This window comes from Agrobacterium sp. 10T429 (assembly GCF_056393925.1).
In genome coordinates, this window is the sequence record NZ_JBFTGV010000013.1 from 53800 (window position 1) to 167168 (window position 113369).

115 protein-coding genes, 2 other RNA genes and 2 pseudogenes (2 of these 119 only partly in view) are annotated in these 113369 nt (G+C 58.6%); 59 read left to right on the forward strand and 60 right to left on the reverse strand.

What is annotated here, in order from left to right; translation table 11 throughout:
• Positions 1–1095 carry the 5' portion of an ATP-dependent DNA helicase gene (locus AC1DCP_RS23480; protein WP_003513075.1) on the reverse strand. The gene continues 33 nt to the left of window position 1, outside the view, so only the first 1095 of its 1128 coding nucleotides appear in the window; the start codon lies at positions 1093–1095; its stop codon lies beyond the left edge, outside the window.
• Between the two features lie 124 nt (positions 1096–1219).
• On the opposite strand from AC1DCP_RS23480, the gene AC1DCP_RS23485 reads away from it, so the two are divergent.
• Positions 1220–2506: an SDR family oxidoreductase gene (locus tag AC1DCP_RS23485; protein ID WP_013636464.1), complete on the forward strand. Its 1287-nt coding sequence runs from the start codon at positions 1220–1222 to the stop codon at positions 2504–2506.
• Positions 2506–2988 (forward strand): DUF2269 family protein, encoded by a 483-nt coding sequence (locus AC1DCP_RS23490; protein WP_003513079.1) that lies wholly within the window; start codon positions 2506–2508, stop codon positions 2986–2988. The genes AC1DCP_RS23485 and AC1DCP_RS23490 overlap by 1 nt, the downstream gene beginning before the upstream one ends.
• A gap of 6 nt (positions 2989–2994) precedes the next feature.
• Here AC1DCP_RS23490 and AC1DCP_RS23495 read toward each other — a convergent pair whose 3' ends face one another.
• Together AC1DCP_RS23495 and AC1DCP_RS23500 are read right to left on the reverse strand one after the other, a co-directional pair.
• Positions 2995–3477, reverse strand: a complete 483-nt coding sequence (locus AC1DCP_RS23495) for an SRPBCC family protein (protein ID WP_013636465.1) — start codon at positions 3475–3477, stop codon at positions 2995–2997.
• A complete protein-coding gene (locus tag AC1DCP_RS23500) occupies positions 3474–3833 on the reverse strand; it encodes an ArsR/SmtB family transcription factor (protein WP_013636466.1) in 360 nt (119 codons plus the stop codon). The genes AC1DCP_RS23495 and AC1DCP_RS23500 overlap by 4 nt, the downstream gene beginning before the upstream one ends.
• 133 nt (positions 3834–3966) lie before the next feature.
• Here AC1DCP_RS23500 and AC1DCP_RS23505 point away from each other — a divergent pair, with 133 nt between their 5' ends.
• From AC1DCP_RS23505 to AC1DCP_RS23515, 3 genes are read left to right on the forward strand one after another with little or no spacing between them, the layout of a single operon-like run.
• Positions 3967–4347: a COG4315 family predicted lipoprotein gene (locus tag AC1DCP_RS23505; RefSeq protein ID WP_075807749.1), complete on the forward strand. Its 381-nt coding sequence runs from the start codon at positions 3967–3969 to the stop codon at positions 4345–4347.
• The gene (locus AC1DCP_RS23510) at positions 4331–4888 is read left to right on the forward strand and encodes an RNA polymerase sigma factor (RefSeq protein ID WP_013636468.1); all 558 of its coding nucleotides are present in this window, start codon (positions 4331–4333) and stop codon (positions 4886–4888) included. Before AC1DCP_RS23505 ends, AC1DCP_RS23510 begins: the two co-directional genes overlap by 17 nt.
• Positions 4885–5673 carry an anti-sigma factor family protein gene (locus AC1DCP_RS23515; protein ID WP_013636469.1) on the forward strand — a complete coding sequence of 263 codons (789 nt, stop codon included), beginning with the start codon at positions 4885–4887 and terminating at the stop codon, positions 5671–5673. The genes AC1DCP_RS23510 and AC1DCP_RS23515 overlap by 4 nt, the downstream gene beginning before the upstream one ends.
• Before the next feature lie 62 nt (positions 5674–5735).
• Here the strand turns inward: AC1DCP_RS23515 and AC1DCP_RS23520 are convergent, their stop codons facing one another.
• Positions 5736–6329, reverse strand: coding sequence for a LysE family translocator (locus AC1DCP_RS23520; protein ID WP_013636470.1), 594 nt, complete (start codon positions 6327–6329; stop codon positions 5736–5738).
• A 162-nt stretch (positions 6330–6491) separates the two neighbouring features.
• On the opposite strand from AC1DCP_RS23520, the gene AC1DCP_RS23525 reads away from it, so the two are divergent.
• Positions 6492–7337 (forward strand): aldo/keto reductase, encoded by an 846-nt coding sequence (locus AC1DCP_RS23525; protein ID WP_476774687.1) that lies wholly within the window; start codon positions 6492–6494, stop codon positions 7335–7337.
• 154 nt (positions 7338–7491) lie between these two features.
• On the opposite strand, the gene AC1DCP_RS23530 is transcribed toward AC1DCP_RS23525, so the two are convergent.
• The 4 genes and pseudogenes from AC1DCP_RS23530 to AC1DCP_RS23545 all read right to left on the reverse strand — a co-directional run bounded on the left by AC1DCP_RS23530 (position 7492) and on the right by AC1DCP_RS23545 (position 10915).
• Positions 7492–8022: an SRPBCC family protein gene (locus AC1DCP_RS23530; RefSeq protein WP_065687206.1), complete on the reverse strand. Its 531-nt coding sequence runs from the start codon at positions 8020–8022 to the stop codon at positions 7492–7494.
• Positions 8015–8396: pseudogene (locus tag AC1DCP_RS23535) on the reverse strand (ArsR/SmtB family transcription factor). Before AC1DCP_RS23535 ends, AC1DCP_RS23530 begins: the two are co-directional and overlap by 8 nt.
• 133 nt (positions 8397–8529) lie before the next feature.
• Complete coding sequence (gene ilvN, locus AC1DCP_RS23540; RefSeq protein ID WP_003513099.1) at positions 8530–9102, reverse strand: acetolactate synthase small subunit; 573 nt, start codon at positions 9100–9102, stop codon at positions 8530–8532.
• Positions 9103–9121: 19 nt separating this feature from the next.
• The gene (locus AC1DCP_RS23545) at positions 9122–10915 is read right to left on the reverse strand and encodes an acetolactate synthase 3 large subunit (protein ID WP_013636474.1); all 1794 of its coding nucleotides are present in this window, start codon (positions 10913–10915) and stop codon (positions 9122–9124) included.
• Between the two features lie 381 nt (positions 10916–11296).
• Here AC1DCP_RS23545 and AC1DCP_RS23550 point away from each other — a divergent pair, with 381 nt between their 5' ends.
• On the forward strand, positions 11297–13303 hold the full coding sequence (locus AC1DCP_RS23550; protein ID WP_476774688.1) for an ATP-binding protein: 2007 nt from the start codon (positions 11297–11299) through the stop codon (positions 13301–13303).
• 9 nt (positions 13304–13312) lie between these two features.
• Here AC1DCP_RS23550 and miaA read toward each other — a convergent pair whose 3' ends face one another.
• The gene (gene miaA, locus AC1DCP_RS23555) at positions 13313–14209 is read right to left on the reverse strand and encodes a tRNA (adenosine(37)-N6)-dimethylallyltransferase MiaA (RefSeq protein WP_111798724.1); all 897 of its coding nucleotides are present in this window, start codon (positions 14207–14209) and stop codon (positions 13313–13315) included.
• Here miaA and serB point away from each other — a divergent pair.
• Both serB and AC1DCP_RS23565 read left to right on the forward strand, forming a co-directional pair.
• On the forward strand, positions 14208–15098 hold the full coding sequence (serB, locus tag AC1DCP_RS23560; protein WP_065687203.1) for a phosphoserine phosphatase SerB: 891 nt from the start codon (positions 14208–14210) through the stop codon (positions 15096–15098). The two genes, miaA and serB, sit on opposite strands and share 2 nt — an antisense overlap.
• Entirely contained in the window at positions 15095–15667 is a 573-nt protein-coding gene (locus AC1DCP_RS23565; RefSeq protein WP_065687202.1) for a GNAT family N-acetyltransferase, read from the forward strand. The genes serB and AC1DCP_RS23565 overlap by 4 nt, the downstream gene beginning before the upstream one ends.
• Before the next feature lie 24 nt (positions 15668–15691).
• Here AC1DCP_RS23565 and AC1DCP_RS23570 read toward each other — a convergent pair whose 3' ends face one another.
• The 7 genes from AC1DCP_RS23570 to AC1DCP_RS23600 form a co-directional block, all read right to left on the reverse strand.
• The gene (locus AC1DCP_RS23570; RefSeq protein ID WP_065687201.1) at positions 15692–16441 is read right to left on the reverse strand and encodes an SDR family oxidoreductase; all 750 of its coding nucleotides are present in this window, start codon (positions 16439–16441) and stop codon (positions 15692–15694) included.
• Between the two features lie 89 nt (positions 16442–16530).
• Positions 16531–18075, reverse strand: a complete 1545-nt coding sequence (locus AC1DCP_RS23575) for a Do family serine endopeptidase (protein WP_065687200.1) — start codon at positions 18073–18075, stop codon at positions 16531–16533.
• Between the two features lie 261 nt (positions 18076–18336).
• Positions 18337–19260, reverse strand: coding sequence for a protease modulator HflC (gene hflC, locus AC1DCP_RS23580; protein ID WP_003513118.1), 924 nt, complete (start codon positions 19258–19260; stop codon positions 18337–18339).
• Between the two features lies 1 nt (position 19261).
• The gene (gene hflK / locus AC1DCP_RS23585) at positions 19262–20383 is read right to left on the reverse strand and encodes an FtsH protease activity modulator HflK (protein ID WP_003513120.1); all 1122 of its coding nucleotides are present in this window, start codon (positions 20381–20383) and stop codon (positions 19262–19264) included.
• Between the two features lie 143 nt (positions 20384–20526).
• Complete coding sequence (locus AC1DCP_RS23590) at positions 20527–21054, reverse strand: dihydrofolate reductase (protein ID WP_065687199.1); 528 nt, start codon at positions 21052–21054, stop codon at positions 20527–20529.
• Positions 21051–21845 (reverse strand): thymidylate synthase, encoded by a 795-nt coding sequence (locus tag AC1DCP_RS23595; protein ID WP_112153273.1) that lies wholly within the window; start codon positions 21843–21845, stop codon positions 21051–21053. The genes AC1DCP_RS23590 and AC1DCP_RS23595 overlap by 4 nt, the downstream gene beginning before the upstream one ends.
• 93 nt (positions 21846–21938) lie before the next feature.
• Positions 21939–22247: a DUF2853 family protein gene (locus AC1DCP_RS23600; protein ID WP_065687197.1), complete on the reverse strand. Its 309-nt coding sequence runs from the start codon at positions 22245–22247 to the stop codon at positions 21939–21941.
• A 141-nt stretch (positions 22248–22388) separates the two neighbouring features.
• Between AC1DCP_RS23600 and ssrA the strand changes: the two genes are divergently transcribed.
• The 5 genes from ssrA to AC1DCP_RS23625 all read left to right on the forward strand — a co-directional run bounded on the left by ssrA (position 22389) and on the right by AC1DCP_RS23625 (position 24643).
• Positions 22389–22761, forward strand: a transfer-messenger RNA (tmRNA) gene (gene ssrA, locus AC1DCP_RS23605).
• Between the two features lie 229 nt (positions 22762–22990).
• The gene (locus AC1DCP_RS23610) at positions 22991–23503 is read left to right on the forward strand and encodes an SspB family protein (RefSeq protein WP_003513127.1); all 513 of its coding nucleotides are present in this window, start codon (positions 22991–22993) and stop codon (positions 23501–23503) included.
• A 44-nt stretch (positions 23504–23547) separates the two neighbouring features.
• A complete protein-coding gene (locus AC1DCP_RS23615; RefSeq protein WP_065659212.1) occupies positions 23548–23751 on the forward strand; it encodes a DUF4169 family protein in 204 nt (67 codons plus the stop codon).
• Positions 23752–23867: 116 nt separating this feature from the next.
• A complete protein-coding gene (locus AC1DCP_RS23620) occupies positions 23868–24077 on the forward strand; it encodes a ribbon-helix-helix domain-containing protein (protein ID WP_013636481.1) in 210 nt (69 codons plus the stop codon).
• 236 nt (positions 24078–24313) lie between these two features.
• Complete coding sequence (locus AC1DCP_RS23625) at positions 24314–24643, forward strand: hypothetical protein (RefSeq protein ID WP_013636482.1); 330 nt, start codon at positions 24314–24316, stop codon at positions 24641–24643.
• A gap of 119 nt (positions 24644–24762) precedes the next feature.
• Here the strand turns inward: AC1DCP_RS23625 and AC1DCP_RS23630 are convergent, their stop codons facing one another.
• Positions 24763–28464, reverse strand: a complete 3702-nt coding sequence (locus AC1DCP_RS23630) for an AsmA family protein (protein ID WP_112153274.1) — start codon at positions 28462–28464, stop codon at positions 24763–24765.
• A gap of 91 nt (positions 28465–28555) precedes the next feature.
• A complete protein-coding gene (locus tag AC1DCP_RS23635) occupies positions 28556–29968 on the reverse strand; it encodes an FAD-binding oxidoreductase (RefSeq protein ID WP_038491558.1) in 1413 nt (470 codons plus the stop codon).
• Positions 29969–30263: 295 nt separating this feature from the next.
• Between AC1DCP_RS23635 and AC1DCP_RS23640 the strand changes: the two genes are divergently transcribed.
• Positions 30264–31166 (forward strand): hypothetical protein, encoded by a 903-nt coding sequence (locus AC1DCP_RS23640; RefSeq protein WP_139104325.1) that lies wholly within the window; start codon positions 30264–30266, stop codon positions 31164–31166.
• A 54-nt stretch (positions 31167–31220) separates the two neighbouring features.
• On the opposite strand, the gene AC1DCP_RS23645 is transcribed toward AC1DCP_RS23640, so the two are convergent.
• The gene (locus tag AC1DCP_RS23645) at positions 31221–34370 is read right to left on the reverse strand and encodes an efflux RND transporter permease subunit (protein ID WP_038491563.1); all 3150 of its coding nucleotides are present in this window, start codon (positions 34368–34370) and stop codon (positions 31221–31223) included.
• Positions 34367–35533, reverse strand: a complete 1167-nt coding sequence (locus AC1DCP_RS23650; protein WP_112153275.1) for an efflux RND transporter periplasmic adaptor subunit — start codon at positions 35531–35533, stop codon at positions 34367–34369. Before AC1DCP_RS23650 ends, AC1DCP_RS23645 begins: the two co-directional genes overlap by 4 nt.
• Positions 35534–35758: 225 nt before the next feature.
• Between AC1DCP_RS23650 and AC1DCP_RS23655 the strand changes: the two genes are divergently transcribed.
• From AC1DCP_RS23655 to AC1DCP_RS23665, 3 genes are all read left to right on the forward strand, one after another.
• Positions 35759–36169, forward strand: a complete 411-nt coding sequence (locus AC1DCP_RS23655; protein ID WP_111798729.1) for a carboxymuconolactone decarboxylase family protein — start codon at positions 35759–35761, stop codon at positions 36167–36169.
• Between the two features lie 101 nt (positions 36170–36270).
• Positions 36271–38745 (forward strand): ATP-dependent helicase, encoded by a 2475-nt coding sequence (locus AC1DCP_RS23660; protein ID WP_065687392.1) that lies wholly within the window; start codon positions 36271–36273, stop codon positions 38743–38745.
• 103 nt (positions 38746–38848) lie between these two features.
• Complete coding sequence (locus AC1DCP_RS23665; protein ID WP_065687193.1) at positions 38849–39661, forward strand: glycosyltransferase family 25 protein; 813 nt, start codon at positions 38849–38851, stop codon at positions 39659–39661.
• Positions 39662–39824: 163 nt separating this feature from the next.
• Here AC1DCP_RS23665 and betI read toward each other — a convergent pair whose 3' ends face one another.
• Complete coding sequence (gene betI, locus AC1DCP_RS23670; protein ID WP_019565304.1) at positions 39825–40421, reverse strand: choline-binding transcriptional repressor BetI; 597 nt, start codon at positions 40419–40421, stop codon at positions 39825–39827.
• A gap of 101 nt (positions 40422–40522) precedes the next feature.
• On the opposite strand from betI, the gene AC1DCP_RS23675 reads away from it, so the two are divergent.
• The 4 genes and pseudogenes from AC1DCP_RS23675 to AC1DCP_RS23690 all read left to right on the forward strand — a co-directional run bounded on the left by AC1DCP_RS23675 (position 40523) and on the right by AC1DCP_RS23690 (position 43304).
• The gene (locus AC1DCP_RS23675) at positions 40523–41461 is read left to right on the forward strand and encodes a choline ABC transporter substrate-binding protein (RefSeq protein WP_003513158.1); all 939 of its coding nucleotides are present in this window, start codon (positions 40523–40525) and stop codon (positions 41459–41461) included.
• Entirely contained in the window at positions 41458–42288 is an 831-nt protein-coding gene (locus AC1DCP_RS23680) for an alpha/beta fold hydrolase (protein ID WP_112153276.1), read from the forward strand. The genes AC1DCP_RS23675 and AC1DCP_RS23680 overlap by 4 nt, the downstream gene beginning before the upstream one ends.
• Before the next feature lie 110 nt (positions 42289–42398).
• Positions 42399–42882, forward strand: a pseudogene (locus tag AC1DCP_RS23685) (DMT family transporter).
• Positions 42879–43304 carry a DMT family transporter gene (locus tag AC1DCP_RS23690; protein ID WP_003513163.1) on the forward strand — a complete coding sequence of 142 codons (426 nt, stop codon included), beginning with the start codon at positions 42879–42881 and terminating at the stop codon, positions 43302–43304. The pseudogene AC1DCP_RS23685 and the gene AC1DCP_RS23690 overlap by 4 nt, the downstream one beginning before the upstream one ends.
• Positions 43305–43356: 52 nt before the next feature.
• On the opposite strand, the gene AC1DCP_RS23695 is transcribed toward AC1DCP_RS23690, so the two are convergent.
• A complete protein-coding gene (locus AC1DCP_RS23695) occupies positions 43357–44643 on the reverse strand; it encodes a DUF2778 domain-containing protein (RefSeq protein ID WP_013636492.1) in 1287 nt (428 codons plus the stop codon).
• 455 nt (positions 44644–45098) lie between these two features.
• Between AC1DCP_RS23695 and pncA the strand changes: the two genes are divergently transcribed.
• Positions 45099–45725, forward strand: coding sequence for a bifunctional nicotinamidase/pyrazinamidase (pncA, locus tag AC1DCP_RS23700; protein ID WP_013636493.1), 627 nt, complete (start codon positions 45099–45101; stop codon positions 45723–45725).
• 7 nt (positions 45726–45732) lie between these two features.
• Here the strand turns inward: pncA and AC1DCP_RS23705 are convergent, their stop codons facing one another.
• On the reverse strand, positions 45733–45969 hold the full coding sequence (locus AC1DCP_RS23705; RefSeq protein WP_065687191.1) for a DUF2164 domain-containing protein: 237 nt from the start codon (positions 45967–45969) through the stop codon (positions 45733–45735).
• Between the two features lie 181 nt (positions 45970–46150).
• On the opposite strand from AC1DCP_RS23705, the gene AC1DCP_RS23710 reads away from it, so the two are divergent.
• Both AC1DCP_RS23710 and AC1DCP_RS23715 read left to right on the forward strand, forming a co-directional pair.
• The gene (locus AC1DCP_RS23710) at positions 46151–46870 is read left to right on the forward strand and encodes an AzlC family ABC transporter permease (RefSeq protein WP_065687190.1); all 720 of its coding nucleotides are present in this window, start codon (positions 46151–46153) and stop codon (positions 46868–46870) included.
• Complete coding sequence (locus tag AC1DCP_RS23715) at positions 46867–47181, forward strand: AzlD family protein (protein ID WP_019565298.1); 315 nt, start codon at positions 46867–46869, stop codon at positions 47179–47181. Before AC1DCP_RS23710 ends, AC1DCP_RS23715 begins: the two co-directional genes overlap by 4 nt.
• On the opposite strand, the gene AC1DCP_RS23720 is transcribed toward AC1DCP_RS23715, so the two are convergent.
• Positions 47178–49019, reverse strand: a complete 1842-nt coding sequence (locus AC1DCP_RS23720) for an aminopeptidase P family protein (protein ID WP_065687189.1) — start codon at positions 49017–49019, stop codon at positions 47178–47180. The genes AC1DCP_RS23715 and AC1DCP_RS23720 overlap by 4 nt on opposite strands.
• A 337-nt stretch (positions 49020–49356) precedes the next feature.
• Between AC1DCP_RS23720 and AC1DCP_RS23725 the strand changes: the two genes are divergently transcribed.
• Entirely contained in the window at positions 49357–49530 is a 174-nt protein-coding gene (locus AC1DCP_RS23725) for a hypothetical protein (RefSeq protein WP_003513176.1), read from the forward strand.
• Between the two features lie 150 nt (positions 49531–49680).
• Here the strand turns inward: AC1DCP_RS23725 and AC1DCP_RS23730 are convergent, their stop codons facing one another.
• From AC1DCP_RS23730 to AC1DCP_RS23740, 3 genes are all read right to left on the reverse strand, one after another.
• Positions 49681–50559: a 50S ribosomal protein L11 methyltransferase gene (locus AC1DCP_RS23730; RefSeq protein WP_003513177.1), complete on the reverse strand. Its 879-nt coding sequence runs from the start codon at positions 50557–50559 to the stop codon at positions 49681–49683.
• A 95-nt stretch (positions 50560–50654) separates the two neighbouring features.
• The gene (gene sco, locus AC1DCP_RS23735) at positions 50655–51254 is read right to left on the reverse strand and encodes a cytochrome oxidase assembly protein Sco (protein WP_003513179.1); all 600 of its coding nucleotides are present in this window, start codon (positions 51252–51254) and stop codon (positions 50655–50657) included.
• Positions 51255–51397: 143 nt separating this feature from the next.
• Positions 51398–51694, reverse strand: a complete 297-nt coding sequence (locus tag AC1DCP_RS23740; RefSeq protein ID WP_236736181.1) for a hypothetical protein — start codon at positions 51692–51694, stop codon at positions 51398–51400.
• Between the two features lie 85 nt (positions 51695–51779).
• Between AC1DCP_RS23740 and AC1DCP_RS23745 the strand changes: the two genes are divergently transcribed.
• Entirely contained in the window at positions 51780–52247 is a 468-nt protein-coding gene (locus AC1DCP_RS23745) for a chemotaxis protein CheW (RefSeq protein WP_003513183.1), read from the forward strand.
• A 213-nt stretch (positions 52248–52460) separates the two neighbouring features.
• Here AC1DCP_RS23745 and AC1DCP_RS23750 read toward each other — a convergent pair whose 3' ends face one another.
• Genes AC1DCP_RS23750 through gcvA form a run of 3 tightly spaced genes read right to left on the reverse strand, consistent with a single transcriptional unit; the run spans position 52461 to position 54553 of the window.
• Complete coding sequence (locus AC1DCP_RS23750) at positions 52461–52952, reverse strand: CreA family protein (protein WP_003513184.1); 492 nt, start codon at positions 52950–52952, stop codon at positions 52461–52463.
• 46 nt (positions 52953–52998) lie between these two features.
• Complete coding sequence (locus AC1DCP_RS23755; protein WP_013636498.1) at positions 52999–53607, reverse strand: 3'-5' exonuclease; 609 nt, start codon at positions 53605–53607, stop codon at positions 52999–53001.
• 43 nt (positions 53608–53650) lie between these two features.
• Positions 53651–54553 carry a transcriptional regulator GcvA gene (gene gcvA, locus AC1DCP_RS23760; RefSeq protein ID WP_003513188.1) on the reverse strand — a complete coding sequence of 301 codons (903 nt, stop codon included), beginning with the start codon at positions 54551–54553 and terminating at the stop codon, positions 53651–53653.
• Positions 54554–54750: 197 nt separating this feature from the next.
• On the opposite strand from gcvA, the gene AC1DCP_RS23765 reads away from it, so the two are divergent.
• Together AC1DCP_RS23765 and AC1DCP_RS23770 are read left to right on the forward strand one after the other, a co-directional pair.
• Positions 54751–55683 (forward strand): DMT family transporter, encoded by a 933-nt coding sequence (locus tag AC1DCP_RS23765; RefSeq protein ID WP_065687390.1) that lies wholly within the window; start codon positions 54751–54753, stop codon positions 55681–55683.
• Positions 55684–55870: 187 nt separating this feature from the next.
• Complete coding sequence (locus AC1DCP_RS23770; RefSeq protein WP_065687188.1) at positions 55871–56401, forward strand: GNAT family N-acetyltransferase; 531 nt, start codon at positions 55871–55873, stop codon at positions 56399–56401.
• A 4-nt stretch (positions 56402–56405) separates the two neighbouring features.
• On the opposite strand, the gene AC1DCP_RS23775 is transcribed toward AC1DCP_RS23770, so the two are convergent.
• Both AC1DCP_RS23775 and ligA read right to left on the reverse strand, forming a co-directional pair.
• Complete coding sequence (locus tag AC1DCP_RS23775) at positions 56406–57299, reverse strand: aminoglycoside phosphotransferase family protein (protein ID WP_065687187.1); 894 nt, start codon at positions 57297–57299, stop codon at positions 56406–56408.
• A 64-nt stretch (positions 57300–57363) separates the two neighbouring features.
• The gene (gene ligA / locus AC1DCP_RS23780; protein WP_065687186.1) at positions 57364–59538 is read right to left on the reverse strand and encodes an NAD-dependent DNA ligase LigA; all 2175 of its coding nucleotides are present in this window, start codon (positions 59536–59538) and stop codon (positions 57364–57366) included.
• Between the two features lie 130 nt (positions 59539–59668).
• On the opposite strand from ligA, the gene AC1DCP_RS23785 reads away from it, so the two are divergent.
• Positions 59669–60283, forward strand: coding sequence for a LysE family translocator (locus AC1DCP_RS23785; protein WP_013636505.1), 615 nt, complete (start codon positions 59669–59671; stop codon positions 60281–60283).
• Here AC1DCP_RS23785 and recN read toward each other — a convergent pair.
• From recN to AC1DCP_RS23820, 7 genes are all read right to left on the reverse strand, one after another.
• A complete protein-coding gene (gene recN / locus AC1DCP_RS23790; protein ID WP_065687185.1) occupies positions 60280–61953 on the reverse strand; it encodes a DNA repair protein RecN in 1674 nt (557 codons plus the stop codon). The two genes, AC1DCP_RS23785 and recN, sit on opposite strands and share 4 nt — an antisense overlap.
• Positions 61954–61968: 15 nt before the next feature.
• Entirely contained in the window at positions 61969–62835 is an 867-nt protein-coding gene (locus tag AC1DCP_RS23795; protein WP_003513201.1) for an outer membrane protein assembly factor BamD, read from the reverse strand.
• A gap of 236 nt (positions 62836–63071) precedes the next feature.
• The gene (gene lpxC / locus AC1DCP_RS23800; protein ID WP_003513204.1) at positions 63072–64028 is read right to left on the reverse strand and encodes a UDP-3-O-acyl-N-acetylglucosamine deacetylase; all 957 of its coding nucleotides are present in this window, start codon (positions 64026–64028) and stop codon (positions 63072–63074) included.
• A 271-nt stretch (positions 64029–64299) separates the two neighbouring features.
• A complete protein-coding gene (ftsZ, locus tag AC1DCP_RS23805) occupies positions 64300–66045 on the reverse strand; it encodes a cell division protein FtsZ (protein WP_003513206.1) in 1746 nt (581 codons plus the stop codon).
• 92 nt (positions 66046–66137) lie between these two features.
• A complete protein-coding gene (gene ftsA / locus AC1DCP_RS23810) occupies positions 66138–67469 on the reverse strand; it encodes a cell division protein FtsA (RefSeq protein WP_003513208.1) in 1332 nt (443 codons plus the stop codon).
• A complete protein-coding gene (locus tag AC1DCP_RS23815) occupies positions 67466–68398 on the reverse strand; it encodes a cell division protein FtsQ/DivIB (protein ID WP_003513210.1) in 933 nt (310 codons plus the stop codon). The genes ftsA and AC1DCP_RS23815 overlap by 4 nt, the downstream gene beginning before the upstream one ends.
• Positions 68386–69312 (reverse strand): D-alanine--D-alanine ligase, encoded by a 927-nt coding sequence (locus tag AC1DCP_RS23820; RefSeq protein WP_003513211.1) that lies wholly within the window; start codon positions 69310–69312, stop codon positions 68386–68388. The genes AC1DCP_RS23815 and AC1DCP_RS23820 overlap by 13 nt, the downstream gene beginning before the upstream one ends.
• 542 nt (positions 69313–69854) lie before the next feature.
• Between AC1DCP_RS23820 and AC1DCP_RS23825 the strand changes: the two genes are divergently transcribed.
• Positions 69855–71159, forward strand: a complete 1305-nt coding sequence (locus AC1DCP_RS23825; RefSeq protein WP_476774689.1) for an MFS transporter — start codon at positions 69855–69857, stop codon at positions 71157–71159.
• 69 nt (positions 71160–71228) lie between these two features.
• On the opposite strand, the gene AC1DCP_RS23830 is transcribed toward AC1DCP_RS23825, so the two are convergent.
• From AC1DCP_RS23830 to mraZ, 13 genes are all read right to left on the reverse strand, one after another.
• Positions 71229–72071 (reverse strand): GGDEF domain-containing protein, encoded by an 843-nt coding sequence (locus AC1DCP_RS23830; protein ID WP_236736180.1) that lies wholly within the window; start codon positions 72069–72071, stop codon positions 71229–71231.
• Between the two features lie 200 nt (positions 72072–72271).
• Positions 72272–73237, reverse strand: coding sequence for a UDP-N-acetylmuramate dehydrogenase (gene murB / locus AC1DCP_RS23835; protein WP_003513214.1), 966 nt, complete (start codon positions 73235–73237; stop codon positions 72272–72274).
• The gene (gene murC / locus AC1DCP_RS23840; protein WP_038491615.1) at positions 73234–74649 is read right to left on the reverse strand and encodes a UDP-N-acetylmuramate--L-alanine ligase; all 1416 of its coding nucleotides are present in this window, start codon (positions 74647–74649) and stop codon (positions 73234–73236) included. Before murC ends, murB begins: the two co-directional genes overlap by 4 nt.
• Positions 74646–75782 (reverse strand): undecaprenyldiphospho-muramoylpentapeptide beta-N-acetylglucosaminyltransferase, encoded by a 1137-nt coding sequence (murG, locus tag AC1DCP_RS23845; protein ID WP_065687389.1) that lies wholly within the window; start codon positions 75780–75782, stop codon positions 74646–74648. The genes murC and murG overlap by 4 nt, the downstream gene beginning before the upstream one ends.
• A gap of 6 nt (positions 75783–75788) precedes the next feature.
• Complete coding sequence (ftsW, locus tag AC1DCP_RS23850) at positions 75789–76943, reverse strand: putative lipid II flippase FtsW (RefSeq protein WP_065687183.1); 1155 nt, start codon at positions 76941–76943, stop codon at positions 75789–75791.
• 4 nt (positions 76944–76947) lie between these two features.
• On the reverse strand, positions 76948–78357 hold the full coding sequence (murD, locus tag AC1DCP_RS23855; RefSeq protein WP_003513225.1) for a UDP-N-acetylmuramoyl-L-alanine--D-glutamate ligase: 1410 nt from the start codon (positions 78355–78357) through the stop codon (positions 76948–76950).
• Between the two features lie 3 nt (positions 78358–78360).
• Positions 78361–79461, reverse strand: coding sequence for a phospho-N-acetylmuramoyl-pentapeptide-transferase (gene mraY / locus AC1DCP_RS23860; RefSeq protein WP_003513226.1), 1101 nt, complete (start codon positions 79459–79461; stop codon positions 78361–78363).
• A gap of 23 nt (positions 79462–79484) precedes the next feature.
• Positions 79485–80918 (reverse strand): UDP-N-acetylmuramoylalanyl-D-glutamyl-2,6-diaminopimelate--D-alanyl-D-alanine ligase, encoded by a 1434-nt coding sequence (locus tag AC1DCP_RS23865; protein WP_026330779.1) that lies wholly within the window; start codon positions 80916–80918, stop codon positions 79485–79487.
• On the reverse strand, positions 80915–82375 hold the full coding sequence (locus AC1DCP_RS23870) for a UDP-N-acetylmuramoyl-L-alanyl-D-glutamate--2,6-diaminopimelate ligase (protein ID WP_476774690.1): 1461 nt from the start codon (positions 82373–82375) through the stop codon (positions 80915–80917). The genes AC1DCP_RS23865 and AC1DCP_RS23870 overlap by 4 nt, the downstream gene beginning before the upstream one ends.
• 59 nt (positions 82376–82434) lie before the next feature.
• A complete protein-coding gene (locus tag AC1DCP_RS23875; protein WP_003513230.1) occupies positions 82435–84177 on the reverse strand; it encodes a peptidoglycan D,D-transpeptidase FtsI family protein in 1743 nt (580 codons plus the stop codon).
• Positions 84177–84737, reverse strand: a complete 561-nt coding sequence (gene ftsL / locus AC1DCP_RS23880) for a cell division protein FtsL (protein ID WP_003513232.1) — start codon at positions 84735–84737, stop codon at positions 84177–84179. The genes AC1DCP_RS23875 and ftsL overlap by 1 nt, the downstream gene beginning before the upstream one ends.
• 1 nt (position 84738) lies before the next feature.
• Positions 84739–85764 carry a 16S rRNA (cytosine(1402)-N(4))-methyltransferase RsmH gene (rsmH, locus tag AC1DCP_RS23885; protein WP_013636514.1) on the reverse strand — a complete coding sequence of 342 codons (1026 nt, stop codon included), beginning with the start codon at positions 85762–85764 and terminating at the stop codon, positions 84739–84741.
• 14 nt (positions 85765–85778) lie between these two features.
• On the reverse strand, positions 85779–86219 hold the full coding sequence (mraZ, locus tag AC1DCP_RS23890) for a division/cell wall cluster transcriptional repressor MraZ (RefSeq protein WP_003513235.1): 441 nt from the start codon (positions 86217–86219) through the stop codon (positions 85779–85781).
• Between the two features lie 621 nt (positions 86220–86840).
• Here mraZ and AC1DCP_RS23895 point away from each other — a divergent pair.
• Genes AC1DCP_RS23895 through AC1DCP_RS23905 form a run of 3 tightly spaced genes read left to right on the forward strand, consistent with a single transcriptional unit; the run spans position 86841 to position 89007 of the window.
• Positions 86841–87242 (forward strand): DUF350 domain-containing protein, encoded by a 402-nt coding sequence (locus tag AC1DCP_RS23895; protein ID WP_003513245.1) that lies wholly within the window; start codon positions 86841–86843, stop codon positions 87240–87242.
• 9 nt (positions 87243–87251) lie between these two features.
• On the forward strand, positions 87252–87848 hold the full coding sequence (locus AC1DCP_RS23900; RefSeq protein ID WP_003513247.1) for a DUF1190 domain-containing protein: 597 nt from the start codon (positions 87252–87254) through the stop codon (positions 87846–87848).
• 1 nt (position 87849) lies between these two features.
• Complete coding sequence (locus tag AC1DCP_RS23905) at positions 87850–89007, forward strand: glutathionylspermidine synthase family protein (RefSeq protein ID WP_038491630.1); 1158 nt, start codon at positions 87850–87852, stop codon at positions 89005–89007.
• A 26-nt stretch (positions 89008–89033) separates the two neighbouring features.
• Here the strand turns inward: AC1DCP_RS23905 and rnpB are convergent.
• The 8 genes from rnpB to AC1DCP_RS23945 form a co-directional block, all read right to left on the reverse strand.
• Positions 89034–89439: RNase P RNA component class A (gene rnpB / locus AC1DCP_RS23910), an RNA gene on the reverse strand.
• 56 nt (positions 89440–89495) lie between these two features.
• Positions 89496–90686, reverse strand: coding sequence for an NAD(P)/FAD-dependent oxidoreductase (locus AC1DCP_RS23915; RefSeq protein WP_065687182.1), 1191 nt, complete (start codon positions 90684–90686; stop codon positions 89496–89498).
• A 66-nt stretch (positions 90687–90752) separates the two neighbouring features.
• Entirely contained in the window at positions 90753–91940 is a 1188-nt protein-coding gene (locus tag AC1DCP_RS23920; protein ID WP_065687181.1) for an NAD(P)/FAD-dependent oxidoreductase, read from the reverse strand.
• A gap of 186 nt (positions 91941–92126) precedes the next feature.
• Entirely contained in the window at positions 92127–92666 is a 540-nt protein-coding gene (locus AC1DCP_RS23925) for a lytic transglycosylase domain-containing protein (protein WP_003513258.1), read from the reverse strand.
• A 247-nt stretch (positions 92667–92913) separates the two neighbouring features.
• Positions 92914–93693, reverse strand: coding sequence for an N-acetylmuramoyl-L-alanine amidase (locus AC1DCP_RS23930; protein WP_038491639.1), 780 nt, complete (start codon positions 93691–93693; stop codon positions 92914–92916).
• Entirely contained in the window at positions 93690–94430 is a 741-nt protein-coding gene (locus AC1DCP_RS23935) for a J domain-containing protein (RefSeq protein ID WP_013636520.1), read from the reverse strand. Before AC1DCP_RS23935 ends, AC1DCP_RS23930 begins: the two co-directional genes overlap by 4 nt.
• Positions 94431–95010: 580 nt before the next feature.
• Positions 95011–95628 carry a hypothetical protein gene (locus tag AC1DCP_RS23940; RefSeq protein ID WP_476774691.1) on the reverse strand — a complete coding sequence of 206 codons (618 nt, stop codon included), beginning with the start codon at positions 95626–95628 and terminating at the stop codon, positions 95011–95013.
• A 34-nt stretch (positions 95629–95662) separates the two neighbouring features.
• Positions 95663–96466 carry an XRE family transcriptional regulator gene (locus AC1DCP_RS23945; RefSeq protein ID WP_476774692.1) on the reverse strand — a complete coding sequence of 268 codons (804 nt, stop codon included), beginning with the start codon at positions 96464–96466 and terminating at the stop codon, positions 95663–95665.
• 146 nt (positions 96467–96612) lie between these two features.
• Here AC1DCP_RS23945 and AC1DCP_RS23950 point away from each other — a divergent pair, with 146 nt between their 5' ends.
• The 25 genes from AC1DCP_RS23950 to AC1DCP_RS24070 form a co-directional block, all read left to right on the forward strand.
• Positions 96613–96915 (forward strand): helix-turn-helix domain-containing protein, encoded by a 303-nt coding sequence (locus AC1DCP_RS23950; RefSeq protein WP_174065499.1) that lies wholly within the window; start codon positions 96613–96615, stop codon positions 96913–96915.
• Positions 96912–97622 carry a hypothetical protein gene (locus tag AC1DCP_RS23955; protein WP_476774693.1) on the forward strand — a complete coding sequence of 237 codons (711 nt, stop codon included), beginning with the start codon at positions 96912–96914 and terminating at the stop codon, positions 97620–97622. Before AC1DCP_RS23950 ends, AC1DCP_RS23955 begins: the two co-directional genes overlap by 4 nt.
• A 118-nt stretch (positions 97623–97740) precedes the next feature.
• Positions 97741–98712, forward strand: coding sequence for a ParB/RepB/Spo0J family partition protein (locus tag AC1DCP_RS23960; protein ID WP_476774694.1), 972 nt, complete (start codon positions 97741–97743; stop codon positions 98710–98712).
• Entirely contained in the window at positions 98712–99170 is a 459-nt protein-coding gene (locus AC1DCP_RS23965) for a hypothetical protein (RefSeq protein ID WP_172874193.1), read from the forward strand. The genes AC1DCP_RS23960 and AC1DCP_RS23965 overlap by 1 nt, the downstream gene beginning before the upstream one ends.
• The gene (locus AC1DCP_RS23970) at positions 99167–101287 is read left to right on the forward strand and encodes a transposase (RefSeq protein ID WP_476774695.1); all 2121 of its coding nucleotides are present in this window, start codon (positions 99167–99169) and stop codon (positions 101285–101287) included. The genes AC1DCP_RS23965 and AC1DCP_RS23970 overlap by 4 nt, the downstream gene beginning before the upstream one ends.
• 26 nt (positions 101288–101313) lie before the next feature.
• Positions 101314–102081, forward strand: a complete 768-nt coding sequence (locus AC1DCP_RS23975) for an AAA family ATPase (protein ID WP_112650426.1) — start codon at positions 101314–101316, stop codon at positions 102079–102081.
• Complete coding sequence (locus AC1DCP_RS23980) at positions 102081–102665, forward strand: hypothetical protein (protein WP_112650427.1); 585 nt, start codon at positions 102081–102083, stop codon at positions 102663–102665. The genes AC1DCP_RS23975 and AC1DCP_RS23980 overlap by 1 nt, the downstream gene beginning before the upstream one ends.
• Positions 102647–103036, forward strand: a complete 390-nt coding sequence (locus AC1DCP_RS23985) for a MarR family transcriptional regulator (protein ID WP_476774696.1) — start codon at positions 102647–102649, stop codon at positions 103034–103036. Before AC1DCP_RS23980 ends, AC1DCP_RS23985 begins: the two co-directional genes overlap by 19 nt.
• Entirely contained in the window at positions 103026–103232 is a 207-nt protein-coding gene (locus AC1DCP_RS23990; protein ID WP_476774697.1) for a hypothetical protein, read from the forward strand. Before AC1DCP_RS23985 ends, AC1DCP_RS23990 begins: the two co-directional genes overlap by 11 nt.
• A 13-nt stretch (positions 103233–103245) precedes the next feature.
• A complete protein-coding gene (locus tag AC1DCP_RS23995) occupies positions 103246–103521 on the forward strand; it encodes a hypothetical protein (protein ID WP_476774698.1) in 276 nt (91 codons plus the stop codon).
• Between the two features lie 17 nt (positions 103522–103538).
• Positions 103539–104066, forward strand: coding sequence for a host-nuclease inhibitor Gam family protein (locus AC1DCP_RS24000; protein ID WP_476774699.1), 528 nt, complete (start codon positions 103539–103541; stop codon positions 104064–104066).
• Positions 104067–104074: 8 nt separating this feature from the next.
• The gene (locus AC1DCP_RS24005; protein WP_476774700.1) at positions 104075–104374 is read left to right on the forward strand and encodes a hypothetical protein; all 300 of its coding nucleotides are present in this window, start codon (positions 104075–104077) and stop codon (positions 104372–104374) included.
• Positions 104364–104639 (forward strand): hypothetical protein, encoded by a 276-nt coding sequence (locus tag AC1DCP_RS24010; protein ID WP_476774701.1) that lies wholly within the window; start codon positions 104364–104366, stop codon positions 104637–104639. Before AC1DCP_RS24005 ends, AC1DCP_RS24010 begins: the two co-directional genes overlap by 11 nt.
• A complete protein-coding gene (locus AC1DCP_RS24015) occupies positions 104636–105028 on the forward strand; it encodes a phage protein GemA/Gp16 family protein (RefSeq protein ID WP_476774702.1) in 393 nt (130 codons plus the stop codon). Before AC1DCP_RS24010 ends, AC1DCP_RS24015 begins: the two co-directional genes overlap by 4 nt.
• Before the next feature lies 1 nt (position 105029).
• Positions 105030–105407 (forward strand): helix-turn-helix domain-containing protein, encoded by a 378-nt coding sequence (locus tag AC1DCP_RS24020; RefSeq protein WP_045021085.1) that lies wholly within the window; start codon positions 105030–105032, stop codon positions 105405–105407.
• Between the two features lie 72 nt (positions 105408–105479).
• Complete coding sequence (locus AC1DCP_RS24025; RefSeq protein WP_476774703.1) at positions 105480–106196, forward strand: TIGR02594 family protein; 717 nt, start codon at positions 105480–105482, stop codon at positions 106194–106196.
• A gap of 3 nt (positions 106197–106199) precedes the next feature.
• Positions 106200–106511: an NAD(P)+ transhydrogenase beta chain gene (locus AC1DCP_RS24030; protein WP_476774704.1), complete on the forward strand. Its 312-nt coding sequence runs from the start codon at positions 106200–106202 to the stop codon at positions 106509–106511.
• Complete coding sequence (locus tag AC1DCP_RS24035) at positions 106508–106897, forward strand: hypothetical protein (protein WP_476774705.1); 390 nt, start codon at positions 106508–106510, stop codon at positions 106895–106897. The genes AC1DCP_RS24030 and AC1DCP_RS24035 overlap by 4 nt, the downstream gene beginning before the upstream one ends.
• A gap of 67 nt (positions 106898–106964) precedes the next feature.
• Entirely contained in the window at positions 106965–107135 is a 171-nt protein-coding gene (locus tag AC1DCP_RS24040) for a hypothetical protein (RefSeq protein WP_476774706.1), read from the forward strand.
• Positions 107132–107374 (forward strand): hemolysin XhlA family protein, encoded by a 243-nt coding sequence (locus tag AC1DCP_RS24045; RefSeq protein ID WP_052679681.1) that lies wholly within the window; start codon positions 107132–107134, stop codon positions 107372–107374. Before AC1DCP_RS24040 ends, AC1DCP_RS24045 begins: the two co-directional genes overlap by 4 nt.
• On the forward strand, positions 107364–107864 hold the full coding sequence (locus AC1DCP_RS24050; protein WP_476774707.1) for a DUF1804 family protein: 501 nt from the start codon (positions 107364–107366) through the stop codon (positions 107862–107864). The genes AC1DCP_RS24045 and AC1DCP_RS24050 overlap by 11 nt, the downstream gene beginning before the upstream one ends.
• The gene (terL, locus tag AC1DCP_RS24055; protein WP_476774708.1) at positions 107861–109522 is read left to right on the forward strand and encodes a phage terminase large subunit; all 1662 of its coding nucleotides are present in this window, start codon (positions 107861–107863) and stop codon (positions 109520–109522) included. Before AC1DCP_RS24050 ends, terL begins: the two co-directional genes overlap by 4 nt.
• The gene (locus AC1DCP_RS24060; RefSeq protein ID WP_476774709.1) at positions 109519–112428 is read left to right on the forward strand and encodes a phage portal protein family protein; all 2910 of its coding nucleotides are present in this window, start codon (positions 109519–109521) and stop codon (positions 112426–112428) included. Before terL ends, AC1DCP_RS24060 begins: the two co-directional genes overlap by 4 nt.
• A 10-nt stretch (positions 112429–112438) precedes the next feature.
• The gene (locus AC1DCP_RS24065) at positions 112439–112903 is read left to right on the forward strand and encodes a phage virion morphogenesis protein (protein WP_045021076.1); all 465 of its coding nucleotides are present in this window, start codon (positions 112439–112441) and stop codon (positions 112901–112903) included.
• 280 nt (positions 112904–113183) lie between these two features.
• Positions 113184–113369: the start of a hypothetical protein gene (locus AC1DCP_RS24070; RefSeq protein WP_476774710.1), read on the forward strand. It continues 930 nt past the right edge of the window; 186 of the gene's 1116 nt are visible here — the first part of the coding sequence; it begins with the start codon at positions 113184–113186; its stop codon lies off the right edge, out of view.

Here is a 113369-nt window from a genome sequence, read left to right on the forward strand (position 1 = left end):
GGTGATGGCGGTGTAAAGCCACCGCTCGCGCGAATCGCGGAAGGCATAGCTCTCGTCAAAGAGAACCACATTGTTCCACTGCGAACCCTGCGCCTTGTGCACGGTCAGCGCATAGCCGAAATCGAACTCGTCATAACGCTTGCGAGTGGTCCACGGAATTTCCGTTTCCACATCCTCGAAAGCCGCCTTCAGCAATTTGATCTTGGCCGCGCCGCGATCCATATCGTCGTCTTCAGGCCGGATCATCAGGTTGATGCCGGGTTTCACCGTCTCGCGCGACGAACTCATGACCTGCCAGAGAGAGCCGTTCAGCAGGCCCTTGGCGGGATCGTTCCTCAAGCAAACCAGCTTGTCGCCGGATTGCGGATAATCGGCCGTAAATCCCTTCAGCTCGCGAAGCCGCTGGTTATAGCGGCGGCGCGTGCGATTTGTGCCGACGAGCACCTGATCGGCATCGAGCACGAGCGACTGTGTCACCTCGGACTTGGAAATCACCTGCGCGGCACCGTAATCGCCACGCATGATCTCGCGGCCTTCCCGCACATCCATGGCAAGATGGATGATGGGATTGTCCTTGGCCTGCCGATGAATTTCGGAGAGCAGGTAATCCGGCTCCTGCTCCGTGAAGAAGCCACCGCCTGAAACCGGCGGCAACTGCCCGGGATCGCCGAGCACCAGGATAGGCGTGCCGAAGCTCATCAGATCCTTGCCGAGCTGCTCATCCACCATCGAACATTCATCGATGATGATGAGTGCCGCCTTGGCGAGCGGGCTCTGGCGGTTGATGGAAAACATTGGCGCGACCGAGGTCTTGCCGGTCTCCTCGTCTTCCACGGTCTCTTCGCCGCGCGGGCGGTAGATCAGCGAATGGATGGTGCGGGCATTGGTCGCCCCGCGCGAGCGCAGCACCTGCGCCGCCTTGCCGGTGAAGGCCGCAAACAGCACTTCGCCATCGACATTTTCCGCGAAATGTTTGGCAAGCGTTGTCTTTCCGGTTCCGGCATAACCGAACAACCGAAAAACCGGCGTCCGGCCTTCCTTCAGCCAGCGGGAAACAGCCTTGAGCGCTTCGTCCTGTTGCGGTGAAAATAACATGCGCCCTCATCGCAGGATTCGAGCACCGTGCGCAACAGAAAAAGAACGAAAGATGAATCACACCATCAGAATGCGGCAATAAAACACGGCTGGTTTTTAAACCATGGCGGGTATCATGCCGCCCATGAAGATATTGATTCTGGGCGCAACGGGTTTCATCGGTTCCGAAGTGATCCGCAGCCTTCACGGCAAAGGTCACACCGTTACTGGGCTGGCTCGCACCATTGCGCGCGCGAAAGATAAATGGCCTTTCGCCAGCTGGGTTCCGGCCGATCTCTCGCGTATGACCAGCGCTGCCGACTGGGCGGCACTCGTTAGCGACCATGACGCCATCGTCAATTGCGCAGGTGCGCTTCAGGACGGCCTGTCGGATGATCTTGCCGCGACGCAGGAAAAAGCGATGCTGGCGCTCTACCGGGCAGCGGTAAATGCGGGCGGCAAGCTTGTGATCCAGATATCGGCCCGCACTTCCGGAGCCGCTTCCCAACTGCCCTTCCTCGCCACCAAACGCCGCGCCGATGTGGCACTTGCCGCAAGCGGTCTGCGCTTTGTCATTCTCCGCCCCGCACTGGTTGTCGGCCGCAACGCCCATGGCGGCACAGCACTCGTGCGCGCGCTTGCAAGCTTCCCCTTCGCTGTGCCGCTCGTAAACGGCAAGATGCCTGTACAGACCGTCGCAGTCGAAGATGTCGCGTTGGCAGTCAGCGCGGCAATAGATGGCGAAATCCCGTCAGGCAGCGATATCGAGTTGGCAGCAAACGAAACGCTGACATTGCAAGGCGTAGTCGCTGCGCACCGGCAATGGCTCGGCCTCGCCCCTGCTCCCGCGCTAAATCTTCCGACTGCCTTCATGCGCCCCGTCGCCCTCACGGCGGATATTGCGGGAAAGCTCGGCTGGCGGTCGCCGTTGCGCTCAACCGCCATGAGGGTGATGTCGGAAGGTATCGTGACGGAGAACAGCGCGCCAAAAGCGACGACGTCGCTCAAGAGCTTGAGGGACACGCTGGCAGCTCACCCTTCCGGCGTGCAGGACCTGTGGTTTGCCAGATCATATCTGCTCAAACCCGTCCTCATTCTCTGCCTGTCGCTGTTCTGGCTATTGTCCGGCCTCGTACCGCTGCTTGATATCGACAGCTCGGCCGCGCATTTCCTGCCCTTCATGCCGCAAGTGCCAGCCGTCACCCTCACACTCGCCACCTGCCTCATCGATATCGCCCTGGGCGTCACCGTCCTGATAAGACCACTTGCCAGAAAAGCGCTCATCGCCATGCTCCTGGTCACCGCCGCCTATCTGACTGGTGGCAGTCTGCTGGAGCCGGGTCTGTGGCTCGATCCGCTCGGCCCCCTCGTCAAGGTCCTGCCCTCCATCGCCCTGACACTTGTCGCCCTTGCCACATTGGATGAACGCTGATGACACCTGAAGACCTTCTGCGGCTCGCCCATGTCATCGGCGCAACCGTGCTGTTCGGCACCGGGGCTGGCATAGCGTTTTTCATGGTGATGGCGCGGCGGACGGCAAACCCGGCGCTGATCGCCCATGTTTCGGGCACGGTCGTCATCGCCGACACCATCTTCACCGCCACGGCGGCGATCATCCAGCCGGTCACCGGTTATTTTCTGGCGCGCATCATCGGCTGGCCGCTGAGCGAAGGCTGGATCGCCCTTTCGCTCTGCCTTTATGTCTTCACCGGCATTTTCTGGCTGCCGGTGGTGTGGATCCAGATCAAGCTACGCGATATCGCCCGCGATTGTGTCGCTGCGGACGAGGCCCTGCCGCCGCAATGGTTCCGTCTCTACCGCATCTGGTTTGCCTGCGGTTTTCCGGCTTTCTTCGCGGTTCTCGGCATCATCTGGCTGATGCTGACCAAGCCGGATATTGCCCTGTTCGGTTGATGCGCCTCAATTGATCGCCTGTCTTTCGACAAGCTGCGCCAGTTGTTCGGCAACCGTGTTCCAGCCGTCGAAAAAGCCCATCTCCGCGTGCTTGTCGCGATCCCCAGGATTTCTGTGCATGGCATAGGCCACATATTCCATTCCTTCAGGATGATCGCGAAAACTCATCACCGCGGTGAGGAATGGGCGCGCGGACGGGCGAAAGCCTGAAGTCAGCGCATCGGTGAAGACCAGACGCTCCTCATGATCCACCGCCAGGAAACATCCGCTTATGTGATCGCCAAATGCCTTCCCGTCTTCGCTGTAGCGGGTCTCGAAAGCGCCGCCGGGGAAAAGCTCCATTTTCTCGACACGGCATTGGCCGGGATGCGGCACCCACCACTGTTCGAGGCTGTTTTTGTCGACCCAGGCGTTCCAGACCAGCTGGCGCGGCGCCCTGATGATCCTTGAAATCTTCAGATCGAGATCGGGATTGAAAGTGTCGGTCATTTGTCATTCTCCCCTTTATCGGAGGTTCTGTCCTGCTGCGCCATGACGAACTGTTCAAGCCGGTCCGTCCGGCCTTCCCAGATGGCATGCTGTTGCGAAAGCCAGCCCTCGATCATCGAAAACCGTTGTTTCTCCAGCGAGCAGAACCGCACCCGGCCCTGCTTGCGCGTCACGATCAACCCCGCTCCTTCCAGCTGGCGGATGTGTTTCATGAACGACGGCAGGGCCATGGCGAAAGGTTCGGAAAGCGTGCCGACGCTCGCATCCCCGCTGCCCAACCGCAAAAGCACGGCCCGTCGTGTCGGATCGGCAAGGGACTGGAAGATATCGTCAAGTGGGGCTGAATAGTTATCCATAAGACTAACTATCACGGCGAAACACTTAGCTCAACGGATAAGTTTAAAAATCGCACCGGCGGAGGGAATAAAGCAGTGACCTGCGGTGTCTTTTGATGTGCTGGCGGCAGAAGCCGCCCGAACCAAGGAGGATATGTCCATGAAAATCCGCTTTATCGTTCCCGCCCTCGTTTTGGCATTTGCCGGAACGGCCTATGCGGCACCCGCGGTCGAAACGGTCAAGACCGCCAAAGGCAATGTGCTCGCGGGCGAAAAAGGCATGACGCTCTACACTTTCAAGAACGACAAGAAGGGCGTATCCAATTGTTATGACAAGTGCGCCACCAACTGGCCGCCGTTCTTCGCGGCTACTGGCGACAAGGCCGAAGGCGCCTATTCTCTCGTGACGCGCAAGGACGGCAAGATGCAGTGGGCAAAGGACGGCATGCCGCTCTACTACTGGGCCAAGGACATGAAAAAAGGCGATGCAACCGGCGACGGTATGAACGGTGTATGGGATGCCGCAAAACCATGATGGCATGAATGGCAATACGCGGGGGAGCCTCTCCCCCGCAGCCGGCTCCTTCGAGGCGGAGATGCTGGCGCTGATACCCATGCTGCGGCGTTATTCTCGCAGCCTTTCCCGCTCCGACGCCGATGGCGAGGACCTATTGCAGGACTGCGTGGAAAAGGCGCTGACCAACAAGAGGCAATGGCACGGAACGGCTTTGAAATCATGGGCTTACGCGATAATGACGAATCTTTATCGCAACCGCCACCGCGCCGCGAAACGTCACCCGTCCGAAAGTCTCGACGGCCATGAAAGCCTGGCCGTTGCCGACACACTCGGCGACACGCTGGAAAACGATAGGCTGCACGTCGCGCTCGGGCTGCTTTCGCCAGAGATGCGGGCGGTGCTGATGCTGGTGACGGTGGAAGGCTACAGCTATCAGGAGGCAGCCGAGACATTGTCGATCCCCGTGGGTACCGTCATGTCCAGACTTTCCCGCGCCCGCGAAACCCTGCGCCAGCACCTGGCGGCGGACAATATCATTCCCCTGCGGAGACCACGATGAAAAGGCCCGATGCCATTACCGAAGACGATCTGCACGCGTATGTCGATGGGCTTTTGTCCGAAGACGACCGCGCGGCTGTCGAGGCCTGGCTGACCGAAAGGCCGCAGGAGCGGGAGCGTGTGGAAGACTGGAAAAAACAGGCTGAAACCCTGCGAGCCGCATTCGCCGCCTATGCCGCCGAACATCCGCACGACACCGCGATGCTTGCCGAAAGAAAACAGGCGCCCGCGTGGCGGCTGAAACCGGTTCTTCTGCGAACGGCAGCTGTGTTGCTGATCTTCGCGGCGGGTGCGGCAGCCGGCAGGCTTGTGCCGTCGCCGCTCGCCACGCCGCAGGACGTGGTTCTGGCGTCGTTGACGACTGACATTCCCGCGCAGGCGAAATCGGCCTATCTCATCTATGCAAGCGAGGTGCGCCACCCCGTTGAAGTTGGAGCCGAACAGCAGCAGCACCTTGCAACATGGCTCGGCAAAAGGCTCGGTTATCCCTTCGCCATCCCCGATCTTTCCAAGATCGGATATGATCTCGTCGGCGGGCGCCTGATCCCCGTCAGCGGCAAGCCAGGGGCGATGCTGATGTATCAGGACAAGACCGGCCGCCGGGTAACGGTGCTGGTCGGCCACAACGAGGAAAACCGCACCACCAGCTTCCGCATGGCGAGCGCCGATGGCGTCGAGACCTTTTACTGGATCGACAACGAACTGGGCTATGCCGTTTCTGCCGAGCTGACGCGCGCCGAGGTGCAGAAGATCGCCGAGGAATGTTACCGCCAGTTCCCTGCGTAGAATAACCTATACCCCCACCCCACATCCATGCGACAGGCACAGGGATGACGAAGGGAGAACACCTATTTCAACATCGGCCAGAGGCTGACGACGAGAAGGACGGCCATGGTGATGTTGAACCATTTGAGCCGCACGGGAACGGAAAGCCAGTCACGCAGGGCCGAACCGAAGCCCGCCCAGGTCGAAACGCTGGGAAGATTGACGGCGGCGAAAACCACGCCGACGATCAAAACGGTGACGAGATATTGCCGCTCATCCGTATAGGTCGCCATCGCGGTCACGGCCATTACCCAAGCCTTGGGATTGACCCACTGAAAGGCTGCGGCGGCAAGAAAGCTCATCGGCACCGATGCGGCAGCACCCTCGTTCAGGCTGCGGGACGTGCCGATCTTCCACGCGATCCAGACGAGATAAAGTCCGCCCGCGAATTTCAGCACGGTATAGAGCAAGGGCACAGAGTGCAGCAGCGCGCCAAGCCCAAATCCGACGCCGATCAGCAATGACAGGAACCCCGCCCCGATGCCCAGCATATGCGGGATCGTGCGGCGGAACCCGAAATTCACGCCGGAGGCAAAAAGCATCATATTGTTCGGGCCGGGCGTAATGGAGGTTGTGAAGGCAAACAGCACCAGCGCGACGAGGGTTTCGACAGTCATGATCTCTCCTGTGAAAAGACCCTATCCGCCGAACCACCATCAAACCAGTCCGATCAACCGATAGGCGTAGTCAAATTTTTTGATGGATCGATCCTTTTCATGCCGGGTTTGAGAAGTCGGAACAAAGGGCTATTCTCCGTCAACAACCGCTGGAGCGAACCGATGTATGACGACATTCCTTCCGTCACCCTGCCATCTGGAAAAGAGATACMAGCCCTTGGCCTCGGCACCTGGAACATGGGCGAGATGAGATCATCGGCTCCGCAGGAAGTCGAGAGCATTCGCAAGGCGATCGATCTCGGCATGACGCTGATCGACACGGCCGAAATGTATGCAGACGGCCGATCCGAAGAGGTGGTGGGCAGGGCGATTGCCGGCCGGCGCGACGAAGTGTTTCTGGTCAGCAAGGTCTATCCCTGGAACGCCAGCGCCCGAGGCACGATTGAGGCCTGCGAGCGCAGCCTCGCAAGGCTCGGCACCGACCGGCTCGATCTCTATCTGCTGCATTGGCGTGGTGATCACCCGCTTGAAGAAACGGTGGCCGCTTTCGAAAAGCTGAAAAAAGCCGGCAAGATCGGCGACTGGGGCGTCTCGAATTTCGACACCGACGACATGGAGGAGCTTTTCGCCGTTCCCGACGGTAAGAATTGCGCCGCCAATCAGGTGCTCTACAATCTCTCCCGGCGCGGACCGGAATTTTCCCTTCTGCCCTGGTGTCAGTGGCACAGCGTGCCGCTGATGGCCTATTCGCCAATCGAACAGGGGCGCATCCTCAACAACCACGAACTCATCCGCATCGCCAAGGCCTATCAGGCTACGCCTGCGCAACTGGCACTGGCCTTTCTTCTGGAAAGAGAAGGCGTCATCGCCATTCCAAAATCCGCCAGCGCCGCACGCGTGGAGGAGAACCGAGGTGCCACCGATCTCGAAATCACCGATGAGGATTGGGCCGCGCTGGATGCCGCCTTCCCACCACCGACACGCAAGACGGCGCTGGAAATGCTGTGATTTAACAAAGCATTAAGATGTTTTTCGGAATCAGGCACTCAAGCAATTGAATCGAAGCGTGAGCCCTGCGGGCTGATGCTTTGGGCTGCACCATTTCAATTCAATAACGGCGCAGCGAACCGCGCCGTCAGTCTCCCAGACATGCTGCACCCAGTTACGGTATGCGGCGCTCATATTCCTCTTTCAGCCCCAGCCAGCTATCCCAGAAAGGCCCCGGTTCCTTTTCCTGAAGACGGGCGGCGAGAATGTCGAGATGCGCATGCCAGCCGGCGCTGACATTGAGCTTGGTCGTGCGATCCGCAAGCCGGCGGTGAACCAGTGTCAGAAGCACTTCCTTGCCCAGAGCCTGAAGCTCGATAGACACCTCTGCGCTCTCACCCCAGGTGAAGACGAGGCGGTGCGGCGCAACGACGGTGATGATGCGTGAGGTCATCCTGTTCTCTTCGGAAAAACCTTCCGGGCGGCTGCCCGGCGGGTCGGAAAGCTCGTCGTTGCGCCAGACGAGTTCAAATGGTGCGTCGGGCGCAAGCCGCATCTCGCCGGACGCCAGCCACCGGCGGCGAAGGTCGCTTTGTGTCAGATAGGCCCAGACCCGCTCGATTGGTCCCGGCAGGAGCCGTTCTATCTTCAGGGTTGTCGGCTCGACGAGCCGGCCATAGGCGTCAGGCGTTGCAATATCAGCCATTGTCATTTCCTCCATCTTCAGGGGATTTTCCCTGATCATCCTCCCTGATCATCCTCCCTGAGCATCTGCTCAAGAATATCGAGGCGGCTGCTCCAGAACTGCCGGTAGAAATCCAGCCATTCATGCGCCTCTGCCAACCGTTCCGGCGCAAGGCGGCAGACATGGGTACGCCCCCTCACCTCACGGCGAATAAGCCCGGCGTTTTCCAGCGCCTTGATGTGCTTGGATGCCGCAGCCAGCGATATGTCGAACGGCTCGGCCAGCTGGCTCACCGTTCGCTCGCCACGGGATAGATCGCGCAGCATCGTGCGCCGCGTCGCATCGCCAAGGGCATGAAAGACAGTGTCGAGATGTGGAACAGATAATTCAACCATGTTGTTGAATATAGGCCGCCAGACTAGAAAGTCAACCATATGGTTGAATATCAATTCACCGGAGCGCAGCCCATAAAAAAACCCGCGGCGAACCGCGGGCTTGGTATTACAAGGATATTCGAAAGGCGGAGGATCACATCCCCTGCGAACCGCGGTTCATGGCTGCAATACCCGTGCGGCAGATCTCGATCAGGCCGAGCGGTTTGATGATGGCCACGAACTGGTCGATCTTGGACGACTTGCCGGTGATTTCGAAGATGAAATGCTCGACTGTCGCGTCCACCACCTTGGCCTGAAACGCATCCGCAAGACGAAGCGTCTCGGCGCGGGCTTCACCCGAACCGGCGACCTTGATCAGCGCTACTTCACGCTCGATCGGCCGTTCCTGCCCGAGTTCGCGGGCGCGAACGGTGAGATCGAGCACCCGGTGCACAGGAACGATGCGTTCCAGCTGCGCCTTGATCTGCTCCAGCACGATCGGCGTGCCGCGCGTTACGATCGTGATGCGCGACAGATGCGCCTCATGCTCGGTTTCCGAAACCGTCAGGCTTTCGATGTTGTAACCCCGGCCGGAAAACAGGCCGATGACCCGGGCGAGAACGCCCGGCTCGTTGCTGACGAGAACCGACAGCGTATGATTTTCGACGGCAGCCGTTTCCTTCTGGATGAAATAGGCGGAGCCGGTGGGTTGTAGGTGTGCGTTCATGTCCTTTTCCTCTCCCGGCTCAGACTAGCTGACGGCCCTTGGCATCGATGGCGTTGGCAACAGCTTCATCCGTCGCCTCATCCGGCAACAGCATCTCGTTATGGGCTTTACCAGATGGGATCATCGGGAAGCAATTGGCGAGATTGGCAACGCGGCAATCGAAGATGACCGGCCTGTTGACCGCAATCATCTCGGCGATCTTGTCGTCCAGTTCCTTCGGATCGTCGCAATACATGCCAACCGCGCCATAGGCTTCCGCCAGTTTGACGAAGTCAGGCATGGCTTCGGTATAGGAGTTGGACAGGCGGTTGCCGTGCAGCAACTGCTGCCACTGCCGCACCATGCCCATATACTGGTTGTTGAGGATGAAAATCTTCACCGGCAGACCGTACTGGATGGCGCAGGACATTTCCTGAATGCACATCTGGATCGAGGCATCACCGGCAATGTCGATAACCAGCGCTTCCGGATGCGCGACCTGAACGCCGATAGCTGCCGGCAGGCCGTATCCCATGGTACCGAGACCGCCCGAAGTCATCCAGTGGTTCGGCTCCTCGAAGCCGAAGAACTGCGCCGCCCACATCTGGTGCTGGCCAACTTCGGTGGTGATGAAGGTCTCGCGCCCCTTCGATGCCTCGTAAAGACGCTGCAATGCATATTGCGGCATGATGACGTCGTTGGAATTCTTGTAGGCAAAGGAGTTGCGGGCGCGCCAGCGCTCGATCTGCAGCCACCAGTCCGCGGTCTGCGCTTTTTCCGGCTTCTTCGGCAAAGCGCGCCACAGGCGAACCATATCTTCCAGAACATGGCTGACGTCGCCAATGATCGGAACGTCGACGCGCACGGTCTTGTTGATCGAGGACGGATCGATATCGACGTGAATCTTCTTGGAATTCGGCGAAAACGCATTCAGGCGCCCGGTGATACGGTCGTCGAAACGCGCGCCGATGCAGACCAGCACGTCGCAATCATGCATTGTCATATTGGCTTCGTATGAACCGTGCATGCCCAACATGCCGAGCCAGTTTTTGCCGGAAGCCGGGTAGGCGCCGAGACCCATCAGCGTCGAGGTGATCGGGAAACCGGTCAGCTCTACCAGTTCGCGCAGCAGCCGTGTCGCTTCCGGGCCGGAGTTGATGACGCCACCACCGGTGTAGAAAACCGGCTTCTTTGCCTTAGACATCAATTCGATGGCCGCGTGAATGGCGTTGAGATCGCCCTGAACCTTCGGCTTGTAGCTCTTCTGCTGAATGGCGGCGGAAGGCGGCGTATAGGTGCCGGTGGCGAACTGGATGTCCTTCGGAATATCGACGACGACGGGGCCGGGACGACCCGTCTGTGCGATGCGGAAGGCCTCATGGATGATGCCCGCCAGTTCGTTGACGTCCTTTACCAGCCAGTTGTGCTTGGTGCAGGGGCGCGTAATGCCGACGGTATCGCATTCCTGAAATGCGTCGGAGCCGATCAGCGATGTCGGAACCTGGCCGGAAAGGCAGACGAGCGGAATGGAATCCATCAGCGCATCCTGCAGCGGGGTGACCGCATTGGTGGCGCCGGGGCCGGAGGTAACGAGCATGACACCGACCTTGCCGGTGGAGCGGGCATAACCTTCGGCAGCATGGCCGGCACCCTGCTCGTGACGTACGAGAATATGCTGAATGTCTTCCTGCTGGAAAATCTCGTCGTAGATCGGAAGCACGGCACCACCAGGATAACCGAAGATGTGCTCGACGCCGTTGTCCTTCAGCGCCTTCAGAACAATCTCCGCGCCTGTCATGCTATTGCTGTTTTCCGTATTATCCTTATCCGTCATTGCCTGTTTCCATCCCGCTTTGGCTTTGGATATCGAGGAGCCCGAGGGCCTGTTTGAAGACATAAAAAAAGGCCCCTAGAGGAGCCTCGTTCAGCGCATGGGTGCTTTCGCCGGATGGTTACACCATCCTGCCCATGCGCCGTCCCACCACGATAAGTACGTTAAGATTTTTCATGGGCCGGAGTGTTAGCCAGAAAAGCGCCAGTCGTCAACGCATATTGCGGAAAAAATCGGCGTCGGCTTCTTTTATTACCCGTAAGGCACCATGGACGAAATTTTCGAACGCAACAGATACACAGGTTGTTAAATATAATCTTTTACAATCAAGGATGCAGATAATGCCCGAACCACCGCGATCATCCGCATGTACCGGGATAAGACGTGAATAGTGACGAGTTTCATAGAGCGTCCCGCATGGACGAAAACGAACGGCGATCCGGCCAGCAGCCGACTAACCGCATGCTCGGCCGCGTCATCGCCTGTGATGGCGCCCATGCGACAATCGCCGCAGAAACTGAAATCGGTTCAACCGATGTCGCGCAGCTCTGGTCCGTCGGACGCCTGATCTCGATCGAAATGGGAACGAGCCGTGTCGCCGCACTGGTATATGCCATGCGCACGGGCGAAGAACACTGGTCGTCGGACAAGCCGAACCGGCTGCTGATCGACGTGGAACTCGTTGGCGAAGTCTACCGCACCGAAGATGGCAGCGAACGTTTTTCCACCGGCATTTCCCGTTACCCCTACCTGGGCGCGGTCGCGCATCGCATCCGCACGGGAGACCTTTCCAAGATCTATGACAGCGGCAAGCGAGACACATGCGTCATTGGCAAGCTGACGCAGGACGACACGATTGGCGCGGCCATGAACATCCAGCAGATGCTGGCGAAACATTTCGCCGTCGTCGGCTCGACGGGCGTGGGCAAAACCACCGCCGTCTCCCTTCTTCTGAACAAGGCGATCGAGACGGACCCGAAGCTGCGTGTCCTCATTCTCGATCCGCACAATGAATTTGCGGCCGCCTTTCCCGATCATTCTGTCGTCATCGACACCGACACGCTCGACCTTCCCTTCTGGCTGATGCGCCTTGAAGAATTCGCGGAAGTGATTTTCCGCGGACGCAAGCCCGTACCGGAAGAGATGGACGTCCTTCGCGACATCATTCCGGAAGCGAAAAAGGCATTTCGCGGCACAGATGGCTCCGCCGTTCGCCGCACGTCCGACAAGAGCGCGATCACGCCCGACACGCCGGTGCCTTACCGCATGGCCGATATTCTCGCCCTCATCGACGAGCGCATCGGGCGGCTGGAAGGGCGCGGCGAAAAGCCGACCCTGCGATCCCTCAAGGGCCGCATCCTCTCGGCCATCAACGATACGCGCTATAACTTCATGTTCTCCAGCAATACGATCAGCGACACCATTCTGGAAACGGTGGCGCATATCTTCCGTATTCCAGGAGAAGGTAAGCCGATTTCGGTTTTCCAGCTGTCCGGCATCCCCTCGGAAGTAGTGAACTCGGTCGTCTCCGTCCTCTGCCGCATGTCCTTCGAACTCGCGGTGCTGGCGCGCGGCTCGCTGCATATGCTTGTCGTCTGCGAAGAAGCGCACCGTTATGTTCCGGCAGACCCTGAGCGCGGATTTTTCCCGACCCGGCAGGCGATCGCGCAAATCGCCAAGGAAGGCCGCAAATACGGTATTTCGCTTGGCGTCATCAGCCAGCGTCCGAGTGAGCTGGACCAGACCATCCTGTCGCAGTGCTCGACCGTTTTTGCCATGCGGCTGACGAACGAGATCGACCAGAAGATCATTCTGTCCGCCGTACCGAACGCCTCAACCTCGACCACCAGTTTCCTCTCGTCCATCGGCAATGGCGAGGCAATCGCCTTTGGCGAGGCGGTGGGCGTACCGATGCGCATGCGCTTTGACCGCGTCTCCACGGCAAAATTGCCGAAGGCGAACGGCGCAGTCAGCCATACGCCCCACGAAACGCCCGATACGGTCGATCTGAACACCATCGTCAGCCGCATGCGCGCGGTAGCCAAGCCCGTCATCACCGGCTTCCAGCAAAGCGTCGAAGCGGCCTTCTCCGATATGCAGGAACCGATGTCAGCTCCCAGGGAAGCGGACGACGTCGATCGCTGGAAACGCGAACTGGGGACGGCGGCGACAGAGGGATACGAACCTTACCGCCCCGACATGCTGCCCGGACGCACAACCCTCGCGCCACAGTCGCCCGCAACGGCAACGGATACCAGCGCTGTCAACGAATTGCGCAAAGTCGGCTTCCAGATGCAGGCACAGAGTGGCCCGCCTCCATCAGAGACACGTCCTTCGCTGCGGGAGAGCCTGATGAAAAAGCCGCTAGGCAGCCTTTACCGTAAGGACTGAGCGCGGCCCCTACGGCTGGATACGTGCCCAGTCCGGCCCCATCTGGTTGCGGAACCAGGTCATCTGCCGCTTGGCATATTGGCGGGTCGCGGCCGCCGATTTTTCGATGACCTCTGCCTCACTCATACCGCCAGCCAGCATATCGGCGATCTGGGAAACGCCGATCGCCTTCATCGCTGTGGCATCAGGCGCAAGGTTCAGGGCGAGAAGAGCTTTCACCTCTTCCACAGCACCACTCTCCATCATGGTTTCGAACCGCCGATTGATGCGGTCGTGCAGCACGGGCCGTTCCGGCAGGACCACAAATTTCTGCGCTCGGTCCGGATCAACTATCATCGGACCACTGGCTTTTTGGAACTCCATGATCGACTTTCCCGTCGCCTCCATGACTTCCAGCGCCCGGACGATCCGCTGGCCGTCCCCCGGCTGAAGCCCCTGCGCCATCAAGGGATCGCACCGCGACAGCTCCGCGTGCAGGACCATTGACCCCTCTTCGATCAGCCGGGCGCGCAGCCTCTCGCGTATGTCGTCAGGAATGGCGGGCATATCGGACAAGCCGCCCGTCAGTGCCTTGAAATAAAGCCCCGTACCGCCAACGATGACCGGAAAACGCTGCTGCCTACGCAAATCCACAAGCAGGGCGGAAATGTCCCGCAGCCATTCACCCGTTGAGTAGGAACTGCTTGCCGGCACATGGCCGTATAGCAGATGTGGCACGCCTGCCATTTCTTCCTCGGATGGCCGGGCGGTCAGCACCCGCAGCGTGTCATAAACCTGCATGCTGTCGGCATTGATCACGATACCGTTCCCCTCCCGCGCCATACGAAGCGCAAGCGCGGACTTGCCGCTTGCCGTCGGGCCGGTTATCAGGATCGCATCAAAATTCTCATCAAGGTTTTTCATCATGGCTTTCGTTGCCACGCTTATCGCCAATCCGTCAAATCCTGTTCTGACACCGGCCCTCGGCGAAGCGGCCGCCAATGCCGTAAACGCATCCGGTCTATACTGGCTGGCCGATGGCATCGCCTGCGATATTGCTCTGCCCTCTGGCACCGATGCCGAACAGGCACGTGACGCGATTGCCAACGTGCTTTCGGGCCAGCCGATCGATATCGTCGTTCAGGAACAGGACAAGCGCCGCAAGAAGCTTCTGATCGCCGATATGGATTCGACCATGATCGGTCAGGAATGCATCGACGAGCTGGCCGCCGAAGTGGGATTGAAGGACAAGGTTTCCACGATTACCGCCCGCGCCATGAATGGCGAAATCGCTTTTGAGCCGGCGCTCCGCGAGCGCGTGGCGCTGCTGAAGGGCCTGCCGGTCTCCGTCATCGATGACGTCATCGAAAAGCGCATCACGCTGACATCAGGCGGCAAGGAGCTGATCGCCACCATGAAGGCGAAAGGCTACTATACCGCCCTCGTTTCCGGCGGTTTCACGGTCTTCACCGGCCGGGTGGCGGCGATGCTGGGGTTTGACGAGAACCGCGCCAATCTTCTCGGCGAGGCCGATGGCCAGTTGGATGGCACCGTTGCCGAACCGATCCTTGGCAAACAGGCCAAGGTGGATGCGCTGAACGATATCGCCGCAAAGCTCGGCATCTCGCCGGACGAGGCAATGGCGGTCGGCGATGGCGCCAACGATCTCGGCATGCTGCATCTGGCCGGCGCGGGCGTTGCCCTGCACGCCAAGCCCGCCGTCGCCGCCGAGGCGCAGATGCGCATCGACCATGGCGACCTGACCGCACTCCTTTACATTCAGGGTTACCGCAAGACGGATTTTGTCGTTCCATGATCATCCGCGAAACATCAAGGCTCATTCTGCGCGAGTGGAAGGAGAGCGACCGCAATCTGTTCCGCGAAATCAACGCCGACGAAAAGGTCATGGAATTTTTTCCCTTCCGCCGCAGCCATGCGGAAGCGGATGCGGTTCTCGAAACCATCAATGGCATGATCCGCGGCAGCGGTTACGGCTTCTACGCCATGGAACTGCGCCAAACCGGCGAGGTTATGGGATTTTGCGGCATATCGCCGGTCATGAACCTCGATCCGCCCTTTCCGCTCGGAACCATGGAAATCGGCTGGCGGCTCGCCACCCGTTTCTGGGGTCACGGCTATGTCACCGAGGCCGCGCAATCGCTGCTCGTCATGGCTTTTGACGAAAAGGAAACGCCGGAAATCGTCTCCTTTGCCGTCCATGATAACCAGCGTTCGACGCGGGTGATGGAACGTATCGGCCTCAAGCGTGACCCGTCACGAGACTTCGACCACCCGCGTGTCCCGGAAGACACCCATCCGCATCTGCGCCCGCATGTGACCTATGCGCTGACGCTCGCGGAGTGGCGGGAACGACAGGCGCAGTAGCAACCTCGCCCGCCAGTTCGGCAATTATTTCACCGCCGCATTTCCGCCGTCGGCAAACAGGGCCGATCCGGCAACGAAGCTCGACATCGGACTGGAGAGGAAAAGGGCGGCCTGCGCCAGTTCTTCCGGTTCCGCAATGCGCTTCATCGCATGCAGCCCGGCAGCCCACTCCTTCTGGGCCGCATCTCCCGCCATCGGCGTATCGACTCCGCCGGGAAGCAGCGCATTGGCGCGAATTCCCTTGAAGGCGTAGTCGGCAGTAATGCCCTTCACCAGCCCCATCAGCGCCGCCTTGGCGGTGCCATAGGCTGCCATGCCGGGTATGCCGGCGCTGGTGCCGACGAAGCTGGAGATGAAGACGACCGAACCTCCTCCCCGCTTCAACATCGCAGGGATCTGGCTGCGCACGCCGAGAAATGCGGAAGTGAGGTTGGCGGTGATCACGTGATCCCATTCCTCTACCGAAATCTCCGCAAGCGGTTTTGTTGCCCCAACGGCACCGGCATTGTTGACGGCGATATCGAGACCGCCAAAGACGGTCATGGCCGCATCCGTCAGACGGGCATGGGTTTCCGCAACTGTGACGTCACCCACGACAGGGTGAACGCGACCGCCGGCCTGGCGAATGGCGGAAGCCACGTCCTCGAGTGCCTCGGCACCACGCGCGTTGATAATGACGGCCGCGCCCTGTTCGGCAAACAGGCTTGCCGTCGCCCGGCCGATGCCGGATGACGCGCCAGTGATGATCGCAACCTTGTTGTCTAATAATTTCATATCCTTGGCCTCCTTTGGCGGAGACCGAGGAATAGAGAGCAAGCCGAACCACAGCCACCCGATTCCTGCCGAACCGGGCGAAAGAAGCTTTACTCCAGCGGGAGCGCCACGACGCGCAGATTGCCCTGTGCATCGGCAACCATCATATGCGCATTCTTGCGACCCTCGGATTTCAGGCCGTTGACACGCACAAGCACGTCGCCCGGAACCTCCATGAAGTCCTGTCCAACCTCGACGATGACATCACCCGCCTTCATGCCCTTCTGTTCGGCCGGCGAACCCTGATCGACGCTAGCGACAAGCACGCCTTCGACGCTTTCGGCAATGCCCTTCTCCGTCCGCAACTCGTTGCTCAGCACTACGAGGTCCATGCCGAGCACGCGCTGCGGCGCTTCGCGCACCTCCGGCGTCTGGTCCTGCGCCTGATCGTCGGAACCGCCCTTGTCATCAGGCACGACCATGCCGCCGTCACCGTCCTCGGCCTGCGGATCGTCGGTTGCGGCCTTTTCATCGGGCGCATCCTGCAACTGGCCAAGCTTTACCTTGACGGTCTCTTCCTTGCCGTCACGGAAGACCACGACATCGACTTCCTTGCCGACCGGGCTTTCCGCCACGATCCTCAAGAGGTCACGCATCTCGTGAATATCCTTGCCGTCGAATTTCAGCACGATATCGCCGGCCTGGATCGGGCCGTTTTCCACCGGGCCACCCTTGGCCACGCCGGAAATCAAGGCACCCTTTGCCGCTTCCATGCCAAGGCTTGCGGCCACGTCGTCGGTAACCGGCTGGACGCGCACGCCGAGCCAGCCACGGCGGGTTTCGCCGAATTGGATGAGCTGCTCGACGATATTCTGGGCGAGTTCCGTCGGAACCGCGAAACCGATGCCAATCGAACCGCCGCTCGGCGAAATGATCGCCGTATTGATGCCGATCACCTCACCCTTCATGTTGAAGAGCGGACCGCCGGAATTACCCTTGTTGATTGCAGCATCCGTCTGGATGAAGTTGTCATAGGGGCCGGCATTGATGTTGCGCCCGCGCGCGGAAACGACGCCGACGGTCAGCGATCCACCGAGGCCGAAGGGATTGCCAACGGCCATGACCCAGTCACCGATGCGCATGCTGCGCGAATCGCCGAACTTGACAGCCTTCAGCGGAGCCTTCGGCTCTACCTTCAAAACGGAAAGATCGGTCTTGGTATCAGTGCCGACCAGCGTTGCCTTCAGCTTCGAACCATTCGGGAAAATCACCTCGATGGCGTCTGCGCCCTCAATGACGTGATTGTTGGTGACGATGTAGCCAGCCGGATCGATAACGAAGCCGGATCCCAGCGAACTGACCTTGTCGCCGCCTTCCGGTTTCTGGTTGTCGAAATAATCCTTGAAGAACTCCTGGAAAGGCGAACCTTCCGGCAGTTTCGGCGGCACAGGCCCTTTGCCCTCGGTCTTGACGTTCTGCGACGTCGAAATATTCACCACCGCATCAAGAAGCGGTGCGGCAAGATCGGCGACCGATGCCGGCCCATGGCTCTGCGCCCATGCCGCAACCGGTGCCGAAAGGCTACCCGCCACAAGTGCGAAGCCCGCGACTGCGGCAATGCTGCTGCGAAAAGGCGAAAGAAGGGTCACGGCCATAAGCGTCCTCGCGTTTCAAATCGTCATTCCCTGCATATATCGTCAAAGCATAAGGCGGAATGATGAAGTGTAAAAATACCTTTTCGTGAACAGCACCGGCTGCCTTGCTCACTGCCTACAGCATCGGCGCGAAAACGGATATCCCTTTCCGGGCGCGAGACAACAGGATTTTGTCCCCTTTCCGTTTTGCTGCCACCCAGCCATTCGCTCAAAAGAAAGGGCCGGTTAAAACCGGCCCCTCCAAAATCACTCGATCCGTTATCAATTTGCCGGCGGTGCGGCAGGTGCGGCCGGAGCCGTGGATGGAGCACCGTTGATGTCGTTGAAATAACGGAAGAAGGTCGAGTCGGGAGACAGGACCAGCGTAGTGCCGGTTCCAGACAGCGCGCTGGAATAGGCCGCCATGGAACGATAGAACTCGAAGAAGCTCGGGTCGCGCTGGAAAGCTTCGCCGAAGACCCGGTTACGCTCCGCATCGCCTTCACCGCGCAGGACTTCGGACTGACGCTGGGCATCGGATTCGAATTCCACGACCTGACGGTCGGCAATAGCGCGACGACGCTGTGCCGCCTCGTTACCGCGGGCGCGGATCAGTTCGGCTTCGGCCAGACGTTCCGACTTCATACGCTCGAAGGTCTGCTGCGAGACTTCCTGCGTGAGATCGGTGCGGCGGATACGGACATCCACGATGCTGACGCCAAGCGATTCCGCATCGGGACGCAGATCGTCGCGTACTTCCTGCATCATCGATGCACGCGCATCCGAAAGCGCCGATTCGAAGCCGCGAAGACCGTAGACCCGGCGCAACGATGCGTCGAGACGAGTGCGTAGACGCGATTCCGCCGACATCTGGTCACCGGAGACCGTCTGCCTGAAGCGGCGGGCATCCGTGATGCGATAGACCACGAAGGCATCAACCTCGTAGAACTTGCCGCCGGAAACCTGAACACGGATGTTGTCGTGATCGAAGCGCAGCGCCCGGTTCTCGATATATTGCACCCGATCGGCATCCATGAAGGCGAAGGGCAGCTTGAAGTAGAGGCCCGGCGCCGTTTTCACGTCCTGGATCTGACCGAAGCGCACAACGATGGCCTGCTGGCGCTCGGTGACGACGAAGATCGACGAATAGGCCAGGAAAAGCACGGCGGCGAGACCGACGAGAACGGCCGTAAGACGGTTGCTCATATCAGTTGCCTCCCTGCTGTGCCGCGCCCGGATTGCCGCGCATGATCTCGTTCAGAGGCAGATAAGGCACCACACCCTGTTTTTCGTCGATGATGACCTTGTTGGAACCCTTCAGGACCTGTTCCATCGTTTCCAGGAACATGCGCTGGCGGGTCACGTCAGGTGCCGTGCGATATTGATCGTAGATGGAGATGAAGCGCTGTGCCTCACCCTCTGCCTCGTTGACGACACGAGATTTGTAGGCGTTCGCTTCTTCGATGATCTGCGCTGCCTGACCACGTGCGGCACCCAGCTTCTGGTTGGCGTACTGGTTGGCTTCCTGCACGAAGCGGTCCTCGTCCTGCTCGGCACGCTGCACTTCATCGAAGGCGTCGGCCACTTCGCGCGGCGGCGCCGCGTCTTCGATGGCGACAGCATTGATGGAGATGCCGGCCCCGTATCCGTCCATGGTGGACTGGATGATGGTGCGCACATCCGCCGCGATCGCCTGACGGTTATCACGGAAAATGTCCTGTGCGGGACGACGGCCGACGATTTCGCGCATCGCGCTTTCGGAAACCTGCTGCAAGGTCTCAGCCGGGCTGTCGACGTTGAAGAGGTAGGATTTCGGATCGGAAACCGTATAGAGCACCGAGAACTGCACGTTGACGATGTTCTGGTCACCGGTCAGCATCACGCCGTTCGCGGAAGAAGACGAAGCGCGCGAACCGATATTCTGCTGCTGTTCGGTCACCTTGACGATTTCAACCGTCTCGATCGGCCACAGATGGAAATGCAGGCCGGGCATCGAAATCTCATCCTTCGGACGCCCGAAACGCAGCTCCACGCCGCGCTCGTCCGGCTGGACGGTGTAGATGGACTGAATGCCGAGGAAAACCAGAACGACGAGAGCGACGATCGCAATCGCGCCGCCATTGAACCCGCCCGGCAGGACATTCTTGAAGCGGTCCTGGCTGCGCCGGATGATCTCTTCCAGATCGGGCGGGCCGCCATTGCCGCCGCCACCGCCGCGAGGCCGGTTAGGTCCCTGCCCCCATGGGCCGCCACCGCCGCCCTGGTTGTTTCCGCCACCACCGCCGCCGCCCCAAGGGCCGCCGCCGCCATTCTGATTGCTCCAGGGCATCAATACCTCTTTATAAAAGCCTCTCCCGATCCCGTTCGAAAGCGATTGCTCGCGTGCGGCGGGAATATGGACCCGTTATAAGAAGGAGAAGCGTGCGTTTCAACGCAGAGGTGGTAACTAAATACCCAATCAGGGTAAATAGTTCACTTTGACGCGGCTCTGCGCAAATAAGTGGTGAACAGAACCGGATAATTGTCCTTTTCCCCGGCGGGAACGGCATTTTCCTCGATTTTTTCAAAGACGGCGGGATCGATTTCCGGAAAAAAAGTGTCGCCATCAAGCTTTACGGCCACATGGGTGACGGAAAGTTGATCGGCAAACGGCATGGCCTGACGGTAGATTTCACCGCCACCGGCCACGAAAACCTCGTCCACACCCAGTTCCGCAGCCTTGCTTTTGCCAAGCGCGAGGGCGTCTTCAAGCGACGACACGACATCCACGCCATCAGGCCTGTAATCGGCATTGCGGCTGACGATGATGTGCGGCCGGCCCGGCAAGGGACGCTCGCCCACCGAGAGAAATGTCTTCCTGCCCATGATGAGCGGTTTGCCCATCGTCATCGCCTTGAAGCGCTTGAGGTCAGTGGAAAGCTTCCAAGGCATATCGAGGTCGCGGCCGATAACGCCGTTTCCCGACACCGCGACGATGATGGTGATGCGCGGCTCGCTCATACCGCGATCGGTGCCTTGATGCTTGAATCGGCCTCGTAGTTCTCAAGCGTAAAGTCTTCGAACTTAAAGGAGAAGAGGTCTCGCACATCCGGGTTGAGGCGCATCGTCGGCAGGGCCTTGGGGGGCCGCGTCATCTGCAATTTCGCCTGCTCGAAATGGTTGGCGTAGATATGCGCGTCACCAAGCGTATGGACGAAATCGCCGGGTTTCAGCCCCGTGACCTGCGCCACCATCAGCGTCAGAAGTGCGTAGGAAGCAATATTGAAGGGCACGCCGAGGAAAATATCGGCCGAGCGCTGGTAAAGCTGGCAGGAAAGCTTTCCATCCGAAACATAGAACTGGAACAGGCAATGGCAGGGCGGCAGCGCCATCTCGTCCACCAGCGCCGGGTTCCAGGCCGAAACGATGTGGCGGCGGGAATTGGGATTGGTTTTGAGGGCCTCGATCAAAAGCGCGATCTGGTCGATGTGGCGGCCGTCGGGCGCCGGCCAGGAACGCCACTGTGCTCCGTAAACCGGACCCAGATCACCATTTTCATCCGCCCATTCGTCCCATATGGAAACGCCGTTTTCCTTGAGATAGGCGATATTGGTATCGCCCTTCAGGAACCACAGGAGTTCATGGATGATCGAGCGCAGATGCAGCTTCTTGGTGGTGAGAACCGGAAAACCTTCCGCAAGATCGAAACGCATCTGGTAACCGAAGACCGAACGCGTACCCGTGCCGGTGCGATCTCCGCGGTCGGAGCCGGTGTCCATCACATGCCGGAGAAGATCGAGATATTGTTTCATGTGTTCTGCCGCCGATTCCCTGATATCAAGGGAATATAATAACACAGGGCGACAGAACCAATCACCAGCGGGTCGCTTATCCCCGCGAAAAAATCAGAGCGACTGGAGTTTGCCTAGTTCCTTGGCAACCAGATAATAAAAGGTCACACGCGACTTGGAGCGGTCTGCGGCCATGGCCTTGGCAGTTGCATCGATCGCCTTGTCGACGCTGTCATCGGTCACGCCAAGCTTCTTGCCGCACCAGTTCGCCTTCACACGTGCAAGCTCTTCCGGATCGGAAGCGGACACCAGCGATGAATCCCGGTTGCGCAGGGCAATGCCGAGATGTTTGACGATCTTGCCTACAATCGCTTCGTCGGCTGCTGCGTCGTATTTCTTCACATCTGCGAGATAGTCAGTCATGTCCACTCCTTCGTGTGTCCCCGGCCCGGTGTTGCTTGTGGTGACCGGTTGTAGGGAGAATGTGTCAGCAATCCCTCGTCGTCAAGAATTGTCTAAATTGTGGGCGGCAAACACGAAATCTTTTCATGGAATTGTCATCGGCCCCTTTTCTCCGCCAAGGGAAACGCCTATATGAACCTTGCCGGGGCAACCCGGCTATGGCGATAAACGGTCGGTGTAATAAACCTATTGGACCCGGGGGCGGTACCCGGCGCCTCCACCAAAAACCGGCGGCTTTTGAAGATGAAGGCCGGCTTTTGATGGGGGCGAAATAGGATCGACAAGGGCGTAAAGATCGAACTTTTGCTCGGCATGATACCGCCGTTATCGGGTCACAAGTGTAGTTGCAAATGACAACAACGCTAAGGAATACGCTCTCGCTGCCTAATGGCGGTGCGGGAATTCCGCTCTAAAGTCCTCACGGTTAGCCCCGTGAGGCGGGGTTCGGAGGTACCTGGCAACAGAAACCTCCACCTTCTCCATTTTGCCTGAATTGGTTATATGATAGCTGACTTGCACACAGCATCGGCTTTTCCGTTGCTGCCGTTCAGGACATTGCGTATACTTGGGTAATGCGTAGCCGCCAGGATCGAAATTGATCCCGGCTTGCGGATTACGCAAAGATTCAAAGTGTTACAGCGTCCTTGGCGCACTTGGTGCGCAGCGCTTTAAAAGACGTTCGAATAAGGGAAAGACAGGACCGCATGGGGCAGGATCATATCCGTTACGACATTCTCGCACAGGATGCCCTTCGCGGCGTTATTCGCAAAGTTTTGGGTGAAGTGGCCGCAACCGGCCGCCTGCCCGGCGACCACCATTTCTTCATAACATTTCTGACCGGCGCGCCCGGTGTGCGGATTTCGCAGCACCTCAAGTCCAAATATGCCGAGCAGATGACCATCGTCATCCAGCATCAGTTCTGGGACCTGAAAGTGACGGAGATCGGCTTTGAAATAGGCCTGTCCTTCTCGGATACGCCGGAAAAGCTGGTTGTTCCCTATAACGCCATCAGAGGTTTCTACGATCCTTCCGTCAATTTCGAGCTTGAGTTCGATGTGCCCCTGGCAGACGAGGAAGAGCTGGAAGAGGCCGAAATCACCGCCTATCCCGTTTCCCATGAGGCAAAGCCGGCTACGACGTCCGAGACGCCCAAGTCCGGCGAGGAAAAGAAGGAAGGCTCTGTCGTTTCTCTGGATGCCTTCCGTAAGAAGCAATAACGGCTTTTTGCCCGACCGCGCGAAGCTCAAGGAGACATATCCGCATGGCCGCCGATATCGTCAATCTGCGTCAGTTCCGGAAGCAGAAAGCCCGTAGCGAAAAAGAAAAACAGGCGGATCAGAACCGCCTGTTTTTCGGTCGCACCAAGGCGGAAAAAAACCTCACATCGGCCCTTAACGAAAAAGCCGCAAAGGCGCTCGATCAGGGGCGGCTTGAAAAGGACGATGACAGGACCGATAGGGATTGAAGAGCCGGCCTGCCCGGGCAAGCTTTCGGAAGACCGGAAAAAACACCGCTAAACAGAGGCTTGCAGGCACGACATGATTCAGATTCCCAACCGGACCAGCCGGAGAGATTGATCTGATGATCCGCAAGCACTCCACGACATTGCACGGCCACCGCACCAGCATTTCACTCGAGGATGCCTTCTGGGACGAGCTGAAAATCATCGCCGAAAAGCGCAAGATCAGTTTCGCCGCCCTGCTTGCGGAAATAGACGACAACCGGCCAGCCGACAGCAATCTGTCCTCATCCCTTCGGGTCCATGTACTGAATTGGCTGAAGAGCAAGTGAGCTTGCTGCAAGGTGGCATCGAAAGATGACACTTCAGCGGCGCGCACATGCGCCGGCTCATATCCAGCCATTCTCCGACTACAAACATTCTTGCCGAAAACTCATAATGTCGTGAAAGCATTCATTAAACATTAGCGCGCTAATTTGTACTGCAAGGCGCTTCAGTACTGCGTAGCCTTGCTTCCAGGTTTGTTTTTCAAGCTTTTCCTTTTCATCCGCACGCCACGAGGCGACCCATGGTTTCCGCCGCTTCGGGAACGAGCATCGCTGTTTCCGTCCTCTCCTCTTCATCCACCTCGTCTTCAAGCGTTGCCGAACTGAAATCGCAGATTGCCGAAAAGCAGTCAGAACTCGCCCAGACCTCCGAAGCGAAAGCACAGGAAGAACTGAAGAGTACTATTGCATCGCTGCAAGCGCAGCTCGAGGCACTCGAAAACAGCTCCGACAAATCGGCTTCCTCAAGCAACAGCGCGGACAAGCCCAGCCTGTCGGGGGAAAGCAGCAGGATCGGTACCAAGAATTTTGATGCCGACACGCCCTTCGGCGAGCGTGAAGCCTGGATTTAACAGGCTAACGGATAATTTTGGCAAAGTGGTCGAAGCGGCAGCTGTCCGGACCGCGTCAAAATTCGCCCTGAGACACGGGTTCTAACCTCTCCCCAAAACGCGCCGTCGTCGCGGCAAACTTACGGATTGGCCGGAGCGTTTTCGGGCGCCAGTTGCCTGATCGCATCTTCCGTTGGAGGCACCGTCAGGGCCGGCGTTGATTGCCGCTCGGGAACAGGTTGCTGCTGCTGTTGCTGCAACCGCTCCTGCTGTTCTTTTTCCTGCCGCAGACGCTCCTCTGCCGCCGCCTTGAGGCGCGCCTCCTCTTCGGCCTTGGCCTTGGCTTCCGCCTCCACCCGTTCCTTTTCAGCCTGACGTTCAGCCGCCTGAGAACGATAAAGCGCCGTTTCACGACGCAGGCGCTGCTTTTCGAGAACGCTGGCCTGCATGGCCTCGACGCGACGGCGTTCCTTTTCGAAAGCCCGGAGTGACAGATAATTGCCGAGCGCCGAAACATCGGTCGTCAAAGCCGGTGCGGCGAGCGGACCGTTATAGTTGAGACGCAGCGACGGTTCGGCGCCGGCAACCACTTCGGTGCCGGGATTGAAGATAAGATCGAGATCGCCATTAACGTTCGATGCTGCAATATCGACCGTCGCATCTCCGGTAAGCGTCACCGGATCGATCCCGGCGCGCAAATTCTGGAAGTGCAGCGCGCCGCCATTCAGGGTGAATGGCAGGGCTACGTTGCCGAGCGGTATTTCGCCCTGCCACAGGCTCTGATCCACCAGCGGCCGAACCTTTGGCGCGTCGATCGGCTGCTGCAAGCCTTCCGCCGCCTGCAGGATCGGCGGAAAGGCGCCGGGATTAAGCCCTTTGAGCACAAGCCCGCTGGCGCGCACTTCCCCGGATCCACCTGCCGATTTCAAAATTTCACCAACGCTTTTGCCCGTCGATTCGGCGGTCAGATCGATAGCCACCCGGCCCGTTGCGACCGGGCCATTGGCATTCGTCCACAATATCGACTCGGGATTGGCGTCGTTCACCGCAATCTTGGTGCGGAAAATGCCCGCTCCCTCGCCTGTGGACATGGCAATCCGCCCGGTCAGCTTTCCGCCCATGAAGGTGCCGGCGATATCATCAAGCGCGAGATTACCATCATCATGCGTGATCTTGGTCGACAGACCCGTGACCGTGCCGAAAGGACCGGCCTCGAAACTTTCCGCTTTCAGCGACAGCGAGGCCTTGAGTTGCGGGAAAGCCGGCATGGCCAGCGGCTTGGCGTTGAGCGTGCCCGTTTCCGGGTCGATCACCGGTCCGTAGATCGCATCTCCGAGCCAGGCAAGATCGACGGTTCGAAGGGCAAGATCACCGGTGACGGAATGGGGAGCCGCGCGCTGGAACGCCAGACTGCCCGAGAAGGGGTTGCCGCCCGCCTGCCCGCCGAGAGCGGAAAACGCAATCTTCTGCGCATCCACCGCCATTTTTCCGTTCGCCTTCAGAGCCATGCCACCACCAAGCTGCGGCAGGCCAACCGCGTTCATGATGAGATAGGGCTCTATATCAGCGCTTTCGAGCGCCAGATCCGCACTACCCTCGCCGAAATTGGCGGCGGCAACGGCAAAGGATCCGATCATCGAGAAATGCGTGCGCTCCGTCGAGAAACGGATATCGGTCTGGACGGGAGAACCGAGCGTGCCGTTGAGCTTGACGGAAAGCAGCCCTTCCCCGTCGGCATCGAACGGCAGAGGATCAAGCCCTGCCTGCCCGAACAGGATCGCCGTCGACTGGTTTTTCAAAACCCCTTCCAGCGACATCGCTGTATCATCGGTGATGGACAGGAAATCCGGCATCTTGGCCACGGCCGACAGACGGCTGCCGTTGACTGTGCCGGAAACGGCGACATTGGCGCCGCCATTTTCGCTGTTGACCGAAACATCCATGGCAAGGTCGGAATTGGCGTACCACGGCGAACTCGCCGCCAGACGGCTGAGGAACGGATGACCAGGCAATTTCTGCTGCAGCATAGCGAAGAACGGCTGCATGTCCGTCGCATGCAGGTTCACCGTGCCCTTGCCCGCATATTTCAGCAACGACCCCTGCAACTGCCCTTTCGCCTTGACTTCGGCACCGGCGATATCGCCAGCCGTCATCTTTTCAAGCGAGAGAACGCCGCCCGCCATGGTGAAGGCGGTTTCCACATGATTTGCAGTCACACCGGCCATGTTGAACCGGTCGGCCTTGAACTTGGCGTCGATGCGATGGTCGAGAACAGAACTTCCGACCTGATCGCCGAGCGCCAGGCTGCCAAGCGCCTTCAGGGCGTCGAGATCGATCTCGTTACCGGCAAGATCGATCGAAAGATTGGAGGCCTTGCCGTCAGAGCGCCGTTCCAGCTTCCCCTTCAGAGAGGCATCGCCAATGGCAAGCTCGAGATTGTCGAAACGCTGGTTCAGCGTCGTCAACGAGACGTCGGCGGAAAAACCGGCGGCATTGAGCTGGCGGATCGCCGGATCGACAGAACCGGAAAGCCAGTTTGCCAGCCCGGATGGCTGGTTGGAGGCAACGAGCAGATTGCCGTTGAAAGCGGGACCATCCAGCAGCGTCAGGGAACCTTTGGCTTCCAGCTGCGTCCTGCCGGGCAGCGTTGCCACGGCGTTAACCACCTGCCAGCCGCTGCCATCAGGGCGCACGTCCAGCCGGATGTCACGAATGGTCGTGTCGTCGGAAACCAGCGCCGGTAGGCTGATGCTGGCCTTGCCCGGGACCGGCGGAACCGGAATGCGGGCGACCATGGCGGCAAATGCCTCGATGCGCTGGCGCACGGAGGCGGTGGGCTGGCGCGAGGTCTTGCCGGTCTGCACGACTGGCGGTGCGAAACGATTGACGTCGATCTGCTGGCCATCCGCCGTGAGCAGAAATTCCGGCTTGGCCCCGGTATCCAGCGTTGCCTCGCCGGTCACAACGTAAGGATTTTCGTTGCCGCCGAGCTCCATGCGGTAGCTCGGTATGCGCACGCTTTCATTCGTCAGTTCGAAGCTGCCGCGGGTGCGCGGCGACGAGAACAGCGATTGCCCGGCCTGCTGCTTCTGTTTTTGGTCTTCACGGAAACTGAAGGCGAAGGAACCGCTATAGGCGGGCTTTCCCGCAGTCGCGGCAATCGCACCGTCCAGATCGACCTCGACCGGATGTTCATCCGGCACCACGCGAATCCGCAGGCCCATGCGCCCATTGGCGTAATCCGGCTCGCTGCTCGACAGCGAGAACGAGCCTGGATGCCCGTCAACGGCGGCGCGCCCTTCCGCCTTCCATGGTCCGGCCAGCGAATTGGCGGACATGTCGGCGTTAAGACCCGTCACAACACGGTTGCGGCCGGATTGCTCATCGATGAATTCGATCTGCCCGCCTTCGATCTGCACACTTTCCAGAACCACGGTGCGGGCTGGAATTTCCGCCCGGCTGCCGCGCATCCAGTCCAGAGTGCCGTCCTTCAAAAGCCGGATCTTGGCCTTGGGTTCCTCGATGCGCATGTCGAAGATACGCGCTTCACCGGAAAGGAAAGGCGCCAGCTCGGCATCCATGGAAAAACGCGCCACCTGAATGAGCGGCGATCCGTCCGCATCCGTTCCGGCGCGCACGTCATGCAGCGTCACCGAAGGAAAAGGCAGAAGCCGGGCTTCGACGCGACCGTGCACCACCACCTTCTTGCCCAGAATGCGGCTTGCCTGATCTTCGAAATCGCGGCGGAAATCCGTCCAGTCAACGAAATAGGGAATGAGCAGCGCTGAAAACAGCACCACGGCCAGCAGTCCGCCCAGAAAAACCAGAATACGCCCGAGCACTGAACTGCTTCTCCCTTCGCGAACGCTGCAAACCTATTCTTATTTGCCTTAACGGCAAGCAGCCTTTTGTACCAATCAATTGTGAGAATGATCAGACAAGACGGAACAGTTTGCCTGGATTGAAGATGTTATCCGGGTCGAGCGACGTTTTGATGGCGCGCATCACATCCAGCGCATTTCCCGCTTCTTCGGCCAGAAAACTCATCTTGCCCTGGCCGATGCCGTGTTCTCCGGTGCAGGTGCCGTCCATGGCGATGGCCCGGCGATTGAGACGCGCAACGAAAGCTTCGGTTTTGGCGACACTTTCGGCGTCCTTGCCATCGAACAGGATGAGTACATGGAAATTGCCGTCGCCGGCATGACCGACGATCGGCGCCAGAAAGCCGTTTTCCTTGATATCCCGTTGCGTTTCCACCACGCAGTCCGCCAGCCGCGAAATCGGCACGCAGACATCGGTGGACAAACCGTCGAGATGCGGCGCGAGCGCCCGCGAGGCCCAATAAGCGTCATGCCGGGCCTTCCACAGTTTGTTGCGCTCGGCCGCATCGCTGGTCCAGCGGAAATCGACGCTGCCGCATTCCGCCGCGATCTCTGCAAATTGCTGCGATTGAAGGGCCGCCGTCTCTTCGGTGCCGTGGAACTCCACGAACAGCGTCGGTTTTTCCGCGTAGTTCAGGCCGGAATAGGCATTGCAGGCCCGCACCTGCACTTCATCAAGCAGTTCGATGCGCGCAACCGGAACACCCATCTGGATCGTCATGATAACGGCATCACAGGCCGCCTGAATACTGTCGAAGGTGCAGACGCCACCGGCGATCTTTTCCGGGATGCCCTGCAACCGCAGCGTAACCGAGGTCAGAACCCCAAGCGTGCCCTCGGCGCCGACGAAAAGCCGCGTCAGATCGTAACCGGCCGACGACTTGCGGGCACGGCGAGCAGTGCGGATTTCCTCACCATTGGCAACAACGGCGGTAACGGCCAGCACATTGTCCTTCATCGTGCCGTAACGCACGGCATTGGTGCCGGAGGCTCGCGTCGAGGCCATGCCGCCGATAGAGGCATTGGCACCCGGATCGATCGGAAAGAACAGGCCGGTATCACGCAGATAGACGTTAAGGTCCTCGCGCGTCACACCCGGCTCCACCGTCACGTCAAGATCTTCGGCGTTTACCTCAATGATGCGATTCATCCGGCTGAAATCGATGCATATTCCGCCATCAGGCGCATTGACCTGCCCTTCCAGCGACGACCCCGTACCGAAAGGAATGACCGGCACCTTATAGAGCGCGCAGGCTTTCACCACGGCCTTCACGTCATCGGCGCTCTCGGCAAAAACGACACCGTCGGGCGCCTGCAAGGTCAGATAGGTGGTGGTATGGCCGTGCTGCTCGCGAAACGCCTGCCCAGTCTGGAGCTTGTCACCCAGCTGCTGCTTCAGCGCCGCAAGCACCGACGCGATGCCTTCCTCGTTGCGTTTTCCCGCGACCACATCTTTCAGCGCCATCGTCCATCTCCACCGCAAGATACCGCCGTAACGGACTCGATCCATTACGAAATTCCGGTGCGTGGTATGGGATAAGGTTGAGGCTTTGTCCAGCCGGTCAGCCGCCCGAACGGTAGGAACAACCTCCTCTCATACGGCCTTCCGCATGCACATACTGCCAGCCCTGAGCAAGCTCCAGCTCGTATACATCCTATACGTGAATTTCTTCATTAATGCTCATAAATGCATACAAATTACAACCGGAATGCGGAGCCGGGCTAGAAACGGGTCCGTATTCAAACATCAGGGTTTCAACATGACTACAATTATAAGTCAGCCCTTTGCAGGATCGAATTATTTTCGACTGCTGACCGAAAACATTCCCGAAAAAAACCGGGCAAGTAGCCCTTCCGGCGCCACGAATGGTGTTGACCCTCTGACCGCACTGCTTGCCTCCAGCGCGGACAACGAAACGGGCGACCTTACCTACGACATGAGAGGCAGGATCGACGGGAGGCCGGAGAAAGGTGCCGACGATGTTGACAAAGCAAAGAACAGCTCAGGCCCCGAGATGGCTATAGACTGGGCAGCAGAAGTTATTCGAACCACCAGCCTCAATGTTTCAGCGGCCTCCAGCACTCGGGATTTGTTGGGGGAGGAATTGCGGTTCGGCCGGGCCATGCATACCCTAGGTGTACGGCCTGAAGACATTGTTCGCAATTTCGTTCCCGAGGGCATGACGAAAGAAAGCGTGTATGACCTAACACCGGAGGCATATCAGGCTGAGCTAAGTAAAGCATACAACAACGCCTCACAGCGCGAACAGAAGGAGAGTTGGGCATACTTCGGCGTCGATTTCGATGCCTATATTGCCGCTGTGGACAACCAGGCCTATGCAGCCATGGGCGTTCCCGGAAGCATACAAACACTTCAAAATGCAATCGATTTTTATAACAGCACACACAAAGTGGAAACGAGTAGCATCGACCCGGAAACTTTAACGGAGAAACAGAAGGCGCTTCTGAAAATGCTCGAAGACACCAATAACTATTGGAAAAAGCGCGCTAAAGACCAACTCGACCAGACGATTTCCAGCCTGTTCAATAGTTATGGCAGAACAGGAAATCTAATCGAAACGGACACGACCGGCAGGGTAAGCGTCGGCACCTTTGAACTATCGTATAAAGGCGTCCAGATTTATCGCCCAAACAGGAGTTAATCAGCTGCCACAATCTGCTCAGCACGTCGCGCTCTCGGGCTTGCCCATAAATTTTTATTCCGCCGCAAGCAGCTGCTTGTCCTCCTCCAGCGCCTTCCGACGCGCAGCAAGTTCCAGTTCGCGGTGGAGGCGGATTTCCTCATCGGCTTGCGGTTTGGCGAAACGGGCAATCAGCAGGTAGGAGACCGGGGTGATGTAAAGCGTCACCAGCGTCGCAAAACCCAGACCGCCAACGATGACCCAGCCGAGCGCGATGCGTGCTTCCGCCCCTGCTCCCTGCGCCAGCACCAGCGGCACGCCGCCCAAAATGGTCGCGATCATTGTCATCATCACCGGGCGCAGGCGAATGCTGGTGGCTTTTTCGATGGCTTCGCGCACGGTGGCGCCCTGGTCACGCAGATGGTTGGCGAATTCCACGATGAGAATGCCGTTCTTCGCCATCACGCCGACCAGAAGCACAAGCCCGATCTGGCTATAGACATTGAGGCTCGATCCGGTGACGAGCAGCGCGATAACCGCGCAGGCAAGACCGAGCGGCACCGTCGACATGATGATGATCGAACTCAGGACACTTTCGAACTGCGCGGCCAGGACCAGGAAGATGATGGCGATGGCAAAACCGAAGGTCAGCAGCATGCCGCTCGAATTCTCCTCAAGCGTCGCCGCCTCGCCGAGCGGCAGAAGGCGGGCGCCGGGCGGCAGGAGGGATTGTGAGAGCTCGTTCACCTTTTCCAAAGCCTGACCGAGCGAAACGCCGTCCTTGAGATTGGCGGTAAAGCCGACGGAGGGAAGCTGCTGCTCGCGGTTCAGCTGCGGCGCCACCGCATTTTCCTTCAGGGTGGCAATGACCGACATCGGCACGATCTTGCCGTCACCTGTTTTCAGGAAGACGTTTTCGAGATCGGTCGGGTCGTTGATCGGCCGGGTGGAGGACAGCAGCCGGACCGGGATTGCATCCCCATCCACGAAGACGTCGACAACCGAACGTCCTTCCAGCAGCGATTGCATGGCGCGTGACAGGCCGGTGATATCAATGCCGAGATCGGAGGCGCGCTCACGGTCGATGGATACGGATAGCTGCGCCTGGTTGGGCTCGTTGTCCAAACGCGGCGTTTCGAACAGGCCGCTTTCCTCCATGGAAAGCAGTAGTTTCTGCGTTGCAGCTGTCAGTGCCTGATAATTGCTGCCGACCATTGCCATCTGCAGGCCGTTGCCCGCACCGCGAATGCGCAGGCTGTTCGGCTGCATGGCGTTGCCGCGCAGCGCCGGCACCTTGTTGGCCGCAGCGGTAACGTCGGCGGCAATCTGGTTCTGCGTGCGGTCGCGATCAGCCCACGGCGCCAGCGTCAGCACCAGAAAACCGGTGTTGGAGGAACCGTTCATGCCGGTGATGGAGTAAATATTGCGGATTTCGCCACTGTCGCGCAGCGGCTGGAGATTTTCCTCGATCCGCTGCAACTGGTCGCGCGTATAGTCGAGGCTGACACCCTGCGGCGCCGTCACACGCATCATCACCGAGGCGCGGTCCTCGCGCGGCGTCAGTTCGTTCTGGATCATGCCGAAGGCAATCCAAGACAGGCCCGAAAAGACGAGCGCAACGATGATGACGATGAGCGGGTTGTTGAGGCAGGCGGAAAGCGTCTTCTTGTAGGTGGAGGCAAAGACATTGCCGAACCACGCCAGCGGTCCCGTGGGTTCCTTCAATCCGTCTTTCAGCATCCGCGAAGCGAGCATCGGACAAAGCGTCAGGGCCACGATGGAGGAAAGACCGACAGCGAAGGCTAGAACGAAACCGAATTCACGGAAGAGGCCACCCAGCTGGCCCGGCAGGAAGGAGAGCGGAATGAACACTGCGGCAAGTGTCGCCGTCGTCGCAATCACCGCGAAGAACACTTCCTGCGTACCAAGAACAGCGGCAGCGCGCGGCCCCATGCCCTCCGCACGGCGGCGCACGATATTTTCCAGCACCACGATCGCATCATCGACCACCAGACCCGTCGCCAGAACGATGGCGAGCAGCGTAAGGATGTTGATCGAGAATCCGACCATGTAGATGGCGATGATCGTGCCGATCAAAGCCACCGGCATGGTGATCGCCGGAATGAGGGTTGCCCGCCAGTCACGCAGGAACAGGTAAAGCACCACAACCACGATGAGCGCGGAAAGACCAAGCGCCAGTTCCACCTCGTGCAACGCGCCTTCAATGAAGACGGCGTCGTCACTGGTCACCACGATGCGCGTACCCTGCGGCAGGTTGGCCGACATGGCATTGACGGCAGCCTTCACGCCGGTGGAGATATTGAGCGTATTGGACTGCGCCTGCCGGATGACGCCCAGACCCACGCCCTGCACACCATTGGACCGCAGCGAGGTGGATTCGTCATCCGCACCCAGCATCACGGTTGCCACATCGCGCAGGCGGATATTGTCCTTGATCAGAAGGTTGGAAAAATCCTCAGGCTTCGTGAGGCTCGCGGTCGCGCGCACGACGATGTCCTGCGTCGAACTTTTCAGCGATCCCGCCGGCACATCAAGCGCGGCACTGGCCAGCGCGGTGGAAATATCCGTCACCGTCAGACCACGGCTGGCAAGTGCGGCCTGATTGAGATCGACGCGGAAGACTTTTTCCTGATCGCCGTAAAGCTCCACATCCGCCACGCCATCGACGGCGGCAAGGCGGTCGATGACCTCGTCATCCACCAACTTGGTCAAATCTTCCATGCTGAGCGTGGACGAAGTGACGGCAAGACGCATGATCGGCTGGCTGTCGGAATCCGCCTTGATGATCTGCGGCTCGTCAGCATCATCAGGCAACTGGTTGGTTACGCGGCCAATGGCATCGCGCACATCGTTTGCGGCAACGGCCATATCGACATTGTCGCCGAATTCCATCGTTACGCGGCTGGTGCCGAATTGCGAATTGGAGGAGATGGTTTTGACGCCGCTGACGCGCGCAACAGCCCCCTCGATGGTCTGCGTCACTTCCTGATCGATGGTTTCGGGCGCCGCACCTTCATAAGTCGTCCTGACGCTGATGGACGGCCGGTCCACATCCGGCAACTCGCGCACCTCAACGCCAACCAGCGCTGCAAGGCCGGCAACCACAAGCAACGTATTGAGAACCGCTGCCAGAATGGGCCGGCGAACGAACAGTGCGGTGAAGGCGAGCTTGGAATCCTGACCCGAAGGCGGCTGAGTCGTCATTGGCTGGCAACCTCCTCGGGCTTCGGCTGGCTTGCGACACGGACGGCACCCCCCTCCCGCACCCGCTGCAATCCTTCGGTCACGACCTGATCGCCTTCCGCCAGTTCCGCTTTCACGAGAACGGCGTCGGGGTTACGCTGCACGATCTGCACCCGCACCTTGGCCGATTTATTGTCGGTCACGCGCCAGACATAGGAACCTTCGGCATCCCACTGCACGGCCAGCGGATCGACGGAGGCATAGGTCTCTCCGGCAAAACGCATGGTAACGCCGAAGGACATACCGGCCCGAAGCTCATCCTTGTCGTTAGCAAACCGTGCCCGGATGCGGATGGTACGGCTTGCGGCGTCGACACGGTTGTCGACGGCCTCGACCTCACCCTTGAACGTCTCGCCGGGGCGTGAAATCGAGGTGGCCTCTACAGGCATTCCGACGGTAATTGCAGTGACGAACCGTTCCGGCGCCCAGAAATTGACCAGAATTTGAGAACGGTCATCAATGCCGACGATCGTTGATTGCGTGGTGACATTGTCGCCGATATTGGCGGCCACGATCCCGACAACACCCTCAATCGGTGCGACGATGTCGCGGCGCCTGAGGTTCAGCTCGGCGGTGCTCAGTGCAAGCTTGGCGGCTTCCTCGGCAATCTGCGCATCCAGCACATCAAGGCGGGATACGGATTTCAGGTTACTGTAGGAACTCGATTTTTCGACGGCGCTGCGTAGCGCAACCTGCGCCTTGTCCCGCTCGATCACCTGCTCCTCGTCATCGAGCCGCGCGAGCACCTGCCCCTTTACGACGCGGGCGCCGGATGAAATGCGGATTTCCGAAAGCGTGCCTGATGTCTGCGGCATGACGACGACCGACTGGATGGCCTCGCCACTGCCGATGGCGTTCAGCCTGTCATTGACCGTGCCCTTCTTGACCGGGGCCATCGCCACCAGGGTCGCATTGCCATCGCGGCGTGCGGCGCCGGCATTTTGGCCGGATGACGAACCGGGTGTTCTGGCACCGGATGCGGCAACCTCGACCGCGCCAACAGGTGTTTTGCCGATGCCGATACCCGCGAGCAGATTCCGCGCTTCGGGTGAATAAAATCCCCAAAGACAGAGTCCTGCTCCCGCCACAGCAAGACAGACACCCACCTGTTTCCACACCCGCATACAATTCTCCGATTATCCGCACAGCATAAACCCGCCCCGAAAAGAGCTTTTCGGAACGGTAGAAGTATTCCCGCATGCCTTAACGAAGGCAACGCACAAATCCGTTCCTTACATAATTGTAATTTGTGATGAATTGTCGTCGAAAGCGCACTGACGGCCATTTCTGTCGCAAACATTCACCAATCCGGTAATCTGCAGCTGAAATAGCTATGACCGGAGGAATGCATGAGCACCGTAACGAAAGCCGAAAATCCTGAAGCCAACCCGCGCGTCAAGGCTGTGTTCGACGATATCCGCACAACGCGGAAATCGGATTTCATCAACAATATGTGGCTCTACCTCGCCTTCGACCCCGATCTTCTGGAAAAGACCTGGGCCGAGGTCAAGGCGGTGATGGCCACACCTTCAGCGCTCGATCCGCTGGTGAAGGAAATGCTTTATATCGCCGTTTCCGTCACCAATGGCTGCTCCTACTGCGCTCACTCCCATACCGCGGCTGCAAAAGCCAAGGGCATGACGGGCGAACAGCATGCCGATCTCATGCGCGTCATCGCCCTTGCCGCCAAGACCAACCAACTGGCCGTGGCGCTGCAATTGCCGGTGGACGCGGCTTTTGATGCCGACAGGCGGGTCTGAGACGAAAAAACGTCTTGGAATAGGCGTTTTGACGGATGATACCGGAATAAAAGCAGAACACGGTTCTAGCCTTTATATCCCGAATCACTACATTGGGCCGCATGAGCAACAGTTTTGACGATATGCCGTTCTTCGACGAAGAACCTGAGGCGCCGCGCAAGGCGACGAACAATGCCGATACAGGCAACGCCGGCGGGCTTGGCATTGCCGCGCGCGCCATGGCCGCACGCGATCAGGCCCGGCCCACGCCCGACTATCTGTCCGGCCTCAACCCGGAGCAGCGCGAGGCCGTGGAGACACTGGACGGCGCTGTTCTGGTGCTTGCGGGCGCCGGCACCGGCAAGACCCGCGTTCTCACCACCCGCATCGCCCATATTCTGGCGACCGGACGCGCCTATCCCAGCCAGATTCTGGCCGTGACCTTCACCAACAAGGCCGCCCGCGAGATGAAGGAACGTATTGGCGTTCTGGTCGGCGGCGCGGTTGAGGGCATGCCCTGGCTCGGCACCTTCCACTCCATCGGTGTCAAGCTCTTGCGTCGCCATGCCGAACTCATCGGCCTGAAGTCTGATTTCACCATTCTCGACACTGACGATGTGGTGCGGCTGATCAAACAGCTTATCCAGGCCGAAGGTCTTGATGACAAGCGCTGGCCGGCCAAACAATTCGCCGGCATGATTGACGGCTGGAAGAACAAGGGACTGACACCGCCGGATATTCCCGAGGGCGATTCCCGTGCCTTTGCCAATGGCAAGGGCCGCGAACTTTACACGGCCTATCAGAACCGGCTGAAAACGCTGAACGCCTGCGATTTCGGCGATCTTCTGCTGCACCCCATCAGCATCTTCCGCCGCAATCCCGATATTCTGAAGGAGTACCACCAGAAATTCCGCTACATTCTGGTGGACGAGTATCAGGACACCAATACGGCGCAATATATGTGGCTCAGGCTTCTTGCCCAGCGCCCCAAAGGCGAGTCGCAAAACGTCTGCTGCGTCGGCGACGACGACCAGTCGATCTACGGCTGGCGCGGCGCCGAAGTGGACAACATCCTGCGCTTCGACAAGGATTTTCCCGGTGCCAAGGTCATCAAGCTGGAGCGCAACTACCGCTCCACCGAGCATATTCTCGGCACCGCCGGCCATCTGATCGCCCATAATGAAGGGCGTCTCGGCAAGACCCTGTTCACCGAGCGCAGCAGCCCCGACGATGAGAAGGTCGTGGTGCATGCGGCCTGGGATTCCGAAGAGGAAGCCCGCGCCGTCGGTGAAGAAATCGAGCAGCTTCAGCGCAAGAACCACAAGCTGAACGACATGGCCATTCTCGTTCGCGCCTCCTTCCAGATGCGCGAGTTCGAAGACCGTTTCGTCACGCTTGGCCTCAATTACCGCGTGATCGGCGGTCCGCGCTTCTACGAGCGTCTCGAAATCCGCGATGCCATGGCCTATTTTCGCCTTGTCTGCCAGCCGGCCGACGATCTGGCCTTCGAGCGCATCGTCAACACCCCCAAGCGCGGCCTGGGCGACACGACCATCCGCAATCTGCATGATTACGCCCGCGCCCGCGACATTCCGATGTTGGCGGCAGCGACCGACATCATCGAGACCGACGAGCTGAAACCGAAGGCGCGCAAGGCGCTGTTCGACGTGGTGCAGGATTTCCGCCGCTGGCAGGGGCTTCTGGAAAACACCGAACACACCACGCTTGCCGAGCAGATCCTGGACGAAAGCGGCTATACTGCCATGTGGCAGGCCGACAAGACGGCGGAAGCGCCCGGTCGGCTGGAAAACCTGAAGGAACTCATCCGCTCGATGGAGGCCTTCGAGAGCCTCCGCGGTTTCCTCGAGCATGTCGCGCTCGTCATGGATGCCGAGCAGAACGAAAATCTCGATGCCGTCTCCATCATGACGCTGCATTCCGCCAAGGGGCTGGAATTCGACACCGTCTTCCTTCCCGGTTGGGAAGAAGGTCTGTTCCCGCACCAGCGGGCGCTGGACGAAGGCGGCCGCTCCGGTCTGGAGGAAGAACGTCGTCTAGCCTACGTCGGCATCACCCGCGCCAAGAAGCTATGCCATATCTGGTTCGTATCGAACCGGCGTATCCATGGTCTGTGGCAATCCACACTGCCCTCGCGTTTTCTCGATGAACTGCCGCCAGCGCACGTGGATGTCGCGGCATCCGACAGCAATTACGGTGGTTACGGCGGACGCGGCGGTTATGGCCAGTCCCGTTTCGACAAGGCGGAGCCCTTCGCCAACAACTACTCCACCCCCGGCTGGAAACGTGCCCAGGCCAACAAGTCCGACGCGACCCGCGATAACTGGGGCACACGCTCCGGCCATGCGGTCGAGCGGATTGGTTATGGCGAAAGCGGGCCCCGCGCCCGCACGATCGACGGCGAACTGGTGGCCAAATCGGTTGCCGACACACCGTCGAAATTCGTGGTCGGAGACCGCGTTTTCCATATCAAATTCGGCAATGGCAACATCTCCGCCATCGAGGGTAACAAATTGACCATCGATTTTGACCGAGCCGGACAAAAGCGTGTGCTGGATGGATTTGTGGAAAAGGTTTGATTCGACAACTATGAGTGTGCGAATGCAGTTTTTTCCATAGCCCCCGTCACGCCGTTGCAATAAAGGAGTTGCAACAGGGTGCAGAAACCGGGCGAGGACTGCTTTGCATATTTTACCGAAAAGCGGGCGCAAGCTTGCCGTTTTCCTGATCAATATGGACAGCGCCACCAAGCGCCTCGAGGACATGAACGCACGCCTCGACGCCATCGGGCTGAAGGCAGAGCGGGTCCCAGGCGTCAATGGCCGTGAACTGAATTATCCTATCCCGGAATTCAGCGAGCTTTCCTACATGCTCATGCATGGCCGCCGCACCTCGCCGCCGGAAATCGGCTGCTATCTCAGCCATGTTGCCTGTGCCAACAGGTTCATGGGCAGCGATGCCGATGTCGCGCTCATTCTTGAAGACGATGTCGTCTTCGAAAAGGATTTCCTGGAAGCAATCGACGAGGCGATAGTGAATGGAAGCGACTGGGATCTGCTTCGGCTGACCACGGTCAGCAACGGTCGCAAGTTTCCGTTCCGCAAGCTCGTTGGCGGGCGCTCACTCGCAATTGCGTTCACGCGGGAAAAGGGTTCGGGCGCATATCTCGTCAACCGCCGCGCCGGCAAATGGATCTCGAAGCTGATCCCCATGCGGCTTGCCTACGATATTGCCTTCGACCTGGAATATCTCGCTGGCCTGAAGGCAGCCTTCATTTACCCACTCTGCGCCACGCAGGATGCGGACGGGGAAAGCCAGATCCAGAACAATCTGCGGATATACCGTCTGCCCCGCTGGCGCTACTTCACCGTGCTGCCCTACCGCGCTTTTCTGGAAACCAGCCGTTTCCTCATGCGCAGCCTCCGGTTTGCCGTTGCCAAGCTGACCGTTGCGCTGGAGCGCGGCAAGGGCAAGACCGTTCCCACCGGCAATTGACTGCGCTGGCCTACACTTCGCCGGGCGTGAACCCAACCAGATAGACCGCGGCGATCACAGCTGCGAGAGTGAAAATCGAAATGACGAAAATCGTCATCCGGTTCAAGGGTTTGCGCGTCGTTTTCTTCATGGTGGAATAATGCGAAGCGCGCGTACTGGTTCCCTACGGATTGCCAGCTTTTGCGTGCGGTAACCTGTGAGACAGGTAATCCCGCATTTGCTCCATTGCCTCCTCGCGCGTCAAACCACCGGACTGCAATCCTGAGCGCAACCAGAGGCCGTCGATAAGCGAAGTGATCCCGAGCGCGACAGTTGCGCAGTCTTGCCTCGGCACGAGATGCACCAAAGCCGACAAAAGATTGGAGCGCATCCGCGCATGGATCACCTTCTGAATCCTGGCGAGCTGCGGCTCGCGCGGAACCTCGGCGCAAAGCGACAGCCAGGCGTGGCAGATCGAGGGCTGAAAGAAGCTCTCGTCGAAATTCGCCTCGATAATCGCATCGAGCCGTTCACGCGGACTGACCGCCCGATTGAGGCGCGCCACCACGGCCTCCTTCAGCTTCACATTGGCTTCACGCATCGCGTGCTCGAACAGTTCCTGCTTGTTGGCGAAATAATGCAGCACGATGCCTTTTGAGGCGCCTGCCTGCGCCGCCACCCTTTCAAGCGTGGCACCCGCCATTCCCTCACGCTGAAGAACTTCGAATGCAGCCCGCCTCAGCTCCGCCCGGCGAATATCGCTTATCTTGGTCAGTCGCATCTTTGTCTCCTTGCGTGAGCAATATTGACAAATTTTCCGTAAAGATCAATTATTGTCCCACCGGTCAATCTAATGACCCAATAGACAAAAAAGGTGGAACAATGAAAAAATGGGCAGGTGTTTTTTCGGCCGCGATGGTTTTGACGACCGTCGGCACTTCCGCGCTCGCATCGGATGCCGAAACTTGCAAGGTTGTGCGACTGGCCGAGCCGGGCTGGAACGATCTCGCTTTCACCACCGGCATCGCCATGTCGCTGTTGAAATCACTGGGGTATGAGCCGCAAAGCCAGCTTCTCGGGATCGACGTCATCTACACGAGTCTGAAGAGCAAGGATCTCGACGTCTTTCTGGGCTATTGGAACCCGGCAATGGTGAACTACTACAAGCCTTACAAGGAAGACGGATCGGTCGAAAAAGTCCGAACCAATCTTGTAGGCGCCAAATACACTTTCGCGGTTCCGACCTACGTTTGGGATGCCGGCGTCAGGGATTTCTCCGACCTGCAAAAATTCGCGGACAAGTTCGACAGCAAGCTCTACGGCATCGAACCGGGCTCCAACCAGTTGATGCTGGATGCCGTCAACGATCCGGCACTCGGACTGCACAATTGGGAAGTGGTCGAATCCAGCGAACAGGGCATGCTTTCGCAGGTAACCCGTTTCGCCCGCAACAAGTCCTTCATTGTTTTCCAGGGGTGGGCGCCGCACCCGATGAACAGCAAATTCGACATCAAGTATCTGACGGGCGGCGATAAATTTTACGGGCCCGACTTCGGCGCCGCAACAGTCGATACGCAGGTACGCAAAGGCTACCTACAGGAATGCCCGAATGTGGCGAAGCTGCTCGACAATCTTGCATTCGACGTGGAGTACGAGAACAAGGGCATGGATTATATCATGAACGGTGGAATGTCCCCGGAAGACGCGGCAAGGCAGGCGATCAAGGATGAGCCGCAACGACTGGACGCCTGGCTGAAGGGCGTATCGACGTTCGACGGGCAGGATGGTCTCACTGCCGTAAAGGCGGGGATCGGCCTGTGACGGCAATATTGCAGGATGATTGGGAGAAGCGGAAGCAATATGTAGAATTGCCCCGCGGTCGCCAGCTGGCTTTCATCGACACCGGCGGTCCGGGCCCAGTCCTGCTGATGCTGCATGGTTTTTCGGACACCAGCCGCAGCTTCTCCATGCTGGAGCCTTTTTTCAGCGAATACAGGCTCATCGTCCCTGACCTGCCCGGACACGGTGTTTCCTCGGCGGGACAGAGCCTGCATGTCGCTGATTTCGCCGAAACGGTCGATCGGTTTCTAACGCTCCTGGGTATTTCACGGCTGTTTCTGCTCGGCCACTCCATGGGTGCGATGACCACTATCGAACTTGCCGCCCGGCGAGGCGACACGATCCGGGCTCTTGCCCTCATCTCGGCAACGCTTGAGCCGGATTTTGGCGCGGAAAGCCAGTTGACCAGAGATATTCTCGCACTTCGGGACCCGATCGGACCCAATAGCGGCTTTCTGCGCGGCTGGTATTCGTGCAGCCAGCCAGTCGACGATGATTTTTTGTCGAAAATGAAACAGGATGCCGCCAACATGCCGGCTGCCATCTGGCATGGCGTCGTTGAGCGCTTTGCGGATACAAACCTGCATCACAACGCGTCCAGAATAAAAAAACCGGTACTGTGCCTCGCCGGTTTCGAAGACCCCCTTTTCGGCGCGTCGCATCGTCGAAAATTGGCCGCCGCCTTTCCCGAGGCTCAAACCGTTACGCTCGATGGGCATGGCCACAATCCGCATTGGGAAAACCCGAAGGGCGTATCCACGCTGATCGCCGATTTTTTCGCGGATGTTATGTCAGACTGCGCTAAGTAAGAAGGTAGAGTGCGCTGGTTGCACATGTTTCTGGAAACAACTGACAAATCGATTTCGATTCAGGTGGCGATGTTGTAACGCTTCGCTGAATAATCATATTTTGGCTGGCCATGACAGAAACGACCCATCCCCGCCTGAACCCGTTGCACCTTGCCGCCGCCTTCGCAAGCGGCTGTCTTCTGACATTGATGGTTCATTTCAACGGCCAGCTTGCGCACTACGGTAACGCACTTTTCTCCTCCTGGACTGCACACGGCACCGGCACGGTGGCGGCGCTGATCTATCTCGCGATCATGCGCCCGAAGACGGAGGCGGGTGCGCTGGCCAAACCGAAGGCGCCGCTCTGGGCCTATTGCGGTGGGGTGATTGGTGCGGCCATCGTCATCCTCACCTCCACCGCCGTCAATTCGCCGCTTGCCCTCTCCGGCACCATCGCGCTCGGGTTGGGCGGACAGGTGATCTTCAGCCTTCTGGCCGAATTTCTTCGGCCTGTTTGGCCTGCCCAAGCGGCGGCCGGATTTGCGTGACATGGCGGCGGTGGCACTGATTCTCTGTGGCAGCGCACTTATTATCCTTGTCGGGAGAACGGCATGATCGTCTGGATAGCCATGGCGTTTACCGGCGGCGTCTTTGTGGCACTGAGCCGTCAGGTCAACGGTCGCCTCAGCCTGTCGAACTCGCCGCTGATCGCCTCGTTCTGGAACCATATCGTCGGTTTCGGGGTATTGACCGTCATCGGCCTCATCGTCGGCGGCCTCATTCCGCCGGGCGCGGCCGACGCGCCGTGGCTTGCCTTTATCGGTGGCCCCATCGGTGTTGTCTTCATCGCTTCGGGAAGCTGGCTCATCCCCCGCATCGGCGCGGTCAATACCGCGCTTCTCGTCATCAGCGGCCAGATGGTCTCAAGCGTCGTGCTCGACTTTTTCAGCGATCAGCCGCCCAAACTCTGGGCAAGCGCACTCGGCATTCTGCTGATTCTCGCCGGCATGGTGCTGACCCAGCGTCGCGGCCGCTAGGGCATTTCTCCGGTAAAAATGTGCAGCGGTTTTAAGTCCGGGAAAGCGAAAATCAGGTATCGCTGTCGCGTGAGAACATGCTGAGCAGGGTCTTGCCGCCACTCTTGCCACCGCTGCTTGCGAGCGTCGGGCGACCACCATTCAGCTTCGGCACCACGACCATGCGTTTGACTTCGCCACGTTTGAAGGCCGCAAGGAACCGGGAGTAATCCCGAAACACAACGCAGCCATTCGATTCACCACGTTTCGCCAGCATATAGGTGTGGGCGAGAAGACCGTCGCGGCCATGCGGATTGACGCCATTTTCCGGCGTCAGACGGATTGCTTCGACGCCATGGAACCGCGCCTCGCGCATCGTCAGACGATAGCTGGAGGGCGGCGTCGAGCCGCGCATTCTCACATGAACATAGTCGGGGTTGTCGCGCATCTTGCCGATGCCCGAATGTGCCTCGAGCTTTTCGCCGTTCGGCATATGAACCAGGCCGGAGGAAATATCGTAGATCGCCGTGCCGTTGCCGCGATCCGGCCACGGAACCGCATCCATCTTGCTCGGCTCGCGCACCGGATTATCAGGTTTTGCAAAGGCGAGCATGCCGGCCGTGCCCTGCCGCGGCTGCTGGGGTGCACGCGCAGGCACCGGCGCATCGAAAGCAGGTGCGGAAGCAACGGCTGCCGGGTGTTCATCGGTCTTCGCTAGAACGGCGGGGCGGGGTGATGGCTCCACCGTTTCGGCAGCCGCAACCTCGGGCCGGAAGCTTGGCAAAGGGACGTCGTCCGGAAGCAGGCTGCTCGCCTCTTCCTCGATCTGCGGGCGCCCTAATGCCACTTCAAATGCCGGATGTTGCGATGCGGCGCTCTGATAGGCGACCTCTGTGGTGCGTCCAAGCGCCGAATCGACGATGGCGGAGGGCCGCAGCGCTGCAAGTTCCTTGACTGTCGCCTGCCCCTTCGCGTTCGCAGCCGCGCCAAAACGCTCGCGGAACTCCTTCTCGCCGATTTCGGGCATGATGCCGGCAAGGCGAACCGCCTTCTGCGGGCCATGGCTGTGGTCGCTCAGACGAGAAAATTTGCGGACGTGGATATCGCGTGCGGCTGCGCCGGAAATCGCAGCCTCGCCAGACTCCAGCCTCGCCACCAGCGTCTTCTCAAATTGCCCGACACCATGCGATGCGGCCGCCATCGTGTGAAGCGAGGCGAAGGCAGCGAAGGCGAACAGACCGGCAAAGGCACCACCGCCAAGCAGAGCGGACATTCGGCCAAGCGAAAAGGATTTGCCTCTCTTGAGGCAAGACGAACCGGCAAGACCGGCGCCATTATAAGCCGCAGCAGAATACGCCATGATACTCGTTACTCGAACCGTTCACGCACACCCGGGCAAAGCCGGAGGGATTTTGGGGCATCCGAACAGCGGGTGGACACCCGGCCGATTTCGGAACTGACTGGTTCGAAGCATGACGAATTATGGTAACCAAAGTGTTTACGAGTCCCTGCAAAAATAATTCGTTAAGGTCTGCGCATTATCGGGCGAAGGCAAAACAATGACTTGCGCGGGCTGGCCATGCATCTGCATCGCCTTTTCCCGGAAAATACCCCGCAGGGCGTCATCGGCCTTTAAAGTTTACGTCGCCGCATCGTCAGGTAAATTCCGACTTTGCCGGAAATTTGCTGTAAATGCGGCAGGACTGCGACGGAGCAAATCTATGCCATCAGCCGTCAAGCACATACAAAGCTGGTAAGGGCACTTGATCCGTTGCTGCCGGCTTGGCATCCTGCCGGAAATAAGGGAGGCAAATCATGAAGGCGCTGCTGCTCATCGATATCCAGAACGGCTTTTGTCCGGGCGGCAATCTGGCTGTCGCCGATGGCGACCGGATCGTGCCCGTCGCCAATGCCCTGATCGACAATGGCGGTTACGATCTGATCGTCGCCTCGCAGGATTGGCACCCGGAAAATCACGGCAGCTTTGCCTCGCAGCATGTCGGCAAGAAGCCGTTCGATATGGGTGAACTCTCCGGCAAACCGCAGATGATGTGGCCGGACCATTGCGTGCAGGGCACGCCGGATGCGGAATTCCATCCCGACCTCAAGACGGAGGCTTTCGACTATATCCAGCAGAAAGGCGAAAATCCCGCCGTCGACAGCTATTCCGCCTTTCGCGACAATGATCAGGGGGCAACGACAGGTCTTGCCGATTATCTGACGCGCCAAGGCGTAACCCAGCTCGACATATGCGGGCTCGCCACCGATTATTGCGTCAGTTTCTCGGTGCTCGATGCCCTCGACATGCTGCCTGGCGTCAAGGTCCGTTTCATCGAGGATGCCAGCCGCGGCATCGATCCCCAAGGTATACAGGCGTCGATTGCGGCCATGCGGGAAAAAGGCGCCACCATCCTCAAAAGCCGCGACATTTTGCGCGACTGAGGGCCGGTCATCGCAGCCTCGGCTTCTCCAGCACGTCGATATCGCCTGCCGCATCCTCCAGGCGCCGCAGGATCGCGGCATGCGCATCCTTGAGCCCCTGATTGTAAAAGACATATCCGACTTCTTCGGCCAGAAAGTCGACGAAGATTTCCGCCTGCAGCAAGCCGATCTCGGTTTCGGTCTCCCGGGCCAGATACTCCCGAACACGCGTGGCCAGCACTGCCCTGTCCTGCTTCTCCAGCATTGATCCTCCATTATTCAATCGTTTGGGCGGGGAGCAAAAACCGGGTGAGGCCTTCCGTCCGACGTCGCGTATCGGCGTTACCGTAACGGAAGCTTCAAGGGAATCAATCGATCCATTCATGCAATTTGTTTGCCAGCCGGCCGGGACGGCGATAGAGCGGCGGGCAAGGAGTTCCTGAACAATGTCCAATGCAGATTTCCGCGAAGGCCTCAAAAGCGGCTTTCCTATCGCCCTTTCCGCCGCTCCCTTTGGCGCGCTGTTCGGCGCGGTCGCGGTCGATAACGGGCTGAGCGTCGCCGAAGCGACGATCATGAGCGGCACCGTCTATGCCGGTGCCAGCCAGCTGGTCGGCATCGAATTATTCGGCCAGAAGGTAGCCCCCTGGCTGATCGTTCTATCGGTCTTTGCCGTCAATTTTCGCCATATTCTCTATTCGGCCGCCATTGCCAGAATGATCACCAACTGGACTTTCCTGCAAAAGGCCATGGGGTTCTTCGTACTGGTGGATCCACAATTCGCCGAGTCGGTCAGGAAATACGAAAACACCGGCGTGGTCGGTTTCGCCTGGTACATGGGCTTCGCGACGCCGATCTATATTCTGTGGCTGGTGATGACCATTGTCGGCGCATCGCTCGGCAATCTCGTCGGCGACCCGAAAGCCATCGGCCTTGATGTCCTTTTGCCGATCTATTTCATGGGCATGGTTTTGAGCTTCCGCCAGCGGGAGAATTTTTACCCGGTGATGCTGGCAAGCGCTCTTGGCGCAACCGTTGCCTATCACATCGTCGGCTCGCCCTGGCATGTCAGCCTCGGCGCGCTTGCCGGCATTTTCGTCGCAGTCGTCTATCCGCCGAAACCAACCGGCGAGGCCAATTCTGAAAGCAAGGTGGAAACGCCATGAGCGATCTGCTGCACGCCGACACGCTGATCCTGATCGCACTCGCTACCGTCGCCACCTATCTTACCCGCATCGGCGGTTATGTTCTGATGACGCGGATGAAATCAATCCCGCCGCGCATGGAGGCGGGATTGAACGCCGTTCCCGTAGCGGTTTTGACGACCCTTGTCGCACCCGCCTTTTTTGAAGGCGGATACGAGGTGAAGATCGCAATGGTGGCCGCTCTTCTGGTCTGCCTGCGTTTCCCCGGCCTGACGATGCTGGCCATTGGCTGGGCCATCGTCGTCGCCATCAGGCACTTTTCTCTCCTTTAAGCGCTCCGCTCCAGAGGCTGCGTGGCCGCAACAAGCCACACCTTCACCTCTTCATCCGCGATCAAAGGCGAGAGCTTTTCCAGAACGCCGGCGTGATAGGCATTCAACCAGTCCAGTTCGTCGTCGGTCAAAAGTGCCGTGACGACCAGCCTGCGATCGATAGGGCACCAGGTCAGGGTCTCAAAGGACAACATCGGCTGATCGCCGCCCGCGACTTCCGCCGCCTCGCGCACATAGATCAGGTTTTCGATGCGGATGCCAAAAGCGCCGGGGCGGTAATAACCGGGCTCATTCGACAGAATCATGCCCGGCAGAAGTTCCTGCGTCGAAAGCCGAGAAATACGCTGCGGCCCCTCATGCACCGAAAGATAGGAGCCGACGCCGTGGCCGGTGCCATGAGCATAATCCGCACCGGCCTTCCACAGCGCGATACGTGCCAGGGGATCGAGATCGCAACCGCGCGTTCCCTTGGGAAACCGTGCGTCGCTGATGGCGATCACGCCCTTCAGCACCAGCGTGAAGAAACGCCGCTGATCTTCCGGGACATTGCCGATTGCCACGGTGCGGGTGATGTCAGTGGTGCCGTTGACATATTGCGCGCCGGAATCGACGAGGAACATCTCACCATCGCCAAGTGTCCGGTCCGTATCGGTGGTGACGCGATAATGGATGATGGCGGCATGTTCGCCCGCGCCCGAAATCGTATCGAAAGACACGTCCTTCAGAGGATTCTGGAGAGACTGCCCCACCTTGGCGCGCGCAGCCTCCAGCGCCTTCACGGCCGCAATTTCGGTAACGCTGCCCGGTTGCTGACGATCCAACCAGCACAGATATTCAACCATAGCCGCGCCGTCCTGCACATGTGCCGCTGCCGAGCCGGCAAGCTCCGCCGCGTTCTTGCACGCGCGCGGCAAGCGGACGGGATCGGCCTCCTCGATCAAGGTGCCACCCGCCGCCGTAATCGCCCCTGTCAGCGCCACAGGCGTCAGATCGGCGTCCACCATGACGCGGCCCTTGGCGCTGGCAATGGCGTGCAGACGATCGGCGATATTCGATGGCGGCAATTGCGTCGCCAGCTGTGCCAGATAGGCCTCGGCCTCGATACCGGTCTTGCGTTTGTCGAGAAAAATATCAGCCTTGCCATCCGCATAGATGATGGCGCGGGCAAGCGGATGCGGCGTGTGCGGCACATCGTTGCCGCGAATATTGAAAATCCAGGCAATGGAAGACGGATCTGTCACCAGCAGTGCATCGGCTCCCTTTGCCGACACCGTCTCTGCCAGCGAGGCGATCTTTTCCTTCGCCAGCTTGCCGGTGAAGGCTTCCGGCTGAATGACGACAGGCTCCAGCGGTTCTGACGGGCGGTCGTGCCACAGCGGATCGAGTGGGTTGTTTTCGAGCAGGACGACGGAACCGCCCTTCCCCGCAAGCGCCTTTTCCAACCGCTTCAATTCAGCGCCGGTATGCAGCCACGGATCGATCCCGAGCCGAAAGCCCGCAGCCCCGTGCTCCGACAACCAGACGGAAGGCGGGGCACCGACCAAATCACCACCGCTGAACACCGATTGATCGACCTGCGACTTCAACTGCGTGGTATAGCGACCATCGACAAACACCACCGCCTCTGCGCGCGTTACCAGCGCAATGCCCGCAGAGCCGGTAAATCCGGTCAGCCATGACAGACGCTCAGATGATTCAGGTACATATTCGCCCTGATATTCATCGGCACGCGGCACCAGGAAACCATCGATACCAAGGGCGTCGAAACTGGCACGCAGCGCCTCGACGCGGGCCTTGCCGAATTGCGGCGCGGATTTGTTTTCGAAGGTCTGGAACATGGGCATCTTTCGGGAACTGTCATGAGGAAAGCGGTCGGTAACGCCGTCAAATCATTGGCGCGCAACGACAATGCCATGCCGACAAACCCGGTTTCAAGCCATATGTGCCATCAACCATTACGACAGGCGCGCGCGCTGCCATTTACCCCAAAGGCCGAGAAAAGACGCCGCTAAATTGAGCAATTTTCCCTAAATAAGTAATATTGAAAAGCCGACGACATGTGAAAAACGCATACCTACATTGAAGCAAGACCCCTAACCAAACAAAAACACATCGCTTATCTTCAAGCCAACACAGCGAGAGACACACTCTCCTGGCAAACAAGGATTTGAAGCAATGGCAAAATCTTTCCTACGCACCGCTTTCGATCGCGTCATTGAAGCACGCGAGCGTCAGGTCAGCCGTCATGTCAACGCGGCCCTGCTTAACCTCGACGACAAGTCGCTCGAAGCGCTCGGCATGAACCGCGCCGAACTTCGCCGCACCGCAAAGTCCAGCTACGTATTCTGATCACTTCGGGCGCGGCGATCCTCCCTCCACCGCGCAGGAACAGGAATACGTCGACCCGCTTGAGCGATTCTCCTCCAATATGCTCGCGGGTTTTCAGGCGGCGCGAAAGCGCCGCCTTTTCTTTGTCCGGAAACGGATGCTGCTAAAGCGTCAGTCCTTGCGCAGATGCAGCGTGACCCAGCCATTGCGCCAGATGGTGCGGACGTGGGAGAGCCGCGCGCCATTGTAGGCCGCAAGCACCTTCCAGCGCTGCGATGCGAGAATTCCCGACAGGATGACGGTGCCGCCGGGCGCCAGATGCGTGACAAGCTGCGGCGCCATCTTGATGAGCGGCCGCGCCAGAATATTGGCGATGATGAGATCGAACGGGCCGTATTTGCGGAAAGCGTCGGAGTGGAAACCCGGAGCGGTTTCAAGCGCCAGCCCGGAGACGATGCCGTTCAGCCGCACATTCTCTCTGGCCACGCGCACCGCGATGGGATCAATGTCCGTTGCGAGTACCGGAATATGGCGCATCTTGCGCACGGCAATTGCCAATACACCGCTGCCGGTGCCGAGATCGAGCGCATTGCGCACGGTCCGCGCCCGCAGAACATCCTCGATCATCTCAAGGCAGCCCGCTGTCGTGCCATGATGGCCGGTGCCGAAAGCCTGACCGGCCTCGATCTCGATGGCCAGATCGTTGGGCTTGATCTTATCGCGATCATGCGCGCCGTGAACGATGAAGCGCCCTGCCCGTACCGGTTTCAGCCCCTCGAGCGACTTGGCGATCCAGTCGATGTCGGGAACGATCTCCTTTTCGATGGCGAGGCCGGGAAAGGCGGGAGCCAGCAAGGTGTCGATGCGCTCGCGGAATTCGTCTTCCTGCTCGGCCATCAGGTAAACCGAAGCTTCCCAGATGTCGCGTTTCTCATCCACCTCGGTGGTGGCGATCGCGACATCCTCCTCGCCGAAATAGTCCGACATGAGATCGAGGATTTCACCGGCCTTGATTTCGGTCGTGGTGACGTAAAGTCGGATTTCGCTCACGGCAGGCTGCTTTCTCTAGCTAAGGTTCTTAAGGCTTGCATTTGCCACAAAACCTCCGCCAGTCCAATAAGCCAGGCACAATTATGCCGTCTCGTTCACCCCTTCAGCAGATTCTGGAGCTTCTGCTCGGCAACATCGGGGTTCTCGCCATAGGCGATGGTGCCGGAAAAACGACCATTGGCGTCAAGCAGGATGACGGAAGCCGTGTGATCCATGGTGTAGTCACCATTCGGATCCTTGTCATCGACCGGCACCTTCTTGGCATAGATGCGATAGCCTTTCAGCGTTTCGGCAATCTTGTCGGCCGGACCGGTGATGCCGGTGATCCGCTTCGAGACGTTGGAGACATATTGCTGCATGAGCTCAGGCGTATCGCGCTCGGGGTCTACGGATACGAAATAGGCCTGCAGCTTGTCGCCGGCCGGGTCTACCTTCTCCATCCAGCCGTTCAGTTCGAACAACGTCGTTGGGCAGACTTCCGGGCAATGGGTGAAACCGAAAAAGAGCGCCGTGGGCTTGCCCTGAAACGCCTTTTCGGTGATCGGCTGACCGTTCTGCGCCGTGAGTTCGAACGGCACGCCATAGGCCGTTTCCACCATTTCCTCACGGGTCTTCGTCATTTCGAGCGTCAACCAGCTGACGACACCGACAAGAACGACAACCACGGCCCACAATACGATGCGAATATTTCTCATTGTCCTAATCCTACCCCCGAAGGCCGGCCGCATGACGTGGGCCTCCATCGTCAGATAACGAACAGCGGTGGCGACGGCAAATCAACTGGGCGTATTTGCGTAAACCGCGCTGATTTGTCACAAAGCCGGGACGGGACGGCAGATTACAGACACCAGGCGATGCCGCTTTGCACGGCGGAGAGGAAAATATCCGTGCCGTGTCGCACCCAGCCATCGAAGGCGAGAAGCACGACGGCAAGCGAGGCCGCTACCGCAAGGCTTGCAAGAATAAACTTCAGCGGATTGGCAAAGATTGCGTTCATGTGTCTGTTATAACCTGTTTGCACCAGCACGAAAACCGCCAAAATACTGGGTTTTGCGAGCGCGGCACCGCCAATTGTTAGGGAAAGTTTAAAATCTTGCTGTGCAATATGGCCATAGCGGTTTTTAAGTTCCGACATGATGTCTCCCGGTCCATTCCGGCCACCGCATAAAGCTCAATCATGCATGGGCCTGCCTAAGAGCCGCCAGAGGAAACCTGCCGTCATGTCCAACGCCATCAAGCAATCCGGCGCATATCTCGAAATCGTTTCCTTCCATCTCGGCGGTCAGGAATTCTGCATCGACATCATGGCGATCCGCGAAATCCGCGGCTGGGCACCGGTTACCCCGATGCCGCACACGCCGCCTTATGTTCTCGGCCTCATCAACCTGCGCGGCGCCGTCATCCCCGTCATCGACATGGCAGGCCGCCTCGGCATGAAAATGACCGAACCCTCCGAGCGCTCCGCCATCATCGTCACCGATATCGGCGGCAAGCTGGTCGGACTTCTGGTGGAACAAGTCTCCGACATGATGACCATCCGCTCCGAAGACCTGCAGCCGGCGCCCGACATCATTCCCGAAGAACAGCGCAACTTCTGCCGCGGCATCGTGGCGCTGGAAAAGAGCATGGTGTGCTTCCTCAACCTCGACACCGTGATTGCCGACGAGCTGGCGCGCGAAGCGGCTTAATAGAGCCGGTGAGGTTTTGATAATATAACGCGCAGGTTCCACAGCTTGCCCTGAGGGGTACGGCAGGGTCGGAAACCTCTCCTCCGTCATGCTCGGGCCTGTTCCGAGCATCTAAAACCTACCGATTTTACGATACGTGATTGTATCCTCGGGACAGGCCCGAGGATGACGTCGCGGGTGAATTATGGTGTCAGCAGTACCAAGGGCAAAGCCTCAAGGCTTGCCCTTTTCCCACGTCACCTGCTGGTTATAGAGAGGCACCGTCGAAATCGCCATCTTGGCCGAGCCATCCTTCAGCTCGCGCGCATGGACCAGATAGATCAGCGTGTCATTCGCCTTGTCGTAAACGCGACTGACGACCAGCTTCTTCCACACCAGCGACATGCCCTGCCGGAACACCTCTTCGCCGCCCTTCGACAGATCGATGTCGCCGATTTCGACCGGTCCCGTCTGGCTGCACGAAATGGCGTTGTTGGAAGGGTCCTCAAACCAATTGCCATTCTTCAGCCGGTCGATGACGCCACGATCGAAATAAGTGACATGGCAGGTCACGCCCTTGATCTTGGGATCGGCAATAGCCTCGATGACGATATCGTTGCCGATCCAATCGACACCGACCTTACCGACGACCTCCGAATGCGCAACCGTCACCGGAAACAACACCAGAAAGCCTGCAAACAAACCCGAGAGCGTTTTCATCGTCATCGCATGTTCTCCGTTATGCTACTTCAGACATAGGTGTGGGGAACGGTTACGCAACCCGCGAGACAACACGTTTTTTCATGCTGCAAGGCTGATAGCCCGTGGAAGTGAGACGGCCGGCAACCATGCCGATCTTTTCCGGCAGGTCGCGGATATGGTCAACGCGCAGCGCCCTGGCCGCCGCAATCGATGCCGCAGCGCAGACGACGGCATCTTCGGCGGCGTTATGGTGCACGAAACGCAGCTGTAGGTGATGGGCAATCACATTCAGCTTGTGCGACGCCAGCTGCGGCCAGACATGGCGGGCAATCTTGACGCTGCAAAGATAGGAAAGATCAGGATAGGACTGCCGGTATTTATCGAAGGAAGCCCGCATGACGCTGAAATCAAAGGCGGCATTGTGGGCAATCATCGTGGCGCCGTGGAAATCGTCGATGAATTCTTCCATCACATCAGGGAATTCCGGCGCATCCTCTACATCGGCAGGGCGAATACCGTGCACGGCAATATTGAAGGGCGAGAACCGCATGTCCTTCGGCCGGATGAGCCGTTCCTCGACGCGAACGATCTCACCGTCTTCTATCCACGCAAGCCCGATGGAGCAGGCGCTACCCCGTTCCTCATTGGCGGTCTCGAAATCGATGGCGATGGTTTTCAAGAGTGATTCCCGTTGTTTCATTCTGGCATAGACCGGATTGGCGTCAAAGAGAACCGGCTTCGGTAGACCCCGCTTCCGCAAGCATCCAGTCAAGCAGCCTCACAAGATCGGGATTATCAAGCATGCGCCGCGGATAAACCAGGAAATAGGCAAGCGTGCTGGCAATGTCCGTGCCGAAGGGAGCTATCAGCGCTCCCTCGGCAAGTTCGCGGGAAACAAGCGAGCGTCGCGTCAGCGCAACACCATGCCCGGCCTTGGCCGCATCCAGCGCGCCGTTGCTGTCGATGAATACGGTGCCCCCGGAAGCATCGACCTCTGTAGCGCCCGCCGTTTCCAGCCAGCGCCGCCACTCGTTGCGGTTTTCATCGTGCAGAAGCGGCACGCATTTCAGATCACCGGCCACCCGAAGCGGGCCATATTTTTCAAAAAGTTGTGGTGAGCAGACCGGCAAGGTGCTGTCGTCTATGAATCGGATGCTTTCCAGCCCTTCATAGCGACCAAAACCGTGACGCACGGCCAGATCGACATCGTCCCTTGAGAAATCCACCAGCCGGTTCGTCACGCTGATACGAACATCGACTTGCGGATGTTGTTGCTGAAAGCCGGGCAATCTCGGCATCAGCCATTGCACCGCAAAAGTTGGCGTGCAGCTTAACGTCAAGACCGTAATCTCTGATCGCGCCGTCAGTTCCGCCGTCGCCTCGCGCATCATCCGGAATGCGGTGCGAAGGGAACCGTAATACCGCTCCCCTTCCCTCGTCAGCTGGATGCTGCGCGGCTTGCGGACAAACAGCTGCACGCCAAGGCGGGCTTCCAGCTCCCGGATTTGCAGGCTGACCGCGCCGGGGGTGACGTTCAACTCGTTGGAGGCAAGCGTGACACTGCGGTAGCGCGCCGCAGCCTCAAAGGCCTGCAATCCTTTCAAGGAAGGGAGTTCTGCAACCATGGTTTAGCTGAGCTCAATTATCCGACGAGAAACTATCGTTTGAAAACAGCATAATATGAGGAGTAAATAGATGCAACGGGCGCGGACGGAACCAAGATTGCCAGACGACTGATTGAGATAAACTCAACCGATATCGGGTGGCTGAACGTGGCGTTCTCTGTGACTATTTCAATTTTTCAGCGGTGGGAGAGACGAAGGTGGCAATACAAAAACAGATGGATGCCAGCGAATGGGGGATGCTTGTGGCGCTCTCGCTGCTGTGGGGCGGATCGTTCTTTTTCATCGGCATTGCCGTCAAGGAACTGCCACCCGTCACCATCGTCACGCTGCGTGTCAGCCTCGCTGCCACGGCACTGCTGATCGTCTGCCGCATCATGGGCCTTCATCTGCCACGGCAATGGGCCGTATGGCGCGCCTTTTTCGGCATGGGCCTGCTCAACAACATCATTCCCTTCTGCCTGATCGTCTGGGGCCAGACCCATATTGCCAGCGGGTTGGCCTCGATCCTCAATGCGACGACGCCGCTCTTTACCGTCATGGTCGCCCATTTCCTCACAGCCGACGAGAAGATGACCGGCAACAAGCTGGCGGGTGTTCTCATCGGTTTTGCCGGCGTGGCGACGATGATCGGCCCGGCAGCCTTTGGCGGTGCGATCTCCGGCCTCTGGGGCCAGATTGCCATTCTCGGCGCAGCTATCTCCTATTCTTTCGCGGGCATATTCGGCCGCCGCTTCAAGGCCATGGGCGTGCCGCCACTGATGACCGCCACCGGCCAGATATCGTCTTCGACACTGATGCTGATCCCCGCCGCGCTCCTCATTGACAAGCCCTGGACGCTTGCCATGCCGAGCCTCGGCACCTGGGGCGCACTCATCGGTATCGCGCTCTTGTCCACGGCCCTGGCCTACCTCATCTTCTTTCGCATCCTTGCAACTGCCGGCGCCACCAATCTCGCGCTCGTCACCTTCCTCATTCCCGTCAGCGCCATCCTTCTCGGTTCGCTCATTCTCGGAGAACAGCTGGAAATCAAGCACTTCGCTGGAATGGCGATGATTGCCGCCGGCCTTGCCGCGATTGACGGCAGGCTGCCGGCAAAACTAAGAGATTTCCTGCGCAAGGCCCCCGCTTGACAGTGACAGTTCGTAAAAGCATTCTCGCCATCATGATCGCTATCAAAACGACGACCACCCGCCATATGACGATGACCGGTCAACCGGCAGGGGAAGGCATGTCCGCGCACTGAGCGATCAACATCCACCCCTGCCGATAAGAGCAGGGGTGTCACGCCTGCTCCGAACGCGCCACAAGGAGACAGGCATGAACATGAAACCAGCGGATATTACAAACAAGCCATTTGATCTGAAGGACGTTGTCCTGCGTGCGACCCGGCTTGAAGACGTCGAAGCCTTGACGGAAATGCTCAACCTTCCCGGCGTCCGGCACGGCACCCTTCGGCAACCTTTCCAGACGATTGAAAAGACGAGGAAATCGATAGAAAACCGAGCCCCTACCGACATCGTCATCGTCGCGGAGTGGCATGGAAAACTCGTTGGTAACGCCGGATTATATCGCAGAGCGGGCAGACAGTACCATGTCGCCGATCTTGCGATGTCCGTTCACGACCATTTCGCCGGAAAGGGCGTCGGTTCAAGGCTTCTGACGGCGCTCATCGACGCGGCCGATAACTGGCATGATATCCGCCGCATCGAACTGAATGTCTTCACCGACAATCTCGCCGCCCTCCGGCTCTATGAGAAACTCGGTTTCGAACGCGAGGGCACCTTGCGCAACGACGCCTTTCGCGACGGCAAATATGTCGACGCCTACGTCATGGCACGTCTGCGCTGATGTTTCAGGCGGACAAATGATCGGCAATCACTTCCCGAATGGTCCGACGTGACCATTCGGCCAGTTTCTCATCACGTCCACGTTCAGCCTCAAGCGTGATCAACGCCTTCCACAGCGCCCAGCCGCGCCCGCGCTGCCATGTGGCATTGTCGAGATCCATCGCCAGGCGAAAGACGTTCCGGCTTTCGGCGTCGAGCACGTTCCATGCCAGAATGAGATCGGAAGACGGGTCTCCGACGCCGGAACTGCCGAAGTCTATGACGGCTGAGACGCGGCCATCTCTTACAAGCAGATTGCCTTCGGCAATATCGCCATGCACCCAAACGCCCTGGCCCTGCCAGTTGCTCGAAAGAGCAAGCTGCCATATTTCCGTGGCCAGCCTCTGATCGACCTCATCGGCAAGGCGCAACGCCGCCGCCCTCGCCTCGCCGTCATAGACTGCAAGCGACCCACCGCGGTGGAAATTGTGCTCGCCCGCAAGCGGACCATCCGTCGCATCGATGCCGTGCAGGGATTTCAAAAACGCTGCTACGTCGACGGCTATTGTTGCGAGATTTATATGCCCAAGATGCCGGGTGAGAGGCCCGCCATCAAGCCAGCCATAAACGGACCATGGAAACGGATAATCTTGTCCCGGCTCACCAATCGCCAATGGCTTTGGGATCGGAAGAGGCAAAAGAGGCGCAAGCTTCGGCAGCCAGCGATGCTCCTTCTCCACCTGTGCCACATAGCGGCCAGCGCTCGGCAGGCGAACGAGCATATCATCACCAAGGCGGAAGCTGCGATTATCCCAGCCGCTCAGTTCCACCGGCCTGACATCAAGCCCCGCCCATTGCGGAAACTGGCTTGCGATCAGCGCTCGAACCTGCTGCGTAGAGATGACGATGCGGTCATCCATGTCCCGTTCCCMGTTTCAGGATGAGACCCATAGCGGCGCAAAACAACGAGGCGATGACGGTGCTTCAGCCACCGATCAGCGCCAGCCACTCGTCCTCGTCCATGGTCTGAACGCCCAGCTCCGCCGCTTTGGCAAGCTTGGAACCTGCCCCCGGCCCGGCCACCAGAATATCCGTCTTCTTCGATACGGAACCGGCCACCTTCGCGCCCAGACTTTCCGCACGGGCCTTGGCCTCGTCGCGCGTGAATTTTTCCAGAGACCCGGTAAAGACCACCGTCTTGCTCGCCACCGGGCTGCCTTCGGTCGAGGGCTTCTCGGCCTCCTTCGGCCGCAGCTCCCGTATCAGCCGGTCGATGACATCGAGATTGCGCGGTTCCTTGTAGAATTCGATGATGGCGCGCGCCACGACCTCGCCAATGCCATCGATACTGTTGAGTTCGGCCCAGGCATCGCTCGCCGGGTCGGCTGCCGCCTTCATGGCTTCCTCGAAATGCTCATAGGTGCCATAAGAACGCGCCAGAAGCTTCGCCGTGGTTTCACCGACGTGACGAATGCCGAGAGCGAAGATCAACCGATGCAGATCGATCTCGCGGCGGGCATCGATGGCATCGAACAGTTTCTTGACGCTGACCTTGCCGAAACCATCTATGTTTTCGAGCTTGGTAAGATGCGATGCCTCCTGCCGCGCCTTCAGCGTGAAAATATCAGGCGCGGTCTTGATGGAGAGGGCCGGATCCTCGCTTTCGAAGAAGAAATCGATCTGCTTGGTACCCAACCCCTCGATATCGAAAGCATTGCGTGAGACGAAATGTTTCAGATGCTCGACCGCCTGCGCCCGGCAGACGAAACCGCCGGTGCAGCGCGTGACCGAATCGAGCTTACCGGTCTTTTCATTGCGCTCCCGCACCGCATGGCTGCCGCACACAGGACATTTCTCCGGAAACGCATATTTCACCGCCTCAGCCGGGCGCTTCTCCAGAAGCACATCCAGCACCTGCGGAATGACATCGCCTGCACGCTGCACGATGACAGTATCGCCAATGCGGATATCATGATCCTCGGGCCGAATGCGCTCGCCGCTATTGCCGATACCCTCGATGTAATCGGCATTGTGTAGCGTCGCATTGGTGACGACGACGCCGCCGACGGTAATCGGGGTGAGACGCGCAACCGGTGTCAGCGCGCCGGTGCGCCCTACCTGGATTTCAATGTTCTCGACCGTGGTGAAGGCCTGCTCGGCCGGAAACTTGTGTGCGGTGGCCCAGCGCGGGCTGCGCGAACGGAAACCCAGCCGTTCCTGAAGGTCCAGCCGGTCGACTTTGTAGACCACGCCGTCGATATCGTAATCGAGATCGGGTCGCGCGACTCCGATTTCATTATAATGTTCAAGCAATTGTTCGGCAGAGGTGAATCGCTTCATCAGCGGATTGACCGGGAAACCCCATTCCCGGAATTTCTCGACGATACCATATTGCGTGTCGGCAATCCGCGTCGGCTGGCCGCCATTGGAGACCTCGCCAAGCGCATAGGCAAAGAACCGCAGCTTGCGTTTCGCCGTCACCTTGGCGTCAAGCTGGCGCAGCGAACCGGAAGCCGTGTTGCGCGGGTTCACGTAGGTCTGCTTGCCATCGGCCTCCATCTGGGCATTGAGCGCCATGAAGTCGCTCTTGGCCATATAGACCTCGCCGCGCACCTCCACCACATCGGGTACATCGGCAGGCAGCTGGTTCGGAATTTCCTTGATGGTCTTGATATTGGCGGTAACGTTCTCGCCCGTCGTGCCGTCGCCACGTGTTGCCGCCGTCTTAAGCTTGCCGTTCTCGTAGCGGATGGACATGGAAAGTCCGTCGATCTTCGGCTCGGCGGTAAAGGCAATCGAATCATCCGGCAGGTGCCCGAGGAAGCGATAGACCGAACTGACGAAATCGCGCAGATCACCTTCAGAAAACGTATTGTCGAGTGAAAGCATCGGCCGCGCATGCACGATGGGCGCGAAGGTGGGAAGCGGCGTGAAGCCGACTTTCTTCGACGGGCTGTCGGCCCGCACCAGCGCCGGGAAAGCCGCCTCTATGGCATCGTTGCGCCGCTTCAGCGCATCGTAGTCCGCGTCCGAAATTTCCGGCGCGTCCTTGCCATGATAAAGCGCATCGTGGCGGGCAAGCTCGGCTGCCAGAAATGCCAGCTCGGAAGAGGCCTCAAGCTCGGTCAGGTTTTCGACGGGAATCTGGTCTTTCGACATGGAAGAAGCCTCACGGATGAATCTGCAATGCTTTTAGCGAATTATTGGCAAACGCAAAACCATCCTCGCTTTTCAACAGGCGGGAATCCGCTATTCTGAGCATCCGGATGAAACAGAAGCCGGAGCCCCCATGGAACTCACCACCCTCATTGCCTTTGCAGCAGCCTTCTTCGTGTTCGCGGCCAGCCCCGGCCCGGACAATATGACGATCGTCGCCCGCACCATCACCCATGGTGCCGCCTCCGGCCTCGCCTATGGGGCCGGAACCGTGGCAGGAATATTGATATTCCTCACGCTTGCAGCCTTCGGCCTGTCGATCCTCGCCGCCGAAATGGGAACGGTGATGGCGGTGCTGCGCTATGGCGGCGCGGCCTATCTCATCTGGATGGGCTTCAAACTCTGGACAGCGGAACCTGTGGTTCCCGGTCTGCAACCCATGAATGGCCGCCATAGCCTTCTTTCGATATTCGCCACGGGAACCGCGCTCAATCTCGGAAATCCGAAAATGCCGCTCTTTTACGTGGCATTGTTACCGAACGTTGTCGGCGCCTCGCTGACGGTCGATCACCTTCTGGCGCTGGCATCCGTCATCGTCGTGGTGGAGGCGGTTGTGATCGGCGCTCATGTGGTTCTGGCTGTGCGGGCAAGAAAGCTGCTTCGTGAGCCAAGAATCGTCCGCAGGGTGAACCGGGCGGCGGGCGGCGTCATGATCGGCTCCGGCGTGGCGGTGGCCGTCAGCCGTTAATCCTTGGCGGCAAGCAGGCGGGCGGCGGCAGCCCTCGCCTCATCTGTCACCGAGGCACCGGCAAGCATGCGGGCGATTTCTTCGGTGCGATGTTTCGGCTCCATGGTAGCGACACGCGTGGCGATGCGCTCGGTGCCGTCGCCGGAGGGGCCTTTGGAAATGAGAAGATGTGTGGCCGCCCGCGCGGCCACCTGGGGCGCGTGGGTGACGGACAGAACCTGCACGGTTTTCGACAGACGACGCAGCCTCTGGCCAATGGCATCTGCCACAGCGCCGCCAACGCCCGTGTCGATTTCGTCGAACACCAGTGTCGGTGCCGATCCACGATCAGCCAGCGCGACTTTAAGCGCCAGCAGGAAACGGGACAATTCGCCGCCAGAAGCGACTTTCATGATCGGGCCGGGCCGCGTTCCAGGATTGGTCTGAACGTGGAATTCCACGATGTCGATACCGTCAGCCGTCGCTTGCTCCGGGTCGGAGCTGACTTCGACGGTAAAACGTGCCCGCTCCAGCTTGAGCGCCGGAAGCTCAGCCATGACAGCTTCGGAAAGCGCATTTGCCGCATTGCGGCGTTTTTCGGAAAGCGATTTGGCCGCGTGGTCGAAATCGGCTTTCACAACGCCGAGATTGGCTTCAAGTTTGCCGAGCTTTTCTTCGCCCGCATCGAGGTCGGCGAGATCCGCGACCATTTTTTCCGCAAGCGCCGGTAGATCAGGCACCGCGACATTATATTTGCGTCCGGCGGCGCGTAGCGCAAACAGCCGTTCCTCCACCCGCTCCAGCTCGCGTGGATCGAACTCGGTGCGGCGAAGTGCGGCTTCCACTTCCATCTGCGCGTTGGAAAGGCTGTCGAGCGCGGCATCCAGCAATTGCACAGTGTCTTCCAGCAATCCCGGCGCCTCGTGGCTCTTGCGTTCCAGGCGCCGCATCATGGATGCGATCATGGGCACTGGCGAGGCGTTGCCGTTCAGGAACTCGCTCGCTTCGGCGATATCACCGGCAATACGTTCGGATTTCTGCATCACCGCCCGACGTTCGGCAAGCTCCTCCTCCTCGCCGTCGCGCGGCGAGAGCACCTCAAGCTCCTCGACGGAGGAACGCAGATAGTCCGCCTCTCGGGCAGCAGCCTCAACCTTGGCACGATGGGTTTTCAACGCCCGCTCGGCGTCCTTCCATGTGCGGTAGAAACCCTGAACGGCACGGGCATCGTCGCTCAGCCCGGCAAAAGCATCCAGCAGCGTGCGGTGGGCATCGGTATCGACAAGAGCGCGGTCGTCGTGCTGGCCGTGAATTTCGACCAGTAGCTGCCCCAGCTGACGCATCATCTGCACGCTGATGGCCTGATCGTTGATATAGGCCTTGGTGCGTCCGTCTGCGGATTGCACGCGGCGGAAAATCAGGTCGCCATCGTCATCCAGACCGTTTTCGCGCAGGAGATGCCGTGTGGGGTGGCTGTTCGGAACTTCGAAAGTGGCAGTGACCTGTCCCTTCTCTTCCCCGTGGCGCACCAGACCGCCATCGCCGCGGCCCCCGAGGGCCAGCGACAGGCTGTCAAGCAGAATGGATTTGCCCGCGCCCGTCTCACCCGTCAACACGGAAAGGCCCGCCTCAAAGCCGAGGTCGAGCCTTTCAATCAGAACGATGTCACGAATCGAGAGCTGGACCAGCATGGCCTATGCCCTGTCTCAGGCGCCGATAAGCTTCTTGCCGGCGCGCGAAATCCAGGACCCCTTGTTTTCACGCGGCTCCAACCCACCGCCCTTCAGCAGCTTGTAGGAATCCGCATACCATTGGCTGTCGGGATAGTTGTTGCCGAGAACGGCGGCCGCAGTCTGCGCCTCGTCGGAAAGACCCATCGCATAATAGGATTCCGTCAAACGGGCCAGCGCTTCCTCGATCTGGTTGGTGTTCTGGTATTGCTCGACGACGATACGGAAACGCGAAACGGCGGCGAGATATTCCTTGCGCTCAAGGTAATAACGGCCGACCTGCATTTCGCGGCCAGCGAGCTGGTCGCGGGCGAAACGGATTTTGGCCTGCGCGTCGGCGACATATTCCGAATCAGGGTAGTCGTTGACCACCTTGCTCATCGCCTCGACCGTGCGCTGCGCGGCGCGCTGGTCCTGCGTCACGTCGGAAATCTGCTTCGAATAGGCAAGACCGATCATGTACTGAACGTAGGCGGCATCCTTGGAGCGCGGATATTGGCGCAGGAAGCGGCTGCCCGACGCGATGGCCACGTCGTTCTTGTTGGTGCGAGTGGCGATGAAGGTCTGCATCACAAGCGCCTTCTGGCCCCATTCGGTGAAGGGATATTGCTTGTCGATCGCCTCGAACTTGCGTGAGGCTTCCGTCATGTTGCCGGCGTTCATGTTTGCAAGCCCCTGCTTGTACAGAACGTCTGGCGGATCGGTCTCGACGCCGAGCTTGGTAATGTCGATATCCGGATCGGACTGGCAGGCCGTGACAGCAACACTCGCACCGACCAACATCAACGAAACGGCGATCCCCCGCATCGTACCCTTCATTGCACCAGACCCTACATGCTTCATTCGACAGTTCCCACTTCCCGCGCAAATACATAAGCATCGGCTTTGCACTGGCGTTTCTAGCCATAAAAGCATCTGCAGGGCAACGCAATGATGATGCATTAACGCATTTTTATGGCATCGGCCCATGCAATCGCATGAATATCAGGCGGTATGACAAAACATCCCGCCCCTCATCGTGAAAAAGCCGCCCCGAAACGGAGCGGCTTTTTCTGTCAATCAATAGCCTGCAAACAAACTCAAGCGGACCAGGGTGCAAATTCCGGCATGTTGACCGGAACGAATTCGCGGGCACGTACCTGGTTGCGGGCGGCCGGAGCCTCCACGATCTCATAGGCCGAGCGGTCGCTCAGCAAAGCCTTCAGCGCGTTGGCATTGACCTTGTGGCCGCCGCGATACGAGCGATAGCAACCGATGAACTGCGCACCGGCAAGTGCCAGGTCGCCCACGGCGTCCAGCGTCTTATGGCGAACGAATTCGTCCTTGGCATAACGCAGGCCTTCCATGTTGATGACGCTATTGTCGTCGGAGATGACAACAGAGTTTTCAAGCGAGGAGCCGAGTGCGTAACCGGCAGCCCACAGGCGCTCCACGTCACGCATGAAGCCGAAGGTGCGGGCGCGCGAAAGCTCGTTCTTGAACGTATCCGCCGTCAGGTCGCCCTTCCAGGACTGCTTGCCGATTAGCGGCGTGTCGAAATCGATATCGACCTCGAACCGCGTGCCGTCGTAAGGGCGGAACTCCGCCCAGGATGCACCCGAATCGATGCGCACCGGCTTGATGACGCGGATATAGCGGCGCTTCACACCAAGGTTCTTGATGCCAGCCGATTCGATCGCATCGATAAATGGCGCAGAGCTGCCGTCCATGATCGGCACTTCCGGACCGTCGACCTCAACGACGAGGTTATCGAGGCCCATGGCGTAGATGGCAGCCATGACGTGCTCGACCGTTGCCACTGACTGGGATAGCGAGCGGCCGAGCACGGTGCACAGATCGGTATTGCCGACATTGGAAGACACCGCCTTCAACTCGGTTACGCTGCCATTTTCATGAAGGCGCTGAAACACGATGCCCGTTCCTGCTTCTGCGGGCTGGAACGTCATCGAAGCCGGATTGCCGGAATGCACGCCAATGCCCTTGAGCTGAACAGCATTTGCGATAGTCGTCTGAAATCCGAGCAGTCCGATAGTCATGCGTATATGCCTTGTTTTGAAAACCGCGCCGTATATTCAGCGCCGTTCAAGTTTTTCAAGCCGGTTTCAACAACCGGCGAGGTCAATGTTTTCCCTTACCCAGCCTCATACATACGCACATGAAAGTGCCAGGACAAATCACTGTTCGTTTCGGATTGTTACACGCACAAGCCATTGAAAAGATGAATTAATTTACTGTTAATAACGCACAATAAAACAAAACGCCCGGGTCGTGTGACCCGGGCGTTTGGAGAGGCGAACGGAATCGCTGTTAGTTGGACTGGCGACGCAGGAACGCCGGAATTTCCAGCTGGTCGTCGTCATGGTGGCTTGCCGAAGAAGGCGTCGCACGACCGTGATCGTCAAGCTGGCCACGACGCGGAGCGTAGAGGCTGGCTTCCGGCGAAAGCGCGCGGCGCTGCTGCGGCGCCATGCTCGGCGCATCCATCATTTCGGAAGGAACTTCTTCCTCTTCGCGTCGGCCAAGCGAGTTGGTGATGCGCTTCAGAAGACCCATCGGGCCACGCTCTTCCTGGGCTGCAGGAGCTGCGTGGGCACGGTGATCCATCTCGGCCTTTACGACCGGCGGAAAGTCCTCAACCTTCGGCATGCGGACAGGCTCGGGCTGGCGGGCAACAGGAGCCTGCTCCTGATAGACCGGAGCCTGCGGCTGTTGCAGACGCGGAGCGGCAACCTGTTCCGGCGCGTGATAGACCGGTGCCGGGGCAACAGGTGCCGGAGCAGCCTGCTGAACCGGCTGTGCCGGACGGAGAGCCGCCGGTGCTTCAGCCGGAGCGGATGCAAACAGCTTGCTCTGCGGACGGAAATCCTGAGAGGGCTGCTGGTGTGCTGCGAAACCAAGTTCACGTTCCATTTCGGCTTCCGCCGAACGGATGGTCTGGGCGATCTGGTCTACGGTCTTTGGTGCCTGCGATACTGCTTGTGCAGGCTGAACTGCGGCCGGAGCGGGAGCAACGGCCGCGGAAGGACGGATAAGCGGCTTGGCGGCTGCGGCGCGCATATCGGCAACGTTCTGTTCGCCAACGCCCGCAACGCGGTCGATGCCGGTCGCGACGACGGAGACGCGGATGAGACCTTCAAGTGCCTCGTCGAAGGTTGCGCCGAGGATGATGTTCGCATCCGGATCGACTTCTTCGCGAATACGGGTAGCCGCTTCGTCGACTTCGAACAGGGTAAGATCGCGACCGCCGGTGATGGAGATCAGGAGGCCCTGTGCGCCCTTCATCGAGGTTTCGTCGAGCAGCGGGTTGGCGATTGCCGCTTCCGCAGCCTGCATCGCACGGCCAGGACCGGAAGCTTCGCCAGTACCCATCATTGCGCGGCCCATTTCACGCATGACCGAGCGAACGTCAGCAAAGTCGAGGTTGATGAGACCTTCCTTCACCATCAGATCGGTAATGCAGGCAACGCCGGAATAGAGAACCTGGTCAGCCATGGCGAAGGCATCGGCAAAGGTCGTCTTGTCGTTGGCAATGCGGAAGAGGTTCTGGTTCGGAATGACGATCAGCGTATCGACGGACTTCTGCAGTTCCTCGATGCCCTGTTCGGCAAGACGCATGCGGCGACCGCCTTCGAAATGGAAAGGCTTGGTAACGACGCCGACCGTCAGGATGCCCTTGTTGCGGGCAGCCTGTGCAACGACAGGTGCAGCACCGGTGCCCGTACCACCACCCATGCCGGCAGTGACGAAGCACATGTGGGTGCCGTTCAGGTGATCGATGATCTCATCGATGCATTCTTCAGCGGCGGCGCGTCCGACTTCCGGCTGGGAACCGGCACCGAGACCCTCGGTGACGTTGACGCCGAGCTGGATGACCCGGTCTGCCTTCGTCATGGTCAGAGCCTGTGCATCCGTGTTGGCGACGACGAAATCGACACCCTGGAGGCCAGCCGTGATCATGTTGTTGACAGCGTTACCGCCACCGCCGCCGACACCGAAAACAGTGATGCGTGGCTTCAGCTCGGTGATATCAGGCTTTTGCAGCTGTATCGTCATTTTACCATTCCTTCTTTCTCTGGCCGCATCGCCCCGCTGGCCGATTCTTGAAAACTCAACTTGGAAACCTCAGGCTCACGCCACGAGGCTACTCAGAAACTCTCTTTCAGCCATTGCCCTACCCGGGCTATCCGGCCGCTACCCGTACCAAACGGCGAGAACATTCCGCCTTGCGCCGCATGAATTTCGATGTCCGCCACCTGCGGATAGATCATCAGTCCGCATGCGGTTGAAAATGCCGGTCCCTTTGCCGCAACCGGAAGACCCGCAACCCCCATGGGGCGGCCGATACGAACGTTGCGGGCAAGAATTCGCCGTGCCGTTTCCGGCAGCCCCGTCAGCTGGCTCGCGCCGCCCGTCAGGACAACACGTTTGCCGACGATGGGGCTGAAGCCGGACTTCTGGATACGATCACGGATCAATTCCAGCGTCTCTTCGATACGCGCCCGCACGATGCGGGTAACAAGTGCCCTTGAAACTTGCGATGGTTGATCGCGATCATCTTCGCCAATCGGCGGGATCGAAATCATGTCGCGCTCATCCGCGCCATTCAGCAAAGCCGAACCATGCACCACCTTCAGTCTCTCCGCATCTTCGATTCGTGTCGAGAGGCCTCGTGCAAGATCTGTCGTAACGTGATGGCCGCCAAGGCCGATCGCGTCGGTATGAATGAGACGGCCTTCGGCGAAAACCGAGATCGTCGTGGTGCCGCCGCCCATGTCGATGGCCGCACAGCCAAGCTCGACCTCGTCATCGACCAATGCCGCAAGACCGCTGGCATAGGGCGTCGCCACCATGCCCTCGACCGAGAGATGCGCGCGATTGACGCAAAGCTCGAGGTTCTTCAGCGCCGTGCGTTCGACAGTCACCACATGCATGTCGACACCGAGAAGATCGCCATACATCGACAGCGGATCACGAATGCCTCGCTCGCCATCCAGCGAATAGCCTGTTGGCAGCGAATGCAGGATCGCCCGGTCCTGACGCATGGACTGCTGGCTCGCCGCCACCAGAACCTTGCGCAGGTCGCTTGCTTCGACTTCCTGTCCGCCGAGATCGATGCTCGCGGTATAGATGTCGCTTGCCAGCCGGCCGGCGGAAACATTGACGATCAGGCTGTCGACGGTCAGGCCTGCCATGCGCTCGGCCGCATCCACCGAAAGACGGATCACGCCTTCGAGCGCGTCAAGATCGGCGATCACGCCGGATTTCACACCGCGCGAGCGCTGGTGACCAATGCCGATGATTTCCACCTTGTGGGTGCGACCCGGCAGGATTTCGCTTTCCTGGCGCGGCGTCAGCCGTCCGATCATGCAAACGACCTTGGTCGAGCCGATGTCGAGCACCGAGACGATGTGGCTGCGCTTGGAAGACAGCGGCTTCAGACGAGGCAGGCCGAAATGGGAAGAACCAAAAAAGCTCATGTGTTCTTCTCCGCTTTCTTGAGTGCCTTCGTGCGTGCATCTACCGCCGTCTGGCGGCGCTCTGCTGCACCTTCGGTCAACTGGATCGTTGTGCGGTCCGTCAGACGCAGATCGACGGCAGCGACATCACGCGACAGAACCTTTTCCTCGAGATCGAGCCGTGCCAGCAATTGCAGTGCCTGCGGCAGGTTCTCTTCCGGCAGCTTGACGACGATGCCGTTGTCGAGATGCAGATCCCAGCGGCGGCCGGCAATGCGAACATAGGCGCGAACGCGATTGCGAATTTCCGGCCAATCGGCCAGTTGCGCTACGAAACCGGCAGCACCCGTTTCCGCGTCGCGTCCGACGAACAGCGGCAGGGCGGCAAATTTATTGTCACGCAGCGGCGCGATCACGCTGCCGCTTTTTTCGATCAGCGACAGTTCCGTGCCATGCTGCCAGATGCCGAAAGCTTCACGCTCCTTCAGGCGAACCTCAACCGTCTTCGGGTAGACCTTGCGGATATCAACATCTTCGACCCAGGGAAGCTGGACGAGCTTGCGGCGTGCCGCATCGATATCAAGCGCAATCAGGGAGGTGCTGCCGTCAAGGCCGAGAAGCTGGAAGACTTCGATTTCCGATGTCTGCAAATTGCCGGATACCTTGACGTCCTCAACCGCAAAACCGGCGGCCGAGGTCGTGGTCTGGGTGACGATATTCGTATGTCCGCCAAGCGACATGCCGTAAAGCCCGATCACCGCGTAAAAGGCAACAGCCGAAATCGTGCCGGTATGGGCGGGAATGTGGATGCGTCCGGTCGCAAGGCTGACGCCGAAACGCACGAAACGACGCAGCGGACGCGGCAGCACCCTGCGATCGTCGGCATTTGCCGTCGCCACGAATTGCTCGCGCTTTTTTGCCGTCGACTTTTTGCCGGTCACCGCAAACACGAAGCGTCCTCCACCATCCAGCTGACAAGGTTACCAAAGGAGCGGCCAGCATGGGCCGCCATTTCCGGCACCAGGGAGGTCGGCGTCATGCCCGGCTGCGTATTCACTTCAAGCCAGATAACTTCGCCATCTTCTGAGAAGCGGTCGTCGTAACGAAAGTCTGAACGGCTTACGCCACGGCACCCGATCGCCCGATGCGCCATAACCGCCAGTGTTTGAATTTTTTGGTAAATTTTTGGTGAAATTTCTGCCGGAATGACATGCTTTGAGCCACCGGCTGCGTATTTAGCGTCATAATCATAGAAATTGTGACCCAGCGGCACCACTTCCGTCACTCCTAGCGCCTCGCCGTCGAGCACGCCGCAGGTCAGTTCGCGACCATGGATGTAACGCTCGACCATGACGTGATCGCCGTAACGCCATTCGGACGAGGTAAGGATTTGCGGCGGATGCGACTGGTCTTCCTTGACGATCACCACACCGAAGCTCGAGCCTTCGCGCACCGGCTTCACGACGTAGGGCGGCGCAAGCGGATGTTCGCTGGTGAATTCGAACCGGTTCATGACGCGTTCGTCAGCCACCGGAATGCCAGCAGCCGCAGCCACTTTCTTGGCCTGCGCCTTGTCCATGGCAAGTGCAGAAGCGAGCACGCCGGAATGGGTATAGGGAATGGCGAGATATTCGAGAATGCCTTGAATGGTGCCGTCTTCACCGAAGGGGCCATGCAGCGCATTGAAGGCGACATCCGGGCGCAGCTCGCCGAGTACGGCGGCGATATCGCGCCCCACATCGACCCGGGTGACCTTGTACCCCTCGCCCTCAAGGGCGAGCGCGCAAGCGTTCCCGGACGAGAGGCTGACCGGCCGCTCCGACGAAAACCCACCCAAAAGAACAGCTACGTGCTTGCCGCCCATCGATACCTCTGACACCAAATCTCCGCTACGATCCGCACCGGAACCAACCGAATTTGACGAACGGTGATTCTGGCACATGATCCTTGAGATCAGTTAAACGCCATTAAGGTTAATGAATCGTTTACTTTCGTTAACCGCCGCGCCCAACATGCCAGTTCCATTAAAGAATCAGCATCGATCCGAATTACCTCCTTGGAATCAGAGAGTTGGACGGATTGCAACATGCAGGTTTTCAATGATCGGAAATAGAACGAGGGTGCCGCACACTTCTATCCCTGATAAAGACAAGGCGAAAACGTTAACGGATGATGCTTTTCCCCAGCGAAAATTATCTGACGTTTCAGCATTTTAAATCCGTCGCCTGAATCAGTCTCTCAATCTTGAGACTGCGTCCTCGCACACGCTGCGGTGCCTGTCGCGCCAGCCGATCACATTGTCCGCATTATTTCTTTTTTAGCATTCCAAAAGAACAAAAATTGCGTTAACGCAGTCAATGCCTCCCAAGGCATGACATGCAATCATCCAAAAATGGGACCAAAACCATGACTGACGCGGTATCTCAGGTATCGCCGACAGCTGGCAATTCGAACGTTGTAAAGACAAATTCGCCTGCACGAGTTCTCACTGCCAGCCTGGTCGGCACGACCATCGAGTTTTTCGATTTTTACGTTTACGCCACGGCCGCAGTGCTCGTGTTTCCGACATTGTTCTTCCCGAACAATGATCCGATGACGGCACTTCTGGCATCCTTCGCCACCTTCTCCATCGCCTTTTTCGCCCGCCCGCTCGGCGCCGTCGTTTTCGGCCATTATGGTGACCGCGTCGGCCGTAAAGCTACGCTTGTCGCCGCTCTGCTGACCATGGGCGTATCGACGGTCGTGATCGGCCTTCTGCCGTCCTATGAGACAGCCGGTGTTCTGGCACCTCTGTTGCTGGCGCTTTKCCGCTTCGGTCAGGGCTTCGGTCTTGGCGGAGAATGGGGTGGCGCGGTCCTGCTCGCCACGGAAAACGCTCCTCCCGGCAAGCGCAGCTGGTACGGGATGTTTCCGCAGCTCGGCGCGCCCGTCGGTCTGTTCCTCTCCTCCGGCGTCTTCTGGATCCTGCTGCACTTCATGTCGCAGGAAGCGCTTCTGAGCTGGGGCTGGCGCATTCCCTTCGTCGCTTCGATCATCCTGATCGCGGTTGGCATGTGGGTTCGTCTGTCGATCACCGAAACGCCAGCCTTCCAGAAGGCGATCGAAAAGGAAGAACGTGTTGCCGTGCCGGTCGTGGAACTGTTCCGCAACCACAAGCGCAGCCTCGCGCTCGGCACTTTCGTAGCGTTGGCTACCTTCGTGCTGTTCTATATCGGTACCGCCTATCTGCTGTCCTACAACGTCAAGGTTCTGAAAATCCCGTTCCTCGACGCACTCGAAGTGCAGATCATGGGCTCCATCGTTTTCGGCATCTTCATCCCGATCGCCGGCAAGCTCGCTGAGCGCTTCGGCCGTCGCGAAATCCTGATCCTGACGACGGTGCTGATCGGCCTGTTCTCGTTCCTGCTGCCTACCCTGATGACAGGCGGCGAAGGCTCGATCTTCATCTTCGCGGCCCTTGCGATGACGCTGATGGGCATGACCTACGGCCTGATTGGAACGGCGCTTGCCGCCCCCTTCCCGACAAGGGTGCGCTACACCGGCTCGTCCATCACCTTCAACATGGCCGGCATCTTCGGCGCATCGCTGGCGCCCTACATCGCCACATGGCTGCAGGTGAATTACGGCATGGGATATGTCGGATATTACCTCTGCGTATCCGCCCTCATCACGCTCGCCTGCATTCTTCTGTCCCGCAAGGATGAAGTCTGAGCGACAGGCCACTAAAAGATCGGGGCCGCGAAATCACCTTTCGCGGCCTTTTTTTGTCTGTGATGATCCTCAGGCGATAATTTGACGGCCACCTTTCGCGCCCGACGAACAGATGCGATTACGCCCGCTACGTTTCGCCTCGTAGAGCGCCATATCCGCATTGTGCATGACCTTCTCGAAAATCTCCCTGTTCCCGCGCAAGGCCACACCTATCGAGATGGTGGTACTGATCTGCAAATCCTGAAAATGAACCGTTGTCGTGGCGATGTTCTCACGGACGCCTTCGCACTGTTCCAGGAACCGGTCCGGGGCAAGGGTGTGGACGACGACAAACTCTTCACCGCCCATCCGCGCCACATGAGCGGCTTCATCGAAACCTTCCCGAATTGTCTTGGCGACACTGGAGATAACCATGTCACCAGCCAAATGGCCGTACCTGTCATTCACGGACTTAAAATGATCAATGTCGATAAATGCGACGCAATACGGCGTGCTCAGGTGAACGCAATTCGAATAAAGACCTAGCCGGTTGTGAAGACCTGTCAGAGCATCAGTCTGGCTGAGCTGCGCAAAACGCTCGTGTGACTGGATCAGTAACTGCATCTGCCTCGCATTGAGCCAGCAAATTAAAAAACCGACGGTGAAAGAGATTGTCGTACTAAGGACCAGGCCGATTGTGAGCCCATTGCTCAAGTCCGAGACCAGGTCCAACTGCGCCATCGTCAGGATCGCAACGACACAGATAACGGCGGCTATGGAAGCGATCAGGCAAGCCAATCGAAATGATGACTGTACCGGGTCAAGCCGACGCCATCCATCCGGTGTCGCCACGGTGAAAGTCGTTATCGCGACGAGTTCGCTTAAAAAACGTGACAGCTGTCCGCTTACGCGATCGGCAATGAAAATGCTCATAAATATCACCCAAGCAGTAGAGTGGCGCAACGCTGCCTCTCCCGTAATCTAAATACTGCTTATAGATAAAAACTATTGATCGACCGTTACCCTTCGCCAAGGATGATATGAAACAAAAACTCCTGGCCGCTTGGTGCTGCCAGGAGAGATATGAAACGGCTAACGCAGTTGCTCATGGCAATCGCGAGGCATCGCAATTTTCAGGCGCCGAGGAAGGGCTCCACTTCACGACCCGGCATGAAAAGCCCAAGCCGTTTGATTTCCCACTCCAGCCGAATGCCCGACTTCTCGAACACGCGCTTGCGAATGGTCTCGCCCAGATATTCCAGATCGTAACCGGTCGCATGGCCGGTATTGATCATGAAATTGCAATGCAGCGATGACATCTGCGCACCGCCGATGACCAGACCGCGACCGCCCGCTTCGTCGATCAGTTCCCAGGCGGAATGACCTTCGGGGTTCTTGAAGGTCGATCCACCGGTCTGTTCACGGATCGGCTGCACGGTTTCGCGGTGGTGACGCACGGCGTCCATATCGGCGCGGATCTTCGCGCGGTCTTCCGGATAACCCTCAAACAGGGCGCCGGTGAAGATCAGACCAGCATCGGCGCCGGAGTGGCGATAGCTGTAATCCATATCCGCATTGGAGAGCACATGCTGGTTGCCCTGACGGTCCACCGCATAAACCTCCACGACACGCTCACGCGTTTCACCGCCGTTGGCGCCCGCATTCATGCGCAGAGCGCCGCCGATGGAGCCGGGAATACCGTAATAGAAATGGAAACCGCCAATGCCATTATCCATGGCCATCGCGGCAATATGCTTGTCCGGGCAGATCGCGCCTGCCTTGATGCGGTTTTCGCCCGAAAGCTCCACCGAGCCGAAACCTTTGGCGGAAAGACGGACGACGACACCTGGAATGCCGCCATCGCGCACCAGAAGGTTCGAGCCGACACCGACCACGGTCAACGGCACGTCCTCCGGAAGGATTTTCAGGAATGTAACCAGATCGTCGGTATCGTGCGGCTGGAACATGACTTCCGCAAGACCGCCGGCTCTGAACCACGTCACGCGGTCCATGGGCGCATCCGGTGTCAGACGTCCCCGCAATTCCTTTACCCCGTCGCCGAGCCTCCCCAGCAATTTAACCCCATCGACCTGTCTCATTCAGACTTTCCTGATATGCTCTTCAATTCCGAAGGCAGCGCTGCCGCCCATTGCGTGATATTTCCGGCCCCCAAGAGAACCACGAAATCGCCCGGATTCGCAATGCCTGCAACCACTGACGCGAGATCTTCCCGTTTTTCGAGAAAACGGGCATCGCGATGGCCGGCAGCCTTGATTGCGGAGACCAGCGCTTCCGAGCTTGCGCCCTCGATCGGATCTTCGCCCGCTGCATAGACCGGAGCAAGAATAATCGTATCGGCATCGTTAAAACAATGCGCGAAATCATCGAACAGGCTGGAAAGGCGGCTGTAGCGGTGCGGCTGGTGCACGGCGATGATGCGGCCCTTGCAGGCTTCGCGCGCAGCCGCGAGCACAGCCTTGATCTCAACCGGATGGTGGCCGTAATCGTCGAAGACCTGCACGCCATTGGCTTCGCCCGTCAGCGTGAAACGACGCTTGACGCCGGCAAAGGAGGCGAGGCCCTTCTTGATGTCCGCTTCCGAAATACCGAGACGATTGGCGACGGCAATCGCAGCCGTTGCGTTCGAAACATTGTGGCGACCGGGCATCGGCAGGACGAGGTCCGTGAAGGAGAATATCTTGCCGGTGCGGCGCCGGCGAATTTCCACATCGAAGATAGACCGCGTGCCATCGATGCGCACATTCGAAAAACGCACGTCGGCCTGTGGGTTCTCACCATAGGTGATGACCTTACGGTCTTCGATACGCCCAACCAGAGCCTGCACCTCGGGATGGTCGAGACACATGACGCCAAAGCCGTAGAACGGAACATTCTCCACGAACTGCCGGAAAGCAGCGCGCACGGCGTCGAAATTGCCGTAGTGGTCAAGATGTTCCGGGTCGATATTGGTGATCACGGCCACATCGGCCGGAAGCTTCAGGAATGTGCCATCGGATTCATCGGCCTCCACCACCATCCACTCGCCCTCGCCCATGCGGGCGTTGGTGCCATAGGCGTTGATGATGCCGCCGTTGATCACGGTCGGGTCGAGATTGCCGGCTTCCAGCAGGGTCGCGACCATCGAGGTCGTCGTGGTCTTGCCGTGCGTGCCACCGATGGCAATGGCGTTGCGGAAACGCATGAGTTCAGCCAGCATTTCGGCACGGCGAACGATCGGCAGGTGTTTTTCCCGCGCGGCGATCAGCTCCGGATTGTTCTTCTTGATCGCGGTGGAAACGACCACGACCTCGGCATCACCGAGATTATCCGCCGTGTGGCCGACGAAGACCTCGATGCCCTTGTCGCGCAGGCGCTGCACATTGGCGCTGTCGGCTTGGTCGGAGCCCTGTACGCGATGACCGAGATTGTGAAGCACTTCGGCAATGCCGCTCATGCCGATCCCGCCTATGCCGATGAAATGGACAAGGCCTATGGCTTTCGGCATCTTCATGCCTCAACTCCTTCAATGTTCGTCTTGAATTCCTGTACGGACTTTCCGCTCGCAATCGCCTCGACCAGATCGGCCAGTACATCTGCCGCGTGCGGTTTTCCTGTCGCCTTGGCCGCCGCCGCCGTTGCGGACAACCGATCCGGCTCGGACAGCGCCGAGGACAGAAGGCCGGAGAGCTTCTGCGGCGACAGTTCCGACTGCTTGATAACGCTTGCACCGCCGGCTGCCGAAAGCGCTGCCGCATTGGCCGCCTGATCGTGATCCAGCGCATGCGGATAAGGCACGAGGATCGAGGGTCGGCCGATCACCGAAAGCTCCGATACCGTCGACGCACCCGAACGGCTGATGACCAGATCAGCCTCACCGATGCGCGAGGCCATGTCGCCGAAGAAAGGCGAGACATCCGCCTTCACGCCCAGCTTCTGATACGAGGAGATCACGCTGTCCTTGTCTTCGGGGCGCGCCTGCTGGGTCACGACGATGCGCTTGCGCTGCTCGTCCTTCAACAGGCAGATCGCCGCCGGAACCGCGCTGGAAAAGAACTGCGCTCCCTGGCTGCCGCCGAAAACCACGAGCTGGAACGTCTCGCCGGTCTGCGAAGGCGTATAGGGTATCTCTGACGCCGCCAGCACCGCCGGGCGCACGGGATTGCCGGTCGCAACCGTCTTGTCGGAATATTGGCCGTTGGCGGGCGGCAGAAAACCACCGGCAATCGCCTTCACACGGGCCGCCAGCGCCTTGTTGGCTCGACCCATCACCGCATTCTGCTCGTGAATGATCGATGGCACGCCAAGCCCAGTCGAGGCAAGCAGCGGCGGCACGGTGGGATAACCGCCAAAGCCGACGACCGCAACCGGCTTTAGCTTCGTGATCAGCCGGCGCGCTGAACGCAGTCCTGTCCACAGCTTCCATAGCGAACGCGCCACGGAAATCGGGTTTTTCGAACCAATGGTGGCGGATGGAACGACGTGAATTTCTTCCGCCGGAAACTTGCCCGCATAACGCTCGGCACGGCTGTCGGTGACCAGATGCACCTGATAACCGCGCGCTTTCAGCGTGTGCGCCAAGGCCTCGGCTGGAAAGACATGGCCGCCGGTACCCCCGGCGGCGAGCAGAACAATACCCTTGCTCATGATCATTTACTCCGCAGGAACGCCGGAACCGACGCGGAAGAAGCTGCGCTCCTGCGCCCTCTTTTCCGGCCTGTGGCGTGTCAGCGCCAGAAGGAAGCCTGCCGTGACGCAGATCGCCATCATCGACGAACCACCATAGGAAATCAGCGGCAGCGTCATGCCCTTGGCGGGCATAAGCTCCAGATTAACGCCGATATTGATCATCGACTGCATGCCGATCTGCAGGACCAGACCGGCCACGGCAAAGCGGCAGAAATCGTCTTTTTCCTTGAAGGCGTGCGAGAGGCCGCGCAACACGATGAAGGCGAAGATCGCCACAAGGAACATGCAGAAAACAATGCCGAATTCTTCCGCCGCCACCGAGAAGATGAAGTCGGTATGGCTGTCGGGAATGATACGCTTGACGATGCCCTCACCCGGGCCGCGACCGAACCAGTCGCCACGAATGATCGCCTCGCGCGCCGTATCCACCTGGAAGGTATCACCCTCACCGGTCCAGAAACGGTCGATACGTCCGGCGACGTGCGGCAGGAGCAGATAGGCGGAGACGATGCCGAGAACGCCGAGACCGCCGAGCACGATGATCCAGAACCAGGGAACACCGGCCATGAAGAACATGCCGCCCCACACCACCGATGTCAGGATGGTCTGGCCAAAGTCAGGCTGGGCGATCAGAAGTGCCGCCACGATACCGAAGGTGATGATAGCGAAGAGGTTGCCGGGAATTTCGGGGTGGCGCGCACGTTCGGCAAACAGCCAGGCGCAGACAATGACGAAGGCGGGCTTCATGAATTCCGATGGCTGGATCGAGAAGCTGCCGATGGAAATCCAGCGCCGTGCGCCCTTGACCTCGATACCGAAGAACAGCGCGAAAATCATCATCAGCAGCGACGCGATCAGCATCATCACCGCCACGCGCCGGACCTGACGCGGCGACAGGAAGGAAAGACCGATCATGATCGCCAGCGAAGGCACCATGAACATCGCCTGACGTTCCACGAAGAAGAAGCTGTTGAGACCGATGCGTTCGGCGACCGCCGGCGATGCCGCAAATGACAGCATCAGGCCGATGCCCATCAGCGCGATGAACGCCGCCAGAAAGAAACGGTCGATGGTCCAGAACCATTCCGCGACCGGACCGCGATCAACTCGGCTTACCATGGCCTCAGCCCCCTTTTCCAGAGTGAACGAGCATCGTCATGCCATCGAGCGCCGCAACCTGCGCGACGAACGAATCACCTCTGATTTCAAAGTTCTTATATTGGTCGAAGCTTGCGCAAGCCGGGGATAACATCACGATATTGCCGGCCGTCGCATCTTTTTCCGCATCCGCCGCCGCATGCTGCACCGCCTTGTCCAGCGTGCCGGATATTTCGTAAGGCACGGCTTCGCCGAGCGTCGCTGCAAATTCCGCCGCCGCCTCGCCGATCAGATAGGCCTTGGCGATGCGCGGAAACAGGGGCGCAAGGCTGGCAATGCCGCCGGCCTTTGGCAGACCGCCCGCGATCCAATAGATGCGCTCATAGCTCGACAAGGCCGGTGCCGCGGCATCGGCATTGGTTGCCTTGCTGTCATTGACGAAAGTGACATTGCCGCGCCGACCGACCGGCTGCATGCGATGTTTTAGGCCGGGGAAGGACTTGAGACCTGCGCGGACGTCCTCTTCGGAAACGCCGACGGCAAGGCATGCGGCAATTGCAGCCGCTGCATTCTGGGCATTGTGGCTGCCGCGAAGCGTCTGGATGCCGTCGAGATCGACCAGCAGCGAGGACTTGCCCCCATGCGCCCGCAGGATGCGGCTGCCTTCGGCATAAAGACCTTCGGAAACGACATTGCGCTTGGAAATGCGCTCCACCTTCACGCCGGCACGCTCGATGCGGTCGGCGATCAGCGTGGAATAGCTGTCATCAACGCCGACAATTGCCGTGCCACTACCGGCCACAAGCCGTTCCTTGACATCGGCATAATGCTGCATGGTGCCGTGCCGGTCGAGATGGTCGGGCGTCAGATTGAGCAGAATGCCTGCCGTCGGATTGATCGTCGGCGCCAGATCGATCTGGTAGGACGAGCATTCAACGACATAGAAACGTTGCGCTTTCGGCGGATCGAGGCTCAGCACCGCAGTGCCGATATTGCCGCCGAGTTGTGTATCGCGGCCCGAAGCCTTGAGGATATGGGCAATCAGTGCGGTCGTCGTGGATTTGCCGTTCGTGCCGGTGATGGCGATGAAGGGGCAATCCGGCGCATGCGCCCGGCGCTCGCGAATGAAAAGCTCGATATCGCCGATAATCTCGACACCCGCCGCCCGGGCAAGATCGACCGACCAGTGCGGCTTCGGATGCGTTAGCGGCACGCCGGGTGCGAGCACGAAAGACGAAAAGGAATGCCAGTCTATCGTTCGAAGATCAGCCGTCGTTATCCCTTCGGCCTCAGCCTTGGCGACGCTGTCGGGATTATCGTCGAAAGCAACGACATCCGCGCCGCCGGCAACCAGTGCCCGGGCCGTGACGAGGCCCGAACCGCCAAGCCCGAAAAGCGCGACTTTCTTACCTCTGAACGACGAGACCGGGATCATCGCTCACCTCAGCTTCAGCGTAGCAAGGCCGAGCAGCGCCAGACCGACGGAAATGATCCAGAAACGGATGACCACCTGGCTTTCCGTCCAGCCTTTTTTCTCGAAATGATGGTGGATGGGCGCCATCAGGAAAACGCGCCTGCCGGTGCGCTTGAACCAGAAAACCTGGATGATGACCGAGAGTGTTTCCATCACGAACAGGCCGCCGACGATGACCATGACGATCTCGTGCTTGGTGGCGACAGCGATGGAGCCGATGAGGCCGCCGAGCGCCAGCGAACCCGTATCACCCATGAAGATGGCGGCGGGCGGCGCGTTGAACCACAGGAAGCCGAGACCAGCCCCGACCACCGCGCCGACGATGACAGCGAGCTCACCCGTTCCGGGCACGAAGTTGATCTGCAGATAATTGGCGAAAACCGCGTTACCGGCGAGATAAGCAATCACGCCGAAGGTGGCGGCTGCAATCATGACAGGCACGATGGCGAGACCATCGAGACCGTCGGTCAGGTTAACCGCATTGCCGGCGCCGACAATCACGAAAGCACCGAACAGCACGAAGAAATAGCCGAGATTGATCACAAGTTCCTTGAAGAACGGAAAGGCGATGGAGCTTCCGAGCGTGCCGCCATGCGGTGCGGAAGCAAGCGCCACCTTCATCATGAAGAACACGGCAATCGCCGCAATCAGGAATTCGATGCCGAGACGGGCTTTGCCGGAAAAGCCCTTGTCGCTCTGCTTCGTCACCTTGAGATAGTCGTCATAAAAGCCGATAGCCCCGAAGCCGAGCGTCACCATCAGAACGGCGACGACGTAGACGTTCGACAGGTCACCCCAGAGCAGCGAACCGCCGAGAATACCGGCAAGGATCATCAGCCCGCCCATGGTCGGCGTGCCAGCCTTCTTGAAATGCGTCTGCGGCCCGTCGGCACGGATTGGCTGGCCCTTGCCCTGGCGCACGCGCAGCGAATTGATGATCGCCGGTCCGAAAAGGAAGACGATCAACGCAGAGGTGAACATCGCCGCACCCGCCCGGAAGGTGATATACCGGAAGAGGTTGAAGACTTGAATTTTATCCGACAGTTCGACGAGCCAGATCAGCATAATTGCCCTTTCAAAAGGCTATTTCAGACTTGGCGTTCCGTCTCAGGGAATGCCGGATACTTGTCAAGCAGTGCCGCGACAATCTTGCCGAAACCCAGCCCAAGTGACGATTTTACCATCAGCGCATCGCCCGGTTGCACCCATTGCAGGGCAAAATCGGCAAGTTCAGCTGTCGTCGGGAACCAGATGACAGTTACACTGTCCGGAAGCGCATCGCGAAGGGCGGCCATCGCCTCCCCCGCCAGCCAGACATGTTCGATACCACCGGCCAGCAGCGGTCCGGCCAGTTCCTCGTGTAGCTGGGCTGAGAATTCGCCCATCTCCAGCATGTCGCCGAGAACGGCAACGCGACGGCCATAACCCTGCGTTTCTGTTTCCGCAAGCACGGCAATCGCCGCCCGCATGGAGGCGGGGTTGGCGTTGTAGCTCTCATCGATCAGCAGGAAGGAGCCGCTTTCAATCGTCAGGCGATGGCGCTGTCCGCGCCCCTTGACTGCCTCGAGCGTTCCGAGCACCTCGAAGGCGCGGTCGAGATTGGCGCCGGTGACGGCAACAGCGCCAAGCACCGCCATGGCGTTGTCGGCAATATGCCTGCCGGGAATGTTCAGGTGCAATTCGCTCGTTTCGCCGTTCAGGATCGCCCAGATGGTCGAGCCCGTGGACGTGCTTTCGAAATCGGCCAGCCGGAAATCGGCCTTGGCATGCTGCCCGAAGGTCAGGATATGCTCGATACCCTGGTCCTGCGCCGCTTCTTCAAGTTGCTCGAACTGGGCGTTGTCACGGTTGAGGATGACGAAGCCGCCCTCCTCCAACCCTTCGAATATCTCCGCCTTGGCGCTCGCGATCTCTTCTATGTTCTTGAAATTGCCCAAATGAGCTGGCGCGATGGTGGTAATGATCGCGACATGCGGACGTACCATCTTGACCAGCGGACGGATTTCGCCGGAGTGGTTCATACCGATTTCGAAAACGCCGAATTCGGTATCGGCGGGCATGCGCGCCAACGTCAGCGGCACACCCCAGTGATTGTTGAAGGACGCCACCGCCGCATGAACCCGGCCCGAAGGCGCCAGAGCCTGCCGCAACATTTCCTTCGTCGTCGTCTTGCCGACAGAACCGGTCACCGCGATGATCCGCGCCGTGGTCCTTTCACGCGCCGCAATGGCGAGCTTGCCAAGCGCCGCGAGGACATCCTCCACGACGATCATGGGCACGGTCAGGCGGCCGAGGGCCGGCAGCTTGCCTTCGGCGACGACCAGCAGGCCCGCACCATTGGCGACAGCAAAACTCGTATAGTCATGGCCGTCGACCCTATCGCCCTTGATGGCGAAAAATGCTTCACCAGCCTTCACAGTCCGGCTGTCGATGGAAATGCCGGTGATACCGGTCGGCAGGTTCCCGACGGGACGCCCTGCCGTGATGGCGATCATGTCGGCGACTGTCCATAACCAATTCAAATCTTCAATCCTTCCAGCGCGGTACGCACCTGTTCATGATCGGAAAACGGCAGCGTCACGGAACCGACGATCTGCCCCTCTTCATGCCCCTTGCCCGCGACGATCAGCGTATCGCCGTTCGAAAGCAGCGACACCGCATGACGGATCGCCTCTGCCCTGTCGCCAATTTCCAACGCACCCGGCGCAGCCGCCATGACTTCGGAACGGATCGTTGCAGCGTCTTCCGAGCGCGGATTGTCGTCGGTAACGATGACGATGTCGGAAAGACGTGTCGCCACTTCGCCCATGATCGGGCGCTTGCCCTTGTCACGGTCGYCGCCGCAGCCGAAGACGGTGATGATGCGGCCGGAGGTGAAGGGCCTGACCGAGGTCAGAACATTTTCAAGCGCATCCGGCTTGTGGGCATAATCCACATAGGCAAGCGCGCCGTTCTTCGTCTGGCCCACAAGTTCCAGGCGACCGGCAGCACCGATCAGCTTTTCAAGCGCCTTCATGGCCGTTGCGGCGGAAACGCCGGTGGACATGGCAAGACCGGCGGCGACGAGAGCATTGGCCACCTGAAAATCGCCGGCCAGCGGAATGTCGACTTCGTGGATCACGCCGTCATGGTGCACTTCGATCAGCTGCTTGTGACGGAAATGCTCTACACGCTTCAGTGTCAGATAATCGCCCTTCCGGCCAACGGTGCGCACATTTAGACCTGCATCCGCGGCGGCGCGTATGGCCTTATCCGACCAAGGGTCGTCGGCAAAAATGACGGCTGGCGCGCCCTTTTCCATCAGCGTGTCGAACAGCCGCATCTTCGCGGCCATGTAGTCCTCGATGGTCGGGTGATAATCCATGTGATCACGGCCGAGATTGGTGAAACCGGCCGCAGCGAGCTTCACGCCATCAAGGCGACGCTGGTCGAGGCCGTGGCTCGAAGCTTCCATGGCTGCATGGGTCACACCTTCGGCAGCAAGCTCGGCGAGAAGCGCATGCAGCGTCACCGGATCCGGTGTGGTAAGCGCGCCATAATCTTCGCGGCCGGGAGCGATGACACCCGTCGTGCCGATCTGGGCGGCGGCATGGCCAGCGAAAGCCCAGATTTGCCGCACGAAGGAGGCAACGGAGGTCTTTCCCGCAGTGCCGGTAACGGCGACCATGGTTTCCGGCTGTTTTCCATAAAAACGGGAAGCGGCGAGCGAAAGGTAGAGGCGCGGGTCAGTGACAGCGAGGACCGGCACATCGGCATCCACCGCATGCCCGGAAACGACGGCGACCGCACCCTTGGCGACCGCGTCCTTCACATAGGCCGCGCCATCCGCCTTGGTTCCCGCAACCGCCACGAACAGGCTACCGGGCGCAGCCTTGCGGCTGTCTGCGGTAATTCCCCCGATTTCGATTGCCCCTATCTCAGACAGGAGCAATTCATTCAATTCCGGAAACGCCGTCCCGGATATATCTCGCAAATTCATCGACTGTGTCCGTCTTGTCCCCCCGGCGCGATTCGCCGGAACACCATAAGCTCTAACAATCAATAAGACACGAGCAAGGCCGAGCCATCCTTGCCGAACTTCGGCTTCACGCCCAGCACTGCCGCCGTGCGGCTGATGATATCGTGCACCATCGGCGCAGCCGAGGTGCCTGCAAGTGCCGCGCCATTGCCCTTGTCCGTCTTCGGTTCGTCGATGAAGGAGAGCACCACATATTGCGGGTCGTCCATCGGGAAGGCCGAAAGGAAGGCATTGAAGTTCTTGTCATGCACATAACGCCCATTGACGACCTTGTCAGCCGTACCGGTCTTGCCGCCGACATTGAAACCGTCGACGCGCGCATTACGGCCAGAACCGTTGACACCGTTCCATTCGAAAAGGAAGCGCATATCCTTGCTGGCGCCGGGCTTCAGCACCTGTTTTGCGACCTGATCCGCCTGTTCGCGCGTGCGCGGCAGGAATGTCGGCTCGATCAACTTCCCACCATTGACGAGCGCGGCACCGGCAACTGCTGTCTGCAACGGCGTTGTTGAAACGCCGTGGCCGAATGAAATGGTGATCGAGTTGATCTTCTTCCATTCGCGGGGCTGCGAAGGCAGCGCCACTTCAGGCAGCTCGGTCTGCATGCGCGTCAGAAGGCCAAGCCGCGTCAGGAATTCCTTGTGTCCTTCGGTACCCACGGTGTCGGCGATTTTTGCCGTACCGATGTTCGACGAATACTGGAAGATTTCCGGCACCGAGAGCATGCGGCCCTTGCCGTGGAAGTCCTTGATGGTGAAGCCACCGATGCGGATCGGATAACGCGCGTCGAACATATCACCCAGGCGGACGCGACCCGAATCGAGACCCATGGCAATGGTGAAGGATTTAAAGGTGGAGCCCATTTCGAACGTGCCGTTCGACATGCGGTTGAGCCATCCCTCCTTGGCACCTTCTGCCGGGTTGTTCGGATCATAATCCGGCACGGAGGCCATAGCTAGCACTTCGCCGGTATGCACATCCAGAACCACAGCCCCCGCGCCGATCGCCTGGAACTTGGTAATGGCCGAGGTCACGACTTCACGCACGATGGACTGGACGCGTAGATCGATGGAAAGCTTCACCGGCTCCAGCGGCTGATCGCTGGTCATGCCGAGCGCCGTCAGATCGGCCAGTCCCTGGCTGTCGACGTAACGTTCCATTCCGGCAACACCGCGATTGTCGATATTGACGTGACCGACAACATGGGCAGCTGTTGGCCCGCCAGGGTAGAAGCGGCGCTTTTCCGGGCGGAAACCGACACCGGGAATGCCGAGCGCCAGGATCTGGCTCTGCTGCTTCGGCGTCAACTGACGGCGCAGCCACTGAAAGCGCGAATTGGAGGAAAGCTTCTGATAGGTGCCGCGCTGGTCGAGATCTGGCAATACAGTGCGCAGCTTCTCGATGGCTTCGTCGATATCGACGATGCGATGCGGCTCCGCAAACAGCGACACGGTGCGGATATCGGTCGCCAGAACCTCGCCGTTACGATCAAGAAGATCGGGACGCGACGCCATCAGCCGGTCGGCAGGGGCAATGCTCGAAACCGTTTCCTGCTCGGCAAGGCCATATTGCACCAGACGGCCGCCCACGACGCCGTAAAAGGCGATGAAGCCGAAAATGATGAGACCGACGCGGCTTTTCGCCTGGGCCGCCCTCTTCTTGCGAGCGCCCTCGAAAGCAGCATGGTCAGTATGAATGCCGGTGGTGCTGGCGGAAAAGTGAGCCTTGCTCTTCAGAACCATGACGCGGGAGAGAAAAGACATCAGCGGTCCACCGATCCAGTTATGGTTTCATCCATTTCGCCATCTTCATCGCCTGCGACAGCGGCGACGGCAGGAGCCGGAGCCGCAGTGGGACGGGAAACACGCGCCCGCGGTGTTGGAACAGGAGCGCCATTGGCGGCAATCTGGCCGGCGGGCGGTGATTTCTTCTTGGCAGCTCCGCCAAGCGTAGCGCCCGGCTTGGAGCCGTTGACGGCGGCGGCGATGACATCAGCAACGCTCATGCCTTCCGGCTCGGGCGGCTGCGGCAATTGCGAGCGCAGCATCGGCAATTCGCGCGGCTGCGCCAATTGTGTCGGCAGCGTCGGCGAAAGGCCAAGCTCGTCCTGATAGGCATTCACGAGACGATGAAGGCGGTTCGGCTGCGTCAGCAGTGCCCAGTCGGCCCGCAAAAGATCGATCGTGTCTTTTTCGAGCTTGATTTCGGTCTCGAGCTTGCGGACCTGTTCCAGCTTGAGATCGGTCTTGTGCTTGATCGAATAGGTCACCACCGCCGCAGCGACCATGACCCCCATCAACACGACATCGAATGTGCGCAGCATATCAGCCTCCCATCTTTTCAAGGCTGGCGAGATCGGGAAGTTCGAAAATCGAAAAATCTGCCGCCCGGGCAGGTGCCGCCGTGCGCAGGCCGGCGCGCAGCTTGGCCGAACGGGCCCGCGGATTGATCTCTGCCTCCTCGTCGCTTGCAGCGACCATCGGCTTGCCGATATTTTCGAAAATGGCGGGCTTGTCCTCCACCATCGGCAGATGGCGGGAACCCGCCGCCTTTCCGGAACGTTCGGAGAAGAATTTCTTGACGATGCGGTCTTCGAGCGAATGGAACGTGACGACAACCAGCCGGCCGCCGGGCTTCAAAGCCCGCTCGGCTGCAAACAGCGCCTGCGCCAATTCGCCGAGTTCGTCATTGACGAAAACGCGCAGCGCCTGAAACACCCGTGTTGCGGGATGGATCTTGTCTTTAGCCTTGCGCGGCGTAACGATTTCAATGAGGCCCGCCAGATCACGCGTGGTGCGGAAGGGCTCTTCCGCCCTCCTCTTTTCAATGGCGCGGGCGATGCGGCCCGGCTGCTTTTCCTCGCCAAGAAAACCGAAGATGCGGATGAGATCGCCGACCTTGGCGCGATTGACGACATCCGCCGCCGAAACGCCGGAGCTCGACATGCGCATGTCTAGAGGACCGTTCTTCTGGAAGGAAAAACCGCGCTCGGCCTCGTCTATCTGCATGGAGGAAACGCCGATATCGAGAACCACGCCGTCAAGACCGCCTTCAGGCGCGTGCCTTGCCAGATCGGAAAATTGCGATTGAATGAGGGTAAGCCTGCCGCCATTTGCAGCAACCATGGCCTGGCCGCCGGCGATCGCGTTCGGATCGCGGTCAAGCGCGATGACATTGGCACCTTGATCGAGAATTGCCTGGGTGTAGCCGCCGGCGCCAAAAGTGCCATCGAGGATGACCTTACCGGATGCGGGTTCGAGCGCAGCGATCACTTCGCGAAGTAGGACCGGGATGTGACGCTGAGGTCCCTCACCGGCATCAGAAGATCGCCCGCCAGAATTCGCCGCCATTCCGTGTCCCCGTCCTATGCGGGGCGTGCAGCCGAAAAACCGCGCCCCGCTCTTGCTGCCGCCTGCGCCGCCAAAAACGCCTGCGGTTGCCAAAGCTGAAAATGATCCGCTCGTCCAACGAAGGTGACATCCGTGGATATGCCGGTAAATTCCCGGACGAAATCCGTCACCATCAACCGACCTTCCTGATCGAGCTTCATGAAAACGCCGCCGCCGTGTACCAGCAGCGACATTGCGTTCGCCTCCGGCGAGAAGGCATCCATGGACGCGATCTGCCGCTCGTAGCGCTCCAGCAAATCCGGACCGCCGACACTGATTGCCGGAAACGCGAAATCCTGAAGACAATAAAGCTCCTGAATCCCACGCTGCGCCAGCACCGAACGAAACGGAGACGGAACCGAAACGCGCCCCTTGGCGTCGATCCTGTTCGTTACGTTCGATAAAAAGCGGTCCATTACTCAACTCGCCAAAACCGCATTCCGCAAAGCGAATCATCCGCCCCACAGACAACACCGGTACGCACGACACATCGCCAAGCGTCAGGGCGACATGCCCTGCAGCAGCCCGTTGCAGGCTCCTCACTCGTTTCAGCGATTGCGGGTCAAAAACACGACCCAGTGTGGTGTGCATTTGGGATACCATGGGACACTATGGGCGTCAATGGGAGAAGCCGGCACGATACCGACTCCGCATCGGAAATTCATAAGCCGTTAAGTTTAACGAATGGTTTACTTCGCGAACTCATGTGCCAGCGGAAACAAATAAAACTTGGGTCGATATGCCCATTTTTTGTTTGCGAAACAGACACTTGGCGACCTTCTCCGAACACGCGCCACTTAAATCGCAAAAGGCGCTCTGATGCTGCCGCGGGAATGCCAGCTTGGTTGGCGTTACGGCTATCTGTGTGATTTAGCGATAGACCAGTTGCAGAGGTTCGATTTGACGCCGAAGCAATGCGCATGTTGCGCTCAGCCAGAACCGTCACTCTCAACAAACAACAACGCCGCGACGCTTGACTTTTTAAACTTTCAATTGATTTTGATTTCTGAAGTTGTGTTTTTCATTGTGAGACAATAATGCCGAATTACGTGGCAGGCTTACCTGCCTTCTTAAGTTATTTTCTGATCGGCCTGCTCTGCCTGGCAACCTTTTCCGCTATTTACACCCGCCTTACTCCCCACCGCGAGGGGGAGTTGATCAAGGCCGGCAACTTTGCCGCCGTCGTCGCTTTTTTGGGGGCACTGATCGGCTTCAGCCTGCCGCTCGCCTCGGCGGCGGCTAATTCCGTCAGCCTCCCCGACTATATCGTCTGGGCAGTGATCGGCCTGCTGGTACAGGTTCTCGCATTCTACATCGCCAAACTCTCCATGACCGACCTGCACCTGAAAATCACCGAGGATAACGTTGCGGCCGGGCTCTGGAGCGGCGGCATCGCTGTGGTCATCGGGATTTTAAACGCCGCCTGCATGGCCTATTGAGGAACAGACATGTATTTGGACGTGACAGAACACCCGCGTCTCGCCCTCGGTACGATTGCCGCAATAGGCCTTTTTATGGCTTTTTCATCGGAGGAAGAGGTTCTTTATACCTCAGTTGAAAAATGCGTTGCCTCCGGTGTCTATCCCAAGGCTTGCCAAGCGGCATCCGAAGACGCCGGCCAACATCATCTCGCCACTGCACCTAAATTTCTCAATATGGTCGCATGTGAAATGGAATACGGCGCGGGAAACTGCTTTGAGCTGAAACAAAATCTCAATTCCACTAACCCCACCGGCATAGGTGTCTTCACACCCTCACCCGCCGGTTTTGTTATGCCTCGGTCCATCGAGAACTTTGCCGACTACAGCAACTATCGCCGCAGGCAGAAAAACAGCGAGTCGGGTTCCAACGGTGCGATGTCGGCCTATCGAAAACGCAACGGCGACCTCGTCATACCGGATGTGACGGCCAGTGAACAGGACCAAGGCGGCGGGGGAATCACGTCAGGAGGAGGCGCGCTAGCGAATGACGTGAAGACGTCCAACGCCAAAACGAACGTCAAGGGCCGTGGTGGATTCGGCGGCCACTCCTTTTCAGGAAGCTGACATGCGCCGCATCACAGTCCCGCCGCGCCCGGATTGGCGCGAGAAAGCCAATGCTGTCGGTTTCTCCTTCCATGAAATGCATGGCGAGCCTTACTGGGTGGACGATGCAGCCTATTGCTTTGGACTGGCTGAAATCGAGCGCGACATCGAAGAACCGAGCCAGATCCTGCACGACATGTGCATGGATCTTGTCGCCGACATCGTACACAGTGAGGAGGCTTTAACCCGTCTTGCCATCCCCCGCGATCACCATGATGTCATTCGAAATTCTTGGCGGCGGTGCGACCGCCACCTGTATGGCCGCTTCGATCTTGCCTATGACGGGCATGGCCCTGCAAAGCTGCTGGAATACAACGCCGACACGCCCACTTCCGTATTCGAAACGGCATATTTCCAATATAACTGGCTGACCGATCAGGTCGCCCTTGGAACGCTCCCGCCGCAAACCGACCAGTTCAACTCGGTTCAGGAAGCCTTGATTGAGGCCTTCGGGCAATTCTCGCGAGACAGGATTTTCCATTTCGCGGCGGTGAGCGACAACGCCGAGGATTGCGGTACGACGATTTATCTCATGGACTGCGCCATTCAGGCGGGCCACCGTGCCCAATTCCTCGATATCAGAGACATCGGCATCGATGCGTGCGGGCGTTATGCTGACCTTCAAAGTCGCGTCATCGAACGCTGCTTCAAGCTTTATCCCTGGGAATACATGTTACGAGAATCCTTTGCCACGCATCTGCCTGCACAAGGCGATATTTTCATCGAGCCGGCCTGGAAAGCCGTGCTGTCGAACAAAGGCCTGCTGCCTTTGCTCTGGCAGCGGCATCCCAATCACCCGAATCTGCTCCCGAGTTTCTTCCCGGACGATCCTGAAATATATGAATTGCAGGATTACGTGGTGAAGCCGCTTCTTTCGCGTGAAGGCGAAAATGTCAGCCTTTATCGAAACCGACGCGAAATTTTATCGGCCCCCGGCAATTATGGCCAAGAGGGGTACGTTTTTCAGGCCTACGCACCATTGTTCAAGAGCGATTTCGGATACGCCGTGTTAGGAAGCTGGATCGTCGCCGATCGGCCCTGCGGGCTTGGGATTCGCGAGGACGCGTCACCTATCACCGCAAATCTCTCCCGCTACGTTCCCCATATCATCGAGGGCTGATCGCCACCGAAAAAAGCGGCAGGAAAATCGCCAGTTGGCCTGTAAGCCGGGTTCTGTATGGCCCCGGTTTGACCCGGAACGTGGCAGCCATTCATCTGGGACGGCATTTGCATGCCGCCTCTCGCAACCCACCCGGATGACGGGCCCGGAAACCGGCTGTAGACGAAGGCTTTCGCCCGCGCCCCGTGTCATCCCTATTCGGTCTTGCTCCCGGTGGGGTTTACCTTGCCACCACTGTCACCAGCGGCGCGGTGGGCTCTTACCCCACCCTTTCACCCTTACCATGCCAGGCATGGCGGTTTGCTCTCTGTGGCACTTTCCCTGGGGTCGCCCCCGCCGGACGTTATCCGGCACCGTATTTCCGTGGAGCCCGGACTTTCCTCACCTTACCGTCTTTCGACATTGGTAAAGCGCGGCTGCCCAGCCAACTGGCATGGCGTCAATACCCATGTTCTTTGGCGAAAGCCACAGAAAAGCGTAACGGAAGATCAAAGAAATGCAGGCTTGAAATCCGTTGCATAGGCGTCGTTGCCAATTTTTCCATCCCGCATCAACAGGGCGCCTAACCGCCCGATCTCGTCGGAACTCTTGGCCGCCGTACCGTTGCCGCCAGTCAGAACCGCAATGCGCGGTGACGTCGTAAAGCCGATGGCCGGATAACCGCCCGGCGTTTTGGACACCACGCAGGCGGCCATGGAAATGCGCGACCGGTCGATGGATGGCACCAAGGTCCCGACGATGGCGGAGAGATGGTCGCGAACGCTTTCGCGCCCGCCGGAACGGAACCATGCGCGAATTTCGGGATCGCTATCGAGCTTCTTATCATCGGGATCGCCGCCTATTTTCAGATAGAACCTGCCATCGGGATAACGGACGGGCGGCAGGAGATAGATATGTTTCGTCGTGTCGCGCGGCTCGTAAATCAGCGACGGCATGCCCGCATATTGTCCCAGCTCCGCCTCGTCTACCTCGAAGAAGGCGACGGTGCGCGCATAGACATTGAGAGCGACGGGCTGCGGCAACAAATCCTTCGTGATCGAGAAGCCACCCGCAGCGACCAGCACCCGGTCTGCCGTATAAACCGCACCCGAGGCCGTCTCGACGCGTGCACGGCCAGCCTCTTCCCGCGTCGAGACGACTATATCGTCGATCAGCGTAACGCCGGCTTTGTCTGCCAGAACGCTCTGCGCCTTCACCAGCGCGCGCGGATTGACGTAACCGGCATTGTCCTTTTCGAACACGCCCTCGCAGCCCGGCTCGAAGGAGAAATAGGGAAAGGCGCTTTTTAGACCTGCGTCGTCAAGCGTTTCCGTGGAAACCCGCAGACGCGCCGCTGCCTCACAGACATTGTCGACAAAGGGATTGTCGCCACCGCGTTCAGCCCCAACCATCAGGCAGCCGACGGGAGCGTAAAATTCCACGCCGCTCCGTGACGCGATGTCGGTGTAGCGCGCGATCGAGCGGTTAGCGAGTAGCGCCCAGTCCGCATCGCCATCAATGGTGCGGGTAATGCGCGCCTCATCATAATGGCTGGCGAAAACACCCGGATGTGACTTGATGTCGGCAGGTTCACCGGGGCCGATCAGGGCCACACCTTCGGTGTTTTCCGCCAGATGGCGGGCGGCGGCAGCACCCATCATGCCACGACCGACAACGATATATTTGAAATGTCCCGACATTCCGCCCTCTTCGCCTCAACCCGCTCTAGTACAGCTGCGATTTTGTAGCCGCTTCGCTGCTGAATGTCAGATAAAAACCGGCGACATTTCGGCGGCAAAATCACTCTCGGTCAGCTGGCCATCCAGAAGCAGCACCGCGCCTAGCCTCCCGATTTCGTCGGAAGACTTGGCGGAAACGAAATTGCCACCGGTCAGAACCGCGATATTGGAAGATTGCGTATAGCCGATATATGGATAGCCGCTACGGGTAATGGATGCGACGCAGGAACCAGAGGTCACGGGGCAGCCCGCAAGTTCCGGCATGAGCGATAGCGCCCGTTTCGTCAGGAATTCCACTTCGCCCGGCGTGCCGTCGGAATGAAACCAGCCGACTGCTTCGGCCAGCGTTTCCAGCCTGCCCTTTTCGCTCTCACCGCCGATCTTCAGATAGACCTTGCCGTGGGGGTAACGCACAGGCGGCAGAATATAGACGATATCGTCCTCGGTCTCCGCCAGTACGATGGTCGAGGGCATAGAGCTGAAGAGGGCCTGCCTTGCTTCGTCGAGTTCGAAAAACACGATGGTGCGGCCCGTTGCCGCCATATCGACCGGGGAAGGCAGAAGATCAGCCATGTTGGTGAAACCGCCAGCGGCCACTATGACCTTTTCGGCCGTGTGTACGGCCCCTTCCCTGGTGCAAACTTCCACACCTTGGGAGGTATCGTGAACATGCACCGCCGTCTCGCGGATCAGTCGCGCGCCCTGCGCAGTAGCAATAGTGGATTGCGCCCTCACAAGCGCACGCGGATTGACGTGGCCGGCATTGTGCGCCTCGAAGTAACCGTCGTGATCCGACGGCAGGGAAAACATCGGGAACCGGGGAGCCAGCGCATCGCTGCCAATCGTTTCCACGCAAAGACCGAGACGGTCGGTCGAGACCAAGGCTCGCGAAACGTAGTCTCCGGCAAGCCCCTTGCCGTTTCCGGTAAACAGGCAGCCCGCTTCGGTGAAGAAACGGATGCCGCTTTTTGCTTCGATCTCGGCATAGCGCCGGATGGAGCGTTGCGCCAGCTCCGCCCAGACGGGATCGCCATCGAAACCACGGGTGATGCGCGCCTCGTCATAGTGACTTGAAAACACACCGTTATGGGTCTTGCGATCGACGGGTTCATCCGGCCCGATCAGCGCCACGCCATCCGTTTGCGCCGAAAGGTGCCTCGCTGCCGCCGCACCCATCATTCCGGCACCGACCACGATATATTTGAAATCCGGCATGTCATGCTCCGCATCAGGTTTGCTCCTGACTACAGCATGCACGCATAAACCGGAATCGATTTTCGTGACGTCCGAAACAGGCCGCGCAAGAGCGTGCAGCGGTTTTGCAATAACGAGATGCGATAAAACAAGGACTTAAAGCTTATCGCCAATCTGAAACATCACGACACGCTTGAGCAAAGGACCTCAGCTGGCCAGAAGCGCCTGGACCTTGCCGCAATAACGCTTGGACACCGGGTTCATGCGGGTGGCGCCATGGCCGGCATTGTAACGCAGGATCGTGCTGCAAACCTCACCGCCGCCAAGCTGGTGGGCGGTTGCCAGATATTGCATGCCCCAGCGAATATTGGTCTCGGGGTCGAAGAGGGCTTTGGTCGTGCCGCGAAAGCCCATCATGCGCGCCGTTGCCGGCTTGATCTGCATCAGCCCGACCTCGCCTGCGCTGCCGCGAGCCCTAGGGTTGAACTTGCTTTCTACAGAAACGACGGCATGGGCCAGATTGGTGGGGACGCCGTAACGCTTGGCATATTTGACGATCAGATCGGAATAGTCGTTCTTGAGCGACGAAGGCAGGCTCTTTTCGGGAACGGGATAACCGGGCGTACGGAAGAAGGTCCCCAGCGTCACGGTTTTGGTCTTGACGTCCTCGTCTTTGGCAAAAGCAATCCCCGCCTGCGAAACGAGCATAGCAACGCCCGCTGCGACAGCAACAAAAACTCTGTTCATCTGTTGAAATAGTCTCCAGATCGGATAACCGGAACAATGAAACGATAAAAACGTCCAGCGCGCGGAAAGTCGATTACGACCTTCTACCGTCCAGTCTCCTTGATTGATATTGACGGCAAGCTCCCCTGAAGAACAGCACCGCGTCCACTGCGGCTCTTAGACTTCCTCAATGCGGATTAACTGTGGCACAACAAAAAAATCGACTTGCGTGACAGGGAAACGGGGAAGGCTTTTCCAGAAACGGCGTTCAAACGGCCGAAAATTTCGGAAGGCTGGCAATCAGCCGATGCAGCGTGTCGATCGTGGAAAAATCCGCGATACCATCCACCAGCGCCGGGCGGAAATGCCGCTGAAAGGCGGCCACGGCACCTTCTGTTTTTTCGCAATATGCGCCTGTTATTTCAACGCCATATCCATAAATGGATAGCATGGACTGGAGCGCTTCCACCGGCTGACCGTGATCGCCGCGCTGAAAAAAACGTCCGCCGCGGATCGGCGCTGGCTCCACCCAATGACCGACACCGTGCCGCGACAGGATGTCCCATGGGAATTTTTCACCCGGATCAACCTTGCGGATCGGCGCCACATCGGAATGCGCAAGCACCCTTTCAGGGGCGATAGACCACCGCTGGCCGCAATCGCGACACAATTCGATGACGGCAGCTACCTGTTTTTCCGGAAATTCCGGCAGGCCGCCCGGATGGCCCTGATTGGCGATTTCAATCCCGATGGAGCGGGAATTGATGTCCGCCTCCCCCGCCCAGCTGCTTTTGCCCGCATGCCAGGCGCGGCGTGTTTCCGCAACAAGCTGCATGACACGCCCGTCTTCAAAAACGAAATAGTGGCTGGAGACCTGGCTTTCGGGATTGCAGAGCCACGAAAGGGCGCCATCGGCGGTCGTCATGCCGGTATAGTGCAGGAGAATGATATCCGGGCCCGCCACGCCCTGTCTTTCGCCATGGTTGGGAGAAGGCGCAATGGTTGCGCCCCCGAAATCCGGGTTGAAATCCGGCAGAAATTCACTCATGCGACGCGGCGTTCTTTCTCGATGGCCTCATAGGCGGCATTGAGGGCCGCCATACGCTCATTCGCGGCAGCGTGCAATTCCATCGGCACACCGCGCGCGATGAGCTTGTCCGGGTGGTGCTCGGCAACCAGTGAACGGTAACGCTTGCGGATATCCAGAAAGTCGTCCGAGGGCGAAACGCCAAGCACACGATAGGGATCGCGCCCATCCATATGAACGTGGCGTGCCATGATCGTTTCGAAATGATCTTCGGTAATATGGAAGATTTCCGCGATACGGCCGAGGAACGCCAGTTCCCGCTCGTGGATCAAGCCGTCTGCCTTGGCGATGTGGAACAGGCCATCGATGACGCTTTCCAGCATCTCGCAATTGTCATGGCCTGAGCCGCAAAGACCGGCAAGACGCTCGGCATAGGCCTCGTATCCCGCAACGTCCTGGCGTGCGAGATTATAAAGGCGGGCAACGTTTCTGGCTTCTTCTTCAGGAAAATCGAAAATCTGCCGGAAGGCGCGCACTTCGGCATCGTTCACGACACCATCGGCCTTTGCCATCTTTGCCGACAGCGCGATAATGGCCACGGAAAAAGAAACCTTGCGGCGGGTCTCCGGATCTCCCTCGAAAAGGGTCCGGATCGCCTCTACCACGCGACCGAGCGTGCTGCCTGCCGCGTCACCGATCGCGCCGAGCAGCCGTTCCCACAGGGATGAAATATGCAAACAGGCGAAATCGAACATCATGACGCCAAGCATGACGGCATATCGCCGTGAATGCAATATGCGCGGCGCCGCTGCGGCATTAACTTTTATTCATTTTTGCGACAGTTTTTCTTCAGGAGCAAGGGGGCGGCAAATGTAGGGGGGTGTTACCTTCTGGACGAGAGCTATCCGGCCAATAAAACCCACAACTGCCGACGAAATAAGGGAATTCCGGCGTCATGCCTCTAACGGCGTCGGGCGGGAATATGAAAGTCACCTATCAAAAGTGCAGATAAATCGCGCATCCTTCTGGACAGATTCGCGCATTCTTCTCGCATTGTTCTGCCAACGGCGCTGACAAGAACAACATTTTGAAAAAAAAGAAGAAAAAACGATGGCAGCGGTTGGAAGAGCCAAATTGCCCACCGTCAATTTCAAAAATTCGGATCAGACGGCAAAGCATTCGCCGCACTCTAAGTGGGACGAAACGACCCACTTAGACGCATTGCGTCCCACTTAGCCTAGATCGTTGATTTGAATTAATAATTTTTCGCGGGGGGTTAATCGACACCACTTTTCAAGTGGGACGCGCCAAATTTCGAAACTCCGCGTTAGAAAATCTCTAGTCGAATGAGAGATTAGCTCTATTTAGACGTAAGTACGAAAGAAGCTCCGACGCCTGCCTAAAGCCATCAAGAGACAACTGGTGCTCAAATTTATAATCCGGCCCCATCTGATCAGTTCGGATTGTTATAGTCTTAGCTTGGGATATGTCGCGGAAGGGTTGGGCAAGCGCGCACCCTTTTCTGTCTGTCTTCTGTGCAGGCAGCTTATCGAAGCGGATCATTCCGGACACCGGTGTGAAATCGCTGAAATTCAAGCAAATTACCGAAGAGCTTCCTGCGTCGAGGGGGGAGAACGATATTTTCATTCCACCTATCAACATCAAGTGGCAGTAGGTTTTATCATCCATTGAATCGACGGAACAAGAGACACCCCACGTTTGCTGCCCTGCAATCAGCTTCGCTCCGTTTCGGGAAATCGAGTACTGGTATCCTTCTGACGTTTTGCCTTGTCGCTCTGAGTAAACATTACCGCTTCGCTCGGTCACTACGAGCTGCTCACCTTTAAACCAGCCGTCCAACACTAGACGCTCTGATTTGACCGTTAGTCCTTGAGCGGCAACGCATCCTGTCCCAAGCGCAAGTGCCAGAGAGCAAAACAAGGCCTTTCTAAACATTGATATCTCCACAAAAGGACGCGGCCTTAATCCTCTATGATTGGTGGCCAATAAAAATGACGCGACCTACAACCACCAAATCCTCCACGCGATCGGCATCGAAGGTTTCGACGGGATAATGGCCATCGACATTGTCGGATGCCAGCTCAAGTTTGCCGTCCATCCGCCACTTTGCGCGCTTCACCAAAACGGCGTTGCCAACAGCGAAAACGTATATCCGTCCATGATCAACGACGGTTTGGCTTGAATCGACAATTAGTAGCGCGCTGTCATGGATTGTCGGAAACATGCTGTCGCCGGTTGACCACATCATGAAGCAGAAGTCTGGGGCACCGCCGAGACTTCGCAAAAAACTGCGCTCAAAGGCTGTTTGTGAAACCGGCATTTCGTTGATGGGGATAAGCCCCCGCCCCGCCGACGCTCTCACATCATACTGGGGCAAGTTGACGAAATCAGCCTTTTGAAGCGTGGCGGGCAATACGCCTTCACCTTTGCTTTCGGCAAGATGCTGAGCAGCGTGATACAGGAAAGAACCTGAGCCGCTCGCCGGATCAAGGATCAACGAATCTACCCGAGGCGCGACGCCAATAGCGTCGTTTGGCGTAAACATCTGGCCTTCGCCGGTAATCAGCCAATCCAGAAAAACAGAAAATCTCTGTTTATAGAGCTGAAGAAAATCGAGGTCGGGGATCGAATCACCTCGCTCGTAACCGCCTAACGTTTCAGGATGCACTCCCAAAACATCAGCAAAAGGCTTGCGGCTTGGATAACCAACCGCCTGCCTGACGCTCGTAAGTCTTTGACCCAACGGGGTTTTAGCGATCGCTGTTCTAGCCATGTGCAAAACAGACAAACCCTGTTTTCAAAACAGAGAATCTCTGCTAATACTCCTATCAGCGAACCGCTTATGCGCTTCGCACTTGTACCTAAACGTTCCCAAAAAAGCGGGCGCTGCAACGCCCGCTTTCTCAGCGGAGAAAAACCATGAGCAAACACAAGCCAGTTATGGACTGGCAGGCCATAAAGGCCGAAGTCCATCGAAGAGGAATGACGCTAACTGAACTCGCAGTTAGAAATGGATTTCATCGCTCCCTGCTACGGAAACTGAACACCACAACTCACTACAACGGACAGGCCGCGCTTGCCGCCTTCATTGACCAGAAGCCCGAAAACCTCTGGCCGACTCGTTACCCGAAGAAAAGCTCCGGCATATTGGATAGCGCAAAATGGCCACCGTTAGAAAGTCAAAAATCTAACGCCTCTGCTGGCATGATGGTGGCGGCATGAACAGCATGTTGTCAAACTCCCGTCGCTCCGCTGACAGTGAAATCATTCCATTCTTCCACGACTTGCCTGCACCTGCCATCAAGCCCGCCGCCCGTCTTTGGGATGAGGCGCAGTCCGTCAGCTACAACGGCCAGACAGCCTATCAGGACTTTGCGCAGGACTTGCATTTCCTTCATATCGAGCCGCCACCGCGCTCGATTGTGAAGCGCTGGATTGCAGGTGTTCAGGCGAACCTTATTCCCCGCCCAGGTGGAGAAATTTCGGCTTTGGGAAAAGTCGTCCCGCAGCAGAAGTCGTCTGCGCATCCGGTGGCAAAAGGTGAAGAGGAGCGTCAGGCCCGCCGTGTGACCGCGCAGGAAAGGCTTGCCGCCGCTCTGCCGGAATTTCCGGTGAAGCCAGTGCCGTCGAAGGGGGCCAAGCTGCATGTCGCCGCTGTCGATGCGCTCCTTCCGTCTTCAGATGGAGTTACCTTTCAGCGCCCGCTAGTCGCCGCCGAAATCGATCCGGAGACACGCCGCATCAACGTGGTTGGCATTGTTGCCGAACCCGACCGCGCTGGCTCGTCCAATGAGTTCGAAGCGTTCGCCGCAAAACTGTTTGAGACGACGCTTGCCGAGATCAAACGCGATGCCGAGGCCAAGGCGGCAAAGCTGGTTGCCAGCCGCTTGCGCGAAATCGCGGACAGGTACGACGCTTCCGCCGCCTGATCTTCCTTCTTTCATTGCGCCGATCCGGTTCTTGCGTCCGGCGCGATCCAGCGGAGCCGCCGTACCGCCTCCAGCAGGCGGCTCCGCATCGAAAATCCCGATATTTCAGGTTCGAAAAATGCCAAAACCAAAGACGACAGTACCTGCTGAACCGCCGAAGCCGGACGTGGTTCAGGCTCCCCTTACATGGATAGATATTCCCGAAGATCGTGCCCGCCATTTTGATCCCGAAGAGGCAGCGGCACTTGCAACCCTTATCGCAGCCACCGGATTGCAACACCCGATCCGTGTTCGCGCCGTTGGAAATCGCTATCGCCTCGTCGCTGGCCGTAAGAGGCTTGAGGCGGTGCGGTTGCTTGGCTGGACCGCTATTCCGCTGACTGTATCTCTAGCGAAGTCCGACGAAGAAGCCAGAATTGAAGAGGTTTTGGAAAACCTTGCTCGCCCGAAACTGAAGAAGCTCGACCGCTTCCAGCATCTTTATGAACTGAAGGCCGCTTACGAAAGCCTCCACCCCGAAACGAAGAACGGCGGCGACCGTAAGTCAGAAACCAGAGTCCAAGGTTTGGATTCTGATCCTGATGCGCCAGAGCTATTCGGTTTCACAAAGGCATCGGCTGACAAGCTTGGCCTGTCCAGATCAGCGATTTTTGCCGCCGTTAAAATCTGGAAAGACCTTTCGGACGCTTCCAGAAGCCGCTGCGCGGGAACGTGGCTGGCTGACCATCAGGCCGGTTTGAAGCAGCTGGCAGACCAGTCCCATGGAGATCAGGCCAAGGTGCTTGATATCCTCTTTGCAGAAACGCCGAAGGCAACCAACGTGCCGGACGCCCTTGCAATCATCGCCAACGGTCGTGCGCTGACCCATACGGAGCGTAAGGTCGCTGCCGTCACAAAGACGCTCAAATCGTTGCCGGGTGGAAGTGAGATCGTTGCGGCTCAAGTCGATGCACGCCTCGCGGAATTGCAGAAAAGCATTGCCACAATGAGCAAGTTTCTCGGCGGCCTGAAAGACGATGAGCTGGATGATGTCGTTATCGAACACGAAGGCCGGATTATTGCCTCTCTCAAGCGTCGGGGCCGTATCTGATGAAGAAGCGTCGCGACTCACTCACCCTTGATATCTTCCGCGATTACACGCCGGTCGAAGTCGCGGCGCGGATCGATCCCGAAGTATCGAAAGGCGGCACACTCGACGTCAAGATCGCCCGCGTTCTCGCTCACGCCATGCAGAAATCCGACATGTCTCGCGCCCAAATCGCGGACGCCATGTCGGAACATCTTGGGCAGCGCGTGACGGAAAACATGCTGGATTGCTATGCGTCACCTGCACGCCGTGACCACAAGATTACGCTAGAGCGCTTCATAGCCCTGCTTGAAGTAACTGATTGCTATGAGCTTCTCGCTTTCGTCTGCGATTTCGCCGGGTTCGTTGCCGTGCCGGAGCGGTACGCAGACATCATCGAAATCTGGCGCGAAGACCGCGAGATCGAAGAACGTACCCGCCGCCGCGATGCCCTAGCTGGTCGTGTCAGGGGGCTGAAATGAGCTACTACTCCGCGCAGGAAATTGCAGCTGCCGGTATTCGCCTCAAGCTGAAGGCTTTGCCGCATAGCAAGCGACGTGTCCAAGATCATATAAATCGAGAGAATTGGGATGCATCCCCGCTTTGCCGCAAACGCGATAAAGTCGGCGGCGGAATGGAGTACCACGTTTCGTTGTTGCCGGAAGCTTTGCAGGCGGCGTTGCATGACGAGAAGAACCGCGAATTGGTGCTGGTCAATCAGCAGGAGAAGAAGGGCCAAGAACTTGCACGGCGCGAGAGGCTTTCAACGGCAAACCTGACGGCGCGCCAGCGCGACGTGATGAATGCGCGCTCTGCCGTGCTGTCTGCCATTGACATGCACCAGATTTCTAACGGCATGTCACAGCGGCAGGCCATCCAATCGTTTCTTGCCGATCCGGCAGCAATCGAAATCTCTGAAACCATTCTGCGCGTTGCCAATGACCGTGCCAACAAGGCCAGCGTTAGCCGTGCCACGCTTTACGATTGGTTCAAGCTGCGCGACACCGTTGGCGTCGGCGCGCTAGCACCTTTGCCGACCAAGGAAAAGCAGGGCATTCCGTCATGGTTCTGGCAGTTCCTGCGTTTTTACGCGCAGCCGCAAAAGCCCTGCCTAACCGATGCGCTGGAACAGTTCAAAAAGGCGCTCCCCGCGCACATCATGCCGCCGAATTACGATCAGGTTCGCCGCCTTATGGCGCGCCTTGGCAACGTCGAAAAGCATCGTGGCCGTGAAGGCTCCCTGACGCTCAAAAGCCGAATGGCCTACACCCTGCGTTCGACAGACGATCTGTTGCCGGGTTGTGTTTACACGGCTGACGGAAAGACATTCGACGCGGAAATCGCGCACCCGATCCACGGCCAACCGTTCCGCCCGGAAATCACCAGCATCGTGGATGTTGCCACGCGCCGTTGCGTCGGGTTCTCCCTCGGTCTGGCAGAAAACACCATCGGTGTTGTCGATGCCCTTCGTCACGCCTGCGAACAGAACGGTATTCCTGCAATCTTCTATGTAGACCGTGGTCCCGGCTTCAAAAACGACGTGCTGGACAATCAGTTGACCGGCGTCACCGAACGCCTTGGCGTCACGAAGCTGCATTCGCTGCCGCAGAATTCGCAGGCACGCGGCATCATCGAGCGCTTCAACGGCTCGGTCTGGAACCCGCTGTCCAAGGAGTTCGAAACCTACATTGGCGAGGACATGGACCGTCAGGCCCGGCAGCGTTCTTTCAAGGCTACCCGCAAGGATATCAAGCTGTTTGGATCGTCCAGCCGCCTGCCATCGTGGCAGGAGTTTTTAACGGCATGTGTGAATGCCGTAGCGTCCTATAACGCCAAGCCGCATTCGTCCTTGCCGGGGAAAATGTCGCCCGATCAGTATTGGGAATACCACGTTTCGACCGGCTTCGAGATCGTCCCGGTTCTGGAACATGAAAAGAACGACCTGTTCCGTCCGTATGTGAAACGCAAGGTCTCCCGCTCGATGGTCGAGTGGCTGACCAACACCTATTTCAATCTGGCACTGGAAGAGTTCCACGGCGAATACGTGCTGGTTGGTTACGATATTCATGACGCCAGCAAGGTCTGGGTGCGCGAGATCGACCGAAAATCAGGCGAAGAGCTTATGGGCCGGCTGATCTGCGTGGCAATCTTCGCAGGCAACGAGGAGCGGTACATTCCGCTTACGATGGAACGGGCAGCGATGGAGAAGCGCGCAAACGCCCGCGCCCGTCGCCTGAAAGATCATCTTGCAGAAGTCGAAGCGGAACTGTCACCCGGCAGTTTTATCGACGCCTCAATTCAAACTTTCATGCCGATCATCGACCATGAACCAGCGCCGGTGCCAGCCGGTCCGGTGCTTGTCACCAGTGACGGCGAAACCGTTCCAGCAGCCACCGGAGTTGCTGAAGTCACCCGCATCCAGACCTTTGCAACAGACGAAGCTCTTGCTGCGTGGGCGTTAGAAAATCCGGAAAAAATCACAGCTCGTCAGGCGGATGTATTGCGTCGCTGCCTCCAGCAGCAAGTCGCACGAGAGCTGTTCAGAATGTCAGGCATCGACGTGGAAGCCCTTCGAAACGTCCTCCGCGCCGTCGCCTGACACCAACACACGAGGAAGAACTACGCATGAAAAACGTATTTGTCGAGACCAGCAACGTAAAACGCCTTCTTTCGGCGTTGGTTGCTCTGGAAGATCGCGGGGCACAGGAGGCGTGCCTCGGCGTTGTTGATGGCGAACCCGGTCTGGGAAAGACCACGACGCTGAAATATTGGGTAGCCCAAAGCGGATGGGTATATCTCCGGGCCAAACAGGAATGGAAACCCGGCTGGTTCATGAATGAACTGCTGGAAGCGCTGCCGGTTCGCCCGCCGCACAGCATAGAAAAGAAGTATGAAACGATCCTGCGCGAACTTGGCAGCCGCCATTCGTCCGCGCAGATGGCGGGCCGGACCTTCGGTCTCGTTATTGACGAGGCAGATCATATCTCCAGCAAGGCGTCTCTGCTGGAGACCGTCCGCGACATTTCCGACATGCTGGAATTGCCTGTCATCTTGGTCGGCATGGGCCGGATCAACGATAATATCGCCCGGTTCCCGCAGATTTCGAGCCGTATTAGCCAGCGCGTCAAATTCCAGAAGGCAAGCCGTGAAGATATCCGGCTGCTGATGGACCGGAAATGCGAGGTCGAGGTCGCGGATTGCCTCGTGGATTTTGTGCTGAAGGTCTCGCAAGGTTTCAATCGCGAGGTTTTGGAAGCCATCGCCAATATCGAGAAATTCGGCCGTCGCGCCGATCTCGGGCCGAAGGGCGTCACGATGACCGATATGGCCGGTCAGACGATCTTGAATGACCGGCGCACCAATCGCCCCATCCTAGTTCCGGAGTTGGCCTGATGGAGCGGGACCGGTACGCAAAACATTACGAGCATATCCTGCAGAATTTTCCAGAGAAGGTCTGCCTGAAGCTGGACGTTCTCGCAGAGCAATTCGGTCTGCAAAATTATGTCGTCGCCATAGCACTCGGAAAATTGGTGGAGCATGGTTTTGTCGAGCGTCGAAGAGCTGGCTGCTATCAACTCACGAAAACTGGTGTGAAAGCAAAACGGACGGGCGCTCTGGCGCTCGTCTCCTCCCATGCATCCATCCGGCAGATACCTGCGGATAACTTCAACCAGCGCTTCTGGTCCTGCATCCGGATGTCCGGCTCGTTCACCGCCCACGAAATTACCATGGTCGTGAATTGGCCGATCCGGCATCCAGAAGCCGCTGCGCGCAGATATCTGCGCCACCTCGTTGAGGCTGGTTACATCGTCGAAATGCCGAAAAGGGAAAAGTCCGTCCTCGGGCGAAGCTACGGCCCGAAGCGGTATCGCTTGATCAAAAACACCGGCCTCAGAGCGCCTTTTTATCGCGAGAAACTTGGCGTGGTTCACGATCCTAACACGAAAGAGGACGTGCCATGCGCCAAGCAAGCCTGATGCCTCTTGTCGATCCCACCTGGCTGAATGTCCTTCGTGCTGAAGCTGCCAAGCCCAAGCGCAGCAAAAAGGACATCGGTGATGAGTTGGGCGTGTCCCGCACCGCGATATCGTTGCTCTGCGCCGGGAAATACAGCGCAGGCATGAACAAAGTGCAGGCGAAGATCGCCCACAAAGTCATGGCGCTCTACGGGCAGCAGGTTTGGTGCCCGCATGTTCGTGATGCGATCGCTCCCGGCACCTGCGAAAGCCACCGCGAAGCCCCGATGGCAAAGAGCGACCCCGCCAAACTGAAACAGTGGCTGGCATGCAGATCGTGCCCGCAAAACCCCGAAAACCAGAAGAAACCGGAGGTCACGAATGCTGTCTGACGCCGCCGCGCAGTTGCGCGACCGTTTGTTGCCGCTCGTTAGCGGACTGGATGCCCCGGAGCTTTTTCTAACGCTTCGCCTCATGGAGATGGAGGCGAAACACATGGAAATGACCATCGAATATCTGACCGGCCGCCCGCATGTGCCGCTCAACGGTCAGCTTCTTTCTTCCATCGCCCTTGTTTCCGACCACTGAAAGGAACCCAAAGATGCTGAAGCTCTCGGCTCTCCTGTCACTCCTGCGAATTCACCTGAAGGCCCACGAGACCGGTGGCGCGTCGTTGCCGCCTGAAGCTGCCGGAGCTGTCGCCAGCCTTCTTTCATCCTGCGAGGCGCAGGCGAAAGACATGGAGGCGGCGCTCCAATCGGTGACCATTGCACCGGTCGATCTGCGCCCGCTGCTTGCGGAGAATGTGGTCTTCCTGCCCGCCTTCGCCAACGCCCGCAAAACCACCCCTTCCAGCACTCCCAACGAACCCGCCTGATACAAGGAAATAACAGCATGAAATCTGCAAAGAAAAGCAAACCCAAGGCCATTTCTCGCGTGCCGCAGAGTCGTCAGGACGCGATATGGGCCGTTGGCCGCATCGGCACCCTTCGCCGCGCCATTCACGCGCAAAAGGCAACGGCCGAAGAAGCTATCAGGCTCATCGGTGAGAGGTTCGAAAACGATACCGCCATGATGGCCGAAGAGCTGGCGGAGCATGAGCGCGGTGTACAGGCATGGTGCGAAGCCAATCGCATGATCCTCACCAATAACGACAAGGTGAAATTCCATGACTTCGGTACGGGCAGCGTCCGATGGCGCTCCCTGCCTGCCAGCGTTTCCATACGTGGTGCTGAAGCCGTTCTTGAGGCTCTCAAGTCTCTCGGCCTGAAGGCTTTCATCCGTGAGAAGGAGGAAATCAACAAGGAAGCCATGCTGAACGACCCTGACACGGCGCGCAAAGTCGCGGGAGTCACGATCAAATCAGAGGGCGAAGTATTCGCAATCGAGCCGGTCGAGCTTGAAATTTCCACCGTTCAGTAAGGTGCAGTATGACATTTATCGCCCTCACCCGACTGGAGCGTAAAACGCTGGAGCGGCTTTCCGGGCTGCACGGAAAATATCCGAAGACGGATAGCTTTCTGGCTGGATCGCTTGGGCCATCTTGCGCAGCAGCTTGCCGACGAATGGAGCCGACTGGTTACGTCCGCATAGACCGGATTGCCGAAAACAGCTTTCGCTATGCCTTGACTGATGCAGGCCGGGAGCGTGTGGCTATGGCGAATGCTTCGCGACAGCGCCCGGTCGCTGCGCAGCCTTCCACGGAAATGGGGGGTGCGAATGAGTACTGATCGCACTCTCCCGCCATCCTTCGCGCAGGGGTATGCTCTTTGCAGCCCCGAAGGAACGCTTTTGCCGCATAGCTTCCGCCCCACGAAAGCGGAGGCGATTGCCTCCGTTTTCACCGACGCCGAAAGCCGTGATGCGCATTGGACTGCTGCCGAACAGCAAGGAATGACGATTGAATTCGTCTACGCCCGTGTATTTACGCCGGTGTTTTTCGCGAAGGCGGTCTTGGCCGCGATGGTGGAAGCGGAAATGGCAGGTGCGGCATGAACACGATGGCCGTCATCAACATCGCTCGTGAGCAACTCGGTATGGAAGAAACCGATTATCGTGCCCTGCTGCTTCGTGTCGGTAAATCCGCTTCCTTGCGCAGCATGACAGAAGGCCAGCGCCTTGCCGTTGTCGATGAACTGAAGCGGCTTGGCTTCAAGGTCAAGCCGACATCGAAGAAACTGCCTCTGGCGTCCAAGCCATATATCCGGCTTGTCCATGCCCTCTGGAAATCCTGCCACCGGAAGGGCGTTATCGAAGATGGTTCCCGGCAGGCATTGCGCACGTTCGTCAAGAAGCGCTCCGGCGTTGATGATCCAGATTTTCTAACTTTTGCCCAAGCCAATCCCATTATCGACACCCTGAAAGCCATGGAGGCCCGGGGCTGATATGGCTATTTCCTCCGTCAAAAACCTGCCAGAAAGCCTTCAGGACGTTGCCGAAACCGTTGGTATCGGTGTCGCCCTGAAGCTGATCGCGCATTTTGGCGGAACCGAAATCAAGTTTCCGAAGAAACCGGCTGACGACCATCCTATCCTCATCGCTCTTGGCAAAGAGGATGGAAAAGCTGTATGTCAACTTCTGGCCGGTGATTTCATTTATATTCCGCACGGTCGTCCGCGTAGATCGGTGCGCGCAGACGTGCTGGAGCTGGAACGCCAAGGCAAGAACCGCGCTGCCATCGCCCGCATGTTGGGCATTTCGCAGCGGTGGGTTCGCGAGGTCGCGAACGAAAATCCCCCTGAAGAACCGGACCTGTTTTCCTAACGACCGGAACTGTCTTCCTCACTTTCTGATCCCGCCAAGATCATAGGTTGCCCCGACTGACAGGGGATGCTTATGAATTTTGATCAATGGTTGATCTGGCGCTTGCGACTTCACGGCGCTTATGCGGGCAGCATTGATGGCGCACACGGCCGCGCCGTCATCGACGCCATCAAGAAACTCCAGTTCGCAGAAAAGCTGCCTGAAACGGGCAAGGCGGATGCCGCCACGGTCGAAGCGTTGCGCAAGCAGCCGGGGCTTTCGACGGTGAAGGTCGAAGCGCCCAAGCAACCGGTAGAGCCGGTCTGGATGCGTGAAGCTCGCCGTTACATGGGCCTGAAGGAAATCGCAGGCCCTAAATCCAATCCCGTCATTATCGGTTGGGCCAAGAAGCTCGGCAGCTGGATCGCGGGTTATTACACCGACGACGATATTCCGTGGTGCGGTCTGGCTGTGGCGAACTGGATTTCCACACCGCTGCCCGGTGAATTTCTGCCATCCAATCCCCTTGGTGCCCTGAACTGGTCCACCTTCGGACGTGACGTGCCCGTTTGTGTCGGCGCAATCCTCGTCTTCAAGCGTCCGGGTGGCGGTCATGTCGGCTTCTATGTCGGTGAAGACCGCACCCATTATTATGTTCTCGGCGGCAACCAGAACAATTCGGTCTCTATCACTCGCATCGAGAAAAGCAGGCTTGTCGCCTCGCGCTGGCCGAAAACGGGTGAAGCGCCTGTTCCCGGTCGTGTCCAGTTGTCCGCGACCGGCGCGCCGATCTCCCGTAACGAGGCGTAATCCGTGACAGCAAAGCCGACTTATCGCATGTCCAAACGCCAGATTTGGGCCTCCTTCTGGCTCGCGTGGCTCATCGTCATTTATCTGGTCTGGAAAGGCGCGAACGGCAGCGAGCAGGCCGTTTCACTCGCGGGCACCGTGGTTCCATCCATGATGATCCTGATTGCTGCTCTTCTCGGGGTGCATCGTTTCGCCGGAAGCCTCGACTTCGCCGCCTCGCAAGCCTCTTTCCCGCCATCCGCTTCGCCTTCGCCTTCCCCTTTCGGCTACGATCCTCGCGACGATCCGAACTCTTCTTCGGGAGAAACCCCATGATACCGGCGTGGCTTATGAAGGCGGTCGCGCCGGTTTTCTCGAAGGTTTTCTTGCCGGTCCTGATCGTTGCCCTTCTGATCTTTGCGGGCTGTTACAGCTTCAATCGCGGAATGGAAAAGCTGAACTGGATGTTTGCCGATATTAGGCAATCCGCTGTTGCCGAACGGGACGCCTATTGGACGGCCGAGATTGAAAAATCTAACGCCGAACAGGCACGTAGGGAAACGGCGCAGGCCGCAGAGGCCACGCGGATCAGTGCCGAGACGGCGAAGATCATTGCCGACCAGCGTTCCAGACTACTCACCTTGGAGAAAGCCAATGCGGCTCTACCGAACGGCAATAGCGTTGGCCTTGATCGTGGCCGCGTCCAGTTGCTCCCAGACTAACGCGCCATCGCTGCCACCTGTCGTGCGTACGGTCCATGTCACCCCGGCCTTGCCCGCTGAAGCGCGGATGGAATGCCCCAAGCTTTCCACCAAACCGCAGAGCGACATGACGCAAGAGCAGATTTTCAACAATTGGGCCGCAGATCGCACGGCCCGCAATACTTGCGAGGAGCGTCGGAAAGCTGCCGTGGCGGCTGTCGATGCTTCCGCGCTACATCAGGGGAATGCCGCCAAGTGACGGAACTCAATCTGCAAAGTGCGCGCACCGAAAAGGCCCATGACAGGCTCGACGTGGTGGAAAAGCGCGTCAACGATTTGGAGAAGCATAGCGCCGTCACCGACGAGCGCATGAACAGCATCCAGAAATCGCTTGGCAAGATCGACAACAATACGAGCTGGATCATTCGCCTCATCATCGGCGGCATCATCCTCGCCATCATGACATTTCTTGTGAAGGGGGGCTTCAATGTCCAGTGAACAGGATAAGCGCCGCAAGGCCCGCGCCGATTACGTCTATCGCCGTATGACCGGTGCCACGATCTCCATGACGCTGAACATTAGCGTGGCTACCTTTGGGCGCTGGAAGAAGGCCGCGAAAGAGTCCGGTGACGATTGGGACGTCGCCCGCACAGCCTCCATTATTGCCGGTGAAGGCATCGAAACCGTTGTTTCGACGGTGATCGAAGATTTCATGATTATGGCGCAGTCGGTGCTTGAGGAAATCAAGAACGGCGATTTGCGGCTTGATCAGAAGGTGAAAAGTCTGGTCGCACTGGCAGATGCCATGACCAAGATGACCACCAGCGCCGGAAAGCTCGCGCCGAAGATTTCGGAGTTGGGCGTTGCGCAGGACGTGATGCAGTACCTGGTCGAATTCGTCCGCGAGAATTTCCCGCAGCATGTCGCGGCGATCCTCGAAATCATCGAACCTTTCGGTGAAAGCCTCGCAAGACGCTACGCATCATGATCAGACGGCCGGTCCTGAAGGGTAAAGTCAGCGGCAAGGATTTCAAGGATAACCTTGCCAAGCTGGCGGACGATCTCGCCAGATGGGTTGAGCTTTCGGTTACGGCATTCTCTGCCGATCCGAAAGCCAAAGCCGAACGTCTGGCAAAAGTGAAAGACCCGGAAACGGGCTTTCAGTATTTCTTGGAAACCTACCTGCCGCATTACGTGAAAGGCGAACACAGCCTGTTTCACCGGGCGATCTTCAAGCGCGTTCCTGAAATTCTCGCCTCCGAAAAGGGCGTTAGAGACCTCTTGATCGCGCCACGCGGTTCCTCGAAATCCACGCACCTGTCGCTTGGCTTTGCCCTCTACTGCATCTGCCTTGGTCGCAAGCGTTATATTCTGGAGGTCTGCGACGTTTACGAGCAGGCTGCGTTGCTGGTCGAGGCGATCAAATCGGAGCTGACCGAAAACCCGCGCCTTGCGAACGACTTCCCCGAAGCGACCGGACAGGGGCGCGTCTGGCGCGAAGGCGAGATCGTCACCGCCAACAATATCCGCGTCGAAGGGCTGGGCGCTGCCAAGAAAATCCGTGGCCGCCGCCATGGGCCTTATCGTCCTGATCTGATGTTCTTTGACGATCTGGAGAACGACGAAGCCGTGCGCTCGCCAGAGCAGCGCAAAAAGCTCGAAACATGGATCAATCGCGCCGCCCTGAAAGTCGGCCCGCCGGATGGCTCCATGGACGTGGTTTGGGTTGGCACCGTCCTGCACTACGACGCGGTTCTTGTGCGTGCATCGAAATCGCCTGTCTGGCGCGTCGAAGAGTTTCAGGCGGTTATCCGTTTCCCTGATCGTATGGACCTTTGGGACCGATTTGAGGAAATCTACCAGAATGACGGCGAAGAGGCCGCGACCGAATTTTATGCTGCCAACAAGGCCGACATGGATGTTGGCGCTGTCGTCAACTGGCCGGCTGTCCAGCCGCTGCTAAAACTCATGCTGGAGCGTGCGGCCGACCACGACAGTTTCGCGACCGAATACCAGAACAAGCCGATCAATGAGGCCAGCCCGTTCAAGGATTTGACATTCTGGGTATTGAAACAGCCCGACCTTGTGCATTTCGGTGCTGTCGATCCTTCGCTTGGAAAGAAGAGCAAGGGACGTGATCCGAGCGCGATCCTTGTCGGCGGCTTCAATCGTCTGCACGGCACCATGGACCTGCTGGAGGCGTCGATCCGCCGTCGCCTGCCGGATATCATCATTGCTGATGTCATTGCCATGCAGCGGCAATATCAGTGCATGTTGTGGTTCGTGGAAGCGATCCAGTTTCAGGAGTTTTTGCGCACAACCCTCATGGCGACGGCAGCAAAGCAGGGCGTGGGCATATCGGCCATTCCGATCAATCCGACTTCCGACAAGGATTTGCGCATCGAGCGGCTTCAGCCGCCCGTTGCTGCCGGTTTGATCCGCCTCAACAGTACGCAGCAAACGATGATCGACCAGCTCCAGCAATGGCCGAATGCCGATCACGATGACGGCCCCGACTGCTTGGACATGCTCTGGCAAAACACCCTGCACTACGCCGGAGGCGTTGCCGGAGTCGGTGGCCTTGGCATCCAGTCCGCAACTTCTAACGACACCCGCTCCGATGGCTGGGGAGACTACCGCCTATGAAATCCACGACCAAAGCTGCCGCTGATCAACCGCGCAAGAACCTGCCTGCCAATGCCACCAACCTGATTGCCGATGCCAGAAACGATATCACCATCCCGTTTTACAGCGGCGCGCTCCAGCATCAGGACGATACGCTGCTACAGCGTGGCGGCGGCAAAGGTCTCAAGATTTATGATGAGATCGTTCGTGATACGCATGCCGGTTCCATGCTCGACAAGCGCAAGAAAGTCCTTCTCGCCCGTAACTGGGAGGTGAAGCCCTGTTCGGAAACGCCGCTCGATGTCGCTGCTGCTGATTTCTGCCGCGAGGTTATCAACGATCTTTCCTTCGATCTTGTTTGCGAAGAGCTGCTGGACGCAACGCTGAAAGGCTTTGCGGTTTCCGAAGTGGTCTGGATGCGCAAAGACAACCGGATCGTGCCGGAAAAGATCGTTACCCACGATCAGCGCCGTTTCTCATTCGGTGAAGATTGGCGTCCGCGCCTGTTGACGTGGACTAACATGCGCGATGGCATTGAACTGCCGGAACGCAAGTACATCGTCCACCGTTTCGGCGTCAAAGGAAACAACCCTTACGGCCTTGGCCTTGGTTCGCGACTGTTCTGGCCAGTGCTGTTCAAACGTGAGGGGATCACCTTCTGGCTGCACTTCCTCGAAAAGTTTGCCAGCCCCACTGTTATCGGCTTCACGCCCTACGGCACCCTGCCGGAAGAGCAGGCTAAGCTGATGAATACCTTGCGGCAGTTGCGCAGCAGCTCCGCGCTCACCGCTCCGATCGGCACCGACATCAAGTTTCTGGAAGCTGCCCGTAGCGGCTCAGTGACCTATCAGGATTTCCTGCAATATTGGGACAAGCAGATTTCGATCTGCGTCACCGGTGAAACCCTGACGACCGATATCGGCAGCAGCGGTTCGCGTGCGGCGTCGGAAACCCATGCCGAAATGCTGGAATTGCTTGTCGACAGCGATGCCGACCTTTTGTCGGGCACGCTTCGCAAAACGCTGCTGACGTGGCTGGTGGAATATAACTTCCCCGGCGCTGGTGTTCCCCATATCTGGCGAGTACGCGCCAAGAACGAAAAAGATGCGGCAGAAGTCGGCAAGGCGAAGGCAGAGGCGGCGACCGCCATCAACGATGCACTTATGGCTGTGCTGGCGACGGCGGGCCAGATTGATGACGATGACTTTGCCCGCGAATACATCACTTCGTTCGGCCTGACAGATCATCTGTCAGAAAAGGCTATCGATGCTCTAGTAGAGGCACGGCTCGCCTTCATGGAGGGCGGCAAACGCAGTCGCGACCTGCGCAAGCTGGCCGAAGAAAATTCGATGTTTGCTGCGCTCTTTGCCGACGCACCTAAAAAAAAACTTCAGCGCCATGACCACCACGCCAGTTTTGCCGAAGAAAACGGCCGGATAGAAACGCTTTCCGACCAGCTGGAAGCGACGGTTGAACGGCATTTCAATCGCCGCCTCGACGCCATCCGCAAGGCGCTGGATGCTCCCGACTTCCGGTCTGCGCAAAAGGCCATTCTGTCTCTTGCCGCCGTCTGGTCTCCAGCGCTGGCAACGCAGATCGGTGACGGCCTCGAACTGGCGGCATTGCAGGGACGCGAAGCCGCCTTTCTCGATGGCGAGACGGAAGAGGATTTCGCGGACGCCGATGTCATCAACCAGCCCTTCCGTGAACAGATCGAGTTTTTCCGACAGAAGCGCGTAAAGCCCACGAAAGCGTGGACCGATGCCCTTCGCGGCGTCCATGACCGCGCCTTCGTCATTGCCGGTGCGACCGATACCGACATGCTGACCGACTTCCAGAACGCCATAGCCAGGGCGATGGAAGAGGGCACCGGCCTTGAACAGTTCCGCAAGGATTTTGACAGGATCGTTCAGCGATACGGCTGGCAGTACAAGGGCGAACGTGGCTGGCGCACCCGCATCATTTTCGAAACCAATATGCGTACTGCCTACATGGCCGGACGCCTGAAGCAGATGCGCGACCCTGATGTGGTGAAGCTCCGGCCATACATGGAGTATCGCCACGGCGAAACCCGGCAGCCGAAAATACCGCGTCCGTTCCATCAAGCTTGGCATGGTATTGTTCTGCGATATGACGATCCATGGTGGGATACTCACTTTCCGCCGAATGATTGGCTGTGTTCCTGCGGTGTCCGGTCCCTGTCGCTTGCCGATCTGAAGCGCCGGGGCAAGGATGGACCTGATACAGCTCCCGGCGATTTGACCGTGCCGCTGATCGATCCCGTTTCCGGCAAGCTGATCGAGCAGCCGCAGGGTATCGGTTACGGTTGGGAGTACATGCCCGGCGATCTCTGGGAACGTGGATTGGTGCCTTCCGCTTTGACGAGCGAAGGCAGTGTGACACTGGAGAACCCGCTCCAGCCCGTCGAGATCAACGTTGCCGAATCTGTCGAAGCTCTGCTGAAGCGCTCAAAACCCTTCAAGGCAAAGCCGCTGCGCGACGGCGTCTCGCGTGAGGAAAATATCCGCTCATTCCTAACGCCGTTTGGTGCCGATCTCGATCAGGCGGTTTTGTTTGAGGACAAAGCCGGTCACAAGCTTCCGATCTCCGAACAGCTTTTCCGTGGTGGAGACGACATCCTTACTGGCGATCTTGCGACCCTTGCACCGTTGATGGCTGAAGCGATGATGGACCCGGACGAAATCTGGATCGGCGTTGCCCGCAGGCATGACAAGAGCGGTGATGCGCCAGACGAGCTGGTGGTGAACCGGCGTTATGTGCGTGCTGACCGCAAGTCCGGTCTTATGATTGCAGTCGAAATGGGCGAGCGCTTCTGGAGCGCTGTTGTTGCTCGCGACCGGGACCAGATGGGCGCACTGGATATGAGACGCAATGGCAAGCTGGTTTTCCAGCGGTCCAAGAAATAGGCGGGGGCAGATGAGCGGCGTCAGCTTTCAGGTAACGTTGGATGACGAGGCGGCGCGGCTGCGGCTGGTTGAGCTTGTCGAACGCATGGACAACCCGCGTGGCTTTTACAAGAATGTGGGCGAACTGCTTCTGAATTCTGTCGGTGACAATTTCGACAATGAGCGCGGCCCGGATGGTCAACGATGGCGCGCCCTGTCGCAAGTGACGCGTGAGCTGCGTCAGCGCAAATACGGAAACAGCCCTTTGACGATCCTGCGCGTCACCGGAGCGTTGCGAGGTTCGTATAACTACGTCGCCAGTGACGAAGACGTGCGGATCGGCACGTCCAAGATTCAGGCGGCACTCTTGCACTTCGGCGGGCAGGCTGGGCGCAATCATAAAGTGACCGTCCCGGCTCGGCCGCAAGTTGGTGTTTCAAACGATGACGAGCGCGAAATCGGACGGATGGCAGAAGAGTGGTTGTCGTCGGAATGACGGAATGACAAAGACGCCCGCTGAGGCGTTTCGTGGGCCATAGGGCGGCGGATATACCGATTTTGACTTTGCCTAGCGTTAGAGGCGCGTTAGAAATCGAATATGGGCGCATCCCGGTCCCTGTGTCGGCTTGCGGATGTATGTCCGTCTTGAATGATGGCACCAGATAGCGCATTTTGGATTTTGCCGCCCCCTGTCGTCGGGACGGAACTAACTGCCTTTCTAATCATCGCGCCCAACAGCGCATTGTGCCTTTCAGTTATCGCACTGGAAGGTTCACATGGCAGACGCCAAGCCCATCACCGCCCGTATCGAGGTTTTTCGCAGCGGCACATTCATTCCGATGAATGGCCAGCAGCTTTCCTTTTCCGCAGCCGATCTGAAGGCAATGGCTGACGCTTACGATTACGCCACGGCCCCCGCGCCGGTGGTTGTCGGTCATCCGAAGACAGACGCCCCCGCATTC

Coding starts and splice junctions, on each gene's coding strand:
- AC1DCP_RS23895 (WP_003513245.1), top strand. CDS start 86,841: ATGCCGAATTACGTGGCAGGCTTACCTGCCTTCTTAAGTTATTTTCTG.
- AC1DCP_RS23635 (WP_038491558.1), bottom strand. CDS start 29,968: ATGGCGCTGAAAGATGTGGTCGCGGGAAAACGCAACGAGGAAGGCATC.
- hflC (WP_003513118.1), bottom strand. CDS start 19,260: ATGAGCAACCGTCTTACGGCCGTTCTCGTCGGTCTCGCCGCCGTGCTT.
- AC1DCP_RS23915 (WP_065687182.1), bottom strand. CDS start 90,686: ATGTCGGGACATTTCAAATATATCGTTGTCGGTCGTGGCATGATGGGT.
- AC1DCP_RS23945 (WP_476774692.1), bottom strand. CDS start 96,466: ATGGCTAGAACAGCGATCGCTAAAACCCCGTTGGGTCAAAGACTTACG.
- serB (WP_065687203.1), top strand. CDS start 14,208: ATGGCTTTCGTTGCCACGCTTATCGCCAATCCGTCAAATCCTGTTCTG.
- AC1DCP_RS23750 (WP_003513184.1), bottom strand. CDS start 52,952: ATGACGATGAAAACGCTCTCGGGTTTGTTTGCAGGCTTTCTGGTGTTG.
- miaA (WP_111798724.1), bottom strand. CDS start 14,209: ATGATGAAAAACCTTGATGAGAATTTTGATGCGATCCTGATAACCGGC.
- AC1DCP_RS23595 (WP_112153273.1), bottom strand. CDS start 21,845: ATGAAACAATATCTCGATCTTCTCCGGCATGTGATGGACACCGGCTCC.
- lpxC (WP_003513204.1), bottom strand. CDS start 64,028: ATGACTATCGGACTGCTCGGATTTCAGACGACTATCGCAAATGCTGTT.
- AC1DCP_RS23995 (WP_476774698.1), top strand. CDS start 103,246: ATGCTGAAGCTCTCGGCTCTCCTGTCACTCCTGCGAATTCACCTGAAG.
- AC1DCP_RS23925 (WP_003513258.1), bottom strand. CDS start 92,666: ATGAACAGAGTTTTTGTTGCTGTCGCAGCGGGCGTTGCTATGCTCGTT.
- terL (WP_476774708.1), top strand. CDS start 107,861: ATGATCAGACGGCCGGTCCTGAAGGGTAAAGTCAGCGGCAAGGATTTC.
- ftsW (WP_065687183.1), bottom strand. CDS start 76,943: ATGGTAAGCCGAGTTGATCGCGGTCCGGTCGCGGAATGGTTCTGGACC.
- AC1DCP_RS23620 (WP_013636481.1), top strand. CDS start 23,868: ATGATCCGCAAGCACTCCACGACATTGCACGGCCACCGCACCAGCATT.
- AC1DCP_RS24020 (WP_045021085.1), top strand. CDS start 105,030: ATGGCTATTTCCTCCGTCAAAAACCTGCCAGAAAGCCTTCAGGACGTT.
- AC1DCP_RS23500 (WP_013636466.1), bottom strand. CDS start 3,833: ATGGATAACTATTCAGCCCCACTTGACGATATCTTCCAGTCCCTTGCC.
- AC1DCP_RS23575 (WP_065687200.1), bottom strand. CDS start 18,075: ATGGCCGTGACCCTTCTTTCGCCTTTTCGCAGCAGCATTGCCGCAGTC.
- AC1DCP_RS23965 (WP_172874193.1), top strand. CDS start 98,712: ATGAAGAAGCGTCGCGACTCACTCACCCTTGATATCTTCCGCGATTAC.
- murC (WP_038491615.1), bottom strand. CDS start 74,649: ATGAAGATGCCGAAAGCCATAGGCCTTGTCCATTTCATCGGCATAGGC.
- AC1DCP_RS24010 (WP_476774701.1), top strand. CDS start 104,364: ATGAGTACTGATCGCACTCTCCCGCCATCCTTCGCGCAGGGGTATGCT.
- AC1DCP_RS23710 (WP_065687190.1), top strand. CDS start 46,151: ATGTCCAATGCAGATTTCCGCGAAGGCCTCAAAAGCGGCTTTCCTATC.
- AC1DCP_RS23770 (WP_065687188.1), top strand. CDS start 55,871: ATGAACATGAAACCAGCGGATATTACAAACAAGCCATTTGATCTGAAG.
- AC1DCP_RS23935 (WP_013636520.1), bottom strand. CDS start 94,430: ATGATGTTCGATTTCGCCTGTTTGCATATTTCATCCCTGTGGGAACGG.
- AC1DCP_RS23725 (WP_003513176.1), top strand. CDS start 49,357: ATGGCAAAATCTTTCCTACGCACCGCTTTCGATCGCGTCATTGAAGCA.
- AC1DCP_RS23485 (WP_013636464.1), top strand. CDS start 1,220: ATGAAGATATTGATTCTGGGCGCAACGGGTTTCATCGGTTCCGAAGTG.
- AC1DCP_RS23905 (WP_038491630.1), top strand. CDS start 87,850: ATGCGCCGCATCACAGTCCCGCCGCGCCCGGATTGGCGCGAGAAAGCC.
- AC1DCP_RS23655 (WP_111798729.1), top strand. CDS start 35,759: ATGAGCACCGTAACGAAAGCCGAAAATCCTGAAGCCAACCCGCGCGTC.
- murB (WP_003513214.1), bottom strand. CDS start 73,237: ATGAGACAGGTCGATGGGGTTAAATTGCTGGGGAGGCTCGGCGACGGG.
- AC1DCP_RS23985 (WP_476774696.1), top strand. CDS start 102,647: ATGCGCCAAGCAAGCCTGATGCCTCTTGTCGATCCCACCTGGCTGAAT.
- ftsL (WP_003513232.1), bottom strand. CDS start 84,737: ATGCTGCGCACATTCGATGTCGTGTTGATGGGGGTCATGGTCGCTGCG.
- AC1DCP_RS23705 (WP_065687191.1), bottom strand. CDS start 45,969: ATGCTGGAGAAGCAGGACAGGGCAGTGCTGGCCACGCGTGTTCGGGAG.
- AC1DCP_RS23545 (WP_013636474.1), bottom strand. CDS start 10,915: ATGACGGATAAGGATAATACGGAAAACAGCAATAGCATGACAGGCGCG.
- AC1DCP_RS23600 (WP_065687197.1), bottom strand. CDS start 22,247: ATGACTGACTATCTCGCAGATGTGAAGAAATACGACGCAGCAGCCGAC.
- betI (WP_019565304.1), bottom strand. CDS start 40,421: ATGCGACTGACCAAGATAAGCGATATTCGCCGGGCGGAGCTGAGGCGG.
- AC1DCP_RS23970 (WP_476774695.1), top strand. CDS start 99,167: ATGAGCTACTACTCCGCGCAGGAAATTGCAGCTGCCGGTATTCGCCTC.
- AC1DCP_RS23960 (WP_476774694.1), top strand. CDS start 97,741: ATGCCAAAACCAAAGACGACAGTACCTGCTGAACCGCCGAAGCCGGAC.
- mraY (WP_003513226.1), bottom strand. CDS start 79,461: ATGCTGATCTGGCTCGTCGAACTGTCGGATAAAATTCAAGTCTTCAAC.
- AC1DCP_RS23510 (WP_013636468.1), top strand. CDS start 4,331: ATGCCGCAAAACCATGATGGCATGAATGGCAATACGCGGGGGAGCCTC.
- AC1DCP_RS23920 (WP_065687181.1), bottom strand. CDS start 91,940: ATGCCGGATTTCAAATATATCGTGGTCGGTGCCGGAATGATGGGTGCG.
- AC1DCP_RS23785 (WP_013636505.1), top strand. CDS start 59,669: ATGGAACTCACCACCCTCATTGCCTTTGCAGCAGCCTTCTTCGTGTTC.
- AC1DCP_RS23645 (WP_038491563.1), bottom strand. CDS start 34,370: ATGACGACTCAGCCGCCTTCGGGTCAGGATTCCAAGCTCGCCTTCACC.
- AC1DCP_RS23955 (WP_476774693.1), top strand. CDS start 96,912: ATGAACAGCATGTTGTCAAACTCCCGTCGCTCCGCTGACAGTGAAATC.
- AC1DCP_RS24035 (WP_476774705.1), top strand. CDS start 106,508: ATGATACCGGCGTGGCTTATGAAGGCGGTCGCGCCGGTTTTCTCGAAG.
- AC1DCP_RS23980 (WP_112650427.1), top strand. CDS start 102,081: ATGGAGCGGGACCGGTACGCAAAACATTACGAGCATATCCTGCAGAAT.
- AC1DCP_RS23610 (WP_003513127.1), top strand. CDS start 22,991: ATGGGGCAGGATCATATCCGTTACGACATTCTCGCACAGGATGCCCTT.
- AC1DCP_RS24050 (WP_476774707.1), top strand. CDS start 107,364: ATGTCCAGTGAACAGGATAAGCGCCGCAAGGCCCGCGCCGATTACGTC.
- AC1DCP_RS23495 (WP_013636465.1), bottom strand. CDS start 3,477: ATGACCGACACTTTCAATCCCGATCTCGATCTGAAGATTTCAAGGATC.
- ilvN (WP_003513099.1), bottom strand. CDS start 9,102: ATGAACGCACACCTACAACCCACCGGCTCCGCCTATTTCATCCAGAAG.
- AC1DCP_RS23990 (WP_476774697.1), top strand. CDS start 103,026: ATGCTGTCTGACGCCGCCGCGCAGTTGCGCGACCGTTTGTTGCCGCTC.
- hflK (WP_003513120.1), bottom strand. CDS start 20,383: ATGCCCTGGAGCAATCAGAATGGCGGCGGCGGCCCTTGGGGCGGCGGC.
- murG (WP_065687389.1), bottom strand. CDS start 75,782: ATGAGCAAGGGTATTGTTCTGCTCGCCGCCGGGGGTACCGGCGGCCAT.
- AC1DCP_RS23975 (WP_112650426.1), top strand. CDS start 101,314: ATGAAAAACGTATTTGTCGAGACCAGCAACGTAAAACGCCTTCTTTCG.
- AC1DCP_RS23940 (WP_476774691.1), bottom strand. CDS start 95,628: ATGTTTAGAAAGGCCTTGTTTTGCTCTCTGGCACTTGCGCTTGGGACA.
- AC1DCP_RS24015 (WP_476774702.1), top strand. CDS start 104,636: ATGAACACGATGGCCGTCATCAACATCGCTCGTGAGCAACTCGGTATG.
- AC1DCP_RS23950 (WP_174065499.1), top strand. CDS start 96,613: ATGAGCAAACACAAGCCAGTTATGGACTGGCAGGCCATAAAGGCCGAA.
- AC1DCP_RS23515 (WP_013636469.1), top strand. CDS start 4,885: ATGAAAAGGCCCGATGCCATTACCGAAGACGATCTGCACGCGTATGTC.
- AC1DCP_RS23745 (WP_003513183.1), top strand. CDS start 51,780: ATGTCCAACGCCATCAAGCAATCCGGCGCATATCTCGAAATCGTTTCC.
- AC1DCP_RS23795 (WP_003513201.1), bottom strand. CDS start 62,835: ATGAAGCATGTAGGGTCTGGTGCAATGAAGGGTACGATGCGGGGGATC.
- sco (WP_003513179.1), bottom strand. CDS start 51,254: ATGAGAAATATTCGCATCGTATTGTGGGCCGTGGTTGTCGTTCTTGTC.
- AC1DCP_RS23690 (WP_003513163.1), top strand. CDS start 42,879: ATGATCGTCTGGATAGCCATGGCGTTTACCGGCGGCGTCTTTGTGGCA.
- AC1DCP_RS23625 (WP_013636482.1), top strand. CDS start 24,314: ATGGTTTCCGCCGCTTCGGGAACGAGCATCGCTGTTTCCGTCCTCTCC.
- ftsA (WP_003513208.1), bottom strand. CDS start 67,469: ATGAGCTTTTTTGGTTCTTCCCATTTCGGCCTGCCTCGTCTGAAGCCG.
- pncA (WP_013636493.1), top strand. CDS start 45,099: ATGAAGGCGCTGCTGCTCATCGATATCCAGAACGGCTTTTGTCCGGGC.
- AC1DCP_RS23650 (WP_112153275.1), bottom strand. CDS start 35,533: ATGCGGGTGTGGAAACAGGTGGGTGTCTGTCTTGCTGTGGCGGGAGCA.
- AC1DCP_RS24005 (WP_476774700.1), top strand. CDS start 104,075: ATGACATTTATCGCCCTCACCCGACTGGAGCGTAAAACGCTGGAGCGG.
- AC1DCP_RS24025 (WP_476774703.1), top strand. CDS start 105,480: ATGAATTTTGATCAATGGTTGATCTGGCGCTTGCGACTTCACGGCGCT.
- AC1DCP_RS23490 (WP_003513079.1), top strand. CDS start 2,506: ATGACACCTGAAGACCTTCTGCGGCTCGCCCATGTCATCGGCGCAACC.
- AC1DCP_RS23640 (WP_139104325.1), top strand. CDS start 30,264: ATGACTACAATTATAAGTCAGCCCTTTGCAGGATCGAATTATTTTCGA.
- AC1DCP_RS24040 (WP_476774706.1), top strand. CDS start 106,965: ATGGAATGCCCCAAGCTTTCCACCAAACCGCAGAGCGACATGACGCAA.
- AC1DCP_RS23565 (WP_065687202.1), top strand. CDS start 15,095: ATGATCATCCGCGAAACATCAAGGCTCATTCTGCGCGAGTGGAAGGAG.
- AC1DCP_RS23720 (WP_065687189.1), bottom strand. CDS start 49,019: ATGTTCCAGACCTTCGAAAACAAATCCGCGCCGCAATTCGGCAAGGCC.
- AC1DCP_RS23820 (WP_003513211.1), bottom strand. CDS start 69,312: ATGGGCGGCAAGCACGTAGCTGTTCTTTTGGGTGGGTTTTCGTCGGAG.
- ligA (WP_065687186.1), bottom strand. CDS start 59,538: ATGTCGAAAGACCAGATTCCCGTCGAAAACCTGACCGAGCTTGAGGCC.
- AC1DCP_RS23775 (WP_065687187.1), bottom strand. CDS start 57,299: ATGGATGACCGCATCGTCATCTCTACGCAGCAGGTTCGAGCGCTGATC.
- AC1DCP_RS23660 (WP_065687392.1), top strand. CDS start 36,271: ATGAGCAACAGTTTTGACGATATGCCGTTCTTCGACGAAGAACCTGAG.
- AC1DCP_RS24000 (WP_476774699.1), top strand. CDS start 103,539: ATGAAATCTGCAAAGAAAAGCAAACCCAAGGCCATTTCTCGCGTGCCG.
- AC1DCP_RS23590 (WP_065687199.1), bottom strand. CDS start 21,054: ATGAGCGAGCCGCGCATCACCATCATCGTCGCGGTGTCGGGAAACGGC.
- rsmH (WP_013636514.1), bottom strand. CDS start 85,764: ATGGCGGCGAATTCTGGCGGGCGATCTTCTGATGCCGGTGAGGGACCT.
- gcvA (WP_003513188.1), bottom strand. CDS start 54,553: ATGGTTGCAGAACTCCCTTCCTTGAAAGGATTGCAGGCCTTTGAGGCT.
- AC1DCP_RS23740 (WP_236736181.1), bottom strand. CDS start 51,694: ATGTCGGAACTTAAAAACCGCTATGGCCATATTGCACAGCAAGATTTT.
- AC1DCP_RS23570 (WP_065687201.1), bottom strand. CDS start 16,441: ATGAAATTATTAGACAACAAGGTTGCGATCATCACTGGCGCGTCATCC.
- mraZ (WP_003513235.1), bottom strand. CDS start 86,219: ATGGACCGCTTTTTATCGAACGTAACGAACAGGATCGACGCCAAGGGG.
- AC1DCP_RS23830 (WP_236736180.1), bottom strand. CDS start 72,071: ATGAGCATTTTCATTGCCGATCGCGTAAGCGGACAGCTGTCACGTTTT.
- AC1DCP_RS23715 (WP_019565298.1), top strand. CDS start 46,867: ATGAGCGATCTGCTGCACGCCGACACGCTGATCCTGATCGCACTCGCT.
- AC1DCP_RS23695 (WP_013636492.1), bottom strand. CDS start 44,643: ATGGCGTATTCTGCTGCGGCTTATAATGGCGCCGGTCTTGCCGGTTCG.
- AC1DCP_RS23530 (WP_065687206.1), bottom strand. CDS start 8,022: ATGGCTGATATTGCAACGCCTGACGCCTATGGCCGGCTCGTCGAGCCG.
- AC1DCP_RS24065 (WP_045021076.1), top strand. CDS start 112,439: ATGAGCGGCGTCAGCTTTCAGGTAACGTTGGATGACGAGGCGGCGCGG.
- AC1DCP_RS23675 (WP_003513158.1), top strand. CDS start 40,523: ATGAAAAAATGGGCAGGTGTTTTTTCGGCCGCGATGGTTTTGACGACC.
- AC1DCP_RS23930 (WP_038491639.1), bottom strand. CDS start 93,693: ATGAGTGAATTTCTGCCGGATTTCAACCCGGATTTCGGGGGCGCAACC.
- AC1DCP_RS24060 (WP_476774709.1), top strand. CDS start 109,519: ATGAAATCCACGACCAAAGCTGCCGCTGATCAACCGCGCAAGAACCTG.
- AC1DCP_RS23615 (WP_065659212.1), top strand. CDS start 23,548: ATGGCCGCCGATATCGTCAATCTGCGTCAGTTCCGGAAGCAGAAAGCC.
- AC1DCP_RS23520 (WP_013636470.1), bottom strand. CDS start 6,329: ATGACTGTCGAAACCCTCGTCGCGCTGGTGCTGTTTGCCTTCACAACC.
- AC1DCP_RS23900 (WP_003513247.1), top strand. CDS start 87,252: ATGTATTTGGACGTGACAGAACACCCGCGTCTCGCCCTCGGTACGATT.
- AC1DCP_RS23875 (WP_003513230.1), bottom strand. CDS start 84,177: ATGTCTTTTCTCTCCCGCGTCATGGTTCTGAAGAGCAAGGCTCACTTT.
- murD (WP_003513225.1), bottom strand. CDS start 78,357: ATGATCCCGGTCTCGTCGTTCAGAGGTAAGAAAGTCGCGCTTTTCGGG.
- recN (WP_065687185.1), bottom strand. CDS start 61,953: ATGCTGGTCCAGCTCTCGATTCGTGACATCGTTCTGATTGAAAGGCTC.
- AC1DCP_RS23505 (WP_075807749.1), top strand. CDS start 3,967: ATGTCCATGAAAATCCGCTTTATCGTTCCCGCCCTCGTTTTGGCATTT.
- ftsZ (WP_003513206.1), bottom strand. CDS start 66,045: ATGACGATACAGCTGCAAAAGCCTGATATCACCGAGCTGAAGCCACGC.